Source organism: Salibacterium sp. K-3 (assembly GCF_054052005.1).
Window position 1 is genome coordinate 461374 of record NZ_JBSVZE010000003.1, and the last position, 115343, is coordinate 576716.

The 115343-nt window shown below is 47.3% G+C and carries 106 protein-coding genes, 1 tRNA gene and 1 pseudogene (2 of these 108 only partly in view); 26 read left to right on the forward strand and 82 right to left on the reverse strand.

Annotated features, from left to right (window positions below; all coding sequences use genetic code 11):
• A protein-coding gene (locus ACW9JV_RS17765) for a YjhG/YagF family D-xylonate dehydratase (RefSeq protein ID WP_457337249.1) crosses the window boundary here: on the forward strand, window positions 1-1920 show its 3' portion. 57 nt of this gene lie to the left of the window's left edge; 1920 of the gene's 1977 nt are visible here — the last part of the coding sequence; its start codon lies beyond the left edge, outside the window; its stop codon occupies window positions 1918-1920.
• Between the two features lie 75 nt (window positions 1921-1995).
• Here the strand turns inward: ACW9JV_RS17765 and ACW9JV_RS17770 are convergent, their stop codons facing one another.
• The gene (locus ACW9JV_RS17770; RefSeq protein WP_457336915.1) at window positions 1996-3666 is read right to left on the reverse strand and encodes a PAS domain S-box protein; all 1671 of its coding nucleotides are present in this window, start codon (window positions 3664-3666) and stop codon (window positions 1996-1998) included.
• Window positions 3667-4022: 356 nt separating this feature from the next.
• Between ACW9JV_RS17770 and ACW9JV_RS17775 the strand changes: the two genes are divergently transcribed.
• The gene (locus ACW9JV_RS17775; RefSeq protein WP_457336917.1) at window positions 4023-4220 is read left to right on the forward strand and encodes a sigma factor; all 198 of its coding nucleotides are present in this window, start codon (window positions 4023-4025) and stop codon (window positions 4218-4220) included.
• A 226-nt stretch (window positions 4221-4446) separates the two neighbouring features.
• On the opposite strand, the gene ACW9JV_RS17780 is transcribed toward ACW9JV_RS17775, so the two are convergent.
• From ACW9JV_RS17780 to uxaC, 8 genes are all read right to left on the reverse strand, one after another.
• Window positions 4447-6849, reverse strand: a complete 2403-nt coding sequence (locus ACW9JV_RS17780) for a TIM-barrel domain-containing protein (RefSeq protein ID WP_457336919.1) — start codon at window positions 6847-6849, stop codon at window positions 4447-4449.
• 14 nt (window positions 6850-6863) lie between these two features.
• Window positions 6864-8162 carry a TRAP transporter large permease gene (locus tag ACW9JV_RS17785; RefSeq protein WP_457336921.1) on the reverse strand — a complete coding sequence of 433 codons (1299 nt, stop codon included), beginning with the start codon at window positions 8160-8162 and terminating at the stop codon, window positions 6864-6866.
• A gap of 11 nt (window positions 8163-8173) precedes the next feature.
• The gene (locus ACW9JV_RS17790; RefSeq protein ID WP_457336923.1) at window positions 8174-8692 is read right to left on the reverse strand and encodes a TRAP transporter small permease; all 519 of its coding nucleotides are present in this window, start codon (window positions 8690-8692) and stop codon (window positions 8174-8176) included.
• On the reverse strand, window positions 8686-10476 hold the full coding sequence (gene uidA, locus ACW9JV_RS17795) for a beta-glucuronidase (protein ID WP_457336925.1): 1791 nt from the start codon (window positions 10474-10476) through the stop codon (window positions 8686-8688). Before uidA ends, ACW9JV_RS17790 begins: the two co-directional genes overlap by 7 nt.
• 73 nt (window positions 10477-10549) lie before the next feature.
• The gene (locus tag ACW9JV_RS17800) at window positions 10550-11623 is read right to left on the reverse strand and encodes a TRAP transporter substrate-binding protein (protein WP_457336927.1); all 1074 of its coding nucleotides are present in this window, start codon (window positions 11621-11623) and stop codon (window positions 10550-10552) included.
• A gap of 54 nt (window positions 11624-11677) precedes the next feature.
• On the reverse strand, window positions 11678-12532 hold the full coding sequence (locus ACW9JV_RS17805; RefSeq protein ID WP_457336929.1) for an SDR family oxidoreductase: 855 nt from the start codon (window positions 12530-12532) through the stop codon (window positions 11678-11680).
• A gap of 3 nt (window positions 12533-12535) precedes the next feature.
• On the reverse strand, window positions 12536-13579 hold the full coding sequence (gene uxuA, locus ACW9JV_RS17810; protein ID WP_457336931.1) for a mannonate dehydratase: 1044 nt from the start codon (window positions 13577-13579) through the stop codon (window positions 12536-12538).
• A 21-nt stretch (window positions 13580-13600) separates the two neighbouring features.
• Window positions 13601-14998, reverse strand: coding sequence for a glucuronate isomerase (uxaC, locus tag ACW9JV_RS17815; protein WP_457336933.1), 1398 nt, complete (start codon window positions 14996-14998; stop codon window positions 13601-13603).
• 180 nt (window positions 14999-15178) lie between these two features.
• Between uxaC and ACW9JV_RS17820 the strand changes: the two genes are divergently transcribed.
• Window positions 15179-16366, forward strand: coding sequence for an ROK family protein (locus ACW9JV_RS17820; RefSeq protein WP_457336935.1), 1188 nt, complete (start codon window positions 15179-15181; stop codon window positions 16364-16366).
• 454 nt (window positions 16367-16820) lie between these two features.
• On the opposite strand, the gene ACW9JV_RS17825 is transcribed toward ACW9JV_RS17820, so the two are convergent.
• Both ACW9JV_RS17825 and ACW9JV_RS17830 read right to left on the reverse strand, forming a co-directional pair.
• On the reverse strand, window positions 16821-18530 hold the full coding sequence (locus tag ACW9JV_RS17825; protein WP_457336937.1) for an S-layer homology domain-containing protein: 1710 nt from the start codon (window positions 18528-18530) through the stop codon (window positions 16821-16823).
• 26 nt (window positions 18531-18556) lie between these two features.
• The gene (locus tag ACW9JV_RS17830; protein ID WP_457336939.1) at window positions 18557-19498 is read right to left on the reverse strand and encodes an MsnO8 family LLM class oxidoreductase; all 942 of its coding nucleotides are present in this window, start codon (window positions 19496-19498) and stop codon (window positions 18557-18559) included.
• A gap of 167 nt (window positions 19499-19665) precedes the next feature.
• On the opposite strand from ACW9JV_RS17830, the gene ACW9JV_RS17835 reads away from it, so the two are divergent.
• A complete protein-coding gene (locus tag ACW9JV_RS17835) occupies window positions 19666-20088 on the forward strand; it encodes a DUF4064 domain-containing protein (protein WP_457336941.1) in 423 nt (140 codons plus the stop codon).
• Window positions 20089-20455: 367 nt separating this feature from the next.
• Here the strand turns inward: ACW9JV_RS17835 and ACW9JV_RS17840 are convergent, their stop codons facing one another.
• On the reverse strand, window positions 20456-21625 hold the full coding sequence (locus ACW9JV_RS17840; RefSeq protein ID WP_457336943.1) for a TraB/GumN family protein: 1170 nt from the start codon (window positions 21623-21625) through the stop codon (window positions 20456-20458).
• 135 nt (window positions 21626-21760) lie between these two features.
• Here ACW9JV_RS17840 and ACW9JV_RS17845 point away from each other — a divergent pair, with 135 nt between their 5' ends.
• On the forward strand, window positions 21761-23596 hold the full coding sequence (locus ACW9JV_RS17845) for a UbiD family decarboxylase (RefSeq protein WP_457336945.1): 1836 nt from the start codon (window positions 21761-21763) through the stop codon (window positions 23594-23596).
• A gap of 618 nt (window positions 23597-24214) precedes the next feature.
• Here the strand turns inward: ACW9JV_RS17845 and ACW9JV_RS17850 are convergent.
• The 8 genes from ACW9JV_RS17850 to ACW9JV_RS17885 all read right to left on the reverse strand — a co-directional run bounded on the left by ACW9JV_RS17850 (window position 24215) and on the right by ACW9JV_RS17885 (window position 32114).
• Window positions 24215-25075: an ROK family protein gene (locus ACW9JV_RS17850; RefSeq protein WP_457336947.1), complete on the reverse strand. Its 861-nt coding sequence runs from the start codon at window positions 25073-25075 to the stop codon at window positions 24215-24217.
• Window positions 25076-25108: 33 nt separating this feature from the next.
• Window positions 25109-25846 carry a cytochrome c oxidase assembly protein gene (locus tag ACW9JV_RS17855; RefSeq protein ID WP_457336949.1) on the reverse strand — a complete coding sequence of 246 codons (738 nt, stop codon included), beginning with the start codon at window positions 25844-25846 and terminating at the stop codon, window positions 25109-25111.
• Between the two features lie 105 nt (window positions 25847-25951).
• Window positions 25952-27004, reverse strand: coding sequence for a hypothetical protein (locus ACW9JV_RS17860; protein ID WP_457336951.1), 1053 nt, complete (start codon window positions 27002-27004; stop codon window positions 25952-25954).
• Between the two features lie 12 nt (window positions 27005-27016).
• Entirely contained in the window at window positions 27017-27877 is an 861-nt protein-coding gene (locus tag ACW9JV_RS17865) for a permease prefix domain 1-containing protein (RefSeq protein WP_457336953.1), read from the reverse strand.
• A complete protein-coding gene (locus ACW9JV_RS17870; RefSeq protein WP_457336955.1) occupies window positions 27867-28196 on the reverse strand; it encodes a PadR family transcriptional regulator in 330 nt (109 codons plus the stop codon). The genes ACW9JV_RS17865 and ACW9JV_RS17870 overlap by 11 nt, the downstream gene beginning before the upstream one ends.
• A 123-nt stretch (window positions 28197-28319) precedes the next feature.
• A complete protein-coding gene (locus ACW9JV_RS17875; RefSeq protein ID WP_457336957.1) occupies window positions 28320-30722 on the reverse strand; it encodes an EAL domain-containing protein in 2403 nt (800 codons plus the stop codon).
• 187 nt (window positions 30723-30909) lie between these two features.
• Window positions 30910-31821 carry a heme o synthase gene (gene cyoE / locus ACW9JV_RS17880; protein WP_457337251.1) on the reverse strand — a complete coding sequence of 304 codons (912 nt, stop codon included), beginning with the start codon at window positions 31819-31821 and terminating at the stop codon, window positions 30910-30912.
• Between the two features lie 146 nt (window positions 31822-31967).
• Window positions 31968-32114, reverse strand: a complete 147-nt coding sequence (locus ACW9JV_RS17885) for a hypothetical protein (protein WP_457336959.1) — start codon at window positions 32112-32114, stop codon at window positions 31968-31970.
• 30 nt (window positions 32115-32144) lie between these two features.
• Here ACW9JV_RS17885 and ACW9JV_RS17890 point away from each other — a divergent pair, with 30 nt between their 5' ends.
• Both ACW9JV_RS17890 and ACW9JV_RS17895 read left to right on the forward strand, forming a co-directional pair.
• Window positions 32145-33725, forward strand: a complete 1581-nt coding sequence (locus ACW9JV_RS17890) for a BCCT family transporter (RefSeq protein ID WP_457336960.1) — start codon at window positions 32145-32147, stop codon at window positions 33723-33725.
• A gap of 274 nt (window positions 33726-33999) precedes the next feature.
• On the forward strand, window positions 34000-34902 hold the full coding sequence (locus ACW9JV_RS17895; protein ID WP_457336963.1) for an NERD domain-containing protein: 903 nt from the start codon (window positions 34000-34002) through the stop codon (window positions 34900-34902).
• 240 nt (window positions 34903-35142) lie between these two features.
• Here ACW9JV_RS17895 and ACW9JV_RS17900 read toward each other — a convergent pair whose 3' ends face one another.
• The 6 genes from ACW9JV_RS17900 to ACW9JV_RS17925 all read right to left on the reverse strand — a co-directional run bounded on the left by ACW9JV_RS17900 (window position 35143) and on the right by ACW9JV_RS17925 (window position 41476).
• Window positions 35143-35565: a disulfide oxidoreductase gene (locus tag ACW9JV_RS17900; RefSeq protein WP_457336965.1), complete on the reverse strand. Its 423-nt coding sequence runs from the start codon at window positions 35563-35565 to the stop codon at window positions 35143-35145.
• The gene (locus ACW9JV_RS17905) at window positions 35562-36224 is read right to left on the reverse strand and encodes a DsbA family protein (protein ID WP_457336967.1); all 663 of its coding nucleotides are present in this window, start codon (window positions 36222-36224) and stop codon (window positions 35562-35564) included. The genes ACW9JV_RS17900 and ACW9JV_RS17905 overlap by 4 nt, the downstream gene beginning before the upstream one ends.
• A gap of 133 nt (window positions 36225-36357) precedes the next feature.
• Window positions 36358-36867 carry a DUF1641 domain-containing protein gene (locus tag ACW9JV_RS17910; RefSeq protein ID WP_457336969.1) on the reverse strand — a complete coding sequence of 170 codons (510 nt, stop codon included), beginning with the start codon at window positions 36865-36867 and terminating at the stop codon, window positions 36358-36360.
• A gap of 1 nt (window position 36868) precedes the next feature.
• Window positions 36869-39814, reverse strand: coding sequence for a formate dehydrogenase subunit alpha (gene fdhF, locus ACW9JV_RS17915; RefSeq protein WP_457336971.1), 2946 nt, complete (start codon window positions 39812-39814; stop codon window positions 36869-36871).
• A gap of 27 nt (window positions 39815-39841) precedes the next feature.
• A complete protein-coding gene (locus ACW9JV_RS17920; RefSeq protein ID WP_457336973.1) occupies window positions 39842-40207 on the reverse strand; it encodes a DUF2294 domain-containing protein in 366 nt (121 codons plus the stop codon).
• A 24-nt stretch (window positions 40208-40231) separates the two neighbouring features.
• Entirely contained in the window at window positions 40232-41476 is a 1245-nt protein-coding gene (locus ACW9JV_RS17925; RefSeq protein ID WP_457336975.1) for an L-lactate MFS transporter, read from the reverse strand.
• A gap of 342 nt (window positions 41477-41818) precedes the next feature.
• Here ACW9JV_RS17925 and fdhD point away from each other — a divergent pair, with 342 nt between their 5' ends.
• Window positions 41819-42625, forward strand: a complete 807-nt coding sequence (fdhD, locus tag ACW9JV_RS17930) for a formate dehydrogenase accessory sulfurtransferase FdhD (protein WP_457336977.1) — start codon at window positions 41819-41821, stop codon at window positions 42623-42625.
• Window positions 42622-42858: a hypothetical protein gene (locus ACW9JV_RS17935; RefSeq protein ID WP_457336979.1), complete on the forward strand. Its 237-nt coding sequence runs from the start codon at window positions 42622-42624 to the stop codon at window positions 42856-42858. The genes fdhD and ACW9JV_RS17935 overlap by 4 nt, the downstream gene beginning before the upstream one ends.
• Window positions 42859-43280: 422 nt before the next feature.
• Here ACW9JV_RS17935 and ACW9JV_RS17940 read toward each other — a convergent pair whose 3' ends face one another.
• The 6 genes from ACW9JV_RS17940 to ACW9JV_RS17965 all read right to left on the reverse strand — a co-directional run bounded on the left by ACW9JV_RS17940 (window position 43281) and on the right by ACW9JV_RS17965 (window position 49926).
• A complete protein-coding gene (locus ACW9JV_RS17940; RefSeq protein ID WP_457336981.1) occupies window positions 43281-44291 on the reverse strand; it encodes a metal ABC transporter solute-binding protein, Zn/Mn family in 1011 nt (336 codons plus the stop codon).
• A gap of 84 nt (window positions 44292-44375) precedes the next feature.
• On the reverse strand, window positions 44376-45398 hold the full coding sequence (locus ACW9JV_RS17945; RefSeq protein ID WP_457336983.1) for a DUF3231 family protein: 1023 nt from the start codon (window positions 45396-45398) through the stop codon (window positions 44376-44378).
• 7 nt (window positions 45399-45405) lie between these two features.
• Complete coding sequence (locus ACW9JV_RS17950; protein ID WP_457336985.1) at window positions 45406-45888, reverse strand: hypothetical protein; 483 nt, start codon at window positions 45886-45888, stop codon at window positions 45406-45408.
• Between the two features lie 90 nt (window positions 45889-45978).
• On the reverse strand, window positions 45979-47076 hold the full coding sequence (locus ACW9JV_RS17955; RefSeq protein WP_457336987.1) for a GerAB/ArcD/ProY family transporter: 1098 nt from the start codon (window positions 47074-47076) through the stop codon (window positions 45979-45981).
• 23 nt (window positions 47077-47099) lie between these two features.
• Complete coding sequence (locus ACW9JV_RS17960) at window positions 47100-48317, reverse strand: Ger(x)C family spore germination protein (protein WP_457336989.1); 1218 nt, start codon at window positions 48315-48317, stop codon at window positions 47100-47102.
• Window positions 48307-49926 carry a spore germination protein gene (locus ACW9JV_RS17965; RefSeq protein ID WP_457336991.1) on the reverse strand — a complete coding sequence of 540 codons (1620 nt, stop codon included), beginning with the start codon at window positions 49924-49926 and terminating at the stop codon, window positions 48307-48309. The genes ACW9JV_RS17960 and ACW9JV_RS17965 overlap by 11 nt, the downstream gene beginning before the upstream one ends.
• A 91-nt stretch (window positions 49927-50017) precedes the next feature.
• On the opposite strand from ACW9JV_RS17965, the gene ACW9JV_RS17970 reads away from it, so the two are divergent.
• Window positions 50018-50275: a hypothetical protein gene (locus ACW9JV_RS17970; RefSeq protein ID WP_457336993.1), complete on the forward strand. Its 258-nt coding sequence runs from the start codon at window positions 50018-50020 to the stop codon at window positions 50273-50275.
• A 28-nt stretch (window positions 50276-50303) separates the two neighbouring features.
• Here ACW9JV_RS17970 and csaA read toward each other — a convergent pair whose 3' ends face one another.
• A complete protein-coding gene (gene csaA / locus ACW9JV_RS17975) occupies window positions 50304-50633 on the reverse strand; it encodes a chaperone CsaA (protein ID WP_457336995.1) in 330 nt (109 codons plus the stop codon).
• A 72-nt stretch (window positions 50634-50705) separates the two neighbouring features.
• On the opposite strand from csaA, the gene ACW9JV_RS17980 reads away from it, so the two are divergent.
• Both ACW9JV_RS17980 and ACW9JV_RS17985 read left to right on the forward strand, forming a co-directional pair.
• Window positions 50706-51257: a DUF3231 family protein gene (locus ACW9JV_RS17980; protein WP_457336997.1), complete on the forward strand. Its 552-nt coding sequence runs from the start codon at window positions 50706-50708 to the stop codon at window positions 51255-51257.
• A gap of 350 nt (window positions 51258-51607) precedes the next feature.
• Window positions 51608-52513 (forward strand): SDR family oxidoreductase, encoded by a 906-nt coding sequence (locus ACW9JV_RS17985; RefSeq protein ID WP_457336999.1) that lies wholly within the window; start codon window positions 51608-51610, stop codon window positions 52511-52513.
• A gap of 34 nt (window positions 52514-52547) precedes the next feature.
• On the opposite strand, the gene ACW9JV_RS17990 is transcribed toward ACW9JV_RS17985, so the two are convergent.
• Window positions 52548-53117 (reverse strand): hypothetical protein, encoded by a 570-nt coding sequence (locus ACW9JV_RS17990; RefSeq protein WP_457337001.1) that lies wholly within the window; start codon window positions 53115-53117, stop codon window positions 52548-52550.
• Between the two features lie 180 nt (window positions 53118-53297).
• On the opposite strand from ACW9JV_RS17990, the gene ACW9JV_RS17995 reads away from it, so the two are divergent.
• Window positions 53298-53711, forward strand: coding sequence for a VOC family protein (locus ACW9JV_RS17995; RefSeq protein WP_457337003.1), 414 nt, complete (start codon window positions 53298-53300; stop codon window positions 53709-53711).
• A 129-nt stretch (window positions 53712-53840) separates the two neighbouring features.
• Here ACW9JV_RS17995 and pdxA read toward each other — a convergent pair whose 3' ends face one another.
• The 10 genes from pdxA to ACW9JV_RS18045 form a co-directional block, all read right to left on the reverse strand.
• Window positions 53841-54839 (reverse strand): 4-hydroxythreonine-4-phosphate dehydrogenase PdxA, encoded by a 999-nt coding sequence (pdxA, locus tag ACW9JV_RS18000; RefSeq protein WP_457337005.1) that lies wholly within the window; start codon window positions 54837-54839, stop codon window positions 53841-53843.
• A gap of 29 nt (window positions 54840-54868) precedes the next feature.
• Window positions 54869-56170 (reverse strand): TRAP transporter large permease, encoded by a 1302-nt coding sequence (locus tag ACW9JV_RS18005; protein ID WP_457337007.1) that lies wholly within the window; start codon window positions 56168-56170, stop codon window positions 54869-54871.
• Between the two features lie 11 nt (window positions 56171-56181).
• Window positions 56182-56673, reverse strand: a complete 492-nt coding sequence (locus ACW9JV_RS18010) for a TRAP transporter small permease (RefSeq protein WP_457337009.1) — start codon at window positions 56671-56673, stop codon at window positions 56182-56184.
• A 63-nt stretch (window positions 56674-56736) separates the two neighbouring features.
• Window positions 56737-57825 (reverse strand): TRAP transporter substrate-binding protein, encoded by a 1089-nt coding sequence (locus ACW9JV_RS18015; protein ID WP_457337011.1) that lies wholly within the window; start codon window positions 57823-57825, stop codon window positions 56737-56739.
• A 32-nt stretch (window positions 57826-57857) separates the two neighbouring features.
• A complete protein-coding gene (locus ACW9JV_RS18020) occupies window positions 57858-58943 on the reverse strand; it encodes a sialidase family protein (protein WP_457337013.1) in 1086 nt (361 codons plus the stop codon).
• Window positions 58944-58991: 48 nt separating this feature from the next.
• Window positions 58992-59738 (reverse strand): SDR family NAD(P)-dependent oxidoreductase, encoded by a 747-nt coding sequence (locus tag ACW9JV_RS18025; RefSeq protein WP_457337253.1) that lies wholly within the window; start codon window positions 59736-59738, stop codon window positions 58992-58994.
• Window positions 59739-59783: 45 nt separating this feature from the next.
• A complete protein-coding gene (locus ACW9JV_RS18030) occupies window positions 59784-61085 on the reverse strand; it encodes a four-carbon acid sugar kinase family protein (RefSeq protein ID WP_457337016.1) in 1302 nt (433 codons plus the stop codon).
• Between the two features lie 12 nt (window positions 61086-61097).
• A complete protein-coding gene (locus ACW9JV_RS18035) occupies window positions 61098-62258 on the reverse strand; it encodes an iron-containing alcohol dehydrogenase (RefSeq protein ID WP_457337018.1) in 1161 nt (386 codons plus the stop codon).
• Window positions 62259-62283: 25 nt separating this feature from the next.
• Window positions 62284-63147, reverse strand: coding sequence for a 4-hydroxy-tetrahydrodipicolinate synthase (gene dapA, locus ACW9JV_RS18040; protein WP_457337020.1), 864 nt, complete (start codon window positions 63145-63147; stop codon window positions 62284-62286).
• 204 nt (window positions 63148-63351) lie between these two features.
• Window positions 63352-65130 carry a PrpR N-terminal domain-containing protein gene (locus ACW9JV_RS18045; RefSeq protein ID WP_457337022.1) on the reverse strand — a complete coding sequence of 593 codons (1779 nt, stop codon included), beginning with the start codon at window positions 65128-65130 and terminating at the stop codon, window positions 63352-63354.
• A gap of 169 nt (window positions 65131-65299) precedes the next feature.
• Between ACW9JV_RS18045 and ACW9JV_RS18050 the strand changes: the two genes are divergently transcribed.
• The 3 genes from ACW9JV_RS18050 to ACW9JV_RS18060 all read left to right on the forward strand — a co-directional run bounded on the left by ACW9JV_RS18050 (window position 65300) and on the right by ACW9JV_RS18060 (window position 66662).
• Window positions 65300-65596, forward strand: a complete 297-nt coding sequence (locus ACW9JV_RS18050; RefSeq protein WP_457337024.1) for an MGMT family protein — start codon at window positions 65300-65302, stop codon at window positions 65594-65596.
• A 104-nt stretch (window positions 65597-65700) separates the two neighbouring features.
• Entirely contained in the window at window positions 65701-66177 is a 477-nt protein-coding gene (locus ACW9JV_RS18055; protein ID WP_457337026.1) for a hypothetical protein, read from the forward strand.
• Window positions 66178-66236: 59 nt separating this feature from the next.
• Entirely contained in the window at window positions 66237-66662 is a 426-nt protein-coding gene (locus ACW9JV_RS18060; RefSeq protein WP_457337028.1) for a DUF4870 domain-containing protein, read from the forward strand.
• 13 nt (window positions 66663-66675) lie between these two features.
• Here the strand turns inward: ACW9JV_RS18060 and rpsN are convergent, their stop codons facing one another.
• From rpsN to ACW9JV_RS18080, 4 genes are all read right to left on the reverse strand, one after another.
• Window positions 66676-66945: a 30S ribosomal protein S14 gene (gene rpsN, locus ACW9JV_RS18065; protein WP_457337030.1), complete on the reverse strand. Its 270-nt coding sequence runs from the start codon at window positions 66943-66945 to the stop codon at window positions 66676-66678.
• A gap of 19 nt (window positions 66946-66964) precedes the next feature.
• Window positions 66965-68152 (reverse strand): GTP-binding protein, encoded by a 1188-nt coding sequence (locus ACW9JV_RS18070; protein WP_457337032.1) that lies wholly within the window; start codon window positions 68150-68152, stop codon window positions 66965-66967.
• Window positions 68153-68182: 30 nt separating this feature from the next.
• Window positions 68183-69304 (reverse strand): metal ABC transporter solute-binding protein, Zn/Mn family, encoded by a 1122-nt coding sequence (locus ACW9JV_RS18075; RefSeq protein WP_457337034.1) that lies wholly within the window; start codon window positions 69302-69304, stop codon window positions 68183-68185.
• A 152-nt stretch (window positions 69305-69456) separates the two neighbouring features.
• On the reverse strand, window positions 69457-70335 hold the full coding sequence (locus tag ACW9JV_RS18080; RefSeq protein WP_457337036.1) for a DMT family transporter: 879 nt from the start codon (window positions 70333-70335) through the stop codon (window positions 69457-69459).
• A gap of 272 nt (window positions 70336-70607) precedes the next feature.
• Here ACW9JV_RS18080 and ACW9JV_RS18085 point away from each other — a divergent pair, with 272 nt between their 5' ends.
• Window positions 70608-71495 (forward strand): fructose bisphosphate aldolase, encoded by an 888-nt coding sequence (locus tag ACW9JV_RS18085; RefSeq protein ID WP_457337038.1) that lies wholly within the window; start codon window positions 70608-70610, stop codon window positions 71493-71495.
• Window positions 71496-71858: 363 nt separating this feature from the next.
• Here ACW9JV_RS18085 and abc-f read toward each other — a convergent pair whose 3' ends face one another.
• The 3 genes from abc-f to ACW9JV_RS18100 all read right to left on the reverse strand — a co-directional run bounded on the left by abc-f (window position 71859) and on the right by ACW9JV_RS18100 (window position 76777).
• The gene (gene abc-f / locus ACW9JV_RS18090; RefSeq protein WP_457337040.1) at window positions 71859-73436 is read right to left on the reverse strand and encodes a ribosomal protection-like ABC-F family protein; all 1578 of its coding nucleotides are present in this window, start codon (window positions 73434-73436) and stop codon (window positions 71859-71861) included.
• A gap of 453 nt (window positions 73437-73889) precedes the next feature.
• Complete coding sequence (locus ACW9JV_RS18095; RefSeq protein WP_457337042.1) at window positions 73890-75065, reverse strand: ROK family transcriptional regulator; 1176 nt, start codon at window positions 75063-75065, stop codon at window positions 73890-73892.
• Between the two features lie 23 nt (window positions 75066-75088).
• Entirely contained in the window at window positions 75089-76777 is a 1689-nt protein-coding gene (locus ACW9JV_RS18100; RefSeq protein WP_457337044.1) for a SulP family inorganic anion transporter, read from the reverse strand.
• Between the two features lie 263 nt (window positions 76778-77040).
• Between ACW9JV_RS18100 and ACW9JV_RS18105 the strand changes: the two genes are divergently transcribed.
• On the forward strand, window positions 77041-78027 hold the full coding sequence (locus ACW9JV_RS18105) for an aldo/keto reductase (RefSeq protein ID WP_457337046.1): 987 nt from the start codon (window positions 77041-77043) through the stop codon (window positions 78025-78027).
• A 281-nt stretch (window positions 78028-78308) separates the two neighbouring features.
• Here ACW9JV_RS18105 and ACW9JV_RS18110 read toward each other — a convergent pair whose 3' ends face one another.
• The 8 genes from ACW9JV_RS18110 to ACW9JV_RS18145 all read right to left on the reverse strand — a co-directional run bounded on the left by ACW9JV_RS18110 (window position 78309) and on the right by ACW9JV_RS18145 (window position 89062).
• Entirely contained in the window at window positions 78309-79802 is a 1494-nt protein-coding gene (locus tag ACW9JV_RS18110) for a tripartite tricarboxylate transporter permease (protein ID WP_457337048.1), read from the reverse strand.
• A 33-nt stretch (window positions 79803-79835) separates the two neighbouring features.
• A complete protein-coding gene (locus ACW9JV_RS18115) occupies window positions 79836-80285 on the reverse strand; it encodes a tripartite tricarboxylate transporter TctB family protein (protein WP_457337050.1) in 450 nt (149 codons plus the stop codon).
• 110 nt (window positions 80286-80395) lie between these two features.
• On the reverse strand, window positions 80396-81382 hold the full coding sequence (locus ACW9JV_RS18120; protein ID WP_457337052.1) for a Bug family tripartite tricarboxylate transporter substrate binding protein: 987 nt from the start codon (window positions 81380-81382) through the stop codon (window positions 80396-80398).
• Window positions 81383-81395: 13 nt separating this feature from the next.
• Window positions 81396-82913, reverse strand: a complete 1518-nt coding sequence (locus ACW9JV_RS18125; protein WP_457337054.1) for a sulfatase — start codon at window positions 82911-82913, stop codon at window positions 81396-81398.
• Between the two features lie 4 nt (window positions 82914-82917).
• Window positions 82918-83925 carry an aldose 1-epimerase family protein gene (locus ACW9JV_RS18130; protein WP_457337056.1) on the reverse strand — a complete coding sequence of 336 codons (1008 nt, stop codon included), beginning with the start codon at window positions 83923-83925 and terminating at the stop codon, window positions 82918-82920.
• Between the two features lie 30 nt (window positions 83926-83955).
• Window positions 83956-85146: an ROK family transcriptional regulator gene (locus ACW9JV_RS18135; RefSeq protein WP_457337058.1), complete on the reverse strand. Its 1191-nt coding sequence runs from the start codon at window positions 85144-85146 to the stop codon at window positions 83956-83958.
• Between the two features lie 223 nt (window positions 85147-85369).
• Window positions 85370-86869 carry a malate:quinone oxidoreductase gene (locus ACW9JV_RS18140; RefSeq protein WP_457337061.1) on the reverse strand — a complete coding sequence of 500 codons (1500 nt, stop codon included), beginning with the start codon at window positions 86867-86869 and terminating at the stop codon, window positions 85370-85372.
• Window positions 86870-87343: 474 nt separating this feature from the next.
• Window positions 87344-89062: an ABC transporter ATP-binding protein gene (locus ACW9JV_RS18145; protein ID WP_457337063.1), complete on the reverse strand. Its 1719-nt coding sequence runs from the start codon at window positions 89060-89062 to the stop codon at window positions 87344-87346.
• A gap of 188 nt (window positions 89063-89250) precedes the next feature.
• Here ACW9JV_RS18145 and ACW9JV_RS18150 point away from each other — a divergent pair, with 188 nt between their 5' ends.
• The 4 genes from ACW9JV_RS18150 to ACW9JV_RS18165 are packed head-to-tail and all read left to right on the forward strand — an operon-like array spanning window position 89251 to window position 93209.
• Window positions 89251-90348 carry an iron-siderophore ABC transporter substrate-binding protein gene (locus ACW9JV_RS18150; protein WP_457337065.1) on the forward strand — a complete coding sequence of 366 codons (1098 nt, stop codon included), beginning with the start codon at window positions 89251-89253 and terminating at the stop codon, window positions 90346-90348.
• Complete coding sequence (locus ACW9JV_RS18155) at window positions 90341-91378, forward strand: FecCD family ABC transporter permease (RefSeq protein WP_457337255.1); 1038 nt, start codon at window positions 90341-90343, stop codon at window positions 91376-91378. The genes ACW9JV_RS18150 and ACW9JV_RS18155 overlap by 8 nt, the downstream gene beginning before the upstream one ends.
• Complete coding sequence (locus ACW9JV_RS18160; protein WP_457337067.1) at window positions 91375-92406, forward strand: FecCD family ABC transporter permease; 1032 nt, start codon at window positions 91375-91377, stop codon at window positions 92404-92406. Before ACW9JV_RS18155 ends, ACW9JV_RS18160 begins: the two co-directional genes overlap by 4 nt.
• A complete protein-coding gene (locus ACW9JV_RS18165; RefSeq protein ID WP_457337069.1) occupies window positions 92406-93209 on the forward strand; it encodes an ABC transporter ATP-binding protein in 804 nt (267 codons plus the stop codon). The genes ACW9JV_RS18160 and ACW9JV_RS18165 overlap by 1 nt, the downstream gene beginning before the upstream one ends.
• 6 nt (window positions 93210-93215) lie before the next feature.
• Here the strand turns inward: ACW9JV_RS18165 and ACW9JV_RS18170 are convergent, their stop codons facing one another.
• The 14 genes from ACW9JV_RS18170 to ACW9JV_RS18235 all read right to left on the reverse strand — a co-directional run bounded on the left by ACW9JV_RS18170 (window position 93216) and on the right by ACW9JV_RS18235 (window position 103724).
• Window positions 93216-94061, reverse strand: a complete 846-nt coding sequence (locus ACW9JV_RS18170) for a YitT family protein (protein WP_457337071.1) — start codon at window positions 94059-94061, stop codon at window positions 93216-93218.
• 200 nt (window positions 94062-94261) lie between these two features.
• Window positions 94262-94696 (reverse strand): cell wall hydrolase, encoded by a 435-nt coding sequence (locus tag ACW9JV_RS18175; protein ID WP_457337073.1) that lies wholly within the window; start codon window positions 94694-94696, stop codon window positions 94262-94264.
• A 222-nt stretch (window positions 94697-94918) separates the two neighbouring features.
• Entirely contained in the window at window positions 94919-96103 is a 1185-nt protein-coding gene (locus ACW9JV_RS18180; protein ID WP_457337075.1) for an MFS transporter, read from the reverse strand.
• Window positions 96100-96492, reverse strand: coding sequence for a MerR family transcriptional regulator (locus ACW9JV_RS18185; protein WP_457337077.1), 393 nt, complete (start codon window positions 96490-96492; stop codon window positions 96100-96102). The genes ACW9JV_RS18180 and ACW9JV_RS18185 overlap by 4 nt, the downstream gene beginning before the upstream one ends.
• Window positions 96493-96871: 379 nt before the next feature.
• Complete coding sequence (locus ACW9JV_RS18190; protein ID WP_457337079.1) at window positions 96872-97222, reverse strand: VOC family protein; 351 nt, start codon at window positions 97220-97222, stop codon at window positions 96872-96874.
• A 144-nt stretch (window positions 97223-97366) separates the two neighbouring features.
• Complete coding sequence (locus tag ACW9JV_RS18195) at window positions 97367-97801, reverse strand: DoxX family protein (protein ID WP_457337081.1); 435 nt, start codon at window positions 97799-97801, stop codon at window positions 97367-97369.
• A 15-nt stretch (window positions 97802-97816) separates the two neighbouring features.
• Window positions 97817-98281 carry a DUF2269 family protein gene (locus tag ACW9JV_RS18200; RefSeq protein ID WP_457337083.1) on the reverse strand — a complete coding sequence of 155 codons (465 nt, stop codon included), beginning with the start codon at window positions 98279-98281 and terminating at the stop codon, window positions 97817-97819.
• A gap of 18 nt (window positions 98282-98299) precedes the next feature.
• Window positions 98300-98899 carry a TetR/AcrR family transcriptional regulator gene (locus ACW9JV_RS18205; protein ID WP_457337085.1) on the reverse strand — a complete coding sequence of 200 codons (600 nt, stop codon included), beginning with the start codon at window positions 98897-98899 and terminating at the stop codon, window positions 98300-98302.
• Window positions 98900-99099: 200 nt separating this feature from the next.
• Entirely contained in the window at window positions 99100-100608 is a 1509-nt protein-coding gene (locus tag ACW9JV_RS18210; RefSeq protein WP_457337087.1) for an MFS transporter, read from the reverse strand.
• 53 nt (window positions 100609-100661) lie between these two features.
• Entirely contained in the window at window positions 100662-101123 is a 462-nt protein-coding gene (locus tag ACW9JV_RS18215; protein WP_457337257.1) for an SRPBCC family protein, read from the reverse strand.
• 3 nt (window positions 101124-101126) lie between these two features.
• Window positions 101127-101636: a MerR family transcriptional regulator gene (locus ACW9JV_RS18220; protein ID WP_457337089.1), complete on the reverse strand. Its 510-nt coding sequence runs from the start codon at window positions 101634-101636 to the stop codon at window positions 101127-101129.
• A gap of 198 nt (window positions 101637-101834) precedes the next feature.
• Window positions 101835-102164: a TnsA endonuclease N-terminal domain-containing protein gene (locus tag ACW9JV_RS18225; protein WP_457337259.1), complete on the reverse strand. Its 330-nt coding sequence runs from the start codon at window positions 102162-102164 to the stop codon at window positions 101835-101837.
• A gap of 413 nt (window positions 102165-102577) precedes the next feature.
• Window positions 102578-102982 carry an NUDIX hydrolase gene (locus ACW9JV_RS18230; protein ID WP_457337092.1) on the reverse strand — a complete coding sequence of 135 codons (405 nt, stop codon included), beginning with the start codon at window positions 102980-102982 and terminating at the stop codon, window positions 102578-102580.
• Window positions 102983-103292: 310 nt separating this feature from the next.
• A complete protein-coding gene (locus ACW9JV_RS18235; RefSeq protein ID WP_457337094.1) occupies window positions 103293-103724 on the reverse strand; it encodes an N-acetyltransferase in 432 nt (143 codons plus the stop codon).
• A 230-nt stretch (window positions 103725-103954) separates the two neighbouring features.
• On the opposite strand from ACW9JV_RS18235, the pseudogene ACW9JV_RS18240 reads away from it, so the two are divergent.
• Together ACW9JV_RS18240 and ACW9JV_RS18245 are read left to right on the forward strand one after the other, a co-directional pair.
• Window positions 103955-104595: pseudogene (locus ACW9JV_RS18240) on the forward strand (IS30 family transposase); the annotation flags it as partial.
• Between the two features lie 287 nt (window positions 104596-104882).
• The gene (locus ACW9JV_RS18245; RefSeq protein WP_457337096.1) at window positions 104883-105116 is read left to right on the forward strand and encodes a hypothetical protein; all 234 of its coding nucleotides are present in this window, start codon (window positions 104883-104885) and stop codon (window positions 105114-105116) included.
• On the opposite strand, the gene ACW9JV_RS18250 is transcribed toward ACW9JV_RS18245, so the two are convergent.
• Together ACW9JV_RS18250 and ACW9JV_RS18255 are read right to left on the reverse strand one after the other, a co-directional pair.
• Window positions 105091-105486 (reverse strand): LysR substrate-binding domain-containing protein, encoded by a 396-nt coding sequence (locus ACW9JV_RS18250; RefSeq protein WP_457337098.1) that lies wholly within the window; start codon window positions 105484-105486, stop codon window positions 105091-105093. The two genes, ACW9JV_RS18245 and ACW9JV_RS18250, sit on opposite strands and share 26 nt — an antisense overlap.
• Window positions 105431-105664 carry a LysR substrate-binding domain-containing protein gene (locus ACW9JV_RS18255; RefSeq protein WP_457337100.1) on the reverse strand — a complete coding sequence of 78 codons (234 nt, stop codon included), beginning with the start codon at window positions 105662-105664 and terminating at the stop codon, window positions 105431-105433. Before ACW9JV_RS18255 ends, ACW9JV_RS18250 begins: the two co-directional genes overlap by 56 nt.
• Window positions 105665-105774: 110 nt before the next feature.
• On the opposite strand from ACW9JV_RS18255, the gene ACW9JV_RS18260 reads away from it, so the two are divergent.
• Window positions 105775-106953, forward strand: coding sequence for an epoxide hydrolase family protein (locus tag ACW9JV_RS18260; RefSeq protein WP_457337102.1), 1179 nt, complete (start codon window positions 105775-105777; stop codon window positions 106951-106953).
• Between the two features lie 741 nt (window positions 106954-107694).
• Here ACW9JV_RS18260 and glmS read toward each other — a convergent pair.
• The 6 genes from glmS to sigW form a co-directional block, all read right to left on the reverse strand.
• Entirely contained in the window at window positions 107695-109497 is a 1803-nt protein-coding gene (glmS, locus tag ACW9JV_RS18265; protein ID WP_457337104.1) for a glutamine--fructose-6-phosphate transaminase (isomerizing), read from the reverse strand.
• Between the two features lie 447 nt (window positions 109498-109944).
• Entirely contained in the window at window positions 109945-111297 is a 1353-nt protein-coding gene (gene glmM, locus ACW9JV_RS18270; protein WP_457337106.1) for a phosphoglucosamine mutase, read from the reverse strand.
• Window positions 111298-111330: 33 nt separating this feature from the next.
• The gene (locus ACW9JV_RS18275) at window positions 111331-112602 is read right to left on the reverse strand and encodes a CdaR family protein (protein WP_457337108.1); all 1272 of its coding nucleotides are present in this window, start codon (window positions 112600-112602) and stop codon (window positions 111331-111333) included.
• Window positions 112595-113416 carry a diadenylate cyclase CdaA gene (cdaA, locus tag ACW9JV_RS18280; protein ID WP_457337110.1) on the reverse strand — a complete coding sequence of 274 codons (822 nt, stop codon included), beginning with the start codon at window positions 113414-113416 and terminating at the stop codon, window positions 112595-112597. The genes ACW9JV_RS18275 and cdaA overlap by 8 nt, the downstream gene beginning before the upstream one ends.
• A 186-nt stretch (window positions 113417-113602) precedes the next feature.
• On the reverse strand, window positions 113603-114244 hold the full coding sequence (locus ACW9JV_RS18285) for a zf-HC2 domain-containing protein (RefSeq protein ID WP_457337112.1): 642 nt from the start codon (window positions 114242-114244) through the stop codon (window positions 113603-113605).
• Between the two features lie 10 nt (window positions 114245-114254).
• Window positions 114255-114821: an RNA polymerase sigma factor SigW gene (gene sigW, locus ACW9JV_RS18290; RefSeq protein WP_457337114.1), complete on the reverse strand. Its 567-nt coding sequence runs from the start codon at window positions 114819-114821 to the stop codon at window positions 114255-114257.
• Window positions 114822-115056: 235 nt separating this feature from the next.
• Between sigW and ACW9JV_RS18295 the strand changes: the two genes are divergently transcribed.
• Window positions 115057-115236: a Spo0E family sporulation regulatory protein-aspartic acid phosphatase gene (locus tag ACW9JV_RS18295; protein ID WP_457337116.1), complete on the forward strand. Its 180-nt coding sequence runs from the start codon at window positions 115057-115059 to the stop codon at window positions 115234-115236.
• An 88-nt stretch (window positions 115237-115324) separates the two neighbouring features.
• On the opposite strand, the gene ACW9JV_RS18300 is transcribed toward ACW9JV_RS18295, so the two are convergent.
• Window positions 115325-115343, reverse strand: a tRNA-Ala gene (locus tag ACW9JV_RS18300); it runs 57 nt beyond the window's last position.

A 115343-nucleotide genomic window follows, 5' to 3' on the forward strand; every position in this document is an offset into this window, starting at 1 on the left:
AAAACAAAAGCAAAAGGTCCTGAGGGGGCCCTTCCCCTTAATGCCGAAATGCTGAAGCATTCCCCGAGCGGAAATTTGTTCGGATTAAGCCAGAATGTCGGGATGGGCTGGGAACCCGGCAAATTAAACGGCAAACAGGTGCTGCTCCTAAGCACGCAGGGCGGCATCCGAAACGAGGACGGAACGCCGACCGCACTCGGCTATCACACCGGGCACTGGGAGGTAGGACTGTTAATGGAAGAAGCTGCAAATGAAATCAGTCACTATGGAGGCATTCCCTTCGCGGGCTATGTCAGCGATCCGTGTGACGGCCGCTCTCAGGGTACAACCGGCATGTTTGATTCGTTTCCGTACCGAAATGATGCGGCCGTTGTCTACCGGCGCCTGATCCGATCGCTTCCGACCCGGAAAGCGGTAATAGGTGTCGCAACCTGTGACAAAGGCCTGCCGGCGATGATGATTGCCCTTGCTTCCATGCATGATCTGCCGACGGTAATTGTTCCTGGAGGTGTCACCCTCCCGCCGGACCGGGGCGAAGATGCCGGTAAAGTACAAACCATCGGCGCCCGTTTCTCTAATGATGAATTATCCCTTCAGGAAGCTGCCGAGCTTGGCTGCGCGGCTTGTGCCACACCCGGCGGCGGCTGTCAGTTTCTCGGCACCGCAGCCACTTCCCAGGTGGTAGGCGAAGCGATGGGCTTTTCCGTGCCGCATTCCGCACTTGCCCCATCCGGCCAGGATATCTGGAGAGAAATGGCGGCACAGTCCGCTCGTGCCGCAATGAAAATGGAGCAGGACCAGGTAACGACAAAAGATATTCTCACCGACAGCTCCATCCACAACGCAATGGTCATGCATGCCGCGTTTGGCGGATCCACCAACCTCCTTCTCCATATACCGGCGATTGCCCATGCCGCCGGCCTGAAGGTGCCGGATGTAAAAGACTGGAATCGGATCAACCGCGCCGTTCCCCGTCTTGTCAGTGTGCTGCCAAACGGCCCTGTTCACCATCCAACCGTCCAGGTGTATCTTGCAGGCGGGCTTCCGGAAGTCATGCTGCGCATCCGCCACTTGAATCTGCTCGATGAAAACGCCCGGACCGTTACCGGTTATACCATCGGTGAGATGCTGGACTGGTGGGAAACATCCGATCGGCGACGGCTCCTGAAACAGCAGCTGTGGGAAAAAGACGGCATAGACGCCGATGATATTATTATGACGCCTGAACTAGCGGAAGAACGCGGGCTCACCTCCACCGTTACGTTCCCATCCGGCAATCTGGCACCAGAAGGCGCGGTCATTAAATCCACATCCATCGATCCATCTGTTCTGGATGAAAAAGGTATTTATCATAAACGTGGGAAAGTAAAAGTGTACACGAGCGAACCATCCGCCATTGCTGCGATTAAGGAAGGAAGCATTGTAAAAGGGGATATTATGATTGTCGCCGGTTCCGGGCCGATGGGCACCGGCATGGAGGAAACGTACCAGCTCACCTCCGCCTTGAAACATTTATCCTATGGAAAACACGTCACCCTTCTCACCGATGCCCGCTTTTCCGGCGTGTCGACCGGTGCCTGCTTCGGCCATATCGGACCGGAGGGGCTCGCAGGCGGCCCGATCGGAAAGCTGCGTGACGGTGACGTCGTGGATATCTACGTAGATACACGAAAGCTCGAGGGTCATCTCCATTTTGTCGGCACTGAGGATCATGAGCTCTCTGTCGAACAAGGGGAAGCAGAATTAAAGCAGCGCACGGCGCACCCCGGGCTGAAACCACACGACGATCTACCAGATGACACAAGATTATGGGCGGCGCTGCAGGAAGTAAGCGGCGGCATCTGGGGCGGCAGCGTGTACGACACCGACCGGATTGTCGAAGTCCTCGAAGCTGGCAAGAAAGCACTAGCCTCCAACTAGAGGTTAGGTGCGAAGGTTCTGTCTTTTTAAAAATATGGAGGGAAATTTTCTATAGATTATGCAACTTCAGAGAAATTAATAAAATATAAACGAATTTTTACCAGTTGTTTTTGCTTTATACAGTGCTTTGTCGGACTCTCTTATCCATTGCTCCACGCTGTTTTCCTTTTTATAGAAAGCAGCGCCTATGCTGGCTGTCAAGTTTAATAGGTCGTCGTCTATAGGTAAAGGTTCTTCCAAGGCTTGAAGTATGCGCCTGGCAATCATGGTGACATCCGCTTTCTTTTCGGCATTAGGCAGAAGTATATGGAACTCATCGCCGCCGACACGTGAAAATAAATCGTCGTCCCGGAGACACTGCTGCACTCTTCCAGCAAAACTTTTGATGACTTTGTCACCGATAACATGGCCGTGCTTATCATTAATGGCTTTAAAATTGTCACAATCAAGGGTCAGCAGCGCGGGACGGTTTTTATAACGTTCCGCTACTTTGACAGCTTGTTCGAGTTCCTGATAAAAAAAGCGGCGGTTGGGGAGTCTGGTTAATTCATCATACATTGCCATGGACCGCAACTTTTCTTCTCTGCCCTTGCGATTGGACACGTCTCTGGCGACAAGGACAATTTGTTGGACGATGCGGTTGTGGTTCAAGACGGGCGTGCACCGGGCTTCAATCCATATGACAGCGCCGTCCTTATGGTAGCGGCGGTACTCTATGTCAGCCGAGCGCCCGGTTTCGAGGATTTCATTAATTGTGTTCTGGAGTTTGTCCATATCATCAGGATGGGTGAAGGACAATATAGATTTTCCTACAAAAAAATCCGATGGGAGACCGAGCACGTCTTTGTGGGAAGGAGAAGCATACTGCACAAATCCTTCAGCATCCAAAACGCGTATTAAATCGTTCGTATGATTGACGATGGCCCTGTACTTTTCTTCACTTTCCCGGAGGCGGTCTTCGACCTGTTTTAATTCCGTAATATCCTTGTACATCGCAACCCCGCCCACCATTTTCCCATCATCCATTACCGGTGAATACGATGCCAGAACATTGATGACGCATCCGCTTTTGGCAATTCTTCTATCATAATGGTTCTCGACGACATGTCCCTCTTGCAGTTGATGCCAGATGCTCTTAAAACCAGGATATTCTTCCGGAAGAATGCTGATCGATGAATCCCGAAGCAGTTCTTCTTCTGTCCAGCCGAAAATGTTTGTAAAGCCTTGATTCACTTTGGTGTAGCGAGCGTCTTTGTCAAACATAAATACGGCATCCGCAGCGTGATTGAACATCAGTTCCATCTTCTGTAATGCCTGTTTAAATTGTTTGTTCTGTTCCACCCAGGATGTGACATCTCTTGTGACCGCGATCAAGTAGTCACAACGCCCGCACTCATTGATGATAGGTGTTACTTTGGATTCCACATCTAAGGCGCACGGAGATTCTCCGCTACCCCCAGAGGAGACCTCTATCCTGGATTGATAAGTAATGGTCTGCTGCCGTTCCACCGCTTCCTGGTATTTTTTCTGTATAATGCGGGTAGAGGAATCTGGCATAATCTCGGAAATCTCTTTGCCCTGGAAGTTATCGGGAAAATAAAGCATCTCCACCGCTGTATGGTTGGCTGTACTGTATCGGAACCGACCATTTTCATCCCTGTGTATCAAAAAAACCATATCCGAGATATGATGTAATGCCAGCTGTAAATAGTTGTGGTGCGCATTAATGTCTGAATAATAAAACATGAAATTTAGAAACTCCCTCGCATGTTATAAAATATTATTTGATCAATTATACCTTAAAAATCCGTAGTGTGTCCTTGTAATTACTGTAAAGGACGGTATACGATTTACAGATGGAGTAACTTCGAATAAGATTTTTATAGAGATTAATACTCATATAGATTTTCCAGCAAGACGCTGAGAAAAGGTGGATACAAACAGGAATCTTTCAAAAATATTATCACAGCGTATTGCTGAAACAGATATCCAAAGCATGCAGGCACGCGGAAGTGATAAAGAAATCTGAAAAACTCAAATGCTTGAGGTGAACTCGTGGTAGGATTTGAAGCATTGTATAAGACATAAGACATATCGACCGCATGTGTTCTCGATCGCTTACCAAATGTTTTGGCTCCATTACCGAAGCGGGGGATATAGTTCAGGAATTATTCCTGTACCTACATGAAACAGATACAGATAACATTCGTGAAATGAAGGCCTATCTTACTAAAATGACAACAAACCGCTGCCTCAATTTTCTAAAGTCAGCAAGAAAGCGTAGAGAAGTTTATCTCTAGAATAACGGCGTGTGCACCCGTTGAAAATAACTTCCGCATCTTTCGGTTTTCGACATCATTTCCCGGGAAATACAATAATCTGTCGTATCTCCATCTTTAATAAAAAAATTTCCGAACCATTCATAAAACCGAATCGTTCGGAAATTTTTGTGCGTCACGAAATGCCATATTTCTTTATATTGGCCCGGCCAATGCTGTCGCTGAATTATACCGAAATGCTATTATTTCATAGCTGCTTGATGTTGGTGGTATAGCTGGTAGAACGAAAGGTTTCTGATGCTCCATTGTTTACCTTGATTGCTTTTTCCGTGTCATCAGGAAAATAAACGGTTACATCCTCATAAGGCAGGGAATAAGTGCCGTTTATCGTTACATCCAATTCGATGTGGTTATAGTTTGTCCTCATTTTTAAATCAAGGATGGTATATTCACCCTGCCGGTAATTATTTGAGGCACCATCATCTTCATAGTGGCTGAACTGAATTCCTCCTTCATTCTGCAGGGGAAAACAGAGATAGCCGCGCCGCTCGCCCTTCTGCATTTTATCTTCTTTTGCATCAATCGGAATAATGGAACCGGCCTGGGCGAACAGTGGCACGCGGTCCATCGGGGCTTCCACGGTAATCGTCTGACCACCTTTGTAATAACCACCTGTATGCCAGTCGTACCAGCCTTTCTCATTATCCGGAAGATAAACAGCCGTCTCGCGGACTCCTTTGTCCACGACGGGAGCAGCCAGCACGTGTTCGCCGATCATGAACTGACAGGACTCTTCAAACGTCTTTTCGTCATGGCTGAAGGAATAGAACATTGGCCGGATCATCGGTTTATAATCGTCATGAGCATCTTTCATGAGTTGATATAAATAAGGCGTGATCGTTTCCCGGAAATCCATGAGACGTTTGACCGGCTCGATATGGTCCGGATACATCCACGGAACATTGACGGAGCCGTCGTCATTCCAGGAATGGATCGTAAATCTTGGATGCAGAATGCCATTCTGGATCCAGCGGATGAACAGTTCCGGTTCCGGAGCTCCTCCTGCGAATCCGCCGACGTCATGGCCGAAGTTATAGATGCCGGACAGGCTCAGCCCGATGCCGGTGAGCACATTATATTTCAACGTGTTCCAGCTCGTATAGTTGTCGCCGGACCAGGTCTGCGCGTAACGCTGGAGACCGGGAGCGCCGGATCTTGTGATCGCGTACGGACGCTCTGAAGCAGCGAATTCCCGCTGGGCATCGAGGGATGTTTTCGTCATCAGAAGCGAAAGTACCGGGCGGGCATCCTTCATTCTCAATCCCTTGCCGAAACCGTGAAGCTGTGCCTCTCCGTCCCATATTTCAAATTCATTATTATCGTTCCACGTGGATGAAATACCATAGGACAGCAGCTGTTCTTTCACTTTTTCTTTCCACCAGTCCACTGCATCCGGATTTGTGAAATCGATGTAAGCGCCGAGATCGTCCCAGAACTGAACGAGCTCTTCTTCTTCTCCACTTCTGTTTTTCACAAAAAATTCTTTTTCCTTCAGTTCTTCATACATCGGGTGATCCTGCAGGAGGCACGGTTTAATATTGGCACACAGATTCACCCCGTGTTCTTTATAGTGAGCGGTGAATGCTGCAGGATCGGGAAACTTGGATGTATTCCAGTTAAAGACGTAGCGTTTGCCTTCGATGGATGTATAACCGGATGAGAGCTGAAAGGAATGGCAGGGAATCTCGTAAGCTTCAGCATCCCGGATAAACTGATTCATCTGTACCTGCGCATCAGGGGCATCCGTATAGGTCATCGTCGAGCCGGAATAACCGAGGCTCCACTTCGGGAAAAATGCGGTTTTACCCGTCAACCAGGAATACGTCTCCACGACCTCCGCAGCATCCTTGCCGCTGATCATGTAATAATCAAGCGGTCCGGACTCGGCATGATAGTAACGGTAAAAGCCATGATAATTATCCAGTTCTTTCCCCATATCAAAGACACTGGTGGATAAATTATCGTAAAACATTCCGTACCACTGCCTGTCCTTTGTTCTGGTCATGAAAAAGGGAATATGTTTGTAAAGAGGATCGGTCCAATAAGGATCATACCCCATCGGATCCATGTTCTGCATACGGTACCGCAGGCCGTGCCGGTTTAACGGCCCGGCTTTTTCTCCGAGACCGAAAAACATGTCGTCCGACGTACGTTTCATGTAATGAAACTGCCCTCTGCCGAGCGTTCCGTCCAAATTATAGCTTTGTGTGTCCCGGTCACGCGCGATTTCCTTCCATTCTTCGTTCTGCATTTCATGCCAGATGAACTGAAGAGGTTCCAATGTGATATGCAGCTTCAGCCTGGAGGTGGACACCTCATACTCTCTGCTGTTCACTTGATGAATGGAATAAGAAGGGCATGTAAAAGGAGAAACATCCGTACGATCCCGTCCTTCATAAGGAACATCTTCCATGCCCGGGGCAACCGTCCATGTCGGAAGAGGTTCTTCGTTGATGCCTTTTACGTATATTCGAAACACGTTATCTTCCAGAATCCAGATCCGGACTTCCGTATCTTCTGCTGCATTGATCAGGCTGAGAAAGGAAGACTCCCCCAGCCTCCAGCGGAAACGATATGCCTTTTTATCCATGCTTTCCTACTCCTTTACAATAAATTCAGCAATTCCGGCAGAAACAAGCTGATCTGCGGGATATAAACGACGAGGAATAATGCGATGATCAGCGCTGCGAAAAACTTCACCAGCGTCGGTATGACTTCCTCTATCGACACTTTCCCCACGCTGCTTCCTATAAATAAGGCGCTTCCTACAGGAGGAGTCATAATTCCGATCGCCAGGTTAAAGATAAGAATGATGCCGAAATGAACAGGGTCTACTCCCATCTGGGTGGCAATAGGCAGAAAGATCGGCGTGAAAATCAGCACTGCCGGCGTAATGTCCATAAACGTCCCTATAATTAATAGAATGACCATCATCATAAACAATACAATAATTTTACTATCAGAAATACTCAGTATGGCATTACTGATTTCAGACGGGATACCGGTAATTGTCATGGCCCAGGACATCACGGAGGAAGCACCTACGAGAAACAGGACAATGCCTGTCATCGTGACCGATTCCGTCAGGATTTTCGGGATATCCTTCAAGCTGATGGATCGGTATATCACGGCAAGCAGAGCGGCATAAATAACAGCTACAGCCGCACCTTCTGTGGCGGTGAACACTCCGGCCACAATACCGCCGATCACAATGACGACCAAGAGAAGACTCGGAATCGCGTCCAGTATGATTTTGATTTTATCCTTAAACGGAATCGGATCCGCTACCGGGTACTGCTCTTTTTTCGCAATAATATAAGCGACAATCATGATGGACAGCCCCATCAGAATACCCGGCAGGTAACCTGCAATGAACAGGGCGGAAATCGATGTCCCGCCGCTTACAAGGGAATAGATAATCAGCGCACCGCTTGGAGGGATCAGAAAACCGGTAGGTGAAGAAGCAATATTAACCGCTGCGGAATAACTTCGTTTGTATCCTTCCTTTTCCTGAAGCGGTGACATGACACTTCCTATTGCGGCTGCAGCTGCCACCGCCGACCCTGAAATCGAACCGAACAGCATATTCCCGACTACATTCGTGTGCGCCAGCGAACCCGGCATACGTCCGGCAACAAGTTTCGCCAGGTTGATCAGCCGGATCGCTATGCCGCCGTTGTTCATGATACTGCCTGCCAGTATAAAGAAAATGACAGCCAAAAGGGCGAAACTATTGATGCCGCCGACTAAGTTTTGAGCCGCCGTAAATAATAGAATATCTACCGGTACAGCAATTATTGCTGCTGCAAGCGAGGCAATACCGATACTGACGGAAATCGGCACGCCAACTCCCAATAAAACAAAAAAGGTTGCAAATAATACTATCGCAGCTTGAAACGCCATGCTTCTTTCACCTACTCTCTCATAACTTCTCCGTTTGTTCCGCTTGCTGCCTGCTGTTCTGCCATTTCTTTTTTCCGCTCACTCATATTGATGAGTTGGAAAAAGACAATAAGAACACCTGATATCGGCAGAATCATATACACCCATCCCATTGGAATACCCAAAATCGGTGTCGTTTGTCCCATCGTAGATGTGGCCAGATCCCATCCGCCGACGATGAGAACTGCAATACAGAATGCAATAACCAGTCCATCAATCAACCATTGCAGACTAAGTGCTTTTTTATCTTTCAATTTATTTTTCAGAAAAACAATAGCCAGGTGTTCATTCTTACTGAATGCATAGGCTGCGCCGAGAAGGGCCACCCACATCAACAGAAATTTCAGAAGCTCTGTGGTATAGACACTGGGATCACCGATTACATAACGGGTGAACACCTGCCAAAAGGCACCGGCGACCATAATGACCGTAATGACGGAAGCCACAGCCATGACAATACGGGCCACAGAGGTTTTGATTGTTGTCAGCATAAATATCCTCCTTCATTCTGCCTTTTCCAACGCTGTTGTAAATAAAATGCGGCACTTTTTGGTTCGCGTTCCCGCGTAAAAATACCTTTTTTATTCCCATCGATTCTTACAATGCCTTCTTTCGTCATGAAATCGGCAAAATTCCAAACATGTTCTCCTATCAGCCACCCCAGTTCATCGAATGTTTGGTGATAAGCTTTCAGAAAATCCACCTGAAATTCTTCAGAGAACATGACAGGAGGGTATTTATGCAGACCGGGGATCGTATCCACCCCGTACTCTGTCATCATCACCGGTTTATGATGATGCTGCTTCCAGGCATTTAAATGGTCCTTAAGCACCGCTTTCCCTTTTTCGAGATTTCCAGGGTCGGAATACCAGCCGAAATACAAATTCAGCCCGATTACATCCACGAGAGGAGAAACAACACATTGCCCGGGATCAATAAGCATGAGATTTACATTCATAATCGGCCGGTCATCCAAGCTTCTGGTTTCCGCAGTCAATTCTTTAAAATAGTCATAAGCGTTCGCTTCCATTGTTGATGCTTCATTTGCCACACACCACATCACCACACTCGGGTGGTTTTTATCACGGGTAATTAATTGTTTCATTATGTCCTTGTGATGGCTGAGTGTCTGCTGATTCACTTTATCTTCCGTGAAAACGCCGTCCAGTTCACCAACCGCCGGTACCGCCTGCCCGAGCATCCCTACAGCCGGTGCTTCGTCAATGACGAGAAAACCGTGACGGTCCGCCAGCTGCAGCCATTCCTCGGCATATGGATAATGGGACGTACGGAAAGAGTTCGCTCCCGTCCACTTCATACGCTTGATATCTTTAAGCGCCAGAGCTTCGTCGAAGGCTTTGCCTTTAACCGGAAAATCTTCATGTTTTCCGAATCCTCTTAAATAATAAGGAGCACCATTCAGATAAAAGGTATCATCATCTATATGAACTGTACGGATCCCGATTTCAAGCTCATACACATCGCTCGGTCCGCCATCAACGATCAGGTGTGCTTCCAATGTATACAAAAAAGGGTGTTCCGGCGTCCAGAACGAAGCGTTTTCCACTTCCAGCGTCTCCCCGTTTTTCATCGTCCAGGAAGACTGACTGCTTTCATTTTTGATATAAAGACGTACTTCTCCATTCTCCGATGTGTGAAATACCTCGGCCTGAACAAACCCTGAAGTATCCTGAATATCTGTCCGGACGGTGATGTCTTCTATTCTCTGTTCCGGTGTCCGGTAAAGAAAAACTTCCCGGTGAATCCCGGTATAATGAAAAAAATCATGCTGCTGCGTGAGTTTTTTCTGTCCATCTTCTTCCTTGACTTCCCCAGGGGGAAGCGACGTCCAATCCAACTCATTATTCACTTTAATTATCAGCATATTTTCTGAATCATGTTTCAAAAGAGTTGTCACGTCAAATTCAAACGGAAGAAAACCACCTTTATGGACTCCCAGCTTCGTTTCGTTTAACCAGACATCTGCATAATAGGCAGCAGCTCCAATACGAAGAAAGACGGAATGGTCTGCTGCCGTCCATCCTGATGGAGCAAAAAATTCGGTTTGATACCATACATCACCGACAAAGTCCTGCGGCACATCTTCCGGCAGAAATTCATTAATGCTGGCGGGAACGGGGGCTTCAAAAAAGGCAGGAAGACCGGTTCGGTACCATTGTTCAGCCATTCCCTTTCCGCTTAAATCAATCGAAGCTTTCCAGTACCCCGACAAACGGGTTTTGTCCCTCGTGGCTGTTGTTATTGGATAAAGCATACGTCATCCCTTTTCTGTTAGAGAATGGAGAATTCATTGCCTCCATATGGAAGCAATGAATCCGCCAAACATTCTATTCTTCACGCAGTGCTTCAAACTCATCCAGCAGATCAGCGATCGCTTCATCTTCACGGTACTCTTCAATCATCGGCTGTACAGCTTCACGGAAAGGCTCTTTATCTACTTCGTAGAATTCAACGCCCATCTCTTCCTTGGCTTGTGTTTTTGCTTCTTCAACAGCTTCAGCCCATAGTTCTTTCTGCGTTTCGGTGGATTCCTGAGCTGCTGTTTTTACTACCTCCTGCTGATCGGAGGAAAGGCTGCTCCACGTATCCGAGCTCATCACAAGAATGTCGGGGATACGAGTATGCTGGTCATAAGAGAATGCTTTTGCCACTTCACCGTGGTTCCCGTTGGTAAGGGCTGTCGGGTTACTTTCCGCACCGTCAATCACGCCCTGCTGCAGGCCGGTGTAAATATCTCCGTAAGGCATCGGTGTCGGCGCACCGCCCATCGCTTCAACCATTTCAATCTGCGTTTGACTGTCCATAACGCGGATTTTCTTGCCTTCCAGATCACTCGGCTTTTTAATAGGTGTATCTTTCGTATAGAAACTGCGCGCGCCGGAGTCATAATACGTCAGACCGACAAAACCTTCTTCTTCCGTGCTTTGATACAGTTCCTGCACAGCTTCGGACTCCATGCTTCTGAAGAAATGATCTGCATCTTCAAAGACGTAAGGAAGGCTGAACACATCATATTCGGAAGCAAAGTTGCCCAGTGCACCAGCCGACACCTTCGTCATATCAATACCGCCGTTCTGAACCTGCTCCAGCACTTCATTTTCCGAACCGAGCGTTCCGTTAGGGAAAATTTCGACCGTGATATTATCCGAATTTTCCTCTACACGCTCTTTGAAATCCACCAGGCCTTTGTGTACCGGGTGATCTTCACCAAGGTTGTGGGCCAGTCTCAGATCCTGTGCTTCCCCACCTGATGCTTCACTTTCTTCGCTGGAATTGTCTGAAGAATTCCCGGAATCACCGGATGTGCCGTCTCCTTCGGACGATCCTTCTTCACCGTTTCCACACGCCGCTCCGAACAAGAGCAGGCTCCCGATTCCTATTGCTTTTAGATACTTTTTCATGTTTACTCTCCCCTTTTCATTTGAAATCCTTTTCAAAAGAATGATTTGTGTTTCTTACACCCCGGAGTAGGCAGAAAACCCGCCGTCCACCGGTACGACAATGCCGTTGACAAAACCTGATGCCCGGTTATCCACCAGCCAGAGCAGGGTACCGATAAGTTCTTCCGGTTTCCCGAACCGCTCCATCGGAGTCTGGGACAGAATTTTACCAGCCCGTTCGCTCAACTGCCCGTTTTCATCAAACAACAGGTCTCGGTTCTGCTCAGTCTGGAAAAATCCCGGAGCCATCGCGTTCACTCTTACACCGGTTTGAGAAAAATGAACCGCCAGCCACTGGGTAAAATTACTGATTGCTGCCTTCGCTCCGCTGTAGGCCGGTATTTTGGTTAACGGCTGCACCGCGTTCATGGAGGAAATATTAATAATGGAAGCTCCTTCATCCCCTGCGGCCATATCGCGGGAAAACACCTGCGTCGGTACCAGAGTGCCGAGATAGTTTAGCTGAAACAGTTCTTCGACCGCTTCCGGTTCCAGATCGAAAAAGGTCTGATTCGCGTCATCTTTCAGATCTTCCAATGAAAACCGCTCACTTGTCGTCGTTGCTTTTGGATGATTGCCGCCGGCCCCGTTGATTAAAATGCGGCAGGGACCGTATGTGTCTTTGACCTCCCTGTACACTTCTTCTAACGCCTGTTTATCCAGTACATCAACACTGTATCCGAGACACTCCCCCCCTTGCTTCGTAATACGGGCTGTTACGTTGTCTACTTTTTCTTTGTTTCTGGCGAGAACGACCACTTTGGCTCCTGCGGCCGCCAGAGCTTCGCTGAACACGGAACCAAGCACGCCGCTCCCGCCGGTGACGACTGCTGTCTTATCTTTTAAATCCACTTGAAAAGGTAACTGCATAGGTCATACTCCTGTCTTTTCTTCGAGTGTGTCAATGATGCCGTTCAGGTACGCGGCACCGAGTGCTCTGTCATACAATCCGTAACCGGGACGACCGGTTTCTCCCCAGATCATCCTGCCGTGATCCGGACGGATCGGCCCGGAAAACCCGGCGTCGTGCAGTTTCTGCAGGATGGCCGTCATATCGAGGGACCCTTCTTTGATGGAATGGGACGTTTCCTGGAACGACCGGGGGCCGGTCCATTTCACATTACGGGCATGAACGAAATGAATCCGTCCTTGTGCCGCCTCAATAATTCCGAAAAGATCATTATCCGGATCGGCCCCGTAGGAACCGGTGCAGAATGTAATCCCGTTATTCGGACTGTCGACCCGGCGGAGCATATACTCTACGTTTTCCTTATTCGTCACAACCCGGGGCAGTCCGAAAATCGGCCAAGGCGGATCGTCCGGATGGATCGCAAGCAGGACACCTTCTTCTTCCGCCGTCGGTACGACCTGTTCCAGAAAGTAAATGAGATTTTCCATAAGCTGTTCTTCAGAAATAGACTGATAGGCGTCCATGATCCTGCGAAGATCCTCTGTCTGATAGGATAAGTCCCATCCCGGCAGGGTCAATTCCCCGCTAAGCGGATCAAGCTGCTGCACCGTGTCTTCATCATATTTCAGGGAATTTGATCCATCGGAGAGCGGTGCATCCAGTTCGGAGCGGGTCCAGTCAAATACCGGCATGAAGTTGTAGCAGACGGTCCGGACCCCTGCTTTGGCAAGATTCCGAAGGGTCTGCTTATAATTTTCAATCCACTTGTCCCGGGAAGGCGCCCCCATTTTAATGTCCTCATGAACCGGAACGCTTTCAATGACGTTCAGCTTGAGCCCGTGGTCTTCAATGGTCTGTTTCAGCTTCTCGATTTTATCGAGGGGCCAGACTTCCCCCGCCGGAATATCATAGACGGCGGAGACAACCCCGCCCGTATCCGGAATCTGCCGGATACGGTCCAGTGTCACCGGATCATCTTCGCCGTACCAGCGGAAACTCATTTCCATATCGCTTTCCCTCCTTTGCCTTTAAAGCTTGAAGTAACGTTCTGCGTTGTAATAACAGATGTTCTGTACATAGGATTGCAGCAGGTCCATATCTTTCGGCGCTCTGCCGTGGTCCACCCAGCTTCCGATTAGATTACAAAGAATCCGGCGGAAGTACTCATGGCGGGAAAAGGATAAAAAGCTTCTTGAATCCGTCAGCATACCGATAAAGTTGCTGATCAGACCGGTGTTGGCGAGAATTTTCATCTGGTTTTCCATCCCGTCGATATGGTCATTAAACCACCAGGCTGTGCCGAACTGGACTTTTCCGGGAATTTCAGCATTCTGATAGTTTCCCGCGGCGGTTGCCAGAATGTAATTGTCACGGGAATCCAAACTGTACAGCACTGTTTTCGGCAGGGCATCCTTTGCCTCCAGCGCATCCAGAAAGAGGGAAAGCGGTCTGGCGAGAAGGTCATCGCCGATCGAGTCAAAACCGCTGTCCGGCCCGAGCTTTTCAAACATTTTCGAATTGTTGTTGCGCTGGGCCCCGATATGAAGCTGCATCACCCACCCCTTTGCCGCATACATCTCCGCCAGACTTAACAGGGTGTATGTTTTGTATTGTGCAATTTCTTTTGCATCAAGCGCTTTTCCGTCCTGCTTCTTTTGAAACACGGCTTCTGCATCCGATTTCAAAGCCGGCTCATAAAACATCGCGGTGATGCCGTGGTCCGAACTGCGGCAGCCAATGGAATCGAAATAATCCACCCGCTCTGAGAAAGCTTGCAGCAGATCGTCATAGCTCTGAATGGAAAATCCGGCCGCGGCTTCCATCGATGTCAGCCACTCTCCAAAACCGTCCTTTTCAATCTGCAGCCCTTTATCCGGACGGAACGACGGCGAGACCGTGACATCGAAGTTCTCTTCGTGCAGCTGCTTATGCGCTGCCAGGTCATCAGCCGGGTCATCGGTCGTACCGACGAATGCCACGTTGTCCCGTTTCAGCAGGGAACGTACGGAAAATTCCGGCTGCTGGAGTTTTTCATTGGCTTCTTTCCAGATCTTTGGGGCGGTTGTTTCATCGAGGAGCTCATCAATCCCGAAATACCGCTGCAATTCCAGATGTGTCCAATGATAAAGCGGGTTGCCGAGCAGCTTCGGTACCGTGGCCGCCCATGCCTCGAATTTCTGATAATTGCTTGTATTTCCCGTAATCAATGCTTCGTCGATACCGTTTGCCCGCATCGCCCGCCACTTGTAATGGTCGCCGGCGAGCCATATTTCAGCGATGTCATTGTAGTTTTTATCTTCCAGAATCTCTTCCGGGACAAGATGGTTATGGTAGTCAATGATCGGCATCTGTTTGGCGTAGTTGTGATACAGTTCTTTCGCTGTTTCTCCTTCCAGCAGGAAGTCCTCCGAAATAAACGTTTTCATAAATCCTGATACCCCCGTTCGTGGGTTCGAAAATTTATTTGTTTACTAAACAAATTATTAATTATATACTATATGTAAGCGGTACATTTTGCAAGGCATTTTTATAAATTTTTGGTTCAAAGTCTTTCATCCATTTTTTGTTATAATGAGATCGAGAGGGATTGATAAGGAGGAACGACTGTGGATACAGGGGATGCAACGTACATTAAACAGCTGAACCGACGGATTCTGATCGAAGAGATCATTAAAAATATATCGTTATCGAGAAGCGATTTATCCCGGAACACAGGATTGAACAAAGCCACGATTTCGGTACAGGTGAATGAATTAATTAATGAGAATATTGTGGTGGAAAAAACGGAAGGAGAATCGGTGACGCGCGGACGCAAACCGATCCTTCTGGAGATTAACGGCAGCGCCGGTTACAGCGTAGGAATAGACATCGATGAACAGAACCTTCATCTGGTGTTCTGCGATTTAAAAGGGGAATTGTTCCATAAAGAAAGCATTCTGCTGGAAACAACGGATTTTGATGAAGTGATGGAACATTTATTGGAGAAACTGTCTACGATGGTCAGCCGTTTTAATGAACAGTATGAACCAATCGGCCTGATCGGTATCGGTGTGGGCATTCACGGTATCGTCAGCAATGAAAATGAAATCGTCTACACGCCGAAACAGCAGTGGTCCCATCATCACGTGGAACACCTGCTGCACGAAGCGTTTGAAACGCCTGTCTATGTCGACAACAACGCAAATTTATGCGTGTTTGCCGAGCAGGTGTATTACGAGCATATTCCGGATCTTTTTTGTATCACCTTTTATTCCGGCATCGGGCTGGGTATCATTAACAATCATGACATTTACCGCGGCTATCAAGGATTTGCCGGGGAGATCGGACACATGATTGTGGAACCGGGCGGGCTCGAATGCCCTTGCGGCAATAAGGGATGCTGGGAATTATATGCTTCCGAGATAGCTTTAAAAAATCATCTGAAGGAACACTTCCCCGGTCATGCTCCGCTGGATACGATCCAGCAGCTGCTCCAGACCAATGCAGAACATGAAGTGATTGAACAGTACCTGGATTATTTTTCGATCGGCCTCAACAATATCATCAACATTTTCAACCCGGAGAAAATCATTCTAAATGGCACGATCATTAATGGAAATACTGATTTTATTAAAACCCTGGAGCAAAAACTGACTTCCAAATTCAATAATTATCTTGAAATCCGCGCGTCTTTTCTCGGTGAAGATGCCTGTGCTCTCGGCGGAGCTGCTGTGGCACTCAAAAATTTCTTCGGGGTCAACATGCTGAATCACGTGAACTACCACTACTTCAAATCGGATCTACTGGAAATTTAAAGCGGTGAAGCGGGAACAGGAAAGAATGGATTCTGGCAAAACAGAAATGTCTGCCGTTTCTCCCCCTCCCGTCTTCTCATTCGATCACAAGCATATCATTTTACCCGAACATCTTCTAAAATATTTCCGTACTCTTCCCCCTACTTACGTTTTGATTGCTTCTGTGTACCATAAACGTCACTATAACCTGCTCTATATTACGTTTGACGGAACTCAGCCGTCCAAAACTGTCTTATGGATGGTTTATACTTACGTTTTCCCTTGTCTTCCGTCTCTTTTTGTCCCCATGACGAAAAGGCGCCCTCCACACCGCGCTTGGCCTATGCGGATGCCGAATAGACATGCGCCCGACAAGCCCTCGAACCGATGACATGCAGCGCGGCGCCCGCGTACGACAACCAACTATCAAAAAAGCCTGCTGCGAAAAGTTTTCACAGCAGGCTTCCATTGGTTTCTATTCACGCCATTCCCACTGGTCTTTGAGAATTTCCGCACGCGGGCCGATGCCTTCTTCCAGCTCCACTGGATATTCACGGTGCCATTCCATAAAGGTGCCGTCCTGTTCTAAAATCGTAATCCAATATGTCTGGCCCTCTTCATTTTCAAAACGTATCTCGTATTCCCCGAAGTCTGGATTGTCGTTTTCATTTACCACATCCAGGTTCACTTCTTCCAGCTCGGCGTAATCACGGACTTCCTGGACCATCTTATCCAGTGTCACCCCGTCTTCTTTGCCGTAGGAAGGATTAATAAACTTCCACACCGGCTCTTCCGTCGGCTCCGTGTCTTCAGTGAAAGCTGCGGAAACGAGTACACCGTCTGCTGCGCCGGAAGATGTGTTTTCCGTCTCAAAATGTTCAGGGATGTAGGTGGTAAACGGCATGCCGGCTTCATCCATCAGCTTGAACGTATCTTCTTCTTCCATTCCCTCTATTTCAACGGTGAAGTTCCGGGTTTCCGGCCGGTCCCCTTCATTTCCCTGTTCTGTATCAAATGCATCCCAGGACACCGTATACGAAGGTATGCCGGCAGCATAAGGACCGATTTCATAAGGCTGGAAATAAACAGCCGGTCCTTCTTCATTTACGTAAAACTGATCGGTATCCGGATCGACACCTTCGAAATCAACAACCATTTCAAACGTTTCTCCACTATCCGGCGCCCCGGATCTTATTTTCTCATTGAAAATAGATTCATAGTCTGTCTCTTCAGCAAACAGATCCTGCAGCTCAAGTTCCTGCCCTTTTTCCGGATGGAAGGTATAAGCCGTATCATGACTCATCCCGTGGGCTCCGCCTGTAAACTCATAGGATTCGAATACAACACTCAAGTAATCTTCACTATCCTGCTCCACCCGGTAGGTCTCCTGAAATTCATAAGCGTCTGCTATCTCTTCATTTGGCTCCTGCTCCGAAAGCTCCATCACTTCCTGCCGGTGTTCCGCCGCTTTTTCAGCCTGTTGTTCAAACGTTTGATTGATTGACTGGGCAGCCTCATCATCCAGTCCGGTTACTTCCGGGTAATACACATTTTCCGTCTCTTTCTGCGGAAGAACCGCATACGGCGCTCGGAACGATTCATCTTCCGCTCTGGAAAGGAACACACCGAACTGAGCCCTTGTTACATTGTCGGACGGATGAAAGGTTAAATCTTCATATCCTGTCGTTAAACGATGAGCGCCAAGCATACTGATTTCCTGATAAGCCCAGTAATCCCGGGGCACATCTCTGTAATCCGCCGACTGTTCTCCTTCCAGGTCGTAAGCCCGTGTTAATATGGCAGCCATCTGCGCCCGGGTAAGGGAATCATTCGGATGGAAAGCTTCCGCATCTGCGAAAAATCCGGCTTCCACCGCAGCTGCAATGGCCGGATATGCACTACCTGTCTCGTCCACGTCGTTGAATGAAACGTCGGGATCCGCCGTGTCCAGGTCGTGGATACGGGTCAGCGTGCGCGCGGCTTGAGAACGGGTAATCTCATCGTTCACTCCGAATGCTCCGTTTTCATATCCGTTCATTACATGTTTATCTGCCAGATAATTGATTTCATCCTCTGCCCAGAATCCTTCAGATACATCAGAAAAAGAAGCAGCATCACCAACAGACGGGATCGAAAAAACAGCCGCAGCAAATATTACTGCGCCAAACATTCTGTTCTTCTTCATGTCCTATCCTTCTTTCTTTTCAGATTTTACACCATTTCTTCCACCGTCAGCCGGAAAGACCGTCTCCGTTCCTCCGGCGATGGAATGGAGGAAAACAACATGATTTCATCCACTTTGTACTTCTTCTGACACGCAGTCAGCTGATCGTGGACTTCCTGCGGATTTCCGACGATCATTTTTGCTCTCATCTTCTCTATTTCCTTCTCTTCTTCTTTCGTCACCGGGGCGTCGATGTCCTTCTTTACATTCCAGCGGCATGTATCCCGGGAGATCCGATCCGCCTCAGCGGCCGTTGGCGCACACACGACAGATACCGCAGCAGCAGCCTGCGCCTTGTCAGGAGAAACGTTGTCCCGGTATTGCTGTATAACCGCAGCTCCGTCGTTGTCGCTCATAAAAGCAGCGTAGGCATAGGCTGTTTCCACTTCAGCTGCAAGTACGGCACTTTTTGCACTCGTTCCGAGCATCCACGGCTCCGGCGCTGTATCCGGGACCGGGGAAGCCGAGAGTGGCGCGTAGGGATTTGGAGATGGATAGTCATCCTCCAGAAACTGTAACAGTTCCCTCGTCAGCTCCCGCATTCTGCCCGCGTTTTTTAAAAAATTATCGGAAAGAGCATTGGAGGCTTCCGCTGATCCACCGGGAGCCCGTCCCATCCCGATATCGATCCGCTCCGGGAATAATGTCGCCAGCATGTTATGTATTTCGGCAACTTTAAATGGCTTATAATGCGGCAGAAGCACTGCTCCGGCACCGATACGAATCGACGTTGTGCGCGCTCCGATCAGGGGAAGCAGTACTTCCGGAACAGACCCTGCCGTTCCGGCAAGATCGTGATGTTCTGTTACCCAGAAACGGGTGCAGCCCCATTCTTCAGCCAGCACGGCCAGTTCCACCGTGTCTTCAAGTGCCTCTTTCGACGTTTGACCAGAGACACGGGGAGATTGATCAAGAATACTTATACGCATGGAGTTCCTTCTTTCTTTCCCTATACCTCTTCCCATTATTATACAATAATTGCTGTTCGGCTGCATATATCATGCCGTCATCTCGTCTCGGTACGCCATAAATGATATCATACGTTTATAAGAGAAATGAGTGCTCTCATTCTACAGAAAAACGGAGGAATGAAACAGTGAAACATAGAAAACCGGAAAAAGTACTTGTGATCTGCGGCATTGTATTATTCTTCATCGGAGCAGGCTTTGTCTTTCTATTCGGCAGCGTAATTACCAATACCGACTTCGAAACATTTCTCAATCAATCCATGCAGCAGGAAACAGGAGAGGACATTCCGGTCGAAGAATTTGAAGGTTTTTTTGAACAGGCGCAGTCCGTCAACTACGGCCTCCATACCGGTTTAATGCTTTTGCTTGGCGTTGTCGGTATTCTGGCTCTTATCTCCCGTACCGGTGATATTCTTTCCGGCATTTTTCTTCTGGCCGGCACCGGCATCACCGTATTCATTTTCTGGTGGCTGCTGCTTCCGTTTCTGCCTGCCCTGCTTTATTTTATTGCGGGACTGATGTTTTTACTGCGGAAACCAAAGACAGCTTAACTTGTATTCGAGCCGCCTTTTGTCCTAGATATGTCCAGCCGCTCGGCAGGCATAGGACAGTTGCAATATGTTGACAGGGGATAGAGGAACCTCTATAATGAAATACGGTTCTCTATCCTCACACTACTGTAAACGTAGAATCCCCCAGTACACACCCTCTCCTCATTCATTTCAACATGCTGGATAACCCAAAAGATGAATGAAAACAAAACAGAAAATATTGTTGTAGACCAATTCACACTGGAGCGGTTTAAGGACCGCAAGGACGAAAGAGCAGGAAGGGCTTTTGTTGTTTTTTGAATCACTCTGTATTTGATGTTATGCCGGCATACCTTTATCTGCCGGCTTTTTTACATAAGAAATTCTGCTACAGATTTTCAAAGAACAGCCGCAGCACATCCGCGCCGCCGATCATCGTACCAAGAACACTTCCGACGTTAGCCAGAACAACGATCAACAGGATACGTGTCACCTTATTGTTCCAGAATCCTTTGGCGTGGTGTACATCTTCATAAAGGCGTTCAAAATCTTCCACGTTCGGGCGGCGGAAGTAAGCCTGCACAAGACCGGCAAACCAACCGGCGGCAATCAGCGGGTTCAGCGAAGTTAACGGCGCTGCAATAAATGCGGTGAGAACGGCAAGAGGATGGCCCAACGCGGCGGCCGCTCCCAGTGCCGAAAATGATCCGTTCCACAGCAGCCAGCTGACGGTCTGCTGCATTCCTGCCGACGGATTGGCATAAAACGTGTAGGCGATTACAGCGATAACAAGGAGCGGGATGGTCCAGGCGATGATTTTCGGCGCCTTACTGACCGGCCGGTGCATCAGTTCCCCGAGATCCTGCTGTTGATAGATCTCCTTTTTAATACCCGGTACATGGGCGGCGCCGAGTACTGCAACCACTTTCTGCCCCGGCGCTTCCTTGATTTTGTGGGACAGATACTGATCCCGTTCATCAATCAACGGCTTTTTCAGCCTTGGGAAATTTCTTGTCAGCTCATCCAGCATAGAATGCAGCATATCCTGGGATTTCATTTTTTCCAGTTCTTCTTCTGTGATGCTTTCGTTATTGAAAATACTGAAGATGATCATCATCAACAGCTTCGCTTTTCCCCAGAAACCGACCTTCTGCCAGATCCGCGAAAAGGTAACCTGGATGTCGCGGTCGGCAAGCACCAGCTCCGCACCGTTCTCCCGTGCCGACTCGATGCCCTGTTTCATTTCCTGACCAGCCTGGATGCCGAACTGTTCCGCCGTTCGTTTCTGAAAGGAGGAAATAGCCAGATTCATTAAAAGAAGAGACGCTTTCTTCTCTTTAATAACGTTGAAAATGTCCATGTTTTTCCATTTATCACGGTCTGTCATCGATTGGTACCGCTGCTCGTCCAGTTCCACACAGACCGCATCCGGATTTTCTTCTTCAATGACTTCTTTCACCTGTTCCGCACTTTGTCTCGAAACGTGGGCTGTTCCAATCAGCACGATTTCTTTATCATTGACTTGAAGCCTTGTTATGTTTTCTTTTTCTGACGTCATATTGTCCCTGCCTTCTGCAAAATGGATACTTAAAGTTTATCATATTTGAGGGCCGGCGAGCCTGTCCTATTTTTTTCACGACCCTTTTCCATTAAAATGATAACAGATAGTCATAATAATGGAGGCAGGCGGCGTATGTATCGGAATTTAAAAGAATGTGTGGAGGATCTGGAAGCGGGAGGCCACTTGATCCGCATCACAGAAGAAGTGGACCCGTACCTGGAAATGGCAGCGGTTCACCTTCGCGTGCACGAAGCCGGAGGTCCGGCCTTATTGTTTGAAAATGTGAAGGGATCACGGTATCAGGCCCTGTCCAACCTATTTGGCACGGTGGAGCGGAGCCGTTTCATTTTCCGGAAGACGTGGGACAAAGTACAGGACGTCGTGTCTCTCCGGAATGATCCAATGAAGGCATTGAAGCACCCTTTTCAGAACGCGCGCAGCGGCATAGCCGCAGCGAACGCCCTGCCTTCCAGAAAGAAACAGGCTCCTGGGTTTCAGGAAATAGAGCTGACCGATCTCCCTTTTATCCAGCACTGGCCGGGGGACGGCGGCGCATTCATTACGCTTCCGCAGGTCTACACGGAAGACCCGGACCAGCCGGGGATCATGAACTCCAACCTCGGAATGTACCGGATTCAGCTTGACGGCAACGATTATCACGTCAATGAAGAAGCCGGACTGCACTATCAGATCCACCGCGGCATCGGCATTCATCAGGCAAAAGCGGTCCAGCGCGGTGAGCCGCTGAAAGTAAGTATTTTTATCGGCGGACCCCCGGCGCATACCCTTGCCGCGGTGATGCCGCTCCCGGAAGGTCTTCCTGAGATGACATTCGCCGGTCTTCTTGCCGGCAGGCGTTTCCAATACAGCTATATCGACGGGTACTGCATCAGTCATGACGCCGACTTTGTGATTACCGGATACGTCTATCCCGGTGAAACCAAGCCGGAAGGTCCGTTTGGGGATCACCTCGGGTATTACAGTCTCACGCATGAGTTTCCGGTGCTTCATATTCATAAAGTCTATGCGAAACAGGATGCCATTCTGCCGTTCACCGTGGTCGGCCGGCCGCCGCAGGAAGACACCTCCTTCGGCGAAATTATCCATCAAATCACCGGCGACGCGGTGAAACAGGAGATTCCCGGTGTGAAGGAAGTGCATGCCGTCGATGCCGCCGGTGTGCATCCTCTCCTGTTCGCTGTTGGAAGCGAGCGGTACACACCGTTTGAAGAAGTAAAGCAGCCGGCGGAACTGCTCACCATCGCAAACCGCATACTAGGCACCGGCCAGTTAAGTCTTGCGAAGTATTTGTTTATTACAGCCGAACAGGAACGAGAGCTGGATACTCATAAGGAAGTGGATTTTTTAACGCATATGCTGGAACGCGTGGACCTGCACCGGGACCTTCACTTTCAGACGAAAACGACGATCGATACGCTTGATTATTCGGGAGAAGCGCTGAACCGTGGCAGCAAAGTCGTCATCGCGGCTTACGGGGATAAAAAGCGGGATCTCTGCAGCGAGGTGCCCTCCGTGCTCGGAGACGCGGACGGTTTTACCCGCCCGGCGCTAGTTATGCCGGGAGCCGCCGCTGTGGAAGGACCGTCCTACACCGATGAATCGACTGCCGCTGCCGAATGTGAAACACTTGCCGGCGTGATCCAGGCAGGCGGCGGTCTGCCGTCGTGTCCGATGATTATCATCTGTGATGACAGTGAATTTCTCACAGCATCCCTGCAGAATTTTCTCTGGGCCGCCTTCACCCGCAGCAACCCGTCCCACGACATTCACGGGGTGAACAGCTTTTATGAAAACAAACACTGGGGCTGCGACACGATGATCATCGACGCCCGCATCAAGCCGCATCACGCCCCGCCGCTCCTTCCAGATCCGGAAGTGGAGAAAAACATCGAGCGCCTCTTTGATAAGGGAGGAAGCCTGGAAACCTTATACGGAACAAGACAGTAATACCGATGATAAGAAAAAGCCCATATAATTGTGTAAAAAGAGGTGGGATATCTCCATTTCGTCTACAATGTTTACCACCAATTAAAAACAAAAAGGAGAAATGGAAAATGTCCCACTTACAGCTTAGCCTAAATTTAGACGACCTAAAAGATAAGGTGATGAATTCCGATTTGGAATTCTTGATCAAGGCCTCCATCGTTTTGATCTTACGATGCATTCCTGTATCAAAAGATACAGCTTTTCCCTATGCAAAGAGTATTCAATCCAGGGCAGGAGCGGAAGGCGGCGACTCCAGCGGGAAGAGCAGCAGCCGAAGATCACCTCAAAGGGGGATTCACCCCCTTTGAGGAAGCTGAGGCGCTGCCCGCGGAAAGCGTCCGCCTGCAGCGTATGCCCCCAATCGCAGCGTAAAACGTTTTGGCTGTCTCTGATAAAACGGTAGATGGTATTTTACACAAGATTAAGGACTTGACCACGATGATAAGAAAAATAGTGTCCCCTATTTCCAGATAGAGGACACTATTTTTTTCATTTTGTTTGCTGCTGTCTTTTAACCGCGTTGTTAAGGACAGCAGCAAGAATTTCTCCCTATGTAATGGTTCATACATCCGGTTCCGGTTAACCCTCCGCTTCCCGGGCGAGCAGAAGGCAGCCTGTGACCGCAGCATTATCGCCAAGAACCGGGGCTGTAACCGCCGTTTCGAGATTGGGCGTTTCAACGTAGCCGTTCAACAGACGTGCAAACTGTTCACGAATGAGAGGAAACAGCTGCGTCTGCTTCATGACGCCGCCTCCGAGAATAAAAACTTCCGGGCGTAATATCAGGGTGTAATTCACAAGGGCCTGGGCGATATAATACGCCTCGATCTCCCAGACCTTCTCATCCGCAGTGAGATCCTGCGCTTTTTTGTTGTATCTCTTCTCCACCGCCGGACCGGCTGCCATTCCTTCCAGACAGTTGTTGTGATACGGGCAGGCGCCTTCGTAGTCATCCTCCGGGTGCTGCCGTACAAGGATATGCCCCATCTCCGGGTGTCCATATCCTTCCAGTACCTTTCCATCCACAACAGCACCGCCTCCGATGCCGGTACCGACTGTCAGGTACACACAGCTCCCCGCCTGCTGAGCTCCGCCTCTTCTGAATTCCCCGTAAGCCGCCGCATTCACATCAGTCGTCCATACGCAGGGAACCTTGTATCTTTCCTTAACAGCACCGAGAAAATCAAAAAATCCCCAGTCCGGTTTCGGCGTGCTGGTGATGTACCCATAGGTATCCGACTGCCGGTTCACATCGATAGGGCCGAATGACCCGATCCCTATCGAGCGCAGGTCAAAGCGGTCAAAAAAAGCAAACACCTGCTTCAGCGTCTCCTTCGGTGTCGTCGTTGGAATGCTGGTGCGTTCCTCCATATCCACCCCGTCCCGGCTGACGGCGCACACAAATTTCGTCCCGCCTGCTTCAATGGCTCCGTAATACATACATGCTCCTCCTTATGTTCTGCCCGAACGGTTCTAGTCTTTCCGTTCCCTGTCGATATCAGCTGCTTCATGGATGAAGGCTGCAATCAGTACACAGTACAATGCGACCGTGATCACTTTCCACGCTACTCCTCCGATCTGCTGCGCGCGCAGCGCATTCAGCTCGCCGACTCCCGGAGACATCGAGTACGCCGCGTACAGTACTTCTCCTCCGAAAATGATATAAATCCCAAGTGGCGTTAGGAACACTCCGATTCCGACGATATATATAATCTTCAGAAAGGGCTGCAGCGTGTTCATGCCTGTATCCGGAGCTGTGACCGGCCACCACATCGCAAACGCCAGCACAAACAGCAGAAACATTACCGGGATACTGGTAAGCGGCCCGGCCATAACGACATCAAACACTCTCGGCACGTATACTGTACAGAAAGCAGCATTGAATAACACGAGAGCAGGCACCGGTTTCGTCAAAAAGCGTACCAGCCCGCCCTTACGCTGGACCGGCTCCAGCCATTTTTCCGTCATACCAAGCAGAATAAAAATCGGAACGAAAAAGAAAAGCGCTGTCTGCTGCAGCATATGTACGAGAAAGAAAGACTCCCCCCACGTCAGTACCGGCTCGACCAAGGCCGCTGCAAACAGAACCATGCCGAGAATAAACGAGACTTTTTTCCGGACGGGCACGCCCCGGGCTTTTGCCACGGTCCAATACCTCCGGATCATCCATACGGTAAAAACAACAAGCACCGTGCTCCAAACATACGTCATATTATAACTCCTGTTTTTATGTTTAAACTATCACCTTATTTCATCATAAGCTTATCACGGCAGAGCAGAAAGGGTAAAATGAGTACCGCGTTGAAATCAATGAGACTACGACTCGGGCATCAATGTAACCTGTTCCTCTTCCCCGCTGTTCAAATCGTACCGGAACAGATGAAATACTTCCGTCTGATCGGATTTCCTGCTCTTTTTCACATAGTACAGCTTCGTGTTTCCTCTGCTCAGCTGTGTTCCCTGTATGGATTCGTTAATGTGGAGACGTTCTCCTTCTTCTTTGGAATCAGGATCAAACCACATCATGTCATAGTCATACATGCCGCCTTCGCCGTAATTCATGATCGTCTGATAAAGTAATTTATTTTGATCCTCCAGCCGCACAACCTCACTGATTGGGACCTCACTTTTCTTATTGGAGATGACCGTCATGTCCTCCGGATTTTCGATGTTCATTTCATAAATCCGCTCGACGGACTCAAACATCGAATCCCGCGTGACGTTTTCAAAATCATCGGGTAGTATCATCAACATCTTTTCTCCATCTTCTGACAGACTGAGCGAGCTCGGCGAATAGGCGTCAAACGAACGTATTTCTTCAAAGGATCCGTCCGGTTTCAAGGTATATAAACCGGACTGTAAAGGTTTGAATCCCGTTTCAGGCTCTCCCTGTGTGCTGAGGTGAATGCCGTTTACTATCCAGCGTTCATGTGCCGGATCTTTCACGAGACCTGTGATAAGGCCGCGCGCCTGGAGAACCGTTTCCACCTTTCCGCCTTCTGCGGATACGGTAACAATATCGCTGTGTGCAAGTTGAAATTCCTGTTCACCCGGACCTCCTTCCGGATAGCCACTCGTTTGGACAACGGACACATCACCGTTTTCATTGAAGGCCGGACTCCACAGCTTCTTTGATTTCTCCGCCGTGTAAATGCCTGAACGCTCAGCTCCGCGTTCTTGTACATAGAGAGTCTGTGTGCCGCTTGATTCCATCACATAAGCGATGCGTCCGTCCGGTGCGACGCTGTATTCGCCGGTGAAAGAGGGTTTTGCGTTTTCTTCGGACTCCACCATTCCTCCCGCCGCGGCCAGCCCGGCCGTTACAACAGCGATCAGACCAAATACAACTGCCATTCCTTTTTTATTCATTAGACTGCCTCCTTATTCAAATAATCCCGCAGCAGACGGAAGGATAATCGGCCAGAACATGTACGTCAGAATAAGAATAGTCAGAACCAAACTTCCCATAATCAGTTTCGGATACCGGGGGAGCAGCAGGACCTGAGCCGCATAAAGCACCGCCCATAAGAGCATTGGTATCAATACATGCAGTAAAATGGCAGCGGAGACACCGAAACCCATGGCAATAAGCGAAATATACGATACGGAAAGCCCGCATCCGAGACCTAGTGTAATATTAACGATATGGATAATACGCCGCGATTTTTTATGTTCTTTTTTTCGTTCATACGTGAGTACTGTACAATACAGAAGATACAGGTTGAGCAGTAAAATCAAAGGAAGAACCGGACCTAAGGAACCGGAACCGAAAAATCCCAAGCCACTCCATTGAGGAACAAGAAACAGAAGATTCAAAACCAAAGCAAGAGCCAGCCACAGCTTGCGTTTTACAGCAAATGTGCGGTTCAATGCAAAAAACAGTACTGCCGAGTGACCGACTGTTCCCAGGAGAACAAACCAAAGAGCTTCCCGGGTCTGAACAAGCGACGAGATGTATTTCCCGAAGGTAAACATAAAACAAAGCACCGCAAGTGCCAGCAGCAGCTCGCGCCGGAACGGAAACATCGCCTGCTGCAGGCCGTCGCCGATACGCGCTTCCTGTCCGAACATGGTCATCGCCTCTTCCTCTGCTTCTTCTTCTGTTTTCCCCGCTGCCATTTCCTCATCACGGCGCATGAGAACGTGCGATAACAGCTCCTCATACAAATCATCACGCTCCGCGCGGCTGCAGTCGGTCTGAGCGGCGATCCGCTTCACATAATCTTCCAGCTTACGTGTCATAGGCTCTCCCCGCCTTATGCAGCAGATCATGAAGCGACGCCCAGTTTTTGCGCTTGCGTTCGAGTTCGGACCCGCCTTCTTCGGTGATGGCATAATACTTCTTCCGTCTCTCTCCTTCCGGCGCGCTCCAGTATGATGTCACCCAGCCTTTCTTCTCCATCCGCTTTAACGCCGGATACAACGTACCTTCACTCATGTTGTACGCCTCATCACTCAGGCTCTTCAGCTTCTTTGTCATTTCATAGCCGTACAAATCCCGTTCCGCAATCAACGACAACAGAATCAGATCAATGTTTCCCTTCATCATTTCTTTATCCATACTATCTTCTACCCCTTTTCTGGAATACAGTTCCAGTATAGGTTTTTATACATCGTATTACAAGGGTTCAAATTATAATACCACCCTCTGTAACATAAAGGGTGGTGTCAGACCAGGTATGCATCACTGTTTTATGGCGGTGGGAGAAAGGGGCGGGCTGTAGTAATATCCCTGGTATTCCTCGCAGTGGTTCCGGGAAAGCATCTCGAGCTGGACGCCGTTTTCAATGCCCTCGGCAATGACATTGAATTCAAGCTGGTGGGCCATGTGAATAATAGCGTCCACGATTGCCTTTTCTCTCGGGCTTTCCACATGGTCGATAAACGTTTTATCGATTTTCAGGGTGTTGAGCGGAAAATCTTTCAGATAGCTCAGAGAGGAATAGCCTGTACCAAAATCATCAAGGGAAATGTTGACGTCCATGTCCCGTATGTCATTCATAAGCGGTACGGAATACTCCGGATCCTGGACGGTACTTTCGGTTATTTCCAGTTCGAGATAGTTCGGTGGAAGTCCGGTTTCCTCCAGGATTTCGTTTATCATGGAAATAAAATCGGGCTGACGGAACTGAAGCGGGGAGATATTGACGGATATTCTCGACACCATCCTGCCCTCCTGCCGCCACTGCTCCGCCTGCCGGCATGCTTCCCGCAGAATCCAGCGGCCCAGGGGAATGATGAGGCCGGTCTCTTCGGCGAGTGGAATAAACTCCGCCGGGGATACCATGCCAAGCTCAGGATGGTGCCAGCGGATCAGCGCTTCGTAGCCTTTCACTTCATTCGTTGCAACACTCACCTGCGGCTGATAATAGAGGACAAATTCTTCCTGCTCCATCCCTTTTCGGAGGTCGGATTCAAGCACCATTTTTTTCGACACTTCTTCGTTCATGTCCGATGTGAAAAAGCGGTACTGGCTGGCACCTATACGTTTGGACTTGTACATGGCCGTATCTGCATGTTTCATTAACTCCTCGGCACCCATCCCATCATCCGGATACATACTGATCCCGATCGATGCGGAAACAAACATTTCCTTTTCGTCTATGAAAAACGCGGTGTTTAAATCCTTCAACAGCATTTCGGCTGTTTGACCGGCCTGGTACTCGGAGGCATCCGGCATCACCAGAACGAATTCGTCGCCGCTCTGCCGGGATAGAAGGTCCGCATTATGCAGATGTTCCGTCATACGTTCAGCGGCTGTGACAAGCAGCTTGTCCCCCGTCCGGTGGCCGAATACATCATTCACCTGTTTGAACCGGTCCAGATCAATAAATAGAACAGCCAGCTGCTCCGAAGACTTCTGATCCAGTATTTTCTGGAGATGCTCATTTAACATGCGCCGGTTGGGAAGCTGAGTTAGATCGTCCCTATAGATCAGTTCCTGGATGCGCTCCTGCTGCTTCACCCGTTCTGAAATATCCCGGATGATACCGGTATAGTATATACTGCCTCCTCTGTGCTGACAGGAAAGCGACAGCTCGACCGGGAAGGTATGCCCGTCTTTATGCAGCCCTTCAAGCTCCACCACGGAACCGATCACTCGCTGCTTCCCTGTGTTTTTATGGCGTTCAAATCCGGCGCAGTGTTCTTTCAGATAAGATTCCGGAATAATAACGGTCAGGTCCCGGCCGATCACCTCTTCTTTCTTGTATCCAAAAATACCTGCCGCTGCCTCGTTCCATGATATAATGGTTCCATCTTGATCCGAGGTAACAACAGCATCATTAGCTGATTGAATAATAGACTGATATAAACCTTCAAGCATATCATACTGGTCCCGGCTCGTTTCTATTTTCCGGTCGAATACCGCTGCCATAATAGTAATAGCCAAAATGGCCAAAATCGCGGTTCCGATAAATAACGACAGCTGCCCGGATCCTATAAATGAACTCCCGGCCGGATCTGCACCGGCCCCGTCAAAATAGTAGGAAGTCCCGGCCATGCCGGTATAATGCATGCCTGCAATCGCCGTCCCCATTAAAACCGAGCTGCCGAGATAACCTATCTCCTGCTTCATGCGAAGCGGTACAGCAGGGACAGCAGAGAGTAGCTGAAGAGCGGTAAACGAAGCAATAAACGCGATAAAGATCGACAAGGCAACGATTAATGGATTATAGACCAACTCATCCCCCATCCGCATCGACTCCATCCCAATGTAATGCATGGATACGATACCTGCGCCGATCACGACCGCCCCGATCAGATGCGTCACCGTCCGGGGTGTAAAGAATTTTAATATAAGAAAGGCAAGCCAGCTTGCCGTTACGGCACATACGATACTGACGATGAACAGCACAGGATCATACGTCACCGTCATATCCATGTCATAGGCAAGCATGCCTATAAAGTGCATGGACCAAATGCCTGATCCCAGACAAAACCCGCCGCTTAGCGCCCAGCCATTCTTCGTTTTAGCAAGGGACCCTTTCAGCCTTCCTGCTGCATGAAAAGCGGCATACGAGGCAAGCACCGCAATCACAACCGACAGCAGAACCAGTTCCGGTATATAAGATCCCTGCATCGTCATGGGTATCACTCCTAAGCCTCCGTATCGTACTATCCCCTCATTATTCGTGTACTTCTTCAGAAAATCAATCCAGGAAAAGTAAAAGGGGCATTTTTTAGAAAACAAAATTTTCAAAATAGTACATATCCCGGAAGCGGAAAATCAGCCGGACTCATCAGCAGCCCGGCTTCATCTATTTTAACGTACATCAAAGTTGAAACAGGATTCCGGTAAGAGAGTAAATAATAACGGTGGAGAAGAAAATCGTCATATGAACGAGAGAGAAAATAAACATCGCTTTCGCCCATTTCTCCGGATCCATTTTCTTCGAGCCGTACATGCTTAACACAAGCCAGGTGATACTTAGAAGCAGAGACACGAGCATCAATCCAAGGCTGAGGGTGCCGAGCAGAAAGCTGATTGCGATCAGGATGACAAGGTACGCATTCGTCTGCACGTACGTGCGCTGCACACCTTTCACCACCGGAAGCATCGGTACACCTGCGGCACGGTATTCTTCATGTTTGCGGATCGCTATGGCATAGAAATGCGGCATCTGCCAGATGACCGTAATCACAAACAGACCGAGCACGGCGGGATGGGAAATGTCCGGGTACATTGCGGCCCATCCGATCAGCGGCGGCATCGCCCCGGAAATGCTGCCGATCTCCGTATTGTATACGGTTCTTCGTTTACTCCACATCGTATAAGGCACGACATAAAAAAAGATGCCCAATAACCCCAATAAAGCTGCCAGGGGCGTCGCCAGAGCCAGAATACCTACCCCGGCGGCGCTCATAAGCAGCGCCAGCCACAGCACGGTGCCGGGTTTAATATCACCGGTGACGGTCGGCCGGGTTTTCGTTCGTTCCATCATGGAATCAATGTCCCGGTCGTACAGGTTATTAAAAGCTCCTGCCGCCCCCATCACCAGAATGGACCCGGCAAACGCACTCAGAATCGCCGGAAGTTTCTCTATAATGCCTAGTTGATAGGTATACAATGCCAACGTAAGCCCCGCAGCCATCGGAAACAGATTCGACTTAATAATCCCCGTTTTTACCGTTTTCGCCAGTATGTCCACCAGCGGCGGACTGCCGGAAGCGGAAGACCCGCTCATCTGATGATTTTTCTTCTGATCTTTACGCATGATTATCCTCTTCATTTCTATAATAAATATCATTTTTCATTATATCAGACATGTCCCCCGCCTTATACGAAACGGTTTTGACCATTCAGCAACATATTAGGAGAAAGGAGGGAATTTCAAATTTGTGACATTAATTTGTTCATGGAAGGGTATACACCTGCAAGGCGGACAAAACGATGGGAGATGACAGCCATAGAAAAGCAGCTGCTGCCGTATCCACCCATGTCATTGATTGATTTATTTACTTTTTTTCTTATCATCATACTACTATTTTTTCTAAAGGGGATTTCAACGTGGACGACAAAAAGAAGAAATTTCAATTCATGAACAGCATCTTCTGGGTTTCTTTTTCGATCATCTTCGTTTTTGCAGTATGGGGAGCTGCTGCCCCCGGAGTGCTCTCTGATGTCGCCGACGTCGTATATGGCTGGATCGCCGGGACATTCGGATGGTTTTACCTCGTGTTTGTACTGTTTCTTATTTTATTCAATTTCTACCTCGCCTTTAGTAAGTACGGTAAAATCCGGCTCGGCGGGGTGGATGCGAAACCAAAATACCCGCTTTTCACCTGGATTGCCATGTTATTCAGCTGCGGCTTCGGTGTCAGTATTGTTTTCTGGGGTGTCGCGGAGCCGATGACCCATTTTGGCAGCCCGCCCCCTTTTGAACCCGGGCTTGAAGCAGAAACCGCCGCTGCAGCCAGAGAAGCAATGTGGAATGCATTTTTCAACAATGGCATTCATCAATGGGCGTCCTTTACCTTTGTTGGCCTGGCCATTTCCTATTTTCTCTATCGGCAGGATGAACGCAGCCTGATCAGCGATACGATGAATTCGGTGATCGGCCACACCGGGAAGAAGCCTCTGCTTCATTCCATTGATATCATTGCCGTTATCGCAACCGTGATGGGCGTTGCTACCACCCTTGGGTTGAGTGTTCTCCAGATCAGCAGCGGTCTGGGCAGTGTTTTTGATCTGAGCTCCGGCCGGGTTCTCCAGTTTGTCATTGTGGCAGCCATGTTTATCTTTTTCATGCTTTCCACGCTGTCGGGGCTCGACCGCGGGATCAAGTACCTCAGTAATGTGAACCTGGGGCTTGCGCTGTTCTTGATGGTTGCGATGCTGTTCATCGGGCCGACCGGATTTATTCTAAACGCGATCACGACAGGTATCGGTGACTACCTGCAGAACTTTTTCCAGGCGAGTCTCCGGCTGGATCAGTACACAGACAGTACATGGGTCCAGGACTGGCCGGTCTATTACTGGGCCTGGACGATTGCGTGGGCTCCATTTGTCGGGATGTTCGTCGCCCGGATTTCCAAGGGACGGACCCTGCGTGAATTCGTGCTCGGTGTGATGGTCGCTCCTCCGACAATCGGGATTATCTGGATCGGTATTTTCGGCGGTACCGCCGTCCACCTTGATCTGTTTCAGGGAACCGATATTACCGGAGCTGTGGAGGAGAATACGGCAACCGCCCTTTTTGCGATGCTGGAGCATGTGCCGCTGGGGACCGTTCTCTCTATCCTGGCGATCTGCCTGCTGTTCACCTTCCTGGTGACATCCGCCGATTCCGCCACGTTTGTACTTGGGATGATGACCTCCAACGGCGATCAGAACCCTTCTGTTATTGTAAAAATTATCTGGGGCACCCTCATTGCCTCGCTGGCTCTGGTCTTGATCATCAGCGCCGGGCTGAACGGTCTGCAGACGGCATCTCTCGTCGGGGCCCTCCCGTTCTCTGTCGTCCTGTTCGTCGGAGCAGTGTCGCTGCTTAAATCTATCAGAGAGGATTACCGGGAGACCCGCGAGCGGGAAGAAGAGGAACGGCAGCGCCAGATCCGCGAACAGATTGAAAATCACAGGGAATATTAAAAAAGGAGCTGCCTGTTGGATGCGCAGCTCTTTCTTTTATTTTGGTCTCGCGAGGCGTTCATTGTTACGTTTAAGCACTCATTTTTCGTCCAAACGTCGTTATGACGGATTTATAGTTACGTTTTTAACGTGGTGCAGCGTGCCAAACGTTACGTAGAACCTTTCATGATTACGTTTACGATACTTCCGTCTGCCCCAATCGTCGTTTAGACGCCGGGTCTTGCTTTTTCTTCCACCTTTCCCTATGATAGAAGAAATCGAAAGGGAGTGACCTATGATAAAAAAGAAGCGCCGCCCCTCCCCCGAACTTCTGCTGTTTCGAAGTCTGAACATCCGCTCTTCTCTCCCACCAAAAGAAAAGCAGTATTACCACCATCTTGAAAAAGGATTTCAGGGAGAACGACAATTCGACGACTGGGCATCCACGCTCGACCCGCAGCCGGTTATGATTCATGATATTTCTTTTGAAATAAATCACACCTACTGCCAGCTCGACTCGTTATGGATCACTCCTCAAGGAATCTACCTATTTGAAGTGAAACATTACGAAGGTGATTTTTATGTAGAAGACGATAGATGGTATACCGTATATGGAAAAGAAATAAAAAGCCCCCTGCTGCAGTTAAGAAAAAACGAATCCCTGCTCCGCCAACTGATGCACCAGCTTAACTGGAACACCCCGATACACGCTTCCCTTATTTTCATGCATCCTTGCTTCACTCTTTACCACGCTTCTCCTGATATGCCGCTTCTTTTCCCTTCCCAGACCGACCGATTTGTTCAGAAATGGAAACAGGAATCCCTGCCTTCCGGAGAGAGGGAGGAGTTAAAGGCCGAACATCTCCTTGAACGCGGGACGACCATTCCCTTTCCTCCGCGGACGCCGCCCTATACTTTCACCGACCTGCAAAAAGGTATCGTCTGCGCAGCATGCTTTTCTTTTATGAAAAAAGAGAAGAGAATGCTGATCTGCCCGGAGTGTCGAACCACTGTAAGCAGGGATCAGGGAGTGCTGCAGAGCATAGAAGAATTCAGGCTCCTGTTTCCGGATGCCAGACTCACCACCAACACCGTCATCGAATGGTGCGGGGGCGGCCTGCCTCCGCGGTCGATAAGGAGAATCCTGTCCACCAACTTCCAAATAACAGGGAAAGGAAAGTATGCCTATTACCAGTAACGGGCATTTTTGTTGGAACGTCTCTTCAAACAACACCGCCATCTTCCCATAGTTACGTTTGCACCGCTTCCGCGCACCCTAAACGTCGTTATGAAACTCGCCGGGTTACGTTTGACCGGCTCCCGGCAGCCGCAAACTGTCTTCTAAACCATTCATGATTACGTTTATGCACGATTTCCGACACGTTTTGGCCGCATGACGCTAAAAATCCGGATGACACGGCGTCATCCGGATCGTTCATCAGCCCTGCTTCCACTTGGCAAGCAGCGACAACAGGATAGTGATAAGCAGAAAGCCCAGCAAGGCAAGAAAGGGAATGGTGATAAATCCAAACATATTGATATACTGCCCCTGGCACGGCACTCCTTCGGCGCACGGTTCCACAGGCGCAAATCCTGGTATTTTCTGCATCAGATAATGATACGCCGAAATCAAAACGCCTATCACAGAAAGAGGAAGCACGTACCGGATGATGCGGGTATTATGATCATAAGCCGCAATACCCAGCACAATGACAAGCGGGTACATCAGAATACGCTGATACCAGCAGAGTTCGCACGGTTCAAATCCAAGTCCTTCGCTGAAATACAAACTTCCGAGAACAGCTGCTGCCGACACCAGCCAGGCAGCATATAGTCCATAAGAGGTGACTATTTTTCTCATGCCCCCTGCTCCAGTTCCTCTTCAATCGCGGCCTGAATGGCCTCCCAGTCAAACGGATCTTCCATGAGGGTTCCATTCACCAAAATACTCGGGGTCAATTCAATATTATTCTCATCCACCAGCGCCTGGTCGGTATTCACCCGCTCTTCATAAGCAGCTTGCTCCACGTCTTCTACAAGCTGTGCCGGCTCCGGCCCCTCGTCCAGCTGCGACGCAATTTCTCCAAGGGCATCCGGGGTGATCCATACGTCATCATGCGACTGATTGTCCGGCTGGTTTTCAAACAAGGTGTCATGAAACGACCAGAATGCATCAGGATGGCGGTCCCATACGGATTCGGAAGCCAAGGCTGCAAGCCTCGATTCCTCACCGTGAAACAGGGTATTCACATAGGAAAAAGATACATCGCCGTTGTTAATATAGCTTTGTTCCAGCATCGGAAACACCGTCTGATTCCACGATTTGCAGGCCGGACACTTATAGTCACCGAATTCCACCACCTGCACCGGTGCATCGTTTTCTCCCATCACCGGCTGATCATCCAGCTCCAGCTTCGACCCTGCCTGACTTCCGGCCGGATTGTCCGGTCTCGTAAACAGAAAAACACCCATTGCAGCAAATACTACAGCCGTCACAACGACAAGAATTTTTGACTTCATACGCTTTGCCTCTCTTTCGTTCTGTTACAGATGCTTCTTTCATTTTACACAAAATCAAGCATCATAGCTGTGACAGAACACTAAAAAAAGGAAAAAACGTTCTTTTTACAACATAGTGCAGCCAAAACGCATGTTAATCGGGAGACTGTCCGTCCGTTTTCATATCCTGCTCCGTCTCCTGCCCCATTCCTTTCAGGAAGGTGAGAAGCAGCGTGACCGCCCGATTGACTTCCGGGTCCTTTAATGATTTTACGAGATCCATGTACCCCGTCTTTTCTTCGGTGTCCCCGGCTTCGCCGACACGCCGCAGGCCTTCGTTGACTTTCAGCAGCAGCGGCTCTATTTTTTCCACATCAAGTTTACCGGCAACCCCCATCAGGAGCAGAAGATGACGGATTGCTTTCGTATTTTCCTCATTGTTCATGGTATCGGCGAGTACTTTCAGCACTTTATCGCCGTCGGCAAACAGACCGTGCAGAAGCGAAATCACGCCGCGGTCATCCGCATGCTTCAGTGTGGAGAGGGATTTCAGGATCACTTCTTTATTCTCAATCAAGGCATCTTCGATTTCACGGAGGTCCTGCTCCCGCTTTTCTTCTTCCGATGGCTCCTGTCTCTTTATATGCTGGATTTTTTCCGCCATGTCAACGGTATCCTCCTTTCACTACGTCCCCGGGAAAGGTGTAGTCGTTCCGCTGCCATTTTTTCTCCACCTGCACACCAATCTGAGGCTGTGGATTCCCAAAACGATGATTGATTTTCGGAAGCGGTGAAGACCCTTCCTCCTCCAGAACTTCCATTTTCACCCGCACTTCTTTGTACGCCGGGGTATCCGTGTCTTTATCCGCATAGCTGCTCGTGAGGCGGTTGACCGCCCCGTCTCCGTCATCATTCAGCGGGATATAGATTTCTTTTTTCTGTACCCGCTCCGTCACCAGACATGGGAGTTTGACCGCGCCGTACGGAGAAATCAGCCGTACGAGTGTGCCGTTGCTCAACGACCGTTCTTCCGCCAGTTGCGGCGATACTTCGACAAAGGCACGCGGCGTGCCGCGTGTAATTCCTTCCGACTGATAGGTCATGTTTCCTTCATGGAAATGCTCCAGCAGTCGTCCATTGTTCACCTGCAGGTCATACTCTTCCTCATACTGCACCGGTTTTGTCCATTCGACCGGATAGAGGCGGGCCCTCCCGTCTTCAAACGGAAACCGTTCGGCAAACAACATCGGTTCATCGGTACCGTCAGCGTGCACCGGCCACTGCAGACTTTGGTATCCTTTCAGTTTTTCATAAGACACCCCTGCAAACAGCGGAGTTAACGAGGCGGCTTCATCCATTATTTCAGATGGATGCTCATACTCCCAGCCTGCATCGAGCAGGTTTGCAATGTCCATGATAATCTTCCAGTCCGGACGGGAATCACCGAGCGGTTCCAGTGCCTGGTACAACCGCTGAATCCGGCGTTCTGTATTCGTAAAGGTCCCGTCTTTCTCCAGACTCGGGCTTGCCGGAAGTACGACGTCCGCGAACTGGGCGGTAGTGGTGAGAAACAGATCCTGCACAACAAAGAAATCCAGTTTTTCAAAAGCGCCGTGGACATAGTTGATATTGGAATCGACAATGCCCATATCCTCGCCTTTGAGATACATTGACTTCAGTTTGCCGTCATGAATGGCATCCACCATTTCATGGTTATTCAGCCCTTTTTCTTTCGGAATATCCGCCTGCCAGGCCTCTTCAAAACGACTTCTCACCTCATCATCACTGACATACTGATAGCCTGGAAAGCGGTCCGGCATACTGCCGAAATCGCTGGCTCCCTGCACGTTATTGTGTCCGCGGAGCGGATAGGCGCCGGTGCCGGGCCGGCCGTAGTTGCCGGTGATAAGAAGCAGGTTGGATATCGCTGTGCTCGTATCGCTTCCACCCTGGTGCTGGGTGACACCCATCGCCCAGAGAATACAGACACTGCCGGCCTCATGAATCATTTGGGCGGTACGGATTAAATCGTCCTGAGACACTCCGGTCATTTGGGAAGCATATTCCATCGTGTAAGGGGCGAGCGTTTCTTTAAAATGTTCTACTCCGTTCACGTTCTTCTCCAGAAAGGAATCATCCGCCCAACCCTGATCCACGATGTATTTGGTCACCGCAGATAGCCAGATCAAGTCAGTTCCGGATTCCGGGCGGATAAACAAGTCCGACCGCTGCGCCATTTCATGTTTCCGCAGATCGGATACGATCAGCTTCTGGCCGTGGAGCTTGTGGGAACTTTTCACTCTGGTTGAGAGCACCGGATGGGACTCCGATGTGTTCGACCCTATGGTAATGATAAGTTCACTCTGCTGAATGTCCGTGATGGATCCGGAGTCCCCTCCGTAACCGACGGTGCGGAACAGTCCCATCGTCGCCGGGCTCTGACAGTAACGGGAGCAGTTGTCGACATTATTGGTGCCGATGACACCCCGGGCCAGCTTCTGCATTAAGTACGATTCTTCATTGGTACACTTGGATGAACTGATAAAACTGAGCGCGTCCGCTCCGTGTTCCTCCTTGATACCGGTGAACTTCCGTTTGATCAAATCCAGCGCTTCGGTCCATTCCGCTTCACGGAACATCTGTCCTTCACGGATCAACGGCTTTGTGAGGCGCTCTTCACTGTTCACAAAATCCCACCCGAATTTCCCTTTCACACAGGTGGAAATGCCGTTAGCAGGTGCCTCCTGCTGCGGTTCGATCTTTAATATGTCACGACCCTTTGTCCAGACATCAAAGCTGCAGCCGACCCCGCAGTACGTACACACCGTCTTCGTCTTTTCGATCCGGCTTTCCCGCATCGAGGCTTCCATATCCGATATGGCAAGGATCGAACTGTAGCCTGTTTCCACCCCTTTTGTAATATCAATGAGCGGGCGCAGGGTATCTTCTTCCATTCCGGTCATGTAGCCGGCTTCTCCTTCCATGCCGGTTTCCATCATCGCATTGCATGGACATACCGTCGAGCAGTGCCCGCAGGATACACAGGACGATTCTTCAATCGGAACGTCATTATCCCAGATTACCCGCGGCTGTTCACGTTCCCAGTCAATCGTCAGTGTTTCGGTGACCTGCACGTCCTGACAGGCTTCCACACAGCGCCCGCACAGAATGCACTGATCCGGATCATAACGGTAAAAACTGTTCGAATCTTTTTGATACGGCTTTGGTTCAAACGGCACACTCTGATGTTCGATTTTCATTTCCTTCACCGTATTATGAATCTCACAGCCGCCGTTGTTATAGTCGCAGACCGTACAGTAAAGCTCGTGGTTAAAAAGAATCCGGTCGATCGCAACCTTCTGCGCGTCTTTGACTTCCCTGGAGACCGTATTGAACTCATCTCCCGGGTGAACCTCGGAGGAGCAGGCCCGTACTAATTCCCCGTTTTTTTCCACAATACAGGTGTCACACGTCTCAATTGCCCCGAGACTGGGATGATAGCAGACAGAAGGCACCTCTTCCTCCTGTTCCGTCAGGACGTTAAGGGCTGAAAGATCACCGTTTACTGTTTTCTCTGTTCCGTTTACTTTCACTTCTACTTTGCCACCCAACATGCCCGCTCCTTTCTACCGATGATGTTATGATTTGCTGCTGAACTTTTGCTCCAGGTTATCTTCAAAAACAAAGATGGACATCCCGACATCTTTTTCGATATCAATATCAACAAATAATTCCACAAAATTACTTCCCAGCATTTCTTCCATTTCATACGGACGATGCTTCCGGTACATTTCTTTCACCATCTGTGTTCTGGCTTCACGAAGCATCTGCCGCCCGTCTTTTTCACTTGCGATAAACTTCTCTACAGGGGAAAGGTTCCCCTCCATCTCACATATGGCCCAGTTTTTACAGAATGTCGTCGTGATATGGCTGGGCCCCTTTCCCATGTGTTTTTTGCGGAACGACCGCACTAAATTACTGAATTCAGCTTCATATCTGTTCATACCTCTTCAACCTTTTTGAACGTTTTATCCTGCTTCCTCCTGTTGCTGCTGTCTTCGGAGTGCATTAATATCCTTGCGGATCCAGAATGAAAGGACCAGTGCCACTGCAATCATGCCGGCAAAAATATACAACGTTGCGATATAGCTTTGTGTCATCTGACGAACAGTGGAGGAAATACTGGGACCGACAAGTCCGGCTGCCGCCCATGCGGTTAAAATATAACCGTGGATAGCGCCCAGTTCCTTCGTCCCAAACAGATCGCCGATATAAGCCGGAATAGAAGCAAAACCGCCTCCGTAACAGGAAATAATGATAAACAGTAGAATCTGGAATACGATGGCCTGACCAATCACCGGCAGAAAAAAGTAAGCAGCCACCTGGATGACGAAAAAGGTGGTGTATACATTGGCACGGCCGATATAGTCAGAGACCGAAGCCCAGGCGATACGCCCCAGTCCGTTGAAAAATCCCATAATACCGACCATCGTTGCTGCAGCTGCGGCAGACAACCCTGCCACTTCCTGACCCATAGGAGCCGCCACAGCTAGTATTGCAATACCGCAGGTCACGTTAATGAATAACATCAGCCACAAAAACCAGAATCGTCTTGTTTTCACCGCTTCATTCGCCGTAAGCTGGGACAGGTCCGCTTTTCTCTTCGTGTCGGCCTTTACTTTATCCTGCATATATCCTTCCGGCGGCCGTTCCAGGTACAAGGCCGAAGCCGTCATACAGCATAGAAAGATAGCCCCGATGATAAAAAAAGTATTGGCTATACCGACCGATCCAATTAATGCTTCCTGCAGCGGACTGAAGATGACAGCAGAAAATCCAAATCCCATAATAGCAAGACCCGTTGCCATCCCTCTCCGGTCAGGGAACCATTTCACCAGTGATGAGACCGGTGTAATATAACCTATACCCAAACCGATACCGCCGAAAACGCCGTAAGAAATAAGCAGAAGAATAAGTGATTCTATCGTAACAGCCACACCTGCCCCCAACACACCCGCTCCAAAAAAACCGGCTGCTGTAAGGCCTGCCACCCTCGGTCCGTATCTTTCTACAAAATGACCGAGAAACGCGGCAGCCAGCCCGAGAAATAAAATAGCAAGACTGAAGGTGAAGTTGACCCAGAACAATGACCAGCCCATCTCATCCTGAAGCGGATTGGTAAACACACTCCACGCATACACCGAACCAATGGAAATATGTATTCCAACCGCCGACAATGCAATCAACCATCTGTTTTTCAGCTTTGTTCCCATACCATTCACTCCTTCTTTTACATTTCCTGTTTCATTAAAAAACGCCGCTTTCTCAAAACAAACGTCACCATTGTTCTGAAAAAACGACGTATACAGCAGAAACAGGAACGCTGTTTTACCATGCAGTAATCGCTTACATTTTTGAGAAAGCAGACAATCATAACAGGAACGCTGTTACATCCTTCTCCTTTCACAAAATATTCATATTTCATTCATTCTATAACGAATTCCTGACTTTTTCAATAAATGAGATAATTTAGATTCTTTTGACTAGGATTTGAATGCTTATCACAGGGTTGATATGATAAACATAATAAAGGCAACAGAAAGGGGAGCAGGCTTGTGGCAGATAACATAAGTGAACCCCGTCCGATTACGTCTTACCGGGCTGGGGATATTCATCAAACAACAGACCTCATTGTGAATGAAATGCCGCTCACCATATATGTTAACGGAGAAGAATTTGCCACGATGGTCTGTTCTCCGGAGCATCTCCGTGATATGGTCATCGGATTTCTCGCTTCGGAAGGAATTATTCTCTTTTATGACGATATTTACAGTCTGTACCTGGATAAGGAGGCCGGTTTTGCCTATATCACCCTTCATAAAAACCCCGACCTTTCCCCGGCCGGACACTCCAGGCGCTTCATCGGTTCCTGCTGCGGCAAAAGCCGGCAGTTTTATTTCCACAATGATATGAAAATGGCCAAAACCGCCGGTTCGTCGGTAAAGCTTTCTCCCTCCCGCTGTATTATGCTGATGGAAGCGATGCAGAGGGAAAGCAGAGCGTTCCACCAAACCGGCGGCGTACACAATGCCGGACTCTGTTCCACAGAAGAGCTGCTGCTGACACGGATGGATATCGGCCGCCACAATGCACTCGATAAGTTGTACGGACACTGCCTCGTAAACCGGTGGAACGTCAGGGATAAAGTCCTTGTTTTCAGCGGCCGGCTGTCATCGGAAGTATTAACAAAAGCGGCCAAGATAGGGGTCGGGATTGTCCTCTCCAAATCCGCCCCGACCAGCCTCGCCATCGACCTTGCTGATGACCTGAATATCACCGCCGTCGGTTTTATCCGGGGAGACAAACTGAATGTGTACACCCATGATGAACGAATCACCGAAAAAGGAGTGGGGACCCTGTGAGTTCATGCCCGATCGATCATAGCCTGGAAGACGTTAAAACGAAGCTCGAAAGCCAGAAACCGTTCCTGCCGGAGTCTTTGTACCACCATACAGAACAGGCTCTTCACAAGGAACAGACACAGGAAACCTTAAATGAGGTCTTTCATCTTCTCAAAAAATACGACCTGGCAGCACCGGAAGAACAGGAAAACAGGAATACCCAGCTGGAGCAGCTTTTACGGAATGAATGGTAATGTATCCACCCGGAGCATGTACCAGCCAAACATCTCCGTTTAGCTGCCGAATGCCGGCATTTACCTGCCAAATGAACCGCCATACAAGCCGAATTAAGAGATTTACCCGCCATATAGGCATCAATACCAGCCAACGCAGCATAAGACTCTCCCCCGGCGATAGTCTACCCATAGCGTCGTCTTAGGGATACTACGTCGTAAAAACCAGACCATAGTGGTTTCAAGCGGATGGCATGCAGCCATTAAGCGCCCGTGAAAGAGTCACAGTGTCTCCCGGAACGGATTATGTGGACACTAAATTCATTACGGAAACATCCAATGTCCCCATCCCTTTAATCTCCCTAAAAAAACCCGGACGATGTCGGCTTCTTTCAACACAGCAGACGATCGTCCGGATTTTTATATCCCATTATCTATACATTTTAATGATCATGTCCTTCGTGGCTGCCACTCTCCGTTTCCGGCTCTTCCGAATGCTGGAGCGCGGTTTTCAAATTTTCTATATTGGTCCGCATCAGGCTGAAGTAGCCCTCACCTGCTTCCCGTTCTTCTTCTGTCAGCGAAGCCAGGTTATGCAGGTAAAGCGCTTCTGCCCCTGCTTCCTCCTGCACCACTTCTGTGACTTTTGACGACACATTCTTCTCCAGCAGCACGTGATTAATGCCGGTCGTTTCGATCGTATCAATGATGGACTGCAGTTCTTTCTGGGATGGTTCGTCGGAAGGGGAAATCCCTGTCACTGCGGTCTGTTCCAGCCCGTAGCGGTCTTCCCAATATCCATAAGCAGCATGCGAAACAATAAAGGTATCGTTGGCCGCTTCCTCTGCCATACTGCTGAACTCCTCATCGAGAGTGTTCAGTTCCTCTGTGAGCGCCTCATAATTTTCCTGAAACGTTTCTTCCTTGGCCGGACGAAGCTCGACCAGCATGTCTTTTATATTTTCCGCCGCTTCGCCGGCAAGAACCGGATCAAGCCAGATATGTGGATCTACGGTGCTTTCATGGTTATGGTCCTCTCCACTGTGATCATGCCCGGAGGCTGTTTCCTGCAGATCCAGGCCTTCCGTTACCGCGAGAGACTCCACGCCTTCGGCAGCAGCCGTTTCATTGACCGCATCCGCAAATCCTTCCATGCCTGCCCCGTTGTACATAAACGCATCCGACTCAGCAATATCAACCATCGTCTGCGACGTGGGCTCAAAGCTGTGCGGATCCGCACCGGACGGTACGAGGTTCTCCACCTCTACGTCATCTCCTCCGATTCGTTCCGCAAAATCCTTCCATGCCGCTAACGTCGTATAAATATGTAACGTTTCCCCTTCTCCTGCCGCCTGTGATCCGCTGTTATTTTCACCCGGCTCCTCCGATGCGCACGCCGCTGTCAATCCGGCTGTAAGCAGAATGACAGCCGCAGTCACTACACAATTTCTCACTACTCCATTCCCCTTTCGTAACGATTACGATTAAACTTATGTCAGTGTATCGTAACCCTTACGATTTGTAAACAATAATGATTATTATTTATTGTTTTTTCGGGTCAGTTGAGTTCTATCCAGAGTTTCCGGGGGCTGTTCCATCCAGTTATGCTTAATCATAATATCTATCCCGCTCTTTGCAAACTTCGCCACCTCCATTGACAACCGCTCATAATCAAGAATCAGATCCGTCCGCAGACTCGCAGACATCGCCAGCGCATAGTTTCCGACTCCTGCTGCGGTGAGCAGGGACATGTGAAACATCATTAATTTGTCGGAAAACGTGCGGGTGGTCGAATCACTGACACCAAGATCCGGCAGCCTCGGTGTGACAATATCATTTTCATCGAGAATGGAGGTGAAAACCTTAATATGTTTATTCGATATTTCCTTCCCCCGTAACATATAATTCTGAACTTCTTTGGACATAGAGGTCTGCGCGAATGCAATAGCCAGTTTCACCCCGACGGCATTCGTGAAGATATTCAAATATAGGTATGCAATTTCCACTGCATTCAATGCGCGTTTGTCACGGAAAGGATGGAGACCGCTCATATAATGTTTACTTTCAATATACTCCCGCTCTTTCGGCACATTCAGATAAGGAGGGGTGGCATGAATGCCCTTGGACACTGCTGTCTCGGTCGTCATGTTGTAAAGGGAGGACGTATCAGACAGGAGCTTTGTATAGAAAGCACGTACATCTTCCCGTCGGCTCATGCCGAGAAACCCGCTGTAGGTCATCATGCCGACTTTAGACATGTGATTTACATAGGTTAAACAAAAAATATCAGAAAACAGCCAAGGGGCATCCATGTGAACATCCTGGTCGGAAAAGCCATCCGGCTTCACATAATCCTCCTTTTCAAAAAGGGCACTCATCTCTTTCAGATCGCGCTCTGTAATATCATATGCATACTGCACGGCATTCCTGATTTCTGTATCCTGTAGATGCTGCAGCATAAACGACAGTATCACATTTGACATGCTGTCATTCATATACGTGGTCCATAAGCTTCCGATTTCAGAAGATGTAAGGTGAGTGTCCTGTCTATCCACTGCCATGCCTCCTTCAAGCATTCTGTTTATTATTGACAAGTATTTTTCTGATCAACGTACCAACACCAAGTCCGATGGGAAGAAACAGCATTGGAAGCCACATCGGCCCGATTTTATATCCATAAAATGTAAATACCGGAGAAAAAATTAAGCCTATCGTGACAAAATAGGCTGAAAACGCCATGGGCAGATACGAAAAGGGCTTTTCCCCACCGCCTGCTTCCCGGTAAGCATCCCATATCGCGAAAAAATAGAGACACGGGTAAAACATCAGCCATTGATAATTGGTTTGTTCAATCGCTTCCTGAATATTTCCATGAAAGCTCAATACGATAATATGATTGAACCGGCCAAAAACGTTTACTATTACTTCCAGCAAAACGAGCAGTATTCCTTTCACATATTTTCCGAGTATTAAATGACCAAACCCGGGCAGGGCAATGCTCCATAGCACAATTTCCAGTTTTCTGCTCTGTTTTTCCTGATTGTTATTCATATATCATTACCTATTCTCCTGAGTTTTCAGCCTCCTGCCGGCTTGTCTAATTAACCGGTTCTTGTCTTAGTTTTTCAGAAATCTTTCTGTTTATGCACGTCCCCGGCGTTTTTTTAGAGCGGCCGCTGCTAGCAGCAGCGCAGGCAAAATCACATGAAAAGGCAGATGCATGGATAACGGCACAATTTGAAGTCCTTCCTGGATATGCTCTGCATATCCGCTTGCAGTCGCAATAGAAAGAAAGAGGACGATAAGACCAAGCGGAAAAATCAGAATGGAGATTTCTTTCATTCGGAATAAATCAGATACACCAAGCACAGCAGCATAAAAATAAACACTTATCTTAATAAATCCTCCAATAATTAAGGCGATCATAAAAAAGACGTCCAGCCTCTCCAGAAAATCAGCTACCTGGATGGCCTGGATGGTATTTAAAAGCGGAAACTGCGAACGATCTGTCAAATCCACCCCAAGCACCGAAATATTTACCGCCGTTGTAATCGCCAGATTAATACCGCTTAGGACAAGCGCTGAAAACGCAGCCGGTTTTATTTTATCCGGGCGGTTTACGTACGGTAGGATCATGAAAAAGACAACTGCTTCCCCAAACGGTACATACAACGTTTCCATGCCGGCTGTTTTCAAGACCCGGCTGATACCGCCTTCCAGCACCGGCTTCAAATTATCAATATCAATCAGACCAGAAATAACAATTAATATGAACCCCAGCACAGCCAGTACATAAAGAACGACAAACAACAGCTCCCCTGTCCTGGCAACGACTTCAATACCTTTATGGACCGTGTAAATAACAATAAGGATAAGAAGCGCGTTAATGATAAAAAGGGGGGTTTCGTTATAAGCGAAGGTCACAAGCATTTCCCCGAAGTCGCGCAGCACCCGCGCGGCACTATACAAAAAAAGGATGATATAAAGGTAAGCTGCGATTTTGCCAAAAACCGGCCCGATAATACGCTGCATATACGTGGTCGGAAGAATATCCGGATAATACAGATACAAACGGTAATACATCCAGAACAGGAAAAGGCCCCCGGCCATTCCCACCAGAACAGCCAGCCAGGCATCCTGTTCCGCCTCGGTGCCCAAAGACAGCAGCAGCGCACTGCCCATTTCAAACAAAAAGATCAGCACAAACAGCTGTCCGGCATTTATTTTTGCCTTTTCCATCCGCTCCACCCCCCTGTATCGGTTCAGTCTGAAAGATTTCTGTGAAAGGGTTCATTACGAAGGCCGGTTCGTCGAATAAATACATCCACGGAAACATCCACTTCTACCTCGGGGAAGTATTTTTCATCCCAATCCTTTTCCCATTTTTTCCATTGATCCGGATCAGCACGATGGACGGCTTCGCCGAATCCCAGTATATCGGTTTGCAGCTCCTGTGCTTTTTCGGCTGCCTTGCGGATGCTTTGTTTGATCTTTTCTTCCACCTTCTTTTCCATATCGTTCAATGTATGGGGATCGGACAGATCAACCGCTGTTTTCACTTCACTTGCGCTCCCTTCTGCAGAAATGTTGACATTCACACGGACAGCCCCGTTCTTCTGCACATCGGCCGATACTTTTGTCTGATGGCGCACCATATCAAACACCGCTCCATGCTTTTTTTCTTTTACGTCAACAGAAACGGCCGTGGCCTTTATTTTATCCAACATCCACAAGATTCCTTTGGATATTTCCCCCGTCGTCATATCCACCATTTTTCCGTTTTTGAATAGGGCCAGGCCCGCGGCAGCGAGACGGCCTTCCGGATTGGTCTGTTGAATGCTTTTAATCGTCTCTCCCTGATTTTTAATGGTATGAAACGACGTAATGACCGGGGCTTCACCAGTTGTAACGAGCCTTTCCACCACTTCTCTCGTACTGATGCTGAATTGCTCCCCCCACACTTTTTCTGTCGTTCTCAACGTATTAATAATTTTATTTGCCGGAATTTTATCAATGCTGCTCAGTGTTTTCATGATATCTTCTGCATCAGCCTGATGGGAGATTACTACTTTAGCGCTTGTGCGGAATTCATGGTCCCGTTCCAGCACATCGAAAACTGGCACAATTCCTTCCTCTCGGGCTAGTTTTTCACTGATCACGACAAGGTTTGTGTGGGCGTAATACAGCTTCCGGGACACTTTTTTTGACATTTTGCGGTTAATGGACGTCAGATTCCAGCCTGATTCCGTGTAGGTTGATACAGGCGGACTTTCGGATCCTCCGGTACCCTGCATGCCCTCTCCGGCCACATTCCCCGGGTTGATCACCTGGACAGTAACGGTATAGCGGCCGTCCTCTTCCAGATCCATCCCAATCCCTGAAACAAGGGCCAGATCAGGAAGCTCCTGATTGCTCCAGCATCCGGAAAGAAACAAGAGACTGAACAAAACGGAAGTCAAGCCAAATAATTTAGTCTTCATCCAGGTCACCTTTATTTATCTGTTGTTTTAACACGCTTCGTGTCTCGGGGGGTTGTGGCTTCAAGTCCCTTCCTTCCCTTACATTATCCTTCCCGCTGATCAGCCGCGGACGTTCTTTGGATCCCCACCACGGCAGGCGGATAACAGAGTCTCCGAAGTCAGCGGGAATAAACGGGGCCAAAGGAGCCATATACGGCACACCAAACGAACGCAGGCTGCATAAGTGAGCCGTTATCATAATAAAAGACAGAATCAAGCCGTAAAATCCGAAAGAAGCTGCGATTACCATAAATACAAATCGGATTAGACGCGCAGCGATCGCCATGGAGTAGGAGGGTGTCGTAAAACTTGCTATCGCTGTAATCGCCACAATAATGACCATCGCCGGTGATACAATCCCGGCCTGCACCGCTGCCTGGCCGATCACAAGGGCGCCGACGATTGATACGGTCTGCCCTACCGCTTTCGGCATGCGGATCCCGGCTTCCCGTAATATTTCAAACGTCGTTTCCATAATGAACGCCTCGATGACCGCTGGAAAAGGAACCGCTTCCCGCTGCGCCGAAAGGACGATCAACAGCTGGGTCGGAATCATTTCCTGGTGAAAGGTTGTAGCAGCCACATACGTGGCAGGAGCATATAGGGATATTAAAAAAACCATAATTCTGAGCATACGCAGCGAAGAAGCAATATAGGAACGGCTGTAGTAATCATCCACCGATTGAAAAAACTGAATAAACACCGACGGCAGATGCAGGACAAACGGGCTTCCGTCAACAAAGACCGCCACCCTGCCTTCAAGAATATTGCCGGCGGCAGAGTCCGGGCGTTCCGTAAAATGAATCGTCGGAAACGGAGAGGACGGTTGATCCTCAATCAGTTCTTCGATATAACCGGACTCGAGAATGCTGTCCATCTCAATTCGTTTTAAACGACGGTGGACTTCCTGAACAACATCATCATCGGCTACGCCCTCCAGGTACATGATTTCCACTCTTGTTTTTGTCTTGCGGCCGATCTTCATCGGTTTCACCCGCAGATCCGGATTTCTGATGCGGCGGCGGACCATCGCGGTGTTGGTCCGGATCGATTCCGTAAATCCTTCACGAGGCCCGCGAATCGATATTTCCGTCGGCGGCTCTTCCACCGACCGCTGTTCCCCACCTATGGTACTCGTACTTAACGCTTCTTTCGAACCGTCAATTAAAAGGACCGCCCTTCCTGCCATCACCGACTCATAGAGTGCTTCCCAGTCCAATACCGGGTCAATTCCTCCCAGGGCAATGACCTGTTCGGCAATAAACGACGGAACCGCCTGATTTGGAACAGTCTCTGCAGGAGCCTGCAGCTGCAGCAGCGGCTCCAGCAGGAATTCGTCAATCCGTTTATTGTCTACGATGCCGTCAATATAAACAACGGCGGTATTCCATTGAACCCCACCCGTCGTTAAGGTACGGATCACCAAATCAGAACTGTTCCCGTTCTTCTTTTTTATTTCTTTCAGATTATCCTGCAGGGAAGAATACAACGGGGTTGATTTTTCTCTGTCTGAATCAGAGCCGGGCTGTTGTGTATGAGATCTGAACAAACGTCGTAATCGATACGGCATAGCAACCTTGCTTTCTTTGTATTTGCCGTTAGTGTGTTTCCATTGGAGACACAATATACATATCAGCGGACCGGAACGTGCAGGCTAGGTAATGGAGATGATACAAGTGAAAACGGCCGGAATTTCAGTTTTGCTGTTTACTACATTAATCGGAGTATCTCTGCTCCTTGATATGGCTATGGGATTTAACATGAAAGACGCTGTCCGGAATACCTTCAACCCTTTCCGGGTCATGAACATCGTCGAAGTACTTGTTCTAATTTTGTTTCTGCTTATCTTCCTGGCGGATATCGTCATGGCGTTGCTTCGAAAAAGAAAAGATTCAAAAAAAGAGAAGAAAAAAAGGTAGAAGGGGAGAGAGGAAAGGGCCCCGTCATTCAGGCGACCGGGCAGCCGTTGGGAAGGGTTGTGTCAGGTTGTAGAAGCACGACGTCTTCGTCCTCCGGAGTACCCCCAAGGACAAGGACTTCCGAGGTGAAACCGGCGATCCGCATCGGCGGAAAGTTCACAACAGCGGCAACCTGCCGCCCGATCAGGTTTTCCGGTTCATATCGTTTCGTGATCTGGGCGGAGGATTGGCGGATGCCAAGCTCTCCGAAGTCGATCTTCATCTGATAGGCCGGTTTCCGTGCTTCCAGGAATGTTTCAGCATGAATGATCGTGCCGATACGTATGTCTAATTTTTTAAAATCCTGCAGTTCTGCCACTTTAAATTTCTCCTTTTAGATTCTGAAGTCTGATTCGCGAACCCATCTATACTACGAAACGAGGGATGTTTTATGTTGAAGACACTGGAAGCCATAGCTTCCCTTATCCACGATTATACCGATAAAGAACCAAAGCCGCCACTTCATGTCGGGGAAGTGATGGATCTCTGGACCGCTTACACTGCCTTTCATGAAGCGCAGGTGCTGTACCAGGTCGGTTTGAATTCAACCACCGACCCTGAGTTACAGCATGCCCTGCAGAAAGCTCTGAAAAGCAGCAAAGCCGATACAAAAAAACTGGAAACATTTCTTCTTCAGGAAGGCGTCCCTCTTCCCGCCGTCAGTTCCCCCAAGCCAATCTCCGAGACGGAAGCTATTCCTAAGGGAGTACAATTTACAAATGAAGAAATCGCTAGTATGGTTTCCGTGAAAATTGCAACATCGACCTCCTTCTGCGCGGAAGCATTATCAAAGGCCACCCGCAGTGACGTCGCTATGATATTTTTAAACCTGCAGATTCACTTAATGCAGTTTGCCCAGCCTTTTAGAAATGTCATGGAATACCGCGGATGGCTGCACACACCACCTGCTTATACCCCGCCCGGCTCCACGGGGACACCGTGAACACACGGAATGTGGACAAAAAAGACTTCGGAATCCCCGAAGCCGTTTCTTTTTCTATATCACCGGATAATACGGATCGTGTCTTGGATAGCAGAAATAGGGTGGCCGCGGGCCTGTCTTGGGCAGGGAAAATGGGCGGGGATTGTTGTTATAGCAGACGTTTACCTTTTCCTCCGACTGATGAAGCAGCAGTGCATTTTCCTGATAATAAAGCATCGTTTATAACCTCCAGTCTTTTTCACGTTATTCCATCACGCCTCGTAATGAGCCCGTCCTTTGCCAAAAGGATTCGGAACGGCTGACGCCCAACAAACATAAGGTGGAAGAAATAAGATTTTGGAGGTTTTTTCATGGCATCCCATGATTATCCGATGCACCCCAATTACGGGAAAGTTACTCAATATGAAGAAGTTCCTATGACAGTACCGGAACAGCGTCAATACCGCCAGCCGGGAGTAGAAAAGCTTATGAACCCCCGGCCGATCGTCGAAAATCCCCACTATCAGGGAAGCAGCAAGTTAACAGAAAAGACGGCGCTGATCAACGGAGGAGACAGCGGTATCGGCGCTGCCGCAGCCATCGCTTTCGCCAAAGAAGGGGCAGACGTAGCGATTTCCTATTTAGATGAGCATGAGGATGCCCATCGGACGAAACAACGAATCGAAGAACAGGGACAACGCTGTCTTTTACTGCCGGGAGACGTGAGAGAAAAACAGCAGTGTATTCATATTGTAGAAGAAACAGCGGCTGTATTCGGTAAGCTCGATATTCTCTGCAACCACGTCGGCATTCAATTTCAGCAGTTAAGCCTGCTTGATATTACCGATGAACAATTTGATGACACATTCAAAGTAAACATATACTCCCATTTTTACACGACCAGAGCTGCTCTTCCCCATTTACGCGCCGGCAGTTCGATTATTAATACCGCTTCGGTCGTCGCCTATGACGGCTACAAACAGTTAATGGATTATACGGCATCAAAAGGTGCGAATGTCGGGTTTACACGGGCTTTGGCAAATAACTTGGCAGACCAGGGAATACGGGTCAACGCTGTGGCACCGGGGCGTATTTGGACGCCGTTGATTCCGGCTAGTTTTTCAGCGGATGAAGTGACACTGGCAGGGAATCCCATGAACCGCCAGGGGCAGCCTTTCGAACTCGCCCCCACCTACGTTTATCTGGCTTCGGACGACTCCCGTTTTGTGACCGGTCAGACCCTCCACGTCAACGGCGGACAATGGACATCTTCGTAGCTCGTAACCAGCGTGAAACGAAAATGAATCCATCTCAGCCATTCTCTACATCAGGGGTAATAAATCGTTTAATCCCTGTTATAAACCAATACGAAATATATGCGATGACAATATCAATAAGAAAAATGTAAAACTGATTCATGCCATGTTCCAATTCCACCATACCCATCCCTTTTTCTATAGACATAAAGACAAAGACAAAGACAGCACTTAAAAGGACCGTATAGATATAAAAGTTTTTCTTATGATTCGTGCAATACTGGTACAACAGCAGAAACCCTACTGGAAGCAAAGATGTTGTCACAGTTAATGCAAACGGAAGCTGTGGCGTTATAAAACGGGTGTGAATGAGTAAATTATAATTTTCCAGTATCAAATCAATATAAGTCCAAAGCAAATGAACGGTGTATCCAAAACAAAACAGTTCAAATATCCTTCTCCTGTCTATAAAATAAAGCAGACATAGAGGGAGTACCAACAATGAAACAACAACCCAGAACTCCCAGGTTCCCACATTCGAATAATCACTCCAGTAGGAAGAAATAAGCGCATTTAACTCATCCCTTTTTTCCTGTATCTGATTCCAGTACTCCCTGTAACGCATATAATACCCTCCTGGAAAGTTCCTCTTTCTAATGTTTCCATAACAAAGGCATTCATACAAAAAAGTTTCATTTTTATTAACATAAAACCAAAGAGAAACACCATTCACCATGTGAAAGGACCCGTTTCTCCTATAAAATACAGTCAGGGGTAACGCTCCATAAACAGGAAGGGGATTAAAATGGAAAAAGTAATTGATCATGTCGGTATAGCTGTACGGGATATAGAAGGAAGCAAAGTCTTTTATACAAAGGTGCTGGGAGGGGAGGTTATTGATCATTACATCAGCGAAGCTCCCGGAGTGGAAAGTGAGGTTGTCGTCCTTCACGTCAACGGTCTTCAGACGGAGCTGCTTACACCGACCAATAATACAACCTCCCCTATCGCACGGTTTATTAAACAGAAAGGAAAAGGTGTGCATCATATCGCTTACCGTGTGGATGATCTCGATGAAGCACTGGAGGAATTGGAGGAACAGGGAATCCGGGTCCTCGATCACACCCGCCGGACAAATAAACACGGCAGACGCCTTATCTACTTAAACCCGGCGGATACGGAAGGCACCATTATCGAATACTGTGATTATCCTGAATAAAAGAGGCCCCGGGCGTTGAGATGCAGCACCTTCCACCCGGGGCCCGATTTTTCGGCATACACGTGGTAAAAACGTGACTATACCATGCCCTGGAACACAGCAGACAATACAAACGTTTTTACCTTGCTTTCACTCCGCTGGGGCCAGCTGTACAGCTATACGAAGAGCTTCATTCAACGATTGTTCATCGGCAATATTCTGCCCGGCTATATCAAAGGCAGTACCGTGGTCTACACTTGTCCGTATAATCGGAAGGCCGACGGTAATATTCACACCTGCTTCCAGACCCAGCACCTTCACCGGACCATGACCCTGATCGTGGTACTGAGCCACCACAATATCAAAGTCTCCCCGCTTCGCGCGGAAAAATAATGTGTCCGCCGGCAGCGGACCTTCTACATTGATCCCTTCCTTCTGCGCTTTTTCCACCGCGGGAATGATTTTTTCTTCTTCCTCTCCATTTCCAAACAGGCCGTTTTCACCCGCGTGGGGATTAATACCGCATACACCGATGGCAGGCGTTTCAAACCCGGCCGTCCGCAAGGTTTCATCGGCCAGTTTAATCACATCATATTCCCGTTTCACGTTAATTTTTTCAACGGCTTCCAACAATCCGACATGAGTGGTCGCATGAATCACTTTTAATCCTGGAGCCGAAAGCATCATGGCGAATGTTTTTGTATTCGTTAATTGTGCGAGGATTTCCGTGTGTCCCGGATACATATGTCCGGCTTTATGGAGGGCTTCCTTGTTTAACGGTGCGGTACAAATTCCCTGAATCTCTCCGTTGTTCGCTAATGTAACAGCTTGCTCAAGATAACAGAAGGCAGCGTGACCGGCTGGTTTGGATATTTCTCCCCAAACAAGGTCTTCGGACACAAGGTCCATATCCACAATATCAATTACCCCATGCTTGAAAGCAGCTTCCTCCGGATGCGCGATGGTATTCACATGTACCTCGGCTTTCGTAACCTTCACGGCTCTTTTCATCATAACCGCATCCCCTATTACAAACGGCCTGCAGTCTGAAAAAATCTGTTCTGTGCTGAGGGATTTCGCTATGATTTCCGGGCCTACCCCGGAAGGGTCACCCATTGTTACTGCAATGGCAGGACGTTTATCAGTCATTGCCCTCCTCCTTTCTTCATAAAATGTCCTTACTCAATGAAAAGGTCCGGCAGGAATGTAACCAGATCCTGAAAGAAAATAATGATGATAATGGATAACATATACACAAACACAAACAACAGGATATGTTTGAGCATTTTGATGACATTGGTCTCTGCTATCTTGGAAGCCATCAGCGTGGACAAGCCGTACGGCGGCGTAACTGTACCGAGACGGATCGCCATCACGGTGACAATACCAGCAACAACCGGGTCGATCTGGAGCGATTCCATGATCGGCAGTAAAAGCGGCACAAAAATCAACATGGCTGATGTCGGTTCCATAAAGGTTCCCAAAATAACATAGAGCAGCATCAACAAGAGAAGAAATGCACTTGGAGACACGTTACTATTGATAAGAAAATTGACAATCGGGTCCATCACTTCATAATAGGTGAGTACCCAGGATAAAAATCCTGCGGCAGCGATTAGTATATATATAATGGAAGACTCCATCGCCGCCTTTTTGGTTGCTGCAGCGTATTGTCTGCCGCTGGCACCCTTCTTGATAAATAGCGCCACAATGACAACATAAACAACAGCAATACTGGCAGCTTCCGTTGCTGTAAAGACCCCGCTCATAATCCCTACAATCACGACAAGAAACAGCGACAGCGGGAAAATACTTTTTCTGACTGCCACAAGTTTAGAAAGATTCTCGTTTTCCCCAAGGTTGATGTCTTTGTTGTCGACATTGCCTACTTCGTTTCTGGAAGCGTAATAGTAAGCATATCCCATCTGCATCAGCCCGATTAAGATGCCAGGGATGATGCCTCCCATAAACAAGGCAGCGACAGAGGTCTGCGCCAGGGCTCCATAAACAATCAGCAGAATGCTCGGCGGAATGATAGAACCAATTGTCGACGATGCTGCCGTAATGGTTGCGGCAAATTCTCTGCTGTAGCCCGCTTTGATCATGGCCGGAATCAGAACCCGGCCGAGAGAAGCCACATCAGCAACTGATGATCCTGAGATAGCGGCAAAAAAGATGCTCGTTACAATATTAATGTGAGCGAGGCTTCCTTTCGCTTTGCCAACCAATGCTTTGGAAATATAGATTAAATCTTCGGTTACCCCTGTCAGATTCATAATTCTTCCGGTAAAAATAAATAACGGAATCGCCAGAAGAGTGAAGCTTTGAATTGATTCCAGCATGATCGTACTCATCTGCGTCAAACTGACAAGGGGATCCAATAAAACAGGGATAGCAGACGCCAGCACAAGACTAAAGACAACAGGCACTCCCAAGAGCAGACATGTAAAAAATACAGCTACAATCCCTAACAAAATCATGAATGGTCACCTCACTGCCCTTTCCTGCTGCTAAAAAATTTCTTTATGTTGAGAAGATGGAAGATCAGCATCAATACGGCACCGACCAGCACCGCCGAATAGTAGTAAGCTAACGAAGGGGGAGAAGACAAAAACCGTATCTGCACCAGCTCTGTCCGTCCTAGGCCTGCTTCCAGTGCTTTCCATCCAACGATAACCAAAATACACACCGCAGCAAGCGTCAATATATATACCAATATATTTTTGGCATATACCAATTTGGGAGGCAGAAAATCAGAAAATATATCAATCTGCAAATGTTCATTTTCTTTTACCGCCACTGCCGCACCCAAAAATACGAGCCAGGCAATAGATAGTTTCTGAAATATCTCCGTTTCCGGTATCGATGCTTCAAATACATAACGAGCCAGAACTCCTGTAAATAGAGTGAGGGACAGTAAAACCAGAAAGAATCCATTAATCATTTCAATCCAGTTCTGAAATCCATCAAGCAGCTTTTTCAACGTGCCGGGAACCTCCCTTCTTGAGCCATCCCCCATACGTTTACACGTATGGGGGATACTGCATTATTCCTCTGTGCCAAAAATTTCATTCATTTGATCCTGAATACCATGTTCTTCTGCAATAGCTTCCATCTGTTTTCTGGACGCTTCAATCATTTCATCACGTTCAGGATCTGTAAATTCTACGCCGAATTCATCTTTCAGTGTCTGCACATCTTCCTCTGCTTTTTCAAAGGCTTTATCGATATATTCTGTTTGCACATCTTCAGCGGCGCTCATGACAACATCCTGCAGTTCAGGATCGAGAGACTCGAACTGTTCGTTGTTCATGACGACAAAACCAAGAGTAAGGTTGTGCTGGGTCCGTGCCACATAGTCAGCCACTTCACCAAAACGCTGTTCAATCATGGCGTCCATGCTGTTCTGCGATCCTTCCACCACGCCGGTCTGCAATGCGGTATACACTTCATCGAAGGCTACAGCGGTCGGGTTGGCTCCCAAGTTTCTCCACCATTCCAGTTCGGTGGATTCATTCTTACTGCGCATCGTTTTGCCTTCCAGATCATCAATGGACTCGATTGGGAAGGTACTGATAATGTTTCTTTCCAGTCCTCCTGCATACATAACCGTTTTCAGACCAGGTTCCTCAAGAAGAAGGTCTTCAAAGTATTTCAGATCGTCCTCGGAGTTCACTACTTCTTTATAATGCTCTTCCCCTTCAAATAGATAGTTGGTTCCAAGGACATCAAATTGAGGGTGATGCTCGGAAAACCAGCCGGAATCGGAATAGATCATATCAATATCTCCTGAAATAACCGATTGATAAAGACTGGATGCATTACCAAGCTGCCCGCCTGTCGATACCTGAAATTCAATCGCACCGTCACTCTGCGCTTCAATTTCATCTGCCAGTGCCTGCAGCGAATCTGCCAACAGGGAACCTTCCGGGTTGATCGTCGCCGCAACAAGCTCTGTCGTTTCCTGGGAAGATCCACCGCTGTCCCCGCTGGACTGTCCCTCCGTATTTCCTGTGTCTCCGTCACCCGAAGAGTTTTCAGCACCATCACTTCCGCAGCCCGCTGCCAGAACCATTCCTGTTCCGAGTACTGCTGCAACCATAGTCTTTTTAAGGTTTAAAGGATATCTTCTCATTGTTGTTCCTCCTTTTAATAAAAACGTTATCTTTACCGTTTCACCCATTCCTCTGTTACGACGCTATGCTTGATACATTCACGCAGATAGGTATACGTAATGTGTATCTTTTGGTCTTCTGTCTGGTGGATGGATGGATACGAAAATTCAGGCGATTCCTGATCCTTCTGCTGCACTGCAATATCTTTACAATACGGCCAGGTACGGCCTCCGTCTTCTGAAACAGCGATGGTTAAAGGGGCTCGAATCACGCCCCAGATCGATTCCTGTTTCCCGCTTTGCCCGGCATCAATCGTTTTCCGGTCCTTCTCATCGAACCACGGCGGACTGTTAACTTCCGGAGGTGCCAATTCGGCGTTTATATTATTAAATACAATAGCAAGATTGCCGCTCTGCAGTTTTTGACATTGGATCGAAGCATTGTTGTTCATTAAAGGTGTTCTTTCCGGAGTCGTCCAGGTTCTTCCGTTATCGTCTGATTTAGTCATATAGATATGATCTGCTTTACGGCTTCTGAAGAATCCAATTAAATCATTATCGTCCCCCTCCACGATACTCATGTGCACCAACGCTTCACTGTTTTTCACCGGATGTTCTTCCCACATCTTCCCTGCATCACCTGAAATTTTTACCACGCTGTAGTCTTTTCCTAAAAAGCCGTTCTCGGATTTAATACTGTAATAAGCAGGAAGGATGATTTCTCCATTTTCCCGGATCACCGGAGGGTTCCGTACGAAAGATCCGGGTGTGTCAAATAATGTTTTTTCTTCCTGCCATGTCCTGCCGTTATCCCTTGAAATCCTGTACCGCACAACGGCAGAATCCTGATGGATAGAGTTCTGTGCGGTATAAAGCAGCCACAAGTCACCATTGGGATGTTCGAATAAAATCGGATTCTGTTCTGATCTCGTCGAATCGTTGGATAACACTTCCGGTTCGCTCCAATCGGCACTTCCTTTGTCCAGCCGGGAACAAAGAATCGAAATATCCGATTTTCCTTCTCTGGAGCCGCCGAACCAGACACAAAGCAGGTCGCCGTTGCTCAGGGAGAGTAGGTTCGATGCATGGTTGTGCGGAAATAAACTTGGTATTTTCGTTTCTTTCAGCGTTTCACTCATTTCACAATCACAGCTCCTTTTATCTGGTAAGCGCTTTAACAAAATGTATTAATTCATATATGTTCCCCCGTTTATATTAATCGTCTCCCCTGTAATAAAGTCCGACATGCCTGATGAGAGAAAAAGGATGGCATCTGCTACATTTTCAGGCGTTCCGATCCGGTTCAGCGGAATTTTTGACAATACCTGCTTCCGGTAGTCATCAGACCACTGCTTACTCATGTCGGTCTCCACAGGGCCCGGGTTCACTCCGTTTACGTTAATATTGTATTCTGCCATTTCCAGAGCCAGATGCCTTGTAAGGTAATCCACGCCAGCTTTCGATGCTCCGTAGGCGGGAGCTGCATTTCTGTGGGCGCTTTTTGCCGCTGTCGAACTGACATTAACAATCTTTCCACCATTGTTTTTGATCATATAAGGCAGAATCGTTTTGCAGAAGTACAGTGTTCCGTTCAAATTGACATCCAGAACGTTCTGCCATTCTTCCATCTCCATGTCGAGCGTTGCACTTCTGCTGTTTATACCGGCATTATTCACAAGGATATCGATTTTCCCGAAGTGCTGCAGTGCCGATTCCGTGACATTGCCTGCCGTTTCAGGATCCGCCACATTACCGGTTTCCATATAACACCGCTGCCCAAAATGTTCCACTTCGTCCACCAACTGCTTCAGTAATTCTTCATTCGTTCCATTCACGATCAGAGATGCTCCGTTTTCCGCCAGTTTTAATGCTGCGGCTCTGCCGATGCCCCTTGTGGCACCCGACACTACAGCTGTTTGATTTTCGAGTACCATCATACCGCCCCCCCCTTACTTTCCTGAAAAATCTGACACCCCCTGTTATTCATTCCTTACTTTTTTTGTATCCATCGTGTTCAGCCTTGATAATGCTGTTTTCATCACGGTTTCTCTTCCGAAGTTCCCTGCCTTCGTAACCGCATACATATTGCTTCGGTCCGGCAGCTTTCCTATCGGTACACCCGGCTCCACTTCGTCCAGCAGCTCGAACATTTCTGCTCCCAGATTCTTCATGACCTGAAGGGCCGTATCTCCTCCTGTTAAAAAGAGACGTTCCAGGTGCAGTTCATTCATTACAGCTGCTGCTGTTTCACCTAAAAACCGGGAGATAAGATCACTCACTTCAATCGAGGTGAGACCGGCTTCCTTTCCTTTTTGGACAGCATCTGCAGCATCGTCGGATGAGTATAATGCAAGATGGAAACCTTTCGCCGCCGCCATTTCGGACTCCTTGCATATCCGGATAAATTCCCGTTCTCTTCGTTCTGCGGAGGCAGCAACTTCGATGGACTGTATTTCCAGTCCCGTTACGTTATCATCCTGCAGCAGAAAGCGAAGTTGATTTCTTCCACTGGCACTCATGCTTCCTACCACAAACAAAGCTGCTTTACTGCTTTCCGGTATCCCCGGTGCATGAAATATCTTCTCTTCATATCCGTATACCGCCGGCAGGTGATAAATTAATCCTGCAGATCCTCCCCATACAACAGAGTAAGGCGCCCTTTCCACATATTCCGCAAGCTTTGCAAGATCCGATTCTTCCACAGCATCGGCAGTAATATGATGGATATGGTTATCTTTGCACGTCCTGAGAATATCCAGTATGGCTGTTTCTCCGGCGTGCAGATCATCCAGATAGATGTGACCCGTCTCTCTGCGGGACTGTTCCTGAATGATTTGGTTGATGTCTGAATGAACTACCGGTGTTTTCGGATCCCGTGCCACTTCTGATTCATGCAGCAGGGTATCATGAAGATACATCAGCCGGTTTTTCACCGTTCTTCCGTTGGAAGGATGAGCCGGTGCCGTGATAACGAAATCAGGAGTGAAATAATCGTATAATGCATTGATTTCCCGGCCGATATTCCCGCGCATGGTTGAATCTATTTTCTTGTAGATGATGGTTTCATCCGGTTGATCAATCTTTCTGCAGTAGTTCTTTATGGTCTGATAAGAGTCTTCCGCTGTCATCGTTCTACTGTCGGTATTATAAATGTAGATACTATCTTTTGCTTTTTGTCCCTGGTCCTGAATCACTACGGCAGGAGTCATGCCGTATTTGATGATCTGAACCCCGCTGTCGCCTGCTCCGGTTAAATCATCAGCTAAAATAGATAGTTTCATGTGCTGTCTTTCCTATCCCAGCAGTCTGCGGTAGATATTTTTCATATCTTCAAGCGACAATTCTTTCGGGTTGTTGTTCAGCAGTCTGGTAACTTTAGAAGCTGCCACAGCAAGGTCCTCAATATCTGCTTCCGTGACTCCATATTCACTCAGATCCTGTGGAATTTCCAGGGTTTTTGTCCACTCTTTGATTTGTTCTATCATTTTTTCCGCCGCCTGCTGATCGGGTTCGTTATCTTCGGCAAGCCTGATTTCTTTGGCAACGTTGGATAGTTTTGCTGTGATGGCATCCATATTAAATTCCATCACGTGCGGCAGGAGCATCGCGTTCGCAACGCCGTGCGCCACTTTAAATTTTCCTCCCAATGGATAGGCAAGCGCATGGACTGCAGCCGTTCCGGCACTGGTTAAAGCCATCCCACCGTACATCGATCCTACAATCATTTGTTCCCTGGCTTCCGCATTTTCTCCATTGTTGTACGCCTCTACGATGCTGCTGCTGATCAAACGGATTGAATCCATTGCAAATGTATCACTTAAATAATTCGCTTTGTTGGAAATATACGATTCAAGCGAATGGGTGAACGCATCCATTCCTGTCGCAGCTGTGATTGGCTTCGGCAGTCCAAGTGTCAGCATAGGATCCAGCATGACCAGATTAGGAAGAAGATAAGGACTGACAATGCCAATTTTCAGTTCTTCCTCCGGGAACGTGACAATGGCGTTCGGGGTCACTTCCGAGCCCGTTCCGGAAGTTGTCGGAATCAAGACGGTGGGAATCCCCGGTTTTTCGATCAGATTGGTTCCCAGCATATCATTCACCGACTGATCATTTGTCTTCAATACAGATAATACTTTTACTGCATCCAGAACGCTTCCACCGCCAACTCCGATGATGACATCATAACTCTCATTTTTAATGTCTTCATACATTTCTTCGATATTGCCGACTGTAGGTTCCAGCATGACATCCGTGATCGTTTTAACGTGGACCTCTTCGAGCTGTTCATAAATGCTGTCCACAAGCCCGAGATCCTTAATGCCCGGCTGTGTTAATACAAGCACCGAACGTATCTGCTGATTTATCCTCGGCAGATAATCTTTTAGCTGTTTCACCGCATGCTGTCCGGAAACAATCTGGTCCGCGGTTTGAAATTGATACAGTTGCTGCATGGTGTTGATAGCTCCTTTCATAGGCCTAACCGTTAATAATGGCTCTGATTTGATTTTCAAGATCTTCCGTTGCTTCGTGTACAGGCGGGCGCGGCGGACCGGCCGGAATTCCCTTCATTTCAACGGCTTTTTTATACACTGCCGGTACCGTTGCGGCCTGGGATACATGCCTGATCGGCCGGAGCTGTTCCTGAAATTTTTGTGCCTGCTTCAGGTCATTTTGTTTCCACGCTCTATAAATCGATACGGCCGTTTCCGGAAATACATTGGCGGTAGCTGCCACCGCTCCATCTCCCCCTGCGATCAAGGTCCATAGAATAAGAGAATCCGTGCCGGAAACAACAGCAAAATCGTCATCTGTTTCTTCGATATATCGTACGATATTATCAAAATTCCCGCTGCTGTCTTTAATACCTGTGATATTTTCGATGGCTGACAGCGTCTTCACCGTGTCGGGGTGAAGCGATACCCCGGTTTTTGCCGGCATGTTATATAAAATAACCGGCAGCGTGACCGCTTCTGCAATGCTTGTATAATGAGTAATTAATTCTTCCTGGGATATCGGGTCAAAATACGGCGTAATGATAGAAAGTGCATCAACTCCTATGTTCTCCATTTCCCGGGACAGTTCTATCACTTCCTGTGTACTGTTGCCCCCTGCCCCGACCGCCAGCGGTACCCGTCCGTTTATTTCGTCTTTTACCACAGAAGCGAAACGAACCTTTTCCTCTTTTGTTAATGTATGAAATTCACCATTCGTTCCAAGAGCGAAAATGCCGTCCACCCCGTTGTCCAGCAAATGTTGCACGAGCTGGCGCGCAGCCTGTTCATTGATCTCGTTATCCGCAGTCATCGGAGTAAGCATCGCGGGTACAATTCCTTTAAGCATCCATCCCCCTCCTCCCTGTCAATATGTTTCTAATTTAAACATTGTTTCCGTTTTCAAAAATCAATGTAGCTTTAATATAAAATATATAGTTTTATATTGCAACCCATTTAATAAAAATATTTTGATTTCACTTTATATTTATTAAATTATGTTTATTTTTGCAACAAAAAGGAGCTGGTCCATGCGCTGGACAGCTCCTTTTCCCTATGATCCCTGCTTTTCCTGTTTTAACTTTCTCCAAAGAGTCGTTCTATTAATCCCCAGACGCTTGGCTGTACGGGAATAATTATTGTTTTCCTGTTCCAGTACCTGCTTAATGACCCGTGTTTCGATTTCACTCAATGTTCCGGTAACATCAATATTCGGGTGTTCCCATTTTTCCGGCATGGCCTGCCGGATATCCTCTATTTCAAGATAGGATTGTTCTGCAATGAGTACCGCTTCTTCAATGACCCGGTACAATGCAGACACGTTGCCCGGCCAATCCAGCTCCCTCAGCAGATCAAGACTTTCATCTCTTATGCCGGATATCTGTTTTCCGTACCGCACATTACTTTCATTGATAAAGAGGCTGGTTAAACTTTCTATATCTTCTTTACGTTCTCTCAAAGGGGGAATATACAGCTTCAGCTCAGCTGCCTGCTCATAAAGCGTGCCCAGAAACCCATGTTGAACGAGAGGGCTCAGTTCCCGCGAAGCAGAAGACATAAGCTGAGTATTGGCCCCTGCCGTCACGGCACGGCTCACTATCCGCTGTCCACCGGTGGATAATGCATCGATGTTTTTCAGAAAAACAGTGCCTCCTTCCACCAACGAAAACAAAGAATGACCCGTGTGCGGAGCACCGCTGATCCATTCAAGCTCATTCTCTTCAATCTGTTCACAATCAATGGTTACAAAAGGGGATCGATGCCTGTCACTGCTTAGATGAATCAGTTCTGCCGTCCGGCCTTTTCCCGTGCCGCGCTCCCCTTCAATTAATATATTTCTGCCGGTCCCTGCGAACGCCAGAGCTTTCTCATACATTCTGTTCATTTCAGGGTTTTCGGAAAGACGCCCTTCCAATACAGTCGAAGGTCCGGTTGTCCGGTGCTGATTGGAGTTAATATCCAACCCTCGGACAGCTTTTATTTTGTCGATGCTTGATAGGAAGAATACACTAAATGTTTCTGTTTCTTCCCGGATAACCTCTGATTGAATGTGCCACATCCGCGCGCCCTGCTCATACAGGAAAGCATAGGGGGCATTATTTTCTATTTGTTGGACCGCCTGGCGCATATCGCCGAAGTAATCCATCACGATGTTTTGAACAAATGCAGGATCGCCGGCACCAGCATACTTTACCTTTCCTTCCCGATCCAATACGAGAACATCCCGCTGCATGTTCCGTAACACAACATCGCCAATCCCATACCGCTCCCTCATGTTTTCCATAATATTATACGATTTGCGTGCCTCATAGAAGGCTTTGCTGACACTTTCCTTCCCGGAGGTCAATAGAATTCCGTTCAGTCCAAGTTCTTCCGCAATTTTAACCGTAATGACATCTCCGATAATGACCTGATATCCGTTTTTCTGCAGGGTTTCAAGTCTCGTCTGTACTTCATCAGCTTCTGTGATGGTGATCGTTTTTACATCAATATCCACCAGGGAACATACAGCGGACGCCCCTTCTGCGATGGCAGCAAATCCGACGATAGCTGCTTTTCCCGGGAAGTCTTTAATCAGGGTGATGACTCTCAGCATGTCATAGCCCGACACTTCTATTTCGATCACCGGAATAGAGACTTCCTCCTGAATGAGCTCGGCAGTACCGCCGCGGCTGATAATAATATCCGTTCCGTTATTCTCTGCTTCCTTCGCATATTGTAAACCAGCATTTAAGTCCCCGGTTTCCACGACCAGTTCAAACGGCTGGTTCGCCCCTAAACTTAAAAGCAATTCTTTCAAACCCGGATACGGAGCTATAGCAAGAACTATCATGCCATCCTCCTTCGTTGCAATATTAAACATAACTACACTATACCAGAAAATGAATGCGCTTGTAAAAAATAATTGATAAATTATTCAACATGTTGGAATAGTGCTTCATCACAAGTATTGACTGTATAAACTTTTTCTTTAAGATAATGGTGAAAGGAGTGGATGCTGAGTGGGAAGTGGCTTTTTTGAACAGGTATACAGGATCGTAGAAGATATTCCCAAGGGAAGGGTGGCAAGCTACTCCCAGATTGCCCGGATGCTGGAGCAGCCCCACAATGCCCGGGTGGTAGGATGGGCCATGCGTCAATCACCGCCGGAAAGAGAGCTTCCCGCCCACCGCGTGGTGAAACAGACTGGTGATACCGCCCCCGGATTTTTGGAACAGCGGACCCTTCTGGAAAACGAAGGGGTCGCATTCGACCACAAAGGCAGAGTCCGCATGGAGGATTATCAGTGGGAACGATAAATGAGATCAACGCCGCCCTGTTCTTTTCCGTTTTCTAACACCCTACCTCAATAGTAAAATTGTGTCATTATGGAAACAAGCTATGGATGGAAAGAAGTGTCTCTATGAATCTACAGCCTCCCTTAACAGAACGGGGGATCGCAGCTGCCGGTTACGGGATTCCGCTTATTGCCGGAGCAAATTCGCTTTTCTCTGTGAAGGGCTTTATAGCCCTTTCTATTATTCTCGGACTATATTTCTTTTTCCGAACACGCTCCCGTTACGCGTTTCATCATTTACGACAAAGCGCCAATGTTCTTCTCAGTTATTACCTTATCATGGGGCTGATGCGTCTCGTTCTTTTTCTTATGAACCGGACCCTCAGCCCGGAATCTGTCCAGCAGTGGTTATCGGAGCAGCCGATCATGCAATTCCTGCTTTTTTTAGGCGGCGGTATGTCTTCTCTTTTTTTTCTGCTGCTCGTGCAGACCGTGTTCTATGTGACCCTTGTCCTTCTTGTCCTTTTCGTCTTATTCGGGAAGTGGACCCGGGTACCGTTTGCGATCCGGTTTTTACGAAAAGATATGCATGAACTGGGATAAGACCATAAAGGAAGCCGGATCGTTATTGACCTGACATTCTGTAAAAAAAGGAGCATTCCATGTCATCATCCATACCGACACAGGACCGGTTGACTGCCGCGGCCATTTACGCCGTAACCCTGCTGCTTCCGCTTCCGCTTCTGACCATTCTCATCGCTTACATTCTTTACCGAATGCTGAGACATACCTCTTCTTTTGTAGAAAAACATGCCGCCCAAAACGTAAACCTTACGGCGAGTATACATATCTATGTAATTGGGCTGGCGCTCCTTCAGTTTGCCGCCTCCTCCATAGGAGAATGGCCCGGCTGGCTGCCGGACCAATTGGCTGTTCTGCAGGTTCTTTTTGCTTTGGGCGGTATGCTTTCCGTCTTTTTCATCGGGATGGCACTGCTTCTCCTTACAGCTCTCCTCATTGTGCTGATAGTGTTTGCGCTGACCGGTCAGTGGCACCGTGTCCCGCTGTTGATCCGGTTTATTAAATAGCCGGGTCTTCCTGTTACCAGCTCGATTTTTTCACGCCGGGAAGCTGTCCTTTATGGGCAAGATCCCTGAACGCAATGCGGGACAGACCGAATTTGCGTATATATCCATGTGGACGCCCGGTGACTTCACAGCGGTTGTGGAGCCGTGTCGGCGACGCATCACGCGGGAGCTTTTTCAGCGCCTCGTAGTCGCCTTTTTCTTTCAGTTCTTTGCGTAGTGCCGCATATTTTTCAACCGTCTTCTGTCTCTGTTTTTCTCTGGCTATCTTTGATTTTTTAGCCATCGTTTCGTCTCCTCCTTTTTTAGATACCTGGAATTTTCTGCTTTTCTTCTTCAAAGGATTCGCGCCATTCTTCCATTTCACTTGGTTGAATGAGGCACTCATCCAGTGTCCGTTCGATATAGTCCGCGTCCAGATCGACGCCTATAAACACTAGTTCTGTTTTACGGTCTCCATAAGGGTGGACGTCCAGTTCTTCCTTCACTTCCGGCTGTTCCTTCAGGATTTCGCCTTTTTCCGCCAACGGCAGTGCTGCCACCCAATATGTGACGGATTCCAGCGTAATAGAGGAAGCGGCCTGGGAGAGCATAAAAGCCTTTGAATGGTACGTGGACAGCCATGCAATCCCTTTTGCCCGCGCGATTTCTTTCGGGTACTGTTCGAACCACTGCTTCAGCCGCTCGGTATGAAAAGGGATCCGGCGCCGGTAGACAAAAGAGCTGATGCCGTACTCTTCGGTTTCCGGAGTGTGTTCCTCCTGCTCCAGTTCCTGCAGCCATCCCGCCGATTCACTGGCTTTCTCAAATTCAAACAGACCGGTGCCGAGAATGTCATGCAGCTCAACGTTTCCGTAACTGGTTTCAATGAGATTTGCTTCCGGCTGCAGCTTGCGGAGAAACGCAATCAGCTGGTCCCTTTTTTCCGCAGGGACCATATCGATTTTGTTTACCACCATGACGTCACAGAACTCAACCTGATCGATTAAGAGATCGACGACTTGTCTTTCGTCCTCTTCGACCGCTTCCTGTTTCCGATCCAGGAGTGATTCTCCTGAAGAGAAATCCTCCCAGAAACGATTCGCGTCCACGACCGTTACCATCGTGTCCAGTTCACAGTACTGGGTAAGGTCGATTCCCATTTCTTCATCGATATAGCTGAATGTCTGCGCCACCGGTATAGGCTCACTGATACCCGAAGATTCGATGATGATATAGTCGATATCCCCTTGCTCGGCCAGCCGCTGTACTTCTACGAGCAGATCTTCGCGGAGAGTGCAGCAGATGCAGCCGTTGGACATCTCCACCATTTTTTCCTCGGTCCTCTTGAAACCTCCGTTTTCAATGATGCCGGCATCCACATTGACTTCACTCATGTCGTTGACGATGACTGCCGTTTTCAGACCCTTCCGGTTGTTTAACACATGGTTCAACATCGTCGTTTTTCCCGCACCGAGGTACCCGCTCAGTACGGTAACAGGAACTTTTCTCATTCCTGCACCTCCCTGCATTTCAGAATTTCTTTAATGGTTATGGTCATGACTGTGATCGTGGCTGTGGTCATGACTGTCTTCACCGGAACCGTGCTCTTCTGTACTGCCTGCCTGATTTGCCGCTGCAGCTTCCAGAGCCGTTCTGAGATTGTCTATATTCTGCTGCATCAAATCAAAATAACCTTCATTATTCTGAATTTCTTCCTCTGTACGCACAGAAAGGTTATGAAGGTGTAATGCTTTTGCTCCTGCTTCTTCCTGTATCACTTCCGTCACTTTTGAGGTGACGTTCTGTTCAAACATGACATGTTCAATGCCTTCAGATTCAATAGTACGAATGATATTCTGCAGTGCTTTCTGGGATGGTTCCGATGATGGAGCAAGTCCTGATACGCTGATCTGCTCCAGCCCGTACCGGTCTTCCCAGTATCCGTATGCTGCATGGGAGACAATGAAGCGGTTATGTCCTGCTGATTCGGCAAGCTGTGAAAACTCCTCATCCAGATCGGATAACCTGTTTTTCAGTTCTGAAGCATTTTCTTCGAAATAATCTTCCTGTTCCGGACGCAGCTCGATCAGCTGGTTTTTAATACTGTCTGCAGCTTCCTGTGCCCGCACAGGATCCAGCCACGCATGAGGATCAACACTGCCGTGGGAATGGGAAGGTCCACTGTCCTCTCCGGCATGGTCGTGTCCTCCACTGTCACCGGAATGTTCGTGGGAATGTTGATGTCCTTCATCGAATTCAAGAAGCTCCATATCATTCGTGACCTCAAGCGACGGAATCCCTTCTTCGTCCATCGTTTCATTCACTGCCTCAGCAAAACCTTCCATTCCCGCACCATTCATGATGAATAAATCCGACTCCGCTATATCGATCATCGTTTGACTGGTAGGTTCAAAACTATGCAGATCCGCGCCGGCAGGAACAATATTGGTTACTTCCACCTGCCCCCCGCCTATTTTTTCAGTAAAATCCTCCCAGGCGAACAACGTGGTGTAAATCTGCAAAGGTTCCTGCGTGCTGCTTTCATCTGCTTCATTGCCGGTATCATTTTGTGGCGCGTTTTGCTCTTCCTGACCTCCGCCGCACGCGGCCATCATCATAATGGCCGAGACGATCAGAAAACGAAGGATAAACCGGTATTTCATTGTATGTACCCCTTCCAATTCGTAATAATTACGATTTACATTGATTCATTATATCGGAAAGGTTACGATTTGTAAATAATAATTATTCTTATTTATTAAATAAAAAAAGAGCCCTCTTCCCATGCTGGAAAAAGGAACTCCTTCTACGTTATTTAATCCGCTTTCTTTGATGCTTCCGCCTTATCCAGCCGGTTGTTTTTCAGGAACATGTAAAAAGACGCTCCGAAAATCACGACATAACCAATAACGCTGAAGAGCGTGGGAACCTGATCGAACAATATAATACTCAGCAGGGCCGAGTACACAACCGTCGAATAAAAGAAAATGGATATTTCACTCGCCGGTGCGAATTTATACGCAAGGGTAATACCGAACTGCCCGATCGTCGCGCAGGCTCCGGCCAGCAGCAGCAGCGTCCATTGCTTCCCGTTCATCGGCTCATAATTCACAATCAAATACGGCAGCAGGATAATCGTTGTAAAAAAGGAAAAATAAAAAACCACGGTATAATGCTTTTCCCGGCTGCCAAGCACACGAAGCAGGGTATAGGCTCCTGCTGCAAACACAGCACCTAGCACCCCGGCAATATAAGGCAGCACTTCCACGGAAAATTCCGGCTGAATAATAAACAGAGCGCCGGCAAATGCGATCAGAACCGCAATCATCTGATATCGTCGGGCACTTTCTTTCAGAAAAACCGCAGAGAAGATAATCAGAATAAACGGGCTTAGTTTGTTCAGCATCTCCGCATCCGATAACACCAGATGGTCAATTGCATAAAAGTTAAGAACGATCCCGGCTGCACCGAGTGCGGAACGCCATAACAGCACCTTCTGGTTTTCCTTTTTTCCGAAAATCCGTTCTTTATGGTGCAGAACAAAGCCAAGCGTGATAGCGGCCGCTACAATATTGCGGAAAAACGCCTTCTGCATGGTCGGCAGATCTCCGGAGAGTTTCACAAAAGCCCCCATAAGGGAAAAGCCCAATGCAGAAACGAGTAATAATATAATTCCTTTATTGCGGTCAGACATTTATTGTTCCTCTCCTTTTTTCAGCAAACCATCATTCCTCAAAGCAGGTTTCCATTCATAAGAAATTTCCACACCTGCCGATAGACAATGTTAATACAAAGACGCTGAAATGGAAAGGAATCTGTTTTGGATACGCTTTATTCTTAAAAGAAACAAAAAGTAAGCGTATTCAATATATTTCAGACTACAGTACACCCCCATAATCATGATATAGTATATATGTGCGAGTATCCGTATCAGCTATTTTACTATTATAAAGGAGTGTTACGTACATGAACGAGAAACACTTGGAACAGATGAAAAATGGAAAAGGTTTCATTGCCGCACTTGACCAAAGCGGCGGCAGCACCCCTAAAGCACTGGCTCTCTACGGCGTGACCGAAGATCAGTATTCAGGCGAAGACGAAATGTTTGATCTGGTCCATGAGATGCGGACCCGCATTATTACCGCCCCTCCTTTTGACTCCGAGCAGATTATCGGCGCCATCCTTTTCGAACAAACAATGGACCGCGAAATCGAAGGGCTGTATACAGCAGATTACCTCTGGGATAAAAAAGGCGTTGTTCCGTTCCTGAAAGTCGATAACGGACTTGATGCTGAAGAAAACGGCGTTCAGAAGATGAAGCCGATCAATGACCTGGAGGACAAGCTCAAGCGGGCTAACGAGCGTAATGTTTTCGGTACGAAAATGCGCTCGGTCATTAAAGAGCCGAACCCGGAAGCCATCAAAGAAGTGGTGGACCAGCAGTTTGAAATCGGTCAGAAGATTGTCAATGCCGACCTCGTGCCGATCATTGAACCAGAAGTAGACATTAACAGTACAGATAAAGTCAAATGCGAAGAACTGCTTAAAGAAGAAATTCTTAAGCACCTCAACCAGCTCGGCGAAGATGAACTCGTCATGCTGAAGCTTACTATTCCAACCGTGGCTAACACCTATAAAGAGCTCATCGAGCATCCGAATGTTGTGCGTGTGGTCGCCCTTTCCGGCGGGTACGAAATTGAAGAAGCCAACCGCAAACTCGCGGAAAACAACGGTCTGATTGCAAGCTTCTCCCGTGCGCTGACACAGGATCTGAACGTAAACCAGTCCGAGGAAGAATTCAACAACCAGCTTGGAAATGCCGTTAATTCCATCTATGACGCTTCCATTACGTAAGTGGATCGTACAGTAAAATGAAAAAGCTCCCGATGATTAGAAAGATTATCGGGAGCTTTTTTATTTTTTAAAAAAGGTGCTTCGCTCCTCCCGACCGTTCCCACTAACAGCCTGAAATGAAGAATTAGTATCCGCCAAATGATACTTCGCGGACACTACGGCGCCCATGGGAGGCAATAATGGCTGTTAGCGGACATTCGAAGCCGGTAACCGCCCGTGTGAGCAACTTAGTGTCCACAAACACAGCCTCCGTGGACACTAAATGCACCGCTCAAGCAGCTAGTGGGTGCCGGGTGCCGGGTGCCGGTGCCTCGGTTTTATCTCTTACCACTTCTTATAAGAGCACTTGTGTCCTGCAAAATATCAGTGCTTTCCCAACTGCCGTTTTAGATCGTTTTTCCGCTGCAGAAGCTGTTGAAGTTCCTTGTCCAAAGCTTCGGATGGGGTGATACTTAAACGTCCTAATACATCGGAAATTCTTGTTTCCACCATTAACAGCTCATCCTGAAGCGGGTTATAGTCCGCCTCTGGTTCGGCACGTAGATACTCCTGATACGATCCATCAAATACAGTGATACGCTGGTCGTGAATCGCAAAAATTTTCGTTGCCGTCTTTTCAAGAAAACGTCTGTCATGGGAAACAAACAGTACAGTACCTGAATAATCCTGAAGCAGAGATTCCAGCGCTTCAAGCGCTCTGATATCGAGGTAATTTGTCGGCTCATCCAGAATCAGGACATTTGCTCCGCTGACAAACAGCTTGGCAAAAGCTGCTTTCACCCGTTCTCCTCCGCTTAAATCCCTCACAAATTTAAAAGCATCATCCTGAAAGAAACCGAGCCGGCCGAGCACCGTTCGGATCATCGTCTGATCTTGAAAAGATGTTTGGCGCACATTGTCGAAGATAGACTGCTCTTCCTCCAGAACTTCAAGCATCTGACTGAAATAACCGAAAGTTACAGCTGGTACAGCCTGAACCCCTCCCTCCGATCTTAAAATCATACGCAGAAATGTTGTTTTCCCACTTCCGTTGGGGCCGATAAGAGCGACTTTGTCACCCCCTCTGATGGAAAAATCAAAAGCGTCCCATAAGAGTTTTTCTCCGGCGCGCCCTTCCACGTTCCAACCTCGTATGATCGACCGATGATAAAGAGATTTTTCCTCAATCACCTGCATGTTAATCGGCGGAAGTTCTTTTATCTTTTTTACTTCTTCCAATTGATTCAGACGGGTTTGAATAGTGTTAGCTTGCTGGTTAATTTTCTTCTGCTTTTTAGCAAAATGGGGCTTCGCCATCCTTGCTTCGGATGCTGAAATACTCTTCGGTTTTTTTACCGCTTTCTGCGCCTTTTGTTCTTTTTGACGGAGCGCTTCTTCCAGTTGTTTTTTTGTATCGATGTATTTTTCATATTCTTTTTCGTGATGTCTTCTCTCTGCTTCTTTTTGTTCTTCATAATCGGTATAACCACCGGTAAAAACCCTAATCTTTCCATCCTCTATTTCCCAGATCTGCGTGCAGAGAGCATCAAGAAACGTACGGTCATGAGAAACAAGAATGAATGCTTTCCTCCGCTGCTTCAGTTTCTGCTCCAGCTTTTCTACATTACCAGTATCAAGATGGGTGGTCGGCTCATCCGCAAGCAGAATTTCCGGTTCTTCAGCAAATACCTCCTGAAAAACCGTCTGCGATATTTCCCCTCCGCTTTTATATAAAAGCCGGGGTTTTAACTGCGGTACCATCGAAACAGAAGCCTTCCTGATCACTGTACCGGATGAAGGTTCTATACCGCCCGCAATAAGTGCAAGAAGGGAAGACTTTCCGGAACCGTTCTGCCCTACCAGTCCAATTTTATCCCCCTGGTGAATACTTAACTGATGGATGGTAAATAACGTGCGTTCTTTGACTTCCATGCGGAGATCCTGCAAATGAATCAATGACATGAACTCATCTCCCTGTTCAGAATGATGAAGACCGTCATTTAGGCATTCCGCCCATAAAAACAGCCCCCTGTTTCCGTGTACAAACGTTCGGAACAGGGGGTATACCTGTATTGGGATAACTGCAGCATACATGTATCCACCAACCCTATTCCGAACGGTGATGAATATCCATGCAAAACACACCTTCCCGGCGGAAGGTTGATGCCTGCACGTCATTCATCTGCTCCGTAAAAGTGAAATAGGATTAGTACTTCATGAGCCTACAGTTCATCTCCTTTTTCGTTTAAGTATAGGTTTATCTTATATTTTCTCCTGCACCAAGTCAACGACTATTCAAAAATGAGAGAACGAGACCGGAGAGAGTACCAAATACTTTTTCGTTCGAAACTGTGCCCTAAATGTAAGCAGGGGGCTCGTTCAGCCGGTGCGTGCCCTTCCCGGGTCATTAGAGTATCATGAAAACTTTAAATGAAAGGCGAGGACACATGCTCCAACAGAGGTAGGATTTACGTTATCTTCTGCCGGCTGAAAAGAAGGGCGCTGCTGATCTGCCTGGAAAATGAATGCCTCCGCTGTTTGTACCACTTTCGTATAATAAGCGGGATAATGTTTCATCAGGTCACTGTTCAACACCACGACTTCCGGGTGGAGAACGTTTACCATATTGGCCAGGCCGATTCCGTAATAATAGGCAGACGCCAGTACTATGTTTTCCACCTCTGGATTGCCTTTTTTCAGCTCATTCAGGACATGCTCCATGATGTCATTTTTATTTCCAATCTGCTCAGGCAGCGGCATCTCCCCTGCCTGGATCAGCCGCCGTGCTTCTTCTGCTAGATGGTGATAGGACATGCAGGACGACAGGGTTCTGCCGGTTGAAGCATCAATGATCATTTCTCCAAACGAGCTGGCATCTCCTTTCCGGCTCTGCATGATAGTGCCGTTTACCAGCACCCCGCAGCGGAGCCCCCAGCCGCTGATGCAATAAAGAATGGTCTTATGGTTATCCTGTGCACGCGTCGATTCATACAACGCTGCGGTGTTTGCCCCGTTTTCGAGAAAAATCTCCGTTGGGAATGCTTCTTTCATTTTTTCCACAATCGCAACTTCATCCCAGCCCGAGGCCGTAAACCCTTCCGGATACATGACCCCTCTTTCGCGGTCCAGCGGTCCGACGGTTCCGATACCGATCCCTAATATATGTTTCATATCTATATGATAATCGTTTAACAGCGAAGAGATAGTTTCTTTCAGTAAGGAAATCGTGTAAGCGGGAGTATGCTTTTCTGTCATGGAAAAAGTTCTGCCCGAGACAGGCTGAAACGACATATTTACAATAGTAACAGTCGTCTCTACACGGGAAAGGGCGATGCCGATGATGAAGGCCGCATCCGGCTCGATGGCATAAAGGGCGGGCGGCCGTCCTCCGGAAGATTCCTCATAGGAGGCAATACGGATCAGGCCGTATTCCTTCAACTCCTCCAGATGACGAACGGCGGTCGTCTGCTTCATATTAGTCCGCTCCAGCAGCTCAGCTTTGGTAATGAGCGGTTCCTGGTGAATGACACGGTATATTTCCTTCATTCCTTGAAATTTAGCGGAATGCCGGCGCAGCAATGCTTCGATCACGTGAACTGGCTCCTTTATCGGGGTTATATCATAAAATCGTCCGGACCCTGTTTTTTCTTCAAAAACTCATCGAGCGGCAGATAGCTCATGACGTCGGGGAAACGCTCATCCCAGCCGGCCCGCTGCAGTAAATCCCGAACAGGTCCCTTTAACTGGACAAACCAGACGTTTAGGTTTCCACGCGACTTATATTTGCGTATAAGCCTTTCCAGGGCCTCTATTCCAGCCGTATCTATGTCATTCACCCCGCCCATGTCAACGACCACATCATGCAGACGATCCATGGTCTCTTCTGCTTCGATAATGGCCGATTCCACCACTTTCTCGATATGACTGACATTGGAGAAATGAATTCTGGCATCGATACGAAGCAGAACTTTTCCCGGAACACGTTCTGCCTGCGGGAAGCGCTTCATGTCACGATAGCTTTTACTTTTTTCATCCCATCCTTCTTCTACAATATGGGGATGGGAGATGCGGTTAATAAGAATACAGAGGGACACGCCTACACCGATTAACAATCCCCATTGAATGCCGGCCAGTAACGTAGCTGCAAAGGTAACGACCCATACCCATCCGTCCGCCGGTTTAATACGGAATGCATATCTTAAGGACGGAACATTGATCAGTCCGGCCACGGCAGAAAGAATGATCGCGGCCAATACGGTCTGCGGCAGGTAATAAAACAATGGCGTGAAAAAAAACAAGGTCAACCCCACGCCGAGCGCCGTAATGATCATCGCCACCTGCGTTACAGCTCCTGCCCCGTGGTTCACCGCGCTGCGGGAGAAACTGCCCGAAACCGCATAAGCCGAGAAAAGAGATCCTGCTATATTAGAGAGACCTAGCGCACGCAGCTCCTTATTTACATTCAACGGTGGGCTGTCTCTGCCGGCAAGTGTCTTTGTAATCGAGAGGGATTCCATCATCGACATTAAAGCAATTGTTAAAGCAGTGGGAAACAGTACCTGCATGGCAGATACATCCAAAGACGGCAGCGTAAGTCCGGGAAAACCCTGCGGCACTTCCCCGACGATCCGCACCCCTTCCTCGTCCAACCGAAAAAAGAAAACGATCACAATGCTCAAGGTAACGACAAATAACGGAAGCGGCAGTTTCGTCCGTTTCCTGAAAACGGTTAAGACAAAGAGGCTCACCACTCCTATTACAGCCGTCGGCAGGTGAACATGGGGAATGTTTTGAACGAGCCCCGATAATAAAGGCAGAATCCGGCTTTGGTTCGGCATCTCAATGCCGAGAAAACTACCAAGCTGACTGAACCCGATTGTGAACGCTACAGCCGATGTAAAACCGTTGATAACATTCTGGGAAATAAATTTAACGAACGCCCCTGCATTCACCAACCCCAATACAAATTGCATGACGCCGGTCATCAATGTCAGCAAAAGAACCAGACTAATATACTCTGCACTCTGCGGCTCAGCTTGCAGGGATACACCGGAAAAAATGAGAATCGATGCCAGCGCAACCGGTCCGACAGCGAACTTCCTGGACGAACCTAACAAGGCGAATAGGACAACGGGAATCGTGGAAGCATATAACCCCATAACCGGCGGCACACCGGCCAGCATCGCATAGGCCATTGCCTGCGGCACCAGCATGATAAAAACGGTCAGCCCGGCTGTCATATCCTGTTTTAATGCATACCGGTCATAGTTCTGCGGCAGATTCAATACAGGCAGCTTAGACATGTTATCCCCCTCTCCTCTAATACTTAACATTCGTTTTTATCCATTTTGGATAAAAGTGTTGTAACACCACTATACTTAATTTTTCGTGAAAGAGCAAGAGTTGCTGCAGCTCCCGAATTTTCAACGTATCCGCTTACAGATGTTTACAATCATGCAGAAACGGTTACTACAAAACAGGAACTTCTTTTAAGCAGTTCGTTTGTAGGGAAAGGGTTCTTCCGTACATGATGGAACAAGTCTTTAATCTAGAAGGAGGCAGACGTATGATAGATTTGAAACAGGAAGGAAAACTTGGATTCGGCACCGCTCCGTTAGGTAACATGTACAGAGACATTCCGGAAAAGGAAGCGAAAGCGGTCGTGGAAGCAGCCTGGGACAATGGTATCCGCTACTTTGATACGGCCCCGTTTTACGGCGCAGGTCTTGCTGAATTACGGCTCGGCGAAGTGCTCGCCAAACACAATCGTGACGATTACGTGCTGAGCACCAAAGTCGGACGATATATTACAGACGAAACAGAGGAAAAAGAAGGTTTGTTCAAAGACGGCCGTAAAAATAAAGTCATTGACGATTACAGCGCGGAAGGAACACGGCGCTCGATCGAACAGAGTCTGGAACGTCTGCAGACCGACCGGATTGACTTCATCTACGTTCATGACATTTCTCCGGATTTTCACGGGGACGAGTGGATCAGCCGGTTTGATGAAGCTAGAAACGGCGCGTTCCCGGAACTGGAGCGGCTCCGCAGGGAAGGGGTTATCAAGTCCTGGGGCATCGGCGTGAACCGGACCGAGCCGATTGAACTGGCCCTCGACCTGGAGAATGCCAATCCGGATATCAGCCTGCAGGCCACCCGCTACACACTCCTGGATCACGAACATGCTCTGCAGCGTCTCATGCCGGCCGCCGAACAGCAAGGGATGAGTATCGTGGTCGGAGCTCCGTATGGTTCCGGCATTATCGCCGGCGGTTCTCACTATGAATACGGCAAAGCCCCGTCAGAAGTAACATCCAGGGTGGACCGCATGAATAAGATTGCCGAACATCACGACGTGGATCTCATTGCAGCCGCTCTGCAGTTCTCCGCCGCCCATCCAGCCGTTGCCGCGGTTATCCCGGGAACCACACGTCCTGAACGGATTCAGGAAAACAAAGCGGCGTTACACGCCGACATTCCCGATGCCTTCTGGCACGAGCTGAGGGAGCAGGAAATCGTCTCCCCGGAGGCACCGCTTCCTATCAGCACCTGAACAGTGAAAACCGCGTTCTGACCGAACGCGGTTTTTTTATCAAATCAAAGGTACACAATGAAAATTTCTCCAATTTTTTAGTTCGCGAGGCATTTACCCTATATGAATTTTATGATCTTTCCAGGCCAAAGGGTACTGTTGACACATAAAACATAACCCTAAACAATGTTGCTCCATAACCTCATCCTCATGTACTCCCCAAAATGCAGAAACCTTTGTTAATTCCTCGAATCCAAAATGCAAATCTATATTTGTAGTGCAAACACTTAAAGTCATAACCTTCATCCTTTCTGAGAACCTTTAGTTTCCCTATTTGATAAACCGACAATCACTATAGCTGCGACTGTAAACAGAAGGAAAAATAAACTAATGGGACGTGTAATAAATACAGTAGGATCGCCTTCTGATATTGTCATAGCACGAATTAGATTACTTTCAAGAATCGGGCCTAATACAAGTCCAAGCAACACTGGAATTGGGGAGAAGCCAAATTTGATCAAAAGATAGGCAAGCAGACCAAAGGCTAACGCGATATTCACATGAAAAATGCTATTTGATTCGGCAAAAACACCAGCAGTGCATGTCAATACCAACAGTGGTGCCAAAAAACTATCATCCAATTGTGAAATTCTTGAAAATTGAGTAATAAGAAGCCTGCCTTGCAGAAACATAAAAAGATTCACTAATAAAAGCCCAAACATGACTGTATAAATAATTGTCCCTTCTTCTTCAAATAAGGCAGGACCAGGAGTTAATCCATTCATCATAAAAGCACCAAGCAAAACCGCTGTTGCCCCATCTCCGGGTATTCCTAAAGTTAACAGTGGTATTAACGTGGCCCCTGTTACTCCATTATTTCCAGCTTCAGCAGCTGCTACCCCATCGATTTCCCCCTGCCCATAACCCTCAGGATTTTTGGAACTTCGTTTTGCTTCGTTATGACTGATAAACGCTCCGGTTGTACCACCAGTTCCTGGAATGATGCCAATTATTGTTCCGATCAAAGAAGACTTTACTATCGTTTTTGAACTTTTTTTTAATTCCCTTCGACTTAATTTGCTTTCCCTTAATTTTGAACTTCTGCTATTCGTTGTTTCGAAAGACGATTTATTCACCTTATTCAATACTTCCGAAAAAGCAAATAAGCCTATTAACGCCGGAATAAGAGCAATGCCGCCGACAAGTTGAGTTTGGTCAAACGTAAAACGCGGTACAGCAGTAGCTGGATCCAAACCTATTGTTGAAATTAGTAAGCCTAAGCATCCACCAATTAACCCTTTTAATATATCCTTTCCTGCCACACTTGCAATAATCGACAATCCGAAAACTGCCAGTGAAAAATACTCTGGAGCACCGAACATCATCGTTACCTTAGCTAACTGCGGAGCTGCACCGATCAATATCATTGCACTAATAACACCTGCGGCTACAGAAGCTATCAAGGACATCAATAAAGCTTTTTTTGCTTCTCCTCGTTGAAAAAGGGAATAACCATCCAACAATGTAGCTGCAGCAGCAGGGGTTCCTGGGGCATTTAATAAAATAGCAGAGATTGAACCACCGTAAGTTCCAGCACAATAAATTCCCAGTAACATAACAATACCTGGAACTGCATCCAGATTAAACGTAACCGGAAGCAATACAGCAATTGCCAACATCACACCCAGGCCGGGAATGGCTCCAATAATTATTCCTAGGAACACACCTATGTTTAAAAAGATCAGCACATTCCAGGTAAACAATTCCTGAAGGCCTGCTGTCATTTCCATTATCATTTAAGGGCCCCTTTCTTATATGAAGATCCTTAATTAAGGGAGTTGAATATTAAGAAGCACAGTAAAAACGTAATAAATTACAACGACTAGTGCGATGGCTGCTGCATAATACCACTTGTTCTTCGCTTTTAAGTACCACAGGACAATCACGCTCATCAAAAACGAAGCGGGCAAATATCCAATAAAAGGGAGACTGGAAATATACAGACCAATAAGTGCAAATAAGCCCAGTACTTTCAGTTCTTTTCTCCAATAAATTGTTAGTTCCACATCCGCAGACGTATCCTGCTTATTTTTAGTTATACTTTTAATTAAAAATAGTAGACTGAAAACAAGCATCAAACCCAATGCAGCCGATGGCAGTGTACGTGCTGATAATCCCTGTGTACCTTTGTTTTCAATCTGAAAAGGTAGTAGAATCAATAAACCAATTGATAACATGACAAAAAAAACGCCGCTCACAATATTTTTATTAATAACCATTTACTCACCTCTTTCCATATCTGTATGGTGTTCTACCGAAAGCAGGCATTTTGCTCGTCAGCATAAACGCTAAATTCAAGAGAGCTACCAGATACTGGCAGCTCCACATCTTATTCATTCTCTTTTATTTTGGATTGGAGGTCTTCTGCTACACTCTGCTGTTCTTCAATCAATTCATCAATTTCCTCCGGTCCCATTGGATCTAGATTCAATTCCGTCTCGTTAACGAAATCCTTAAAAGACTCTGTTTCATATATATCACTAATAGCGCCATTCATTTTATCGATGACTTCTTTATCGGTTCCTTCCGGGAGTGCGAAAAAGTTAAACCCTGGGAAAGTGATATCGTATCCCTCTTCTTTCAAGGTAGGCACAGGGTCTCCTTCAAAACGTTCAAAAGGTTCGTCCATAGCCACAGCAATTGCTTTTAGATCTCCTTCCTCTACATACTGTTTTCCAACTGCAGGAGGACCTGCCGCAACATCAATTTCACCTGATGCTACGTTTTGCACAGATTCCCCGCCTCCTCCATATACAACAGCTTCCGCATTTACATCAGCCATAGAGAATAGACCGGACTGTATCAAATCCGGATCACTTCCCGGACCTTCGGTACCAAAGTTGATTGTATTATTTTTCCCGTATTCTATTAAATCGTCAACTGATTCAATTCCTGTTTCATCAGGATTGGTATACAATATAAATTCTACTGTATCTATTCCTATGACTGGTTCTACATCATCGTATGAGTACTCAACATTCTGTTCTTGAGGAATGGTGACAAAAATACTTTTACTTCCAAGTAACATATTAGTCGAATTCGCCTGTTCCTGCATATATTCAGTAGTGGCTGTTGTTCCGCCCCCACCTGTTTCATTAGTAACAGCAGCAGAAGTATCGATGTGGTCTTCACTTAAATCTGCTACCTGTCTTGCTACAAGATCGTTAAGCCCACCTGCAGCATAAGGTACCGTAATTGTTAAGTCTTCATTAGGATAATTCGCTGCTACATCTTCTTCACTCTCCCCACACCCTGTTAATAAAAGGATGCTGAACGCACTGGTACCGACCATCATACCTGCTTTTTTTAATGACATTAAAATGAACCCCCTATTTTGGATATAATCCTAATCTTTCATACTGTTCTTCCGGCACACCAATTTTTTTCATTTCCTTTACCATCTCATTCATTAATTCCTGTGCTTTTTTTTCTTCTCCCTCAATCAAGTTAAATTCCTGTAAGTGGTCTTCCTGAATTTGATACAACTCATCCTTGTGAACCTGCACTTTTGTCTTTTCTTCCCCAGGCTTAATAAAAAGCGGAGCTGCGTGATTGGGTTGAGCGTTTTCATACTGTACTGGGAAACGCGCTCCATCCCAGTACTTCAACCGTTCGGCACTTTGTTCCGGGTAATTATTCTGACCAAAACCCCAACTTTGATAATGCGATTTGGTGTACCAATACAATGGATAATTACCGTCTACAGGATGCTTCACTAAAACATACATACCATCTGTTACATAAACTGGTCCCCCAAACACTCCAAACATCATTGTTTTTCGATCATGAATCCCTCCTTTGGCATTGTGAAATACTGGAGTTAAATCATATCCTTGCATATTTTCTGGTTTAGGCAGTTGAAAAGCTTCCAATATAGTCGGTGTTAGATCGGCGATTTGTGTAAGTTGTGAAACATGTTCCTTTTTACCATTGTTAGGTTCCCTAACTAACAATGGTATTCTAGCAATGTCCTGATAAATAATACGGGCGTGTTTCCCCAGCCATGAATGTTCGCCAAACAAAAATCCGTGGTCGCTTGTTACAATAACCATCGTATCTTCCATATCATGAAGCGATTTCAACTTCTCATAAAACTTACCAAAACATTCATCCACATAAGTAACTTGCGCTTTATAAAGATCATGTACGTGATGCAACTCTTCTGTTGATAGACTATCTGGCCTTCCATAACGCGGCCACTTAGGGGACTCTCCATCATAATCAGGTGCGTATTTTTCAAGAAATTCTTCCGGCGGATCAAACGGTTCATGTGGATCAAAACAATCAATCATTAGAAAATAATCATCCTGATCTTTATTTTCTTCCACCCATTCCATACTTTTCTGAAATACCTGTCCTGCGAAATAATCCTCTTTAGTTTCAAAATGGGCAGTGTTCTTCGCATATTTTTCCCAATTTTTATTCAGCTTGTGTTTTTGAGCAGGATAACGAACAGGGATATTTGACCCTATTTTCCAATTATCCATTTCTTGTCCTCTTATCAGCTCCATCCCGGAGAAATTAGTGTGATAATTTCCTGATCCGTTCTGCCATAAATGATAGTGATCGGTGATCAGCATCGTTGGAATATCTGCTTGATTGAGCATGGTTACCAAATCAAATTGATGATGTTCCAATGGAGACCATCCCCGCCAGAAAAAATTATTAATCCCTGTCCAAAAATCCTGTCTGGCCGGCATACAAGGATAGGATCCTAAGTAAGCGTTATCAAATTGGTAACTTTCTTCAGCAAATTTATCTAAATTCGGCGTTTCCACCGTTGAGGCCCCGTAGCAACCTAGATGATCTCTTCTTAAAGTATCTAGCAAGACACAAATGACTTTCATATTTTCAACCTTCCCAATCTAATTTTATCTTTAAAAAATACGATACTGATTCCCAAGGTTCCAATACTGGCATTTTCCCTTCACGAACCAATGTTTCCCGGCCTTTCGTTGAAACATTCCCAGGCTCCACTCCCATCACATATTTCCCTTTTTCAAGGTGCTTCCATTGCGTCCATTGTGGCATGACCTCAGTGTTCCACTTGATATTCATATGTAATCTGTTTTTGATGGAGTCTATAAAATTTGAAATATATATTGAATTTTGATCTTTAACGTTTTTTAAGTGATGGAGGTCTACCGAAGGTTCAGCACCTTCCCTTGGGGCGCCAAACTGAGCAGTATCTTCATTAGCAGCGATACCCTTAATATTTTCAATCTCAGAAGAAGGCAGGTTCATCTCAGTTGTTTCACTTAATAACGGATAACCCAGGTTCATGTGATACATCATTGCATGATATTGCGGGTGATAGGAATAATTTGTTACTTTATCGTAGATATAAATTTCGTTGGATGCAGAAGTAGTGATGATCGTCCTTTTTAGTTCGAACACTTCACCTAAATCCAATACCTCTATCATTCTGCCTTTTATTCTCTGAATGTAAGTTTTTTCATTCCAATATCCATTTTTCTCCAATAATTCTCCAGGGCAATGACTTATCCTGCCATGCAAACCATAGTGCTCTCCATTTATATCACTTGGTTTTCCCACGGTACGTAATCCACAAGTCGTAAACAATCCGCCTCCGAAAGTTCTCTCCCACCCACGTCCTATATGATCATAGTAGGAAGGAGAAGCAAAACCGGAAGGTGTGATCCATGCAACAGGCACCCCATTACATTCACATCTCCCTATATCCATGCTCCGGTCCATCTGTACATCAAAAGATAATCCATTTCCATTCCTGACCCGAATCAATTCATTCCCTTTTTCCCGACCTTCAAGTTTCTGTAGTCTTTCCATACCAGCCAATTGATGGATACTTCCAATTTTATCTATATCGCTGTACTTCAACTAGGCTATCCCCCCTCTATTCCAATATAATTATCTTTTCCAAATACTACCGTGATACTCAACGGAGTAGAAATAACTGCAGACTACTTCTGCGGCACTGTGTAACTGTAGATTTTTTTCGACTTCTTCAAAAGCAACTGATGAGCGATTGAAGGCTGGGGAAGATTTAGTATTATATATTTCTTTCACTTTTTCCTGAAAAGGGGAGTGAAAAGCATTTAGTATGCTTAATAAGACAATCTTTTCAGGTTGAAACACTCTGGCAATATTAGCAATACCAACACCAATCCAATAAGCAGTATGGTCATTCACAATATCTCTGATTTTCTCTTCTCCGTTGTTGTAACGTTGAATGATTTTCTGGATTGAAAGATTCTGCTCCTTCGTGACTTTTTCCACTTTATTAATCAGAGCACTTGTTGAAGCCAATGATTCCCAGCACCCATAGTTACCACAGCTGCATAACGGCCCTTTGTCATGGACCGTGGTATGAGCGAAATTTACCGCTCCTTCAAACGCTCCACGGTAAAGTTTATTATCTAACGCAACACCGGTTCCGATTCCTGTATCAACTTTCACGCTGACAAAAGTGTTGTACTGGGTAGACTCCTGTTTTAATAATTCAAGCGTCTGTGCCCTTGCATCGTTTTCAATGAACACCGGAATCTGCAGATATTTTTCCAGGACACCTCCAATAGGAACATCCTCCCACTTTGGTAAAGCAACAGAATACTGCAACGTTGAAGTGATTGTGTTAACAATGCCTTTTAACACAAATCCGCAGGCTATAACTCTCGTTTTTGATTCCGTTTTCATAAATTCTTTTAAGTACTGGCCTATACTATCAAGTACCGAATCTTTATCCCATGTTGCCGGGATTTCAACCTTATTCTGAACAATAATTTCTGCTTTCAGACTACAAATAGCCATTTGTAGCACAGCTCCATCATAATATACCGATAAAATGTTTCCAGATTGTCCATCAATGTCAAGCAATATCGGACGTTTTCCTCCGACTTCAGATGTTTCCCCACGGCCGATTTCTTTTACTAGGCCTTCATCCATCAATTCCTTAATGATCGCAGAGACAGCAGGCCGGCTCATACCTACAACACTTGCAATCTCAGCACGCGACATCACTTTTTCTCTGATTAACGATAAAATCGTTATCGAATTCTGTTCTTTTAAATTTGTTGACTGTAAAGATTTATATCTTTTCATTACAATAGATCACCATTTTCTGTTATGTTAGTTATAATAACTAACAAACTTAAAATTGTCAATTACTTTTTGATCTTTCCTGAGGTTACAGCGTACTTGTTATTACAAAAAGATTTACACACTAACACTATCAGCCCAAAAAAGCAGTATCGCACTTCCATCAAAAAACCTTTGATCTAAAATACAGACCAAAGGTTTTATTTTTGCTCATTTTAGAAAATCATTAACTAAAAGTCGGCTCTTTCCCTTTTAGTTCAAGATCTTTAGCTGTTGATAAATGAATGTCTTCTATTAGTTCCGGATTCTCCGAAAGAGACAGGCCGTAGGAAGGGATCATATCCTGAATCTTTGGTTTCCAATCATCGAGCTGCTGTGGGAAACATTTTTCCATCACTTCAAGCATGACCTGGACCGCGGTGGAAGCCCCGGGGGATGCGCCTAGCAGGGCCGCGATGGATCCGTCTGAGGCAGTGACCACTTCCGTACCGAACTGAAGCGTCCCTTTTCCACCTTCTTCTGTATCTTTAATGACCTGGACACGCTGTCCGGATACGACCAACTCCCAGTCTTCACTCTTCGCGTCCGGGATGAATTCCCGCAGTGCTTCCATGCGCTGTTCTTTCGATTGCATGACCTGACCGATCAAATATTTGGTCAATCCCATTTCTTTCGCGCCGGCCGATAACATCGTAAGCACATTGTTCGGGCGGATAGAGGTAAACAAATCCATCAGGGAGCCGGTTTTCAGGAACTTCGGTGAAAATCCGGCAAACGGGCCGAACAACAGCGACTTCTGATTATCGATATATCTCGTATCCAGGTGCGGCACCGACATCGGCGGCGCTCCAACCGGTGCTTTTCCGTAAACTTTGGCATGATGCTCTGCTGCAACGTCCGGATTTTTACATACCATAAACTGGCCGCTTACCGGGAATCCTCCGATACCTTTTCCTTCCGGAATACCTGATTTCTGCAGCAGATGCAGGCTCCCGCCGCCGGCTCCGATAAAGACAAACCGGGCGCTGTGCCGCTCTGTCTCTCCGCTGTTATGGTTCCGTACTTTCAGTTCCCAGACCCCGCCGGCATCCTGCTTCATATCCTCTACTTCATGGTTGTAACGGACATGAATATCTTCGTTCTCCAGATGACCGAACAGTTTACGTGTCAACGCGCCGAAGTTAACGTCTGTGCCGGTGTCCATCTTTGTTGCCGCCACGGGCTCGTCTGCCGTCCGGTCCTTCATCATAAGCGGCATCCATTCTTTCAATTGTTCGGGGTCGTCGGAATACTCCATTCCCTGAAAAAGCGGATGGGCGGTCATCTTGTCGAAGCGCTTTTTGAGAAATTCCACATGGTCCTTTCCATGGACAAAACTCATGTGCGGCAGCGGCATGATAAAATCCTGCGGCTGCGTGATCCGCCGGCTCTTCACGAGATAGGACCAGAACTGCTTGGACACCTGAAACTGTTCGTTAACGTGGACCGCTTTACTGATATCAATCGACCCATCCGGCTGTTCTTTCGTATAGTTCAGTTCACAGAGTGCGGCATGGCCTGTTCCGGCGTTATTCCATTCGTTCGAACTTTCTTCACCGGAATGCTTCAGTTTCTCAAACACTGTAATATTCCAATCCGGTGCCAGCTCCTTCAAAAGAGATCCGAGCGTCGCGCTCATAATGCCGGCACCGATCAGAATCACATCTGTTGTCTCATTCTTACTCATGATTACCATCCTTACAACCTAAATTCACAGAATAGAGCCGTTTCATTCAAGCTGTACTATTCTGTTTACCTTTTATGTACTTTTGTCCTGTAACACTATCGCACCGACTAGTTGGTTTCTTCTTTTCTTATTATAGACTATTTCGTGTCTATAAAAAAGAAATGACCCTTTTGTGAAAAAAAGAACATTCACAGAATATCTACAGTCAGCCGTGCAGACGTTCATTAAAACGATCTATTCATTCGTTTGTCTTCTATTTTGTTCCTTTAAGCCCTTTCATGAGCAGTTCAGATATTGGACGCCACAATTCATATGTGTATACTAGGGTATGTGCGTAAAAACGAAAAAAGGGGGAGGCATCGGTTTCTTTCAAACTGATCCTGAATGGAACCGAAGCACCCGCAGACGAGTAGATAATAAAGGACTGGATGAAAAGCGGGAAACAGTCCTCTTTCATCCAGTCTTTTTTGTTCATTATACGTACACATTTTGTGCCCCATGGAGTTTTGCGTAATGGCCTTCCTGCTGCAGTAATTCTTCGTGGGTTCCCTGTTCTTCAATTCCTTCAGGCGTCACGACAATAATCCGGTCGGCATGGCGGATCGTCGCCAGCCGGTGGGCAATGATCAGCGTGGTTCTTCCTTCCGCCAATTCATTCAGAGAACGTTGAATGGAAGCTTCCGTCTCCGTATCGAGTGCGGACGTCGCTTCGTCCAGGATTAGAATGGGCGGGTTTTTCAGAAACATGCGCGCAATCGAAAGACGCTGCTTCTGGCCTCCGGACAATTTCACCCCGCGTTCGCCCACAATCGTATCCAGTCCTTCCGGCAGATCATCAATAAAGGCTTCCAGTTCCGCGCGCCGGGCCGCTTCCCACACTTTTTCATCATCTGCATCCAATTTGCCGTATCGGATATTGTCACGAAGGGTCCCGGAAAACATGAAAACATCCTGCTGGACGATGCCGGTATGGCTGCGCAGCGAGGAAAGCTCGATATCACGGATGTCCACCCCGTCTACGGTAATCGCCCCATCCTGAATATCATAAAAACGGGGAAGAAGACTGCACAACGTCGTTTTACCAGCACCGGACGGACCGACAAACGCAGCCGTTTCTCCGGGTCTGATAAATAGATCGATCCCGTCCAGCACTGGGCGTTCATCATCGTAACCGAAACGCACACCGCTGTACATGATGTTTCCTTCCACATGATCCAGAGGTTTTGCATCGGGGCGGTCCACAATATCCGGTTGTGTATCCAGCAGTGCGATATAACGTTTAAAGCCGGCATATCCTTTTGGATAACTTTCAATGATGGCATTTATTTTTTCAATCGGGCGGAAAAAGATATTCGTCAATAAAATAAAAGCCATGAAATCTCCAATTGACAATTCCCCCTGCACGATAAAATAAGCACCGCATAACAGGACGAACAGCGTCATGAACCGCATCATCATATAACTGAGAGAATTATTCAACCCCATGACACGGTAGGACCAGATTTTAGCGTCTTTAAAATTCCGGTTGTCGATGTGAAACAGCCGGCGCTCATGTTTTTCATTCGCGAAAGCCTGCACGAGGCGGATTCCTCCCACCGTGTCTTCCACCCGGGCGTTAAAATCGGCCATCCGCTTCAGCATATACTTCATGGCCTTGGTCATACGGCGGTGGCAGAAGATGATGATCAAAATCAGCAGCGGAACAACCAGAAAGGTGAGCAGGGCCAGTTTCACATGAATATACAACATGACACCGAACGAGCCGAATAAGGTCATGGCTGCGATAAATACGTCTTCCGGACCATGGTGGGCCACTTCACCGATTTCAAACAAATCATTCGTTAAATTGGAAAGCAGGTGCCCGGTTTTATTATTGTCATAATACGTAAAGGAAAGCCGCTGCACATGATCGAACAACTCATCGCGCATATCGGTTTCGATGTTGATCCCGAGCCGGTGGCCCCAGTAGGTCACGACAAAATGGGCGCCGGTATTCAATATGTAAATAACAAAAAGACCCATACACGCCCAGATAATAACCGATATATTCCCCTGCGGCAGCAGCGTATCGACGACTTGATTCACCACAAGCGGAAATACCAGATCCAAAAGTGCCACAAACACCGCACAGGTAAAGGTCAGCGTAAATAATTTTTTATATGGTTTATAGTAGCCAATAAAGCGGCGCAGCATCGGTCTCTCCCCTTATCTTCAATATTGGTGCGTTGCAAATGATTATCATTCCCCTATCATAGCATAATCTTGAGCTTTTTCTATATATATATTCTGAACGGCCAGGTTCAATTGACAAATCATAGGATGCGATATAGAATTAGTGATAATGATTATCATTATTGAAGAAGGCTGGGGGACTACATATCATGACAAAACGATGGATTCCATTATGCATGGTGCTGATGTTAACAGGATTATTAACCGTACTGGCCGGCTGCTCCAGTGCTTCCTCCGACACAGAATCTGCATCCACTTCAGAGGAAAATGAGTCTGAAAGCAGCGGCGCTTCCGGCTCGGAAACATCTGAAGAGCAGAAAACAGGCCTGGAAGAGCCCATTGTGATCGAGCATGCTTTCGGTGAAACGGTCATCGAAGAAAAACCTGAAAGAGTTGCGACTATACAATGGGGAAACCAGGATACGGCTCTTGCTCTTGGCGTCGTGCCTGTCGGATTTTCGGCGGCAAACTATGGTGTAACAGATGAGAACGGGCTTTTACCGTGGACAGCTGAAAAAGTCGAAGAACTGGGCGAAGACAATCCCAATGTATTTCAGGATACAGATGGTCTTGATTTTGAAGCCATTTCCGACAGCAAGCCGGATGTTATCCTCGCCGCTTATTCCGGCATAACCCAGGAGGATTACGACATTCTGAGCGAAATCGCTCCGGTTGTGGCCTACCCTGAAACACCATGGACAACTTCCTGGCGCGAACAGATCAAAATGAATGCAAAAGGAATGGCTATGGAAGCAGAAGGGGAACAGCTCATTGAGGACATTGAGAACTTAATTAACGAAAAAACCTCCGAATACCCTGAGATGGAAGGAAAGAAAGTAGTGTGGGCCAACTTCTCGGCGGATGACTTGTCGGAATTTCATATTTATACTCCTGCGGATGCCCGCGGCGCTTTTCTGACGGAGGAACTCGGCATGGAATACCCGGATAGCGTGAAAGAACTGATCGAAGATGAGAGCAGCTTCTCCTTGAGTGTAAGCGCTGAAAATGCGGACGTACTTAACGATGCGGATATCATCATTGGATACGGGGACGAAAGCCTGTATGAAGCGGTGAAAGCAGATTCCCGGCTCGGACAGATCCCGGCCGTTGAGAGAGGTTCTGTTGCGTTTATCGGAGATGGGACAGCATTGGCAGCTGCCAGCACACCGACCGCACTATCCATCCCGTATACGATGGATGACCAGCTGGAATTAATTGGAGAAGCCGCCAGCAATATCGATGACTAACGTACCGGAAACGAATAGAAATCCGGGGGCGCACGTTCCCAGGTATTTGACGATGGCGCTGGTCCTGTTTGCTGTACTGCTCAGCATAAGCGTGACGGCTTCTCTCGTATTTGGATCACGTCTGGTCACCATGGATGAGCTGACAGCCGGTTTGTTTCATTCTGAGGTTGACTCCTACGGGGCAACCGTCGTCCGGGAACGCATCCCCCGGACGGTGTTCAGCTTATGCTGCGGGGCGGCTCTCGGCGTTTCCGGCGCATTGATGCAGGCCGTCACACGCAATCCCATTGCCGACCCAAGCATCCTTGGTGTCAATACAGGGGCTTCTCTGTTTGTTGTCAGCGGTATTGCTTTTTGGAACATAAGCACAGCCGGACAATACATATGGTTCGCCATCACAGGTGCAATGATAACCGCCGTTTTTGTTTACGGGGTCGGATCCATGGGCCGGGGCGGAACTTCTCCGCTGAAGCTTGTCCTGGCAGGGGCAGCTACAAGCGCTGCCCTTTCCTCCCTCGTAAGCGCGATCATGATTCCGCGTACCAATGTCATGGACCAATTCAGGTTTTGGCAGGTGGGAAGCGTAGGAGCAGGCGATTGGAGTGCGATAACCACCTTTCTTCCTTTTTTGGTCCTCGGCTTCATCCCGGCGGTCCTGTCTGCTCCGGCACTCAATGCATTAGCACTGGGAGATGAAGTGGCAGCCGGACAAGGTGTGAGGACGGGTATCCTAAGAGTGGCTGCAGCCTTTGCCGGCGTGATTCTATGCGGAGCAGCGACTGCACTGGCAGGGCCTATCGGTTTTATCGGACTATTATCAGCCCATCTGATACGTCTTATCCTGGGGCCTGATCTGCGTTACATTATTCCGATGTCCGCCCTTGCAGGTGCCGTCATATTAACCATATCTGATGTGAGCGGAAGGCTCATCGGCAGTCCCGGTGAACTTGAAGTAGGTGTCGTTACAGCGTTTATAGGGGCTCCGCTGTTGATTTTACTAGCTGCGAGAATGAAGGTTCGTTCATTATGACAAATTCAACCATTACCATCATTACAACGGTCAGACGGCAGAGACAACGCCGTTGGTTGTTGATTACCGGCCTGCTCGTACTTCTCTCTTTCACTCTGTGCTGCGCCATGCTGTTACTGGGCAGCACATACTATCCAGTTCCGGAAGTCATTCAGGCACTGGCAGGGGAAACGACCGGCAGTGTATCTTTTGCGGTGCAGACCATCCGCCTTCCAAGAATGCTTGCCGGTCTTTTTGCCGGATTTGCTTTCGGCATTGCCGGTAATACGTTTCAGACGATGCTCCGCAATCCCCTTGCAAACCCTGATATACTCGGCATCACAGCAGGCTCAAGCGTTGCGGCTCTGTTCTGCATTCTTATCCTGCAGACAAGCGATACAGCTGCTTCCATCGTCTCGGTTATATCAGGTCTTGGTACCGTTGTACTCATTTATATACTGTCCAAGGGGACTTCCTTTTCCATCGGACGGTTAATTATAGTAGGGATTGGAATTCAGGCTATGCTGAATGCGTTGATTTCCTACCTTTTAATGGAGGGGGGACAGGAAGATCTTCCTTCCGCCCTGCAATGGATTAACGGCAGTCTGAACGGCGCTCAGATGGACAGCCTGCTTCCTCTTTTGATTACAGTATTGATTTGTGCCCCTGTTACCGCTGTACTCGGGAAGCATCTAAACATCCTGGAACTTGGAGAACAATCGGCATTGTCGCTCGGATTGAATACCGACAGAACCAGAATACTGCTTATTTTAAGTTCGGTCTGTATGATTGCTGTTGCCACCTCTGTGACCGGCCCTATCTCCTTTGTAGCTTTCCTGTCGGGGCCGATCGCCAAACGATTGACCGGTGCCGGCGGTTCTAACGTCATTCCGGCAGGACTCGTCGGTGTTAATCTGGTCCTCGGCGCTGATCTGCTCGGCCAGTTTGCATTCAGTACCAGGTTTCCGGCCGGCATTATCACCGGTGTACTCGGAGCGCCGTTTCTACTCTACTTACTCATCCGAATGAATCGAAAGGGGCGTTTATAATGAAACCGGCACACACGTTTCAGACTGACGAAATCACGGCAGGATATGAGGACCAAACGATTCTTCACGACATCAGCGTGTCGATTCCGAGCAATCAAATAAACGTTATTATCGGAGCCAACGCCTGCGGAAAGTCCACCCTTCTCAAAACAATGGCGAGGCTGATAAAACCTGGAGCAGGGCAGATCACCCTGGACGGCAAAGCCATCCATAGCATTCCTTCCAAACAATTGGCCCGCACGTTAGGAATCCTTCCTCAGTCTCCTGTCGTTCCGGAGGGTATTTCGGTGGCGGATTTAGTAGGCAGGGGAAGATTTCCGCATCAATCCCTCCTCAAGCGGTGGTCCCAAAAGGACTACGAGGCTGTCGCCGACGCCATGGAAATTATGAATATCACAGAGCTTGCCGATCAGAATATAGACGAACTGTCCGGCGGGCAGAGACAGCGCGTCTGGATTGCCATGGCTCTGACGCAGCAGACCGACATTTTGTTTCTGGATGAACCTACTACATTTCTGGATATCACATATCAGGTCGAGATTCTCGACATGCTTACAGACCTGAACCGAAAATACGGGACGACCATTGTGATGGTTCTTCATGATATAAATCTTGCCGCCCGCTACGCCGATCACGTTTTTGCGCTCCGTGAAGGCCGGCTTATTGCCGAAGGAGAACCATCCGGGGTGGTCACAAGCAGTCTGATTAAAGACTTGTTCGGACTTCACTGCACCATCATTGAAGATCCCGTCTCCCATGCCCCTTTGATTGTCCCCAAAGGACGGTATCATGTTCATGAATGAATCTTTTTAATCCACGTTTTCTCCCTCCATCGATGCGCCGGAGATGAATCCGCCGGAGACGTCTTTAACATTATGAACGACAATAAACGCATCCGGGTCCACCTCTTTAATCACCCGTTTCAGCTGAAGCAGCTTATGCGTGTGGATCACAATGTACAACACACGGCGCTGTTCTTTCATATAGTCCCCTTCCCCGTAAAACACGGTGGCACTCGATGCCAGATCATGCGTAATCCGTTGGGATATCTCTTCGGAGTACGGAGAAACGATATTCAGCGCCTTTTTTGAATCGAAACCGCCGAGCACGAAATCCGTGACAACCTTTCCGACGTACAGCGTGATTAATGTATACATCGTATACACTGGCCCGATAATAAATATCCCGGCAAGTACAACTCCCGCATCAAGGGCAAGCGTGGTTCCCGTCAGATCCCAGCCCAGCTGCCGGTTAAAAACACGGGCGAGAATGGACGTGCCGCCGACAGAGCTCCCCGCCTGATAAATAAAACCGAAACCGGCTCCGGTAATAATCCCGGCAAAAATGGCCGCCAGGAGCGTGTCTTCCATCGGCTGGGTGTACATCCCTTCAAACATCCAGATAAAAAAGGAGAATAATATAACGTTAAAAACCGTTTTGTACACCATATGCCGCGGCAGGTAGCGAACTCCTATACTTAAAAGCAGTATAAAGATAATCGGGGTGGAGATACTGGGGGACAAGCCTGTACCATAATAAACAAGCAGGGAAATACCGACAATGCCGCCTTCTGCAATCGAGTTCGGCATGCCCAGCTGTGTCACAGCAAGAGCAAACATCAGCGTCCCTATGATAATGTAGATCGTATTCTTCATGTCGGGCACTCCTTTCCAGAACGTAAAAAAAGAAATCATCCCCCGATTTGACGATAAGGATGATTTCTTATCTTTTCCTATCATAGCACAGCCCACAGACCTCTTCCAATCACCTTCGCAGTCATAGAAGAAGATGACCATGAGGGTACAAGAATGCCTGGGGTACGTGAATGAACATCATTTCACTTTTGAAAAACAACTCAATACACACTGGGACATGTTCCAGCCTGGGGTTCATAATAACAGTGATTTTTATATTGACCAGAGAAAGGCTGCCCGAACCATGTTGGAGGGCATGGGCCGGACGGGTTAAAATACCAGAGAGAGTATTTTGCTGGATGCCTTCTCCAACGCTGCAAATTCCTTCTTGCTAATCGTTTTTCCATATTTCTCGCTCTCCGATAAAATAAACTGCCTTCTTGGAGAGCTTCGAACGTATAATTCCCTCCCTGTACTTGATAAATAACTTCCGATATTGTTCTTACATCCGTAAAATCTAAACAATCCGCTACACCACGATTAACAACCACATTTCCAACAAACAGCATACCCTGCTTACCTTCACCTACAGCTTCCGCTCTCATCAGTCTTGCCAATAAGTTAACGTCCGAATTATCGTATTTTATTCTTGCCATGTTCTCACCCCTCACACATTGTATGAAAAAATCTTATTTTGATTTCAATTTTTTAAATGCATGAAGAGATGAAAAGCGAAATGGTGGAAAAGAAAAAGATTGGATCGAAGAACCCCTGCGTGCTTTGCTCAGGGCCGCTGCGGACACCATAGCTTCGGCATAGTGGATTTTGTTTTGGACATTCGAGTTTCATTTTGGAAAAAGAATCTTCTGTTTTAAGGATTACACGGAGGTTTGTTCATGGACAACAAACATGGTCATAAAAACGATAATATTTGCTGCACCACAAAGAATTCCAATCCATAAAAAATTGCTGCCATAAAGTAAGGAGGCTGCTATAGCTGTGAATAAGCCTGAGCCTGCATACATAGCTGAACTGTTAAGAGACATGACAGTTCCCCGCACAGTTGGACTCAATTCAGAAATCAAAGCTGTAAGTGCAGATTGCCCAATACCGTAAACGGATGCCCAAATTACATTCATTATAACAGCTGTGACAAAACTTCCCGTCATAATGGAAAGAGCGAAAACCGAAACAGCAACCATTATGCTGGCCGGAAGAATGATACCTTTTTTACCGAAACGATCGGCCAATTTACCACCGGCAATACTGCCAACGACACTGCCAAGTCCTGCAGTCATTAGAACCAATCCAATTTGTCCTGATGTTAGATCGTAATTCACATTATAAAAGACCCCTACATTGACAAACATGCCCTGTAGCCCGCCATAGTACAAAAAGGTCGCCAGCAGAGCAAAAAATACCGATGCATTTGAAAAAGCTGTACCAAACTGCTTCATTATACCAATAACTGGATGATCTGTTTCTTTTTCCTTACGTTCATCTTTCTGTATTGATATCCAGATAACGATCCATGCAATGGATGAAAGCAGACCGATGAGCCAAAATGTCCAGCGCCAAGTAAACCATTCGGCGATATAGCCTCCAATCGGTACTCCGATAATAGATGCCGATATAAGAGCAGCCGTGATAATCCCCATGGCTCGCCCGCGTTGTTCATAAGAGTAATGGTCACCGGCAATAGCGTAGACACCCGGCTCAATCATTCCGGCACCGATGCCTGAAAGAATGCGAAAGATCATCAGGACCGTAAAAGTATCGGCAATACCAGTTAAAGCTGTAGCTGCTGCAAAAACAAAGACCCCCAATAACAGCATGTTTTTACGTACCCACCGGTCTGAAATGGCTCCAAAAACGGGGGCTGAAACAGCGTAAGCTACAGCATACGCTGTTACCATCAAACCACCAAGTCCAATGGGCATATTCGTGTCTTTTACCATGTCCGGAATTAAAGGAATGGTGACAATCGAATCGAGCCCCACTAAAAAGGAGCATAAGGCTAAGACAGGTAAAAACAATCGGTTTCTAGATTGATTCGCATTCATGAGTCATCCTCCTTATGTTCATGATCTGCTTTTCTCTCTTTGAAATGTCCGATTTGTTTTTCCAACCGCTGTTTTACGGTGGCCAATGTTTCCATTTGGTGATTAACCTCATCCAGCTTTTGTTCGTATGTTTCCAACAAATCATCACAAAGATTATCCATTTCAGGTTGTTGGTTATTTCTTTGGCAATGTAGGATTTCTTCTATTTGGTCCGTTGTTAAACCTAAACCTAAATACAGTTGGATGGTCTTAATAAGGCTGATGGCAGACTTATCAAAATCCCGGTAACCATTATCAAGACGTTCAGATATAATTAAATTTTTCTTCTCGTAATGCCTTATAGAACGAACACTAGCTCCGGTCTCTTTAGACAATTCACTGATCTTCATTGGAAATGCCCCCTCTTTAAACATGTTCAAACCTTATTCTAAAGTATGACATTAGTGTCATAGTCAATAGAAATATCAAGCTTTTCAACTGAAAGAAAACCGACCTATTTTGATGTGACGCGGAAATAGGACAAGAAGTGACACTGAAAGGCTGGAAACAGTTTGAGGACAGGATGGAGAGAGGATTAGACTGAGGATTGAGCGCAGGGAAGAATACAAAAAAGCGCCCCCTGTGTGCTTCGCCCGGGGCCGCTGCAGATACCATGGTTTCGGCCACAGTGGAGCTGAATGTGGAGATTCAAATTTCATTCTGGAAACCGGGGAGTTCAATGTGGAATCTGAGGTAACATCTTGATGTACATCTCTTTAAAGCATTCATTTATAGATGGATTAAAATATTGACAAGCTTACCAAACGGATCCCTGACGAAAAAACGACGGACATCCCAGGGCTCATCAGCCGGTCCATACTCGATTGGAATTCCAGCTTCTTTTGTGCGGGCTAATGCAGCATCAAGATCATCAACCTCAATTGACAAATCAGGCACCTGTGTGCCGGAACCACCTTCGGAAAGAAAATTAATTTGCGTTTTCATTTTTTCTTGTGATCCGTATGTTGCAATGAAATCCATTTCCATTAGTTGTTCAAGTCCAAGGACTTCCTCGTAAAAGTGCTTCGCTTTTGTAATATTCTGTGTTTCCACATTGGCAACGATTCGTTTAACCTTCATTTTTTATCACCCCAATTACTAATAATGTCTACAATTATTCATTTCTACAATCATTTCAATTATCCCTTTTTAGAATATTCTTACATATGAACTTCACTTTTGGACTGAACCCGATGAGCGGACAATTTTTTTACGTCGTTATTGCTAAAATCCAACAGTGATAACAACTGCCAAAAATATACATTGAAAAATGGTTCTTGGCAGCAGAGCCGACGTCAAGCCCCTCCCCCTTTGGACCTTTTGTTTGGCAGCACGAATATTAGCTGGAAACATAACAATCAGTAGAATGGCCAAACAGATCGATGCCATTCTTGAAGTCATTGGTACAAGTAAACCTAAAGCACCGACAATCTCCAAAACACCTGTAATAGTCACAATGAAACTCGGTCCAGGTAACAAAGGAGGTACCATTTTTACAAGATCCCGGCGTCTTTTTCCCCAATGAGCGATTCCTGTAAATAAAAACATGATAGCAACTGCTATACGTAAAGATGTCTGCCATTCATCCATAGGCAGTTCTAAAAAACCGATGAAATGGAAAAACAAGAATGATACAATCAGCACAATAAATGGAGCCATTCATATCCCCTCCTCTTAATGAAAACCTTTTGTGATCATAAAATATAGAATGACAACAGGTAATAAAACGGCTGTGATTCCAAAGATGGCCCAGTAACGCGAAGCTTTCCAGTACGATTCAGAAATTTCGCCTTCCTCTACCGATTGGTCACTGTGACGAATCATGCTTCGCTGCAAGGGGAGTAGTATTACTAACCATACAACTCCAGTAAACACAAATAAAATCAAGGATAGGGTAAGCCAATTGAAGCCAGACATCGAATAACCGGCTTGAACAGCCATTAGAATACCGGAAAAAATGATTAGAATTAAACCTGGAAGTGTAAAAATAATATCAGCCAACATCACGTTTTTTACGGTGTTGCGAATGATGAAAGGGTCCCCCTTTATGTCAGCTCTAGTTTTCCAAAACGCAGCAGTAATAATATTTCCTAAAAGAATAACGGCACCCAACACATGTAAAAACAACAACATTTCCATGTGATCCCATCCTTTCTTTTATTCCTTATTTGAACGCAGAATATCGGTTATAAATGCTGAGAACTCGTCTGTGTCAAATGCGTTTGAATCAGTCGATATGGCACTCCGCATACGCAACCCATACGATAGCAAAATAAATAATTCAGCTGACTTATCTGCATCCACTGATAAAGGAATAACACCATTCCGCTGTCCGGTTTCAATCCACTGTTTGGACAACTTGACCGCCTGATCGTAAAACTTTGTCACCACATCGCTTACAGAATCCTCATCGTTCCTTCCCAGCAAATAAATAAAAATCCGGTTCGTCGTATCATGGGGATCTTGTAGAGATGGTAAATCTTGAAGAATTTCTTGCAGCGGACCTTTCAGTTCCTTATTTCCTTGTTCTACTTTGGCATAAAAACGATCATTGATATCCTCTATTCTTTCCTGTAATACCAAAGCCAACAGTTCATCCTTGCTTTTCACATAATGATAAATGGCTCCTTTGGAAAGATCCGTCCGTTCCATGATGTTGTTCAATGTCATTTTGCTACAGCCCTTTTCGTGAATTAATTCTTTTGTTGCGGATAAAAGTAGTTGTTTCGTCTGTTGTCGTTTTAATTTCCGATCCAATGTCTTTCCCCCTTCTTTTTATTTTATATTACATACCGACCGGCGGTTTGTAAATAGCAAATACGAGCTAATATTAATTTACCAAGTTCCATCCTATATAGAGATATACATTTCTTCGAGATGATAAAAGCCGTCTTAAGAAACCTTAAGACGGCTAAGGCAGACGATAATGGGGGTTTTAGTGAAACTCCTAACTTGGCTCATGCCCGAACACTATCATCCTGTTCATGTTGTGTTCCACCACTAGGGTTTATATGACGGAGCAGGGTGACTACAACAATAGCAACACCGATCAAGATCAAGGCACTGATCATGGCGACCGTGTTCACTCCGTTGGTGAAAGCCTCTCGGGCAGCGGTGAGCAGCACTGTTCCGAGTGGCCCGGGAAGACTCTGAGCCGCTTCCGTCGCGTCGACAAGGGTGTTACGGGTCGCCTCTGCCGCTTCAGCAGGTACCCCAGCTGGCATGGTGTCAGTGATTTGGTTACGGTATACAACAGTACTGACACTACCCAAAACGGCGAGTCCTAGTGCGAAGCCGAATTCATTGCTGGTCTGCGACAATGCACCCGCCGATCCTGCTTTTTCGGACGGTGCGCTTCCAACAATTAGATCAGGTGACAGGGTCATCAGCGGTCCTGCGCCAAAATTAGTCAGGGCATAACCAGTCACCAAGATTGTCAGTCCAGAAGCTGCATTCACCTGGGCAAGTAATATCAGGCCAGTCACCGAGACAACCAGTCCCATCCCCATCAGGTATGCTGGTCGGATTCGACGCGCGATGAGTGGAGAAATCAGAAAACTGGTGATTTGCGCTGCCACTGAGGGAAGCATCCACAAAGCAGCTTTCAACGGCGTTAATCCCTCGATCAGTTGGAGGTACTGTGTGACTAACAGCATGATCACACCCATCAGCATGGTGCCAAAAAACTGACCACCCATTGCGGTGCTTAAAGCACGGTTGGCAAACAGACGCAAATCCAGTAAAGGATCAGTCAGTGCGCGTTGACGTTGCACGAATATCAGACCGATTACGATCCCGACCACGATAGCCGCAATGTTCAGCGGTTGTAAGCCATTCTTGGACAATTCCTTGAAACTGTAGATGACCGGCAGGATCGCGGCAAGAGACAGTCCAACACTGACAAGGTCCAGCCGGCCAGCGTTGGCGTCGCGATATTCGGGCAGTAACACCGGACCAAACACGAGTAACAGCAACATTGCAGGTACGCCAATCAGGAACACCGAACCCCACCAAAAATTCTCTAACATTACGCCACCAACCACCGGGCCGATAGCAGCACCGCCCATGAACCCTGCCATCCATATGCTGATGGCGAAACCTCGCTGCTTTGGGTCGTGAAACATGTTGCTGATCAACGCCAAAGTGGAGGGTGCCAATGTGGCCCCTGCTATACCAAGCAAAGCGCGGGACACAATCAACATCTCAGGGCTGACGGAGAACGCGGAAAGTATGGAAGCGATTCCGAATGATGCAGCTCCCATCAGTAGCAGTTTACGGCGGCCAATGCGGTCTCCCAAGGTCCCCATCGTTATTAGAAATCCGGCGAGCATGAATCCGTAGATGTCCATAATCCACAACTGTTGAATGCTGCTTGCTCCCAGGTCCGCGCTTAGATAAGGTAATGCCAGGACCAGCACGAAGATATCGATGGAAACGAGCAGACTAGCCAAGACAAGAACAGCCAATCCAAGCCACTCCCGTGCGCCAGCCTGCTTGTCAATTCCAATCCCAGCACTTGTCATTGCTTTTCCTTATTCGTGGATTCGTTTTGAAGCACCTCGCCGAGTTTGTCCAGCATGATCCCCGTTCCGTGTTCACGCTCGGCTGCCGTATCATGGCCGTCGAGGAAAGCGCCTTGCTCGGTGTAGATAAGCTGCGTGCCAGCTTCTGCTTGCTTGAACTCCACTGTTGTGACGGATACCGATATCCGTGTTTCATCGAGGTCCATGGTATAGGAATAGATGATCCGTTGATCAGGAACGATCTCCTGATAGCAGGCATCAAAAGTGAAAGTCGGTCCATCGGGTGGTCCACCTTGATTGCTCTCTCGCCCGCCAACTCGAAAGTCGAACTCATCAGCTTTCGGGAACCACTTGGCCTTGGCTTCGGGGTTCGCCCAAGCTGCGAACACCTGTGCAGGTGAAACGCCATAAGTCTTTTCAATGACAAAAGTATCGTGTGTTGCAAATCGTTTATTCATCATTTACTCCTCCTTGAATGGTCCATTTTGATGCTTGTCGAGGAAGTCACCAAGCTTGTCAAAGTGGTTCTCCATGCTTGTTCGGCGTTCCTTAAAATATTTTTCATGACTTTGTTTCATAGCGCCAAATAACTCTGTGAAATCCTCAACCGTCAATGGCTCTTCCGTTTCCATCAGACTTGATACATTTTGTAATTCTTTTAAAAGCTTCTGTTGAATTCTAATATTTTCTTTCAGTCGATCGATTTGAAGCGATATGACTTCGAATGGATTGTAATTGTTATCAGCTAAAGAAAATTTAACTTCCTCGAGTGATAAACCAAGATCCTTTAACGCCAGAATTTGTTGTAGGCGCGAAATGTCAGATTCGTTATACAACCTGTATCCTGAATTAGAATATCCGGATGGTGAATACAAGCCAATTTGATCATAATATCGTAAGGTGCGGACGGTTAATCCGGTTAACCTGGCAAGCTCCCCAACTTTCCAATACTTCTTATCTGCAATGATCATCCCCTCATTTCGCGCGACTATCATTTACCGGTGACTTTACTATATACCATTACGTTACGTAAGGGTCAATGCTAAAAATAAAATTTTTTTAAAACACTAAATGGCGGGATAAGGATCTTATCAAACACTTACTGAAAATATCTTATCGATTGCTCAATATATAATGAAGGGCTCTGCAACCTTGAATTATAAACTCGTCTATAATGCAAAGGAAGGGGTTGACCCTGAGCACATTTTCGAAGAAAAAGTCATTGGAGTAAAAACAGAATGTCCTAAACTGACTGAACTTACTTGCTTATGCAAGAACCAGTACTCACGCTCAATTTCAAACTTTTCTATGATTCGATTATCGTTAAGCTTTTTACTAGGCTTAATCGTCCTAGGCAAGTATGATATATTCTTTCCCTTTATCAAAGTAATTAAAAAATCCGTCGTTAATACGATCGGAGTCTGAGATGTTGTATCTAAAGGATGTTTGATCTGTTTCGTTTCAGAAATTTGTAGTGTTTTTTCTCGATTTAAAGCGATGAATACGTTTTATCTTCCATTATCCGTTGTCCAGTGAGCACGACCAGATGAAGGTACATCCTGATTAGTGAACCAAGGTTTATAATTAGAGAGTTAACCTCGCCCTTGACCTTCTTTCTGATATCGAGCTATTTTAGATTTCGTCCATTGGTCTTTTTACCTTAATACACCTCTCATTTAGATAAAAATAAAACGCACGTTCGAAGTCACTTTAAGCATACTCCAACGTGCGTTTTTAAACAACTTTTTTATGAATTAAACGACTTTAAAATATTTTTTTGTGTAATGACAATAAAGTTGTATAATTTTTGGTGCAATTGCTGAATAACACTCCATAGATGTAAAAATAAAGTCGTTTAAATTTTTGGTCTACCCCCAATCGCGCCCATTAATTGAACAATGGGAGGATTACTTTAACCTTGAAAAATGTAAGGAACGAAAGATTCAAGTAATCCTTCTATGCCACTGGGATTATAAGGCATTAACTTGTTTGCTGTTTGATAATCCATCCATTTTATCTCCTCAATTTCATCCTCATATTGAATTGAAGGACTTCCGTTAATTATTTTTGCTTTGAATGTTATATACAAAGCATGGTGACCTTTTTCCTTGAAAAAAACCTCGTTAGTCGAAACAATATGTTCAATCTCCACTGTTAACCCTGTTTCTTCTCTAACTTCACGAATCACTGCCTGTTCAAGCGTTTCACCCTTTTCAACTGCTCCACCAGGTAGAGACCAACCTCCGCCCTTATTATTAACCATCAAAACCTTTCCCTGTTCGCAAATCAGTCCGTATGCCACATCTACCTTTATCACACTCTCACCACCCTACTATCTTTTAACATTACTGTCATCTAATAAGATTATAGCAAAACCTTTATTCAGCAATCTGGCCCGACTAATGAATAGAGGAGGATTTTTTAAACAATTATTTTACCTTTTAAATGACTTTAATGTTTTTTAAACAACTTTATTATTCGTGTTCAGCAATGGCTGAATGACAGCCCATAGATGTTACAATAAAGTTGTTTAAAATAATGGGGGGTTGGTTATTCCACAATTGCGCCCGATTGATGAAGATCGTTGTTTGTATTTTCATGTAATAATCTAACTCGTCTAACGACACTTAACCCTTTTCCCATTCCATTAAAAATTCTTCCTCGGAAGTCTGTTCATCTAGTGTTTCTTCTTTTATTACAAAGCCATTTTTCAAATAGAAATCAACGGCTTTTTTATTTCTCTTGTACACTTTTAATTGTATATTTTCCCTTTGTCTTTTTATAAAATCTAGCAATTCCTTTCCATATCCCCCACCTTGATGCTTAACATCAATAAATAATGCTGCCAAATAATTATCCATCATCGATACGAAGCCGACAACATCTTTTTCATTACTCACAACATAGGTTTCAGACATTGGAATATACTTTTCTTTCATCTCCGTTTGCTGTGATTTCCAATAATTCTTATCAATAAAGTTGTGCGCTATTAAAGAACCTTCATACCATATCTCTACTAATTTATTGACTTCTGTATTTTTGTTTGATCTAATATTCACCTCATCACCCCTATAAATCTCAATGCTTTATTCAATTAAATGACCCGATTGTTGAATACCATGACTGGCGTTTTAAACAAATTTATTGTTACTTAACATTATATCCAGGATTCCGAGGAAGACATCCGCTTCCATCTCCCCGATCTTTCCCATCTGTCATGGCAGATTATCCTTGTATTACCACCGAACGCATTAATCTACCCTGCGTATTTGGTGCATGGTCACGCCCCAAGACGCTGTATCACTATATTGATGAAGAGCTTCTCCCTGTTAAAAATATCGATCTTCTTCAGAAAGTCCGTAGAAAAACAAAAACAAAGCGGAAAAGAACGAACAAGAGAATATATGGAACGAGCATCGAAGAACGCCCTGCCCCTATTGAAAAACGGGAAGCATTCGGTCATTGGGAAATCGACGCGCTCCTGAGCCAACGACAGAAAGGAGCAGCCCTTTTAACGCTGACCGATCAACAGACACGCAAAGAACTTATCACGAAAATCGGGCAAAAGACAGCGGAAGCTGTGAATCAAACTGTACAACAGCTCAAAACCAGGTATGATGACGCCTTTTCGACCGTCTTTCAATCCATCACTTCGGACAACGGCTCCGAATTCAGTGAGCTCACGCAAGCCATTGACTGTGACCAGGTAAACGTCTATTACACCCATCCCTACACTTCTAGCGAAAGAGGCACGAATGAACGTCACAATGGGTTAATCCGGCGGTTCATACCAAAAGGGAAATCCATCGACGGTCTGGACGATACCGTCATTGCTTATGTGGAGTCTGGTGTAATAAGCTCCCCCGTAAAAACCTGGGGTACCAATCTCCCAATGACCGGTACGAACAGATGTTGGCTGCAATTATATGATTACAATTAATGGCATTTTAATGGTTGTTCTCTGAAGTTGCATAATTCATAGAAAAAAATTCCATACATGTTCATAAAAAGACAGAACCTCCAAATCTGCTCATGCGATGGATGCGCTGACAAACACGTACACAGAGGGGTTCTGCCATATGTCTACTGTAGCACAGTAATCATCTATCGACAATTTCTTAAATCATATGAATGTGTCTCTCCATGTACCAAAACCGGCATACCGGCATCTTTCCCACCTCCTGCAGGGGATGATTCAAGAGCGGCGGAATGGAAGCATGACCGTACTACGGAACAGCAGTTTCTGGCAGCGCCATCTCCCATCCGTAACGCGATTTTTTCAATACGATCAGTGGAACGAGCAGGGCGTTCAGCAGACGTCCACTACCGAGGATCCTTTCATGCTTATTACCGATGACAGCATCTGTCCAAAAACAAAGTCTTCGTCACAGGCTCTGGAACCCCCTGATGAAGGATTTCCTTCCTTCAGTTTTCAAAATAATGGACAATAAAATCCCGAAACTCTTGCGCTGCCTTCGATAAGTAGCGTTTTTCATGCCATACCAATCGAAAGGTACGTTGACAGATGGGTTTTTCAATCTGTAGCCGCACTAGTGATGATTCTTTATCCCCTTTACACACTCCTACAAAACCAATGCCAACCCCAGCGAGTACAAGGCTTTCTATGTCGTTACCCTCCTCAACCTCACAGATAACATTTGGGGTAAACCCTGGCTTTCGACAAAAATCATTATTCATTTTTTGAAAAAGATAATCCTGTTTATAGCCAACGAAAGGTTCATTGGCCACTTCACTCAGACTAATGCTATGTCGTTTCGCGAATCGATGTCCGGGGGGGGGCAGCAAGAAAGACCTCAACATTTAGGACAGGTAATTCGCGAATTCCCGTACGATGGATAGGCATCGCTGTAAAACCAAAATCAATCTCCCCCGACTCAATCAATAGAGCCATTTCCTCCATTGAAGCCTGATTGAGGCGAAATTGGATTTGATCGAGATTAGCCTCTCCTAAAGTTTTCTGTATCTCGTTCTGATTCATATTTTTTCCATCTCTCTTAGGTGAACTATACAGAGCTTCTTTACTTAGGCTGTTATTATGAGATAATCATGGTAACAGACTTTTCTATATTTTTCTTATGGAGGAATACTATGCCGAATACCAACGTGCAAGCATTCGAAGCCCACGCAACCGACACTGACCTCGACGACCTACGCGCGCGACTAGCCGCAGCACGGTTACCGGAAGCTGAGACAGTTTACCGCGCCACGCCCGACCTTCATCGATGGGAACAGGGCGTTCCTCTTGCCGACCTCTTGGAGATCGTGAACTACTGGCGCACCGGGTACAACTGGCGGTTGTTTGAAGCGCGCCTCAACCAGATCGGCCAGTTCCGCACGACCATTGATAATCTGGGAATCCACTTCCTGCACCGCCAATCCGCCCGCGCAGACGCCACGCCTCTGATCTTGACACACGGCTGGCCAGGCAGCATTGCTGAGTTCACCCATGTAATAGATGAACTAGCAGATCCGAAAGATCCAGACGCGCCAGCGTTCCACGTCGTGGTCCCGTCGCTGCCTGGCTTTGGCTACAGCGACAAGCCGGCCACCACCGGGTGGGGAACCGAAAAGATCGCGGCCACATGGGTGGAACTGATGGGAAGGCTCGGCTACAGCAAGTTCGCAGCCCACGGTGGCGACTGGGGAGGTGTAATCACCACGGTTCTCGGCGGCAGGTTCCCGGAACACGTTCTCGGCATCCACACAACGTTGGCGCAGGCACCACCCGGGTTGACAACGGATGGGCTGACGGCGACCGAGCGTAAATGGGCTGAGGAAACCCGTGATTTCTGGAGCCACCGCGCGGCGTACGCGAAGCAGCAGGCGACCCGACCGCAGACCATCGGCTACTCGCTTGTTGACTCACCAGTCGGGCTTCTCGCCTGGATCCTTGACAAATTCGCTGAGTGGACAGATACCGAAGACAACCCGTTCGAGACGATTTCCAGAGACCGCGTTCTTGACGACGTCACCCTGTATTGGCTGACGCGGACCGGTGCATCGTCGGCCCGCATTTACTACGAAAGCCACGGCGGTGTCAACTCGATCGACCCCGAACTTCGGGTCGATGTCCCATCAGCAATCAGTATGTATCCCCGCGACATCGAGAAATGTCCCCGTACCTGGGCACAGGAGCGGTACCGACAGATCGTCCGATGGAGGTCGCCTGATACCGGGGGACATTTCCCGTCGCTGGAGGTTCCCCAATATTTCGTCAAGGATCTACAAGATGGCCTCGCGGCAGTACTGGCCGCTCGCGGTAGCTAACATTCTTCCGTGAACGGGCGCGTTTCTGGAGTAACGAAAAAAGTCCAAGCTCTCAATTTGACCGTTGGGATAACCGTGTTTCTGTACTTTCACGTCACAAGGTTCATAAAAATAAATATCTCCCATTGGGAATCCTCCTCTCTTTTTTCCTTATTACCGCTCCATTCGTGTACATCATATCTTCACCATAAGTATCCCTCCCCTGCTAAAATAGGCCATAAAAAAACGGCCTTTTGCACTGACAGGAAGGCATATACATGCGTTCAATTCCTGTCGGTCCAAAAGACCGTTTCTCTATTCGTATGACCAGCTGGCTTGACATCTACTCTTACATTTTGCTGTTTTATCGCACCGTCACGTCCAACGTTTGATATGTATTCATCCCCCTGATTCACTGACTTTTTGTCATGTGAAACTTTTCTGACAGCTGGAGAAGTTTTAAAACCGAATGGTGTAGGATCGTTGTTAACAAAAGGCTGGTTGGTATCTCCATCTTCCACTCGTCTTGATTGTTTAACCAAGGCTTATAATTAGAAAGAGCTCCATTACCTCGACCCTCTTTGATGTATTTTTTTATCTTAGCTTCCATCCAGGTGTTCTTTCTTTTCGCCACACTAACCCTCTATAATTTTCCAATAATAAAACTGCCAACATGAAAATTTAAGTGTAGTCTTTCCATGCTGGCAGTTTTTAAACGACTTTATTTTAACTAAACATATTTTGTTTTAACAGACTATAAGGCTATTCGACCGTCACGCTTTTCGCAAGGTTTCTCGGTTTGTCGACGTCGCAGCCTCTGTGCAGCGCGGCGTAATAGGAAATCAGCTGCAGCGGCACAACAGATACGAGCGGTGTGAGCAGTTCGTTGATGTTCGGCAGCACGATCGTATCGCCTTCTTCTTTCGTCGCCTCGGTGCTGACGATACAGGCGTTGGCGCCTCTGGCGATGACTTCCTGGATATTGCCGCGGATGTTGGCGTTCACGTGTTCCTGGGTGGTTACCCCGACGACCGGCGTACCGTCTTCGATCAAAGCAATTGTGCCGTGCTTCAGTTCACCGCCGGCAAAGCCTTCTGCCTGGATATAGGAAATTTCCTTCAGCTTAAGCGCACCTTCCTGCACGACATGGTAGTCCATCGCACGTCCAATGAAAAAGCAGTTCCGTGTATTAAACATATAGTCACGGGCCACCTGCTCCATGCGGTCTTTCTGGTCGCACAGGGTTTCCATGGCATTCGCAATCAAGCCGAGTTCATTGATTGCATTGAAGTCCGTGTTGATTCCCTGGGCACGGGCACCGTCCATGGCAAGGATCGAGAATACAGCCATCTGGGCGGTATAGGCTTTTGTCGATGCTACCGCGATTTCCGGGCCGGCATACGTGTGCAGCGTGAAATCTGATTCCCGCGTCAGCGTGGAGCCGGGTACGTTCGTGATGGTTAAGGATCTACAGCCTTTTTCTTTTACGTTCACAAGCACGCCGCGGCAGTCGGCGGTTTCACCGCTTTGTGAAATAAAGATAAAGAGCGGGTTTTCGGAAAGCAGCGGTTCATTATATAGAAACTCACTTGCAATATGGACTTCTGTCGGTTTGTCCGCGACTTTTTCCATCAGCTCTTTGCCGACAAGGCCGGCATGATAGCTCGTTCCAGCCGCGATGACATAAAGACGGTCCGCATTGTTCAGGGCGGCACGAATATTCTGGTCGAGTTTGATGTCACCGTCTTCGTCCTGATACTTCTGGATAATATTACGTATCACAAACGGCTGTTCATCGATCTCTTTCAGCATGAAATGGCTGTACGTGCCTTTTTCGGTGTCGCTCTCGTCGATGTCCGTTGTGAATGTATCACGCTTCACATCAGTGCCGTCGAGCTTTTTCACCTGAATGCTGTTCTGCTTCACAATGACAATTTCCTGATCCATGATTTCCATGAATTCTTTTGTCACATGCAGCATGGCCATCGCATCCGATGCGACAACACTTGCATCTTCTCCAACGCCGACCAGCAGCGGACTTTTATTTTTGCCGACATAAATCGTATCGTTATCTTCATTGTCGATCAGGGCAATCGCATAGGATCCGTGCAGCAGGGAGAGTGCCTGGCGGAACGCCTCGTCAATCTCTTCCCCCTGTTCGGCGAACGATTCGATAAGCTGGACGATGATCTCCGTATCCGTCTCGCTCGCCATTTCCACATCGCTCAGGTATTCACGCTTGAGCTGTTGATAGTTCTCAATCACACCGTTATGCACAAGCGTAAAGCGGCCGCTGATGCTCTGGTGGGGGTGGGCGTTTTCCCGGCTCGGCGCGCCGTGTGTGGCCCAGCGGGTATGACCGATACCGGTCGTCCCTTTCCCTTCGCTTCCGATCGCTTCTTCCAGCGCAGCAATACGGCCCTTTTCTTTATGCATCTCGATGCCGTCATCATTCACAAGCGCGATTCCTGCGGAGTCGTAACCGCGGTATTCGAGCTTCTGCAGACCTTTGATGAGAATATCCCTCGCCTGATCGCTTCCAATATATCCTACTATTCCACACATACTGTCATGACCTCCTGATGTCGGGGCCATGGCATGCACGGGGCACACCAAAGGCCCCGCTCTTTTCTTTTATTATTAGGCCGTCATCACCCAGGCTGTTGAACACAGAGTCGCCTCTGTGGTTTGAACCTGAATTCTCGGTTGTGACAGGCAACCGGGAGGCATCCGCCGATCGTTCGATGAACCTCCTCCTCGTCAACTGTTCCTCTTCGCCGTCCGGGAACAGTCCGGGCGCTTGAATTATGAATTTGTGCCGATCCTCCTTTTCTTTCCGCTTCAATTCTGGATACATCATACAATACGTTTCTGTTTCCGGCAATGCCTGTTTTATTACGGGGAAATCAGGAAGAAATGCATCTGAAATTCCTGTTTCCCCCAGCTTTTTCTTATGAAACTCTTTTTCAGTCTATGCATTGTGTTTTCACACCGTGACAGCAGAAATGCCTTTTACTCCGATTCTGTACGCCCCATGTACTGCTTCACTACGTCTGCCACTTCCTGCACGTATTTGTCACATAGTTCCTTTGTTTCAGCTTCAGCCATGACGCGGACGAGTGATTCCGTGCCGGAAGGCCGCACAAGAATACGTCCGCTGCCGTCCATTTCCTCTTCTACCCGTTCGATGGCTTCATTGACATGGGGGTTGGTGTGAATCTCGTCTTTGTTGACGACCGGTACATTCACAAGCGTCTGCGGAAACTTTTCCATTTCTCCCGCCAGCTCTGACAACGGTTTGCCGGAAGCTTTCATGATGTCAACGAGCTGCAGCGCTGTCAGCATTCCGTCCCCGGTCGTCACATGATCGAGGAAGATGATATGACCGGACTGCTCGCCGCCGAGACTGTAACCTCCCTGCCGCATCTCTTCCATGACATAGCGGTCGCCGACAGCCGTCTTCTTTGTTTCGATACCGAGCTTTTCCAGTGCTTTATAAAGCCCGAGGTTACTCATCACCGTCGTTACAACGGTGTGATCAGCCAGGAGCATCTCCTGTTTCAAGTACTTCGCGCAGATGTAGATGATTTTGTCGCCGTCTACAATCTGTCCCTTTTCATCCACCGCAATCAGGCGGTCGGCATCTCCGTCAAAAGCAAGACCGACATCCGCTCCTTTTTCTTTTACAAAGGAGACGAGTGTTTCCGGATTGGTGGAGCCTACGTCGACATTAATGTTTACCCCGTTTGGATTGTTTCCGATCGTGGATATATCTGCATCCAGATCAGCGAACAGATGCGGCCCAAGAGAGGAAGCGGAACCATTCGCACAATCAAGAGCAATATGCAGTCCCGAAAAGTCTTCCGTTACTGTCTGCTTTAAAAACTGCAGGTATTTCTGTCCGCCTTCAAAATAATCATTCACCACACCGACGTTTTCTGCAGTCGGACGGGGCAGTTCCTCATCCGATTCGAGCAGCGCTTCAATATCCTGTTCCTGTGCTTCCGAAAGCTTGAAGCCATCCGGCCCGAAAAACTTGATGCCGTTATCTGCTACAGGATTGTGAGAGGCAGAAATCATGACCCCGGCATGAGCGCTGACCGCCTTTGTTAAATAGGCGACTCCGGGGGTGGAGATCACTCCAAGCCGCATGACTTCCACTCCTACAGACAAAAGTCCGGCAACCAGAGCCCCTTCCAGCATTTCACCGGAGATCCTTGTATCCCGGCCGATCAAAACTTTTGGATGGTCCATGTCTTTCGTTAAGTAATAGCCGCCGCTGCGTCCGAGACGAAATGCCAGCTCGGGGGTAAGCTCCGTGTTTGCAATACCGCGGACACCATCCGTGCCAAATATCTTACTCATTACATGATCTCTCCTTCATATCCGTCTCTTCCCTTAGTTGTCTGCATTCGCATCCTGATTGTCCGGAGACGAGTCTTCCGACCACTCCAGCGCAATCTCCCCTACTTCCGGTTCCACCTGCACATTGGGAGGACTTTCCGGCTCGACAGGGATAACAGAAGGACTGGATGGATCCTCTACATTTTCCCAGTCAGCCGTGAGTGTCAAATCACCTTCATTCAATTCATCCAGTACTGCTGCCGATCCGTATACCGTGACGTCTGAAACGAGCTCGTCCGGTTCTGTCACCGTATAAGAGTAGGAATCGGGCATGTTAACTATGGTGATCGGAACATCCTCTATGGTGCGTTGTTCTTCCTCCCCGACTTCCACATCGACTTCGATGGTCTCGGGATTAACCTCCTGCACCCCTTCCGGAACGTTCAGTGGAAGTTCCATCGTCCCGTTTTCCTGAACCTCGCTTAAATCAAGGACGGCTTCCACCGTATTGACTTCTCCAATTACATCGGGTGGACCGTAAATGGCTGCCCTCGTCGGTTCAATATTCAGGGATACAATACTTAAATCATCCGGCAGGTTCCCTTTCCGCGATAAGCTCACAGGAACTTCCGCTTCCGGATTCTCCACCGGTATGGAGACATTTACTGTTTCCGGCGACGGAGTAACGTCCACTTCATTACCTTCTTCATCATATGCCGTAACCGGTGCCTCTGTTTCCAGAGTTTCCTCCGCCCCGGAAACATCCACGGAAACCGCCGTCCGGTCTATTTCTTCATGCACCGCCTGAGGAGCCTGAATCTCCACTTCTCCCGGAGATACTTCTGCCTCGCCAAGCGAATATCCTTCTTCCAGTTCCGTTTCGTTTTCGACATCGACGTCCACGGGATAGGACACTGTCTCCTGCTCCTGCAGTTCTATACTGACCACCCGGGGAGTGATCGATACCTCCAGATCAGCGGGGAAATCCCGCTGCTGCAGTCTGACATTATGGACACCCGCTCCTTCATTCTCTAAATCAGCATACACTTCAAATGTAGGATTCGACAATTGAAAAAGCATAATCGACGTCTGGGGGCCTGTCAGCTCCACGCTTACTGTTCCGGGGGCTTCCACGACTTCATACTGTTCATCGTCATAATAAACTTCCACGTCGGCATCATGAATCGTATAGGAACTTTCCTCGTTATCCGGCAGTACACTCGGAGAATTATTGACACTGTCCATATTGACCATCGCATACAGCATGACGGCTATAAGCAGGGAAATGAAACGCACAAACCATTTGTTGTTAAACAGTTTATCCATCTTTCTTCCCTCCCCACTGCCATAAACTGGAGGACTGCTTGACATCGGCTATTAATTCTCTCTCCAGCATCGCACGAAGCGTCTCTTCATCCAGGTCTCTGTGGAGATCACCGTTTTTGGTAACGGAAATACCGCCGGTCTCTTCCGAAACGGCGATGGTAAGACTGTCCGTCACTTCACTGATCCCAAGCGCTGCCCGGTGCCTTGTCCCAAGTTCCTTGGAAATGAATGGATTCTCCGACAGCGGGAGGTAACAGGCTGCTGCTGATATTTCATTTCTTCTCATGACGACCGCTCCGTCGTGCAGAGGGGTGTTCGGAATAAATGTATTAATTAATAGTTCCGAGGTCACGGTGGCATTCATCGGGATTCCTGTTTCTACGTAATCGTTCATACCTGTCTCTTTCTCTATTGCAATCAGTGCGCCGATCCGGCGTTTTGCCATGTATTTGACAGATTTCATAATCGCTTCCACAGTTTTTACATCGTTTTCTTCCTCAGGGGTCGCTGTTCTGCCGAAAATTCGTCCGCGGCCCAACTGCTCCAGCGCACGCCGGAGTTCAGGCTGGAAAATAATAATGATGGCTAAAAGCCCGTATGTAACGGCCTGGGACATGATCCACTGAAGGGTACGAAGCCCGAAGAAACTGCTCAGAAACCATACCACGAGAATCACGGTGATCCCTTTCAAAAGCTGAACAGCACGGGTGCCGCGGATCACAGTGATCAATTTATATACAACATATGCTACAAGCGCAATATCCACTACGGCCCGCAACAGGCCTACAAACTGAAAATCTCCTCCTGCAAACATCTCTCTTCCTCCAATTAGGTCTGGCCAGAAAAAGAAAACAACGCCATTATTATATCATATTTTCTGTTGGTGTTCGTTGATGAATCCCCATCGATTTTTTCCTGATAAAAGGACACCCGGTATGTTAGACGCCGGCGTGCCCTTCCCGTTTCACATATAAATTTGTAAAAATGTAAAAGCTCCAGTCTAGTCTTTTTCTTTTTCTTCTAATGAAAGAATGTCCTGTGTTATTCGTTTGGTATGATACCATATCCATTCCAGCACCTGGTCGACTTCTTCAATATCACCAGCCACCTCACCGGCGGAAGCCAGATACTGCTCCCCGTTAATAACAGTCAGATTACCAGTGATTTCCCCTTCTACTTCTACTTTAGCATTGCGTACCATCAGATCCCCTTCCACCGTTTCTCCTTCGGGGATGGTTACTGTTCCGGCCTCTTCATCTATGGTTACTTTCTGGCTGCCCTGGACGGCGATGTCCTCCCCTGCCTGTTCATTCCATACGGAAAAGAGGCTGGACGCCATCAATATAATAAATAACGATGCTGCCACAACGAACGGATGCTGTCTCGACCATTTCTTCCAGGTCACGCGCCTTTTCTGGTCCGGAAGATTCTTCATCACACCCTCCGTAAACCCGGCCGGAGCTTCAATATGGGAGGAACTCTGTACGAGCATGACTGCTTTTTTCAGCTCCCGGCAACGTACAGCACAATGCTCACACGTTTCCAGATGTTCAAACAGCTCCACACGTTCTTCCTTATTTGTTTCACCATCCAAGTATTTATTCAGTAATGTTTCCCAGCGTTTTTCGCAGGCCATCTTCATTCCTCCCTCCTCACGCATTGCCCAGCCTCTTGCGCAAGGCTTCCCGGCCCCTGTGAATATGAGTTTTCACCGTGTTTTCCGGCAGATCCAGGACGTCGCTGATTTCTGTAATGGATAAGTCCTCTATGTAACGCAGTATCACGGCCGCCCTGTACTTCTCCGGAAGGTGGGATATCTCACGCTGCACCCATTCCTGCAGCTCCAGCGTCACTACCTGGTCTTCCGGCAGATGCTCGGATGCTGCCACCTGTGAATACCCGGTCAGACCGTCGGTTCCCTTTATTTCAGCATCCAGGGAATAGTCCGGCTTCTTTTTCCGCAGCCGGTCAATACACAAGTTGGTCGTTATCCGGAACAGCCAGGTCGAGAATTTCCTGTTTTCATCATAGCTTTCGATGTTGGTGTACGCCCGCAGAAAAGCCTCCTGAGCCATATCCTGTGCCTCATATCCATTCCCGGTCATCCGGTAGGCGATTTGATACACTTTATCCTTATATAAGTCTACCAGTTCAGCAAATGCTTCCTGATCTCCTTCTTTTTTTATTTCTTTTATGAGTCGTTTTACTACCGCATCCATGTTCTCGACCTCCACCCATTTACAGGGTACCTCCATTTACGGAGCACAACGTATTTCGTTTCAGTATGCGGATCATGCTTGTTCCTTTCAGCCGGTACAATTATATCACGATTTCGGGAGCAAGGATAAAAAAGGATAAAAAATGACGATATTGTGAAAAGATTTCTTTCCTTGTTTTCAATACAATGGAAATGGGTAATAATATAAAAGATACACTGCGCAAGGGGTGACCATCTTGTCAGAACAACTTCTTCTGCGGGAGATCGAAATAAAGAGAGAAAAGCTGAACAGAGAGGCCTGTACCCAACCGCTGTTTTCAGAGGAAGTCGTCCGCCTCAGCAGGGAACTCGATTACCTGTTAAACATATATGACGGCAGCCGCGGCAGCAGTAAGCCTGTCACTCCCGCCTATTAACATGTATAAATACCCGGTCCGGCTAAGCCGGACTTTTTTTATTAAAAAAGCTCAGCCCGCCGGCTGAACTTTGGCATATTTTATTAAATGGTGGAGCCTAGCGGGAT

Excerpts from the sequence above, each read along its gene's own strand:
- ACW9JV_RS17990 (WP_457337001.1), bottom strand. The coding sequence starts at position 53,117 with ATGCGTTACAGGGAGTACTGGAATCAGATACAGGAAAAAAGGGATGAG.
- ACW9JV_RS17875 (WP_457336957.1), bottom strand. The coding sequence starts at position 30,722 with ATGACGATGCAGGGATCTTATATACCGGAACTGGTTCTGCTGTCGGTT.
- ACW9JV_RS17900 (WP_457336965.1), bottom strand. The coding sequence starts at position 35,565 with ATGAGAAAAATAGTCACCTCTTATGGACTATATGCTGCCTGGCTGGTG.
- ACW9JV_RS17770 (WP_457336915.1), bottom strand. The coding sequence starts at position 3,666 with ATGTTTTATTATTCAGACATTAATGCGCACCACAACTATTTACAGCTG.
- ACW9JV_RS18055 (WP_457337026.1), top strand. The coding sequence starts at position 65,701 with ATGAATCTACAGCCTCCCTTAACAGAACGGGGGATCGCAGCTGCCGGT.
- ACW9JV_RS18255 (WP_457337100.1), bottom strand. The coding sequence starts at position 105,664 with ATGAATCAGAACGAGATACAGAAAACTTTAGGAGAGGCTAATCTCGAT.
- ACW9JV_RS18155 (WP_457337255.1), top strand. The coding sequence starts at position 90,341 with ATGACTAACGTACCGGAAACGAATAGAAATCCGGGGGCGCACGTTCCC.
- rpsN (WP_457337030.1), bottom strand. The coding sequence starts at position 66,945 with ATGGCTAAAAAATCAAAGATAGCCAGAGAAAAACAGAGACAGAAGACG.
- dapA (WP_457337020.1), bottom strand. The coding sequence starts at position 63,147 with ATGCTTAAAGGAATTGTACCCGCGATGCTTACTCCGATGACTGCGGAT.
- ACW9JV_RS18180 (WP_457337075.1), bottom strand. The coding sequence starts at position 96,103 with ATGAATGCGAATCAATCTAGAAACCGATTGTTTTTACCTGTCTTAGCC.
- ACW9JV_RS18160 (WP_457337067.1), top strand. The coding sequence starts at position 91,375 with ATGACAAATTCAACCATTACCATCATTACAACGGTCAGACGGCAGAGA.
- glmS (WP_457337104.1), bottom strand. The coding sequence starts at position 109,497 with ATGTGTGGAATAGTAGGATATATTGGAAGCGATCAGGCGAGGGATATT.
- ACW9JV_RS18215 (WP_457337257.1), bottom strand. The coding sequence starts at position 101,123 with ATGAATAAACGATTTGCAACACACGATACTTTTGTCATTGAAAAGACT.
- ACW9JV_RS17785 (WP_457336921.1), bottom strand. The coding sequence starts at position 8,162 with ATGGCGTTTCAAGCTGCGATAGTATTATTTGCAACCTTTTTTGTTTTA.
- glmM (WP_457337106.1), bottom strand. The coding sequence starts at position 111,297 with ATGAGTAAGATATTTGGCACGGATGGTGTCCGCGGTATTGCAAACACG.
- ACW9JV_RS17910 (WP_457336969.1), bottom strand. The coding sequence starts at position 36,867 with ATGGCGGAAAAAATCCAGCATATAAAGAGACAGGAGCCATCGGAAGAA.
- ACW9JV_RS18120 (WP_457337052.1), bottom strand. The coding sequence starts at position 81,382 with ATGTCATTAAAAAAAGCAGGTATGATGGTCGGTACCAGTGCGTTCAGC.
- ACW9JV_RS18135 (WP_457337058.1), bottom strand. The coding sequence starts at position 85,146 with ATGAAAAGATATAAATCTTTACAGTCAACAAATTTAAAAGAACAGAAT.
- uidA (WP_457336925.1), bottom strand. The coding sequence starts at position 10,476 with ATGCTTTATCCAATAACAACAGCCACGAGGGACAAAACCCGTTTGTCG.
- ACW9JV_RS17980 (WP_457336997.1), top strand. The coding sequence starts at position 50,706 with ATGTTGAAGACACTGGAAGCCATAGCTTCCCTTATCCACGATTATACC.
- ACW9JV_RS17960 (WP_457336989.1), bottom strand. The coding sequence starts at position 48,317 with ATGAAGACTAAATTATTTGGCTTGACTTCCGTTTTGTTCAGTCTCTTG.
- abc-f (WP_457337040.1), bottom strand. The coding sequence starts at position 73,436 with ATGTCATTGATTCATTTGCAGGATCTCCGCATGGAAGTCAAAGAACGC.
- ACW9JV_RS18145 (WP_457337063.1), bottom strand. The coding sequence starts at position 89,062 with ATGCTGCGCCGCTTTATTGGCTACTATAAACCATATAAAAAATTATTT.
- ACW9JV_RS17905 (WP_457336967.1), bottom strand. The coding sequence starts at position 36,224 with ATGAAGTCAAAAATTCTTGTCGTTGTGACGGCTGTAGTATTTGCTGCA.
- ACW9JV_RS18260 (WP_457337102.1), top strand. The coding sequence starts at position 105,775 with ATGCCGAATACCAACGTGCAAGCATTCGAAGCCCACGCAACCGACACT.
- ACW9JV_RS18245 (WP_457337096.1), top strand. The coding sequence starts at position 104,883 with ATGACCGTACTACGGAACAGCAGTTTCTGGCAGCGCCATCTCCCATCC.
- ACW9JV_RS18185 (WP_457337077.1), bottom strand. The coding sequence starts at position 96,492 with ATGAAGATCAGTGAATTGTCTAAAGAGACCGGAGCTAGTGTTCGTTCT.
- ACW9JV_RS18080 (WP_457337036.1), bottom strand. The coding sequence starts at position 70,335 with ATGTCTGACCGCAATAAAGGAATTATATTATTACTCGTTTCTGCATTG.
- cyoE (WP_457337251.1), bottom strand. The coding sequence starts at position 31,821 with ATGAGCGGGTCTTCCGCTTCCGGCAGTCCGCCGCTGGTGGACATACTG.
- uxaC (WP_457336933.1), bottom strand. The coding sequence starts at position 14,998 with ATGAAAACGTTTATTTCGGAGGACTTCCTGCTGGAAGGAGAAACAGCG.
- ACW9JV_RS17775 (WP_457336917.1), top strand. The coding sequence starts at position 4,023 with ATGTGTTCTCGATCGCTTACCAAATGTTTTGGCTCCATTACCGAAGCG.
- ACW9JV_RS18220 (WP_457337089.1), bottom strand. The coding sequence starts at position 101,636 with ATGATCATTGCAGATAAGAAGTATTGGAAAGTTGGGGAGCTTGCCAGG.
- ACW9JV_RS18105 (WP_457337046.1), top strand. The coding sequence starts at position 77,041 with ATGATAGATTTGAAACAGGAAGGAAAACTTGGATTCGGCACCGCTCCG.
- ACW9JV_RS17830 (WP_457336939.1), bottom strand. The coding sequence starts at position 19,498 with ATGCGTATAAGTATTCTTGATCAATCTCCCCGTGTCTCTGGTCAAACG.
- ACW9JV_RS18025 (WP_457337253.1), bottom strand. The coding sequence starts at position 59,738 with ATGGTACTCGAAAATCAAACAGCTGTAGTGTCGGGTGCCACAAGGGGC.
- ACW9JV_RS18200 (WP_457337083.1), bottom strand. The coding sequence starts at position 98,281 with ATGGAAATGTTGTTGTTTTTACATGTGTTGGGTGCCGTTATTCTTTTA.
- ACW9JV_RS18110 (WP_457337048.1), bottom strand. The coding sequence starts at position 79,802 with ATGATAATGGAAATGACAGCAGGCCTTCAGGAATTGTTTACCTGGAAT.
- ACW9JV_RS17840 (WP_457336943.1), bottom strand. The coding sequence starts at position 21,625 with ATGACGTCAGAAAAAGAAAACATAACAAGGCTTCAAGTCAATGATAAA.
- ACW9JV_RS18190 (WP_457337079.1), bottom strand. The coding sequence starts at position 97,222 with ATGAAGGTTAAACGAATCGTTGCCAATGTGGAAACACAGAATATTACA.
- ACW9JV_RS17885 (WP_457336959.1), bottom strand. The coding sequence starts at position 32,114 with ATGATGATAAGAAAAAAAGTAAATAAATCAATCAATGACATGGGTGGA.
- ACW9JV_RS17985 (WP_457336999.1), top strand. The coding sequence starts at position 51,608 with ATGGCATCCCATGATTATCCGATGCACCCCAATTACGGGAAAGTTACT.
- cdaA (WP_457337110.1), bottom strand. The coding sequence starts at position 113,416 with ATGTTTGCAGGAGGAGATTTTCAGTTTGTAGGCCTGTTGCGGGCCGTA.
- ACW9JV_RS18045 (WP_457337022.1), bottom strand. The coding sequence starts at position 65,130 with ATGATAGTTCTTGCTATAGCTCCGTATCCGGGTTTGAAAGAATTGCTT.
- ACW9JV_RS17920 (WP_457336973.1), bottom strand. The coding sequence starts at position 40,207 with ATGAACAGATATGAAGCTGAATTCAGTAATTTAGTGCGGTCGTTCCGC.
- ACW9JV_RS17860 (WP_457336951.1), bottom strand. The coding sequence starts at position 27,004 with ATGAATAAAAAAGGAATGGCAGTTGTATTTGGTCTGATCGCTGTTGTA.
- ACW9JV_RS18285 (WP_457337112.1), bottom strand. The coding sequence starts at position 114,244 with ATGAAGATGGCCTGCGAAAAACGCTGGGAAACATTACTGAATAAATAC.
- ACW9JV_RS17850 (WP_457336947.1), bottom strand. The coding sequence starts at position 25,075 with ATGTATTACGGAGCCATTGAAGCAGGCGGGACGAAATTTGTGTGCGCC.
- ACW9JV_RS18005 (WP_457337007.1), bottom strand. The coding sequence starts at position 56,170 with ATGATTTTGTTAGGGATTGTAGCTGTATTTTTTACATGTCTGCTCTTG.
- ACW9JV_RS17955 (WP_457336987.1), bottom strand. The coding sequence starts at position 47,076 with ATGGAAAAGGCAAAAATAAATGCCGGACAGCTGTTTGTGCTGATCTTT.
- ACW9JV_RS18175 (WP_457337073.1), bottom strand. The coding sequence starts at position 94,696 with ATGGCAAGAATAAAATACGATAATTCGGACGTTAACTTATTGGCAAGA.
- ACW9JV_RS17855 (WP_457336949.1), bottom strand. The coding sequence starts at position 25,846 with ATGACGTATGTTTGGAGCACGGTGCTTGTTGTTTTTACCGTATGGATG.
- ACW9JV_RS17995 (WP_457337003.1), top strand. The coding sequence starts at position 53,298 with ATGGAAAAAGTAATTGATCATGTCGGTATAGCTGTACGGGATATAGAA.
- ACW9JV_RS18100 (WP_457337044.1), bottom strand. The coding sequence starts at position 76,777 with ATGTCTAAGCTGCCTGTATTGAATCTGCCGCAGAACTATGACCGGTAT.
- ACW9JV_RS17790 (WP_457336923.1), bottom strand. The coding sequence starts at position 8,692 with ATGCTGACAACAATCAAAACCTCTGTGGCCCGTATTGTCATGGCTGTG.
- ACW9JV_RS17970 (WP_457336993.1), top strand. The coding sequence starts at position 50,018 with ATGGAGATGATACAAGTGAAAACGGCCGGAATTTCAGTTTTGCTGTTT.
- ACW9JV_RS18075 (WP_457337034.1), bottom strand. The coding sequence starts at position 69,304 with ATGAAATACCGGTTTATCCTTCGTTTTCTGATCGTCTCGGCCATTATG.
- pdxA (WP_457337005.1), bottom strand. The coding sequence starts at position 54,839 with ATGACTGATAAACGTCCTGCCATTGCAGTAACAATGGGTGACCCTTCC.
- ACW9JV_RS17865 (WP_457336953.1), bottom strand. The coding sequence starts at position 27,877 with ATGACACGTAAGCTGGAAGATTATGTGAAGCGGATCGCCGCTCAGACC.
- ACW9JV_RS18060 (WP_457337028.1), top strand. The coding sequence starts at position 66,237 with ATGTCATCATCCATACCGACACAGGACCGGTTGACTGCCGCGGCCATT.
- ACW9JV_RS18195 (WP_457337081.1), bottom strand. The coding sequence starts at position 97,801 with ATGGCTCCATTTATTGTGCTGATTGTATCATTCTTGTTTTTCCATTTC.
- ACW9JV_RS17800 (WP_457336927.1), bottom strand. The coding sequence starts at position 11,623 with ATGAAAAAGTATCTAAAAGCAATAGGAATCGGGAGCCTGCTCTTGTTC.
- ACW9JV_RS17845 (WP_457336945.1), top strand. The coding sequence starts at position 21,761 with ATGTATCGGAATTTAAAAGAATGTGTGGAGGATCTGGAAGCGGGAGGC.
- ACW9JV_RS18150 (WP_457337065.1), top strand. The coding sequence starts at position 89,251 with ATGACAAAACGATGGATTCCATTATGCATGGTGCTGATGTTAACAGGA.
- ACW9JV_RS18020 (WP_457337013.1), bottom strand. The coding sequence starts at position 58,943 with ATGAGTGAAACGCTGAAAGAAACGAAAATACCAAGTTTATTTCCGCAC.
- ACW9JV_RS18030 (WP_457337016.1), bottom strand. The coding sequence starts at position 61,085 with ATGAAACTATCTATTTTAGCTGATGATTTAACCGGAGCAGGCGACAGC.
- ACW9JV_RS17870 (WP_457336955.1), bottom strand. The coding sequence starts at position 28,196 with ATGGATAAAGAAATGATGAAGGGAAACATTGATCTGATTCTGTTGTCG.
- ACW9JV_RS18275 (WP_457337108.1), bottom strand. The coding sequence starts at position 112,602 with ATGGATAAACTGTTTAACAACAAATGGTTTGTGCGTTTCATTTCCCTG.
- ACW9JV_RS18035 (WP_457337018.1), bottom strand. The coding sequence starts at position 62,258 with ATGCAGCAACTGTATCAATTTCAAACCGCGGACCAGATTGTTTCCGGA.
- uxuA (WP_457336931.1), bottom strand. The coding sequence starts at position 13,579 with ATGGAAATGAGTTTCCGCTGGTACGGCGAAGATGATCCGGTGACACTG.
- ACW9JV_RS17805 (WP_457336929.1), bottom strand. The coding sequence starts at position 12,532 with ATGCAGTTACCTTTTCAAGTGGATTTAAAAGATAAGACAGCAGTCGTC.
- ACW9JV_RS18085 (WP_457337038.1), top strand. The coding sequence starts at position 70,608 with ATGAACGAGAAACACTTGGAACAGATGAAAAATGGAAAAGGTTTCATT.
- ACW9JV_RS18140 (WP_457337061.1), bottom strand. The coding sequence starts at position 86,869 with ATGAGTAAGAATGAGACAACAGATGTGATTCTGATCGGTGCCGGCATT.
- ACW9JV_RS17945 (WP_457336983.1), bottom strand. The coding sequence starts at position 45,398 with ATGGCAGTGGATAGACAGGACACTCACCTTACATCTTCTGAAATCGGA.
- ACW9JV_RS17825 (WP_457336937.1), bottom strand. The coding sequence starts at position 18,530 with ATGAAGAAGAACAGAATGTTTGGCGCAGTAATATTTGCTGCGGCTGTT.
- ACW9JV_RS18115 (WP_457337050.1), bottom strand. The coding sequence starts at position 80,285 with ATGGTTATTAATAAAAATATTGTGAGCGGCGTTTTTTTTGTCATGTTA.
- ACW9JV_RS18070 (WP_457337032.1), bottom strand. The coding sequence starts at position 68,152 with ATGAGAAAAGTTCCTGTTACCGTACTGAGCGGGTACCTCGGTGCGGGA.
- ACW9JV_RS17950 (WP_457336985.1), bottom strand. The coding sequence starts at position 45,888 with ATGAATAACAATCAGGAAAAACAGAGCAGAAAACTGGAAATTGTGCTA.
- ACW9JV_RS18125 (WP_457337054.1), bottom strand. The coding sequence starts at position 82,913 with ATGAAAGTCATTTGTGTCTTGCTAGATACTTTAAGAAGAGATCATCTA.
- ACW9JV_RS17780 (WP_457336919.1), bottom strand. The coding sequence starts at position 6,849 with ATGGATAAAAAGGCATATCGTTTCCGCTGGAGGCTGGGGGAGTCTTCC.
- sigW (WP_457337114.1), bottom strand. The coding sequence starts at position 114,821 with ATGGATGCGGTAGTAAAACGACTCATAAAAGAAATAAAAAAAGAAGGA.
- ACW9JV_RS18170 (WP_457337071.1), bottom strand. The coding sequence starts at position 94,061 with ATGAAGAATACGATCTACATTATCATAGGGACGCTGATGTTTGCTCTT.
- ACW9JV_RS18015 (WP_457337011.1), bottom strand. The coding sequence starts at position 57,825 with ATGAGAAGATATCCTTTAAACCTTAAAAAGACTATGGTTGCAGCAGTA.
- ACW9JV_RS17895 (WP_457336963.1), top strand. The coding sequence starts at position 34,000 with ATGATAAAAAAGAAGCGCCGCCCCTCCCCCGAACTTCTGCTGTTTCGA.
- ACW9JV_RS18250 (WP_457337098.1), bottom strand. The coding sequence starts at position 105,486 with ATGTTGAGGTCTTTCTTGCTGCCCCCCCCCGGACATCGATTCGCGAAA.
- ACW9JV_RS18165 (WP_457337069.1), top strand. The coding sequence starts at position 92,406 with ATGAAACCGGCACACACGTTTCAGACTGACGAAATCACGGCAGGATAT.
- ACW9JV_RS17925 (WP_457336975.1), bottom strand. The coding sequence starts at position 41,476 with ATGGGAACAAAGCTGAAAAACAGATGGTTGATTGCATTGTCGGCGGTT.
- ACW9JV_RS17965 (WP_457336991.1), bottom strand. The coding sequence starts at position 49,926 with ATGCCGTATCGATTACGACGTTTGTTCAGATCTCATACACAACAGCCC.